The 115,343-nt window shown below is 39.0% G+C and carries 127 protein-coding genes and 1 riboswitch (1 of these 128 cut by a window edge); of the genes, 109 read left to right on the plus strand and 18 right to left on the minus strand.

Annotated elements, in window-relative coordinates:
* From AAGS61_RS01740 to AAGS61_RS01765, 6 genes are all read left to right on the plus strand, one after another.
* Positions 1-13 carry the end of an HK97 gp10 family phage protein gene (locus AAGS61_RS01740; protein WP_391366660.1) on the plus strand. The gene continues 479 nt to the left of window position 1, outside the view, so only the last 13 of its 492 coding nucleotides appear in the window; its start codon lies off the left edge, out of view; it ends in the stop codon at positions 11-13.
* Positions 3-449 (plus strand): phage tail terminator family protein, encoded by a 447-nt coding sequence (locus AAGS61_RS01745; protein ID WP_391366661.1) that lies wholly within the window; start codon positions 3-5, stop codon positions 447-449. The genes AAGS61_RS01740 and AAGS61_RS01745 overlap by 11 nt, the downstream gene beginning before the upstream one ends.
* The gene (locus AAGS61_RS01750; protein ID WP_391366662.1) at positions 433-657 is read left to right on the plus strand and encodes a hypothetical protein; all 225 of its coding nucleotides are present in this window, start codon (positions 433-435) and stop codon (positions 655-657) included. Before AAGS61_RS01745 ends, AAGS61_RS01750 begins: the two co-directional genes overlap by 17 nt.
* Complete coding sequence (locus AAGS61_RS01755) at positions 657-1,979, plus strand: phage tail sheath family protein (protein ID WP_391366664.1); 1,323 nt, start codon at positions 657-659, stop codon at positions 1,977-1,979. The genes AAGS61_RS01750 and AAGS61_RS01755 overlap by 1 nt, the downstream gene beginning before the upstream one ends.
* A gap of 14 nt (positions 1,980-1,993) precedes the next feature.
* A complete protein-coding gene (locus AAGS61_RS01760; protein WP_391366666.1) occupies positions 1,994-2,464 on the plus strand; it encodes a phage tail tube protein in 471 nt (156 codons plus the stop codon).
* 63 nt (positions 2,465-2,527) lie between these two features.
* Positions 2,528-2,755 carry a hypothetical protein gene (locus AAGS61_RS01765; protein WP_391366668.1) on the plus strand — a complete coding sequence of 76 codons (228 nt, stop codon included), beginning with the start codon at positions 2,528-2,530 and terminating at the stop codon, positions 2,753-2,755.
* On the opposite strand, the gene AAGS61_RS01770 is transcribed toward AAGS61_RS01765, so the two are convergent.
* A complete protein-coding gene (locus AAGS61_RS01770) occupies positions 2,739-3,008 on the minus strand; it encodes a hypothetical protein (RefSeq protein WP_391366669.1) in 270 nt (89 codons plus the stop codon). The genes AAGS61_RS01765 and AAGS61_RS01770 overlap by 17 nt on opposite strands.
* A 78-nt stretch (positions 3,009-3,086) precedes the next feature.
* Between AAGS61_RS01770 and AAGS61_RS01775 the strand changes: the two genes are divergently transcribed.
* The 18 genes from AAGS61_RS01775 to AAGS61_RS01860 all read left to right on the plus strand — a co-directional run bounded on the left by AAGS61_RS01775 (position 3,087) and on the right by AAGS61_RS01860 (position 15,157).
* Positions 3,087-3,518, plus strand: coding sequence for a phage tail assembly chaperone (locus tag AAGS61_RS01775; RefSeq protein ID WP_391366671.1), 432 nt, complete (start codon positions 3,087-3,089; stop codon positions 3,516-3,518).
* Between the two features lie 252 nt (positions 3,519-3,770).
* On the plus strand, positions 3,771-4,115 hold the full coding sequence (locus AAGS61_RS01780) for a hypothetical protein (RefSeq protein ID WP_391366673.1): 345 nt from the start codon (positions 3,771-3,773) through the stop codon (positions 4,113-4,115).
* 56 nt (positions 4,116-4,171) lie between these two features.
* Positions 4,172-6,445, plus strand: coding sequence for a tape measure protein (locus AAGS61_RS01785; protein WP_391366675.1), 2,274 nt, complete (start codon positions 4,172-4,174; stop codon positions 6,443-6,445).
* Positions 6,438-7,124 carry a LysM peptidoglycan-binding domain-containing protein gene (locus AAGS61_RS01790; protein WP_391366677.1) on the plus strand — a complete coding sequence of 229 codons (687 nt, stop codon included), beginning with the start codon at positions 6,438-6,440 and terminating at the stop codon, positions 7,122-7,124. The genes AAGS61_RS01785 and AAGS61_RS01790 overlap by 8 nt, the downstream gene beginning before the upstream one ends.
* The gene (locus AAGS61_RS01795) at positions 7,117-8,079 is read left to right on the plus strand and encodes an XkdQ/YqbQ family protein (protein WP_391366679.1); all 963 of its coding nucleotides are present in this window, start codon (positions 7,117-7,119) and stop codon (positions 8,077-8,079) included. Before AAGS61_RS01790 ends, AAGS61_RS01795 begins: the two co-directional genes overlap by 8 nt.
* A 19-nt stretch (positions 8,080-8,098) precedes the next feature.
* Positions 8,099-8,458: a DUF2577 domain-containing protein gene (locus tag AAGS61_RS01800; RefSeq protein ID WP_391366680.1), complete on the plus strand. Its 360-nt coding sequence runs from the start codon at positions 8,099-8,101 to the stop codon at positions 8,456-8,458.
* Positions 8,458-8,862 (plus strand): DUF2634 domain-containing protein, encoded by a 405-nt coding sequence (locus AAGS61_RS01805; protein WP_391366682.1) that lies wholly within the window; start codon positions 8,458-8,460, stop codon positions 8,860-8,862. The genes AAGS61_RS01800 and AAGS61_RS01805 overlap by 1 nt, the downstream gene beginning before the upstream one ends.
* The gene (locus AAGS61_RS01810) at positions 8,862-9,944 is read left to right on the plus strand and encodes a baseplate J/gp47 family protein (RefSeq protein WP_391366684.1); all 1,083 of its coding nucleotides are present in this window, start codon (positions 8,862-8,864) and stop codon (positions 9,942-9,944) included. The genes AAGS61_RS01805 and AAGS61_RS01810 overlap by 1 nt, the downstream gene beginning before the upstream one ends.
* A complete protein-coding gene (locus tag AAGS61_RS01815) occupies positions 9,937-10,485 on the plus strand; it encodes a putative phage tail protein (protein WP_391366686.1) in 549 nt (182 codons plus the stop codon). The genes AAGS61_RS01810 and AAGS61_RS01815 overlap by 8 nt, the downstream gene beginning before the upstream one ends.
* Positions 10,482-11,696: a pyocin knob domain-containing protein gene (locus AAGS61_RS01820; RefSeq protein ID WP_391366688.1), complete on the plus strand. Its 1,215-nt coding sequence runs from the start codon at positions 10,482-10,484 to the stop codon at positions 11,694-11,696. Before AAGS61_RS01815 ends, AAGS61_RS01820 begins: the two co-directional genes overlap by 4 nt.
* 11 nt (positions 11,697-11,707) lie before the next feature.
* Positions 11,708-12,001: a hypothetical protein gene (locus AAGS61_RS01825; RefSeq protein WP_391366690.1), complete on the plus strand. Its 294-nt coding sequence runs from the start codon at positions 11,708-11,710 to the stop codon at positions 11,999-12,001.
* Positions 12,001-12,159: a hypothetical protein gene (locus AAGS61_RS01830; protein WP_391366691.1), complete on the plus strand. Its 159-nt coding sequence runs from the start codon at positions 12,001-12,003 to the stop codon at positions 12,157-12,159. The genes AAGS61_RS01825 and AAGS61_RS01830 overlap by 1 nt, the downstream gene beginning before the upstream one ends.
* Before the next feature lie 95 nt (positions 12,160-12,254).
* On the plus strand, positions 12,255-12,806 hold the full coding sequence (locus AAGS61_RS01835; protein ID WP_391366693.1) for a hypothetical protein: 552 nt from the start codon (positions 12,255-12,257) through the stop codon (positions 12,804-12,806).
* A 124-nt stretch (positions 12,807-12,930) separates the two neighbouring features.
* On the plus strand, positions 12,931-13,254 hold the full coding sequence (locus AAGS61_RS01840; RefSeq protein ID WP_391366695.1) for a hypothetical protein: 324 nt from the start codon (positions 12,931-12,933) through the stop codon (positions 13,252-13,254).
* A gap of 2 nt (positions 13,255-13,256) precedes the next feature.
* Entirely contained in the window at positions 13,257-13,529 is a 273-nt protein-coding gene (locus tag AAGS61_RS01845) for a holin (RefSeq protein WP_391366696.1), read from the plus strand.
* Positions 13,522-14,286 (plus strand): N-acetylmuramoyl-L-alanine amidase, encoded by a 765-nt coding sequence (locus AAGS61_RS01850; RefSeq protein WP_391366698.1) that lies wholly within the window; start codon positions 13,522-13,524, stop codon positions 14,284-14,286. The genes AAGS61_RS01845 and AAGS61_RS01850 overlap by 8 nt, the downstream gene beginning before the upstream one ends.
* Before the next feature lie 244 nt (positions 14,287-14,530).
* Positions 14,531-14,725 carry a hypothetical protein gene (locus AAGS61_RS01855; protein ID WP_391366700.1) on the plus strand — a complete coding sequence of 65 codons (195 nt, stop codon included), beginning with the start codon at positions 14,531-14,533 and terminating at the stop codon, positions 14,723-14,725.
* A gap of 114 nt (positions 14,726-14,839) precedes the next feature.
* Complete coding sequence (locus tag AAGS61_RS01860; protein ID WP_391366701.1) at positions 14,840-15,157, plus strand: hypothetical protein; 318 nt, start codon at positions 14,840-14,842, stop codon at positions 15,155-15,157.
* Between the two features lie 67 nt (positions 15,158-15,224).
* Here AAGS61_RS01860 and AAGS61_RS01865 read toward each other — a convergent pair whose 3' ends face one another.
* Positions 15,225-15,731 carry a hypothetical protein gene (locus tag AAGS61_RS01865; protein ID WP_391366703.1) on the minus strand — a complete coding sequence of 169 codons (507 nt, stop codon included), beginning with the start codon at positions 15,729-15,731 and terminating at the stop codon, positions 15,225-15,227.
* 380 nt (positions 15,732-16,111) lie between these two features.
* On the opposite strand from AAGS61_RS01865, the gene cotE reads away from it, so the two are divergent.
* The 7 genes from cotE to AAGS61_RS01900 all read left to right on the plus strand — a co-directional run bounded on the left by cotE (position 16,112) and on the right by AAGS61_RS01900 (position 23,719).
* Positions 16,112-16,669 (plus strand): outer spore coat protein CotE, encoded by a 558-nt coding sequence (gene cotE, locus AAGS61_RS01870; protein WP_391366705.1) that lies wholly within the window; start codon positions 16,112-16,114, stop codon positions 16,667-16,669.
* 86 nt (positions 16,670-16,755) lie between these two features.
* Positions 16,756-19,338 (plus strand): DNA mismatch repair protein MutS, encoded by a 2,583-nt coding sequence (gene mutS, locus AAGS61_RS01875; RefSeq protein WP_391366706.1) that lies wholly within the window; start codon positions 16,756-16,758, stop codon positions 19,336-19,338.
* 12 nt (positions 19,339-19,350) lie between these two features.
* Complete coding sequence (gene mutL / locus AAGS61_RS01880; RefSeq protein ID WP_391366708.1) at positions 19,351-21,207, plus strand: DNA mismatch repair endonuclease MutL; 1,857 nt, start codon at positions 19,351-19,353, stop codon at positions 21,205-21,207.
* 17 nt (positions 21,208-21,224) lie between these two features.
* A complete protein-coding gene (locus AAGS61_RS01885; RefSeq protein WP_391366710.1) occupies positions 21,225-22,151 on the plus strand; it encodes an alpha/beta fold hydrolase in 927 nt (308 codons plus the stop codon).
* On the plus strand, positions 22,135-23,034 hold the full coding sequence (gene miaA, locus AAGS61_RS01890; RefSeq protein WP_391366712.1) for a tRNA (adenosine(37)-N6)-dimethylallyltransferase MiaA: 900 nt from the start codon (positions 22,135-22,137) through the stop codon (positions 23,032-23,034). The genes AAGS61_RS01885 and miaA overlap by 17 nt, the downstream gene beginning before the upstream one ends.
* Before the next feature lie 84 nt (positions 23,035-23,118).
* On the plus strand, positions 23,119-23,343 hold the full coding sequence (gene hfq, locus AAGS61_RS01895) for an RNA chaperone Hfq (protein ID WP_391366713.1): 225 nt from the start codon (positions 23,119-23,121) through the stop codon (positions 23,341-23,343).
* 73 nt (positions 23,344-23,416) lie between these two features.
* Positions 23,417-23,719: a rhodanese-like domain-containing protein gene (locus AAGS61_RS01900; protein ID WP_391366715.1), complete on the plus strand. Its 303-nt coding sequence runs from the start codon at positions 23,417-23,419 to the stop codon at positions 23,717-23,719.
* A 104-nt stretch (positions 23,720-23,823) separates the two neighbouring features.
* On the opposite strand, the gene AAGS61_RS01905 is transcribed toward AAGS61_RS01900, so the two are convergent.
* Positions 23,824-24,426, minus strand: a complete 603-nt coding sequence (locus AAGS61_RS01905) for a trimeric intracellular cation channel family protein (RefSeq protein WP_391366717.1) — start codon at positions 24,424-24,426, stop codon at positions 23,824-23,826.
* Positions 24,427-24,557: 131 nt separating this feature from the next.
* Between AAGS61_RS01905 and AAGS61_RS01910 the strand changes: the two genes are divergently transcribed.
* The 6 genes from AAGS61_RS01910 to AAGS61_RS01935 all read left to right on the plus strand — a co-directional run bounded on the left by AAGS61_RS01910 (position 24,558) and on the right by AAGS61_RS01935 (position 32,048).
* Positions 24,558-25,805 (plus strand): aminotransferase class I/II-fold pyridoxal phosphate-dependent enzyme, encoded by a 1,248-nt coding sequence (locus tag AAGS61_RS01910; protein ID WP_391366719.1) that lies wholly within the window; start codon positions 24,558-24,560, stop codon positions 25,803-25,805.
* A 77-nt stretch (positions 25,806-25,882) separates the two neighbouring features.
* Positions 25,883-26,407 carry a TlpA family protein disulfide reductase gene (locus AAGS61_RS01915; protein WP_391366721.1) on the plus strand — a complete coding sequence of 175 codons (525 nt, stop codon included), beginning with the start codon at positions 25,883-25,885 and terminating at the stop codon, positions 26,405-26,407.
* Positions 26,408-26,645: 238 nt separating this feature from the next.
* Positions 26,646-27,026, plus strand: coding sequence for a MerR family transcriptional regulator (locus AAGS61_RS01920; RefSeq protein ID WP_391366723.1), 381 nt, complete (start codon positions 26,646-26,648; stop codon positions 27,024-27,026).
* A 62-nt stretch (positions 27,027-27,088) separates the two neighbouring features.
* The gene (gene glnA, locus AAGS61_RS01925; protein ID WP_391366724.1) at positions 27,089-28,423 is read left to right on the plus strand and encodes a type I glutamate--ammonia ligase; all 1,335 of its coding nucleotides are present in this window, start codon (positions 27,089-27,091) and stop codon (positions 28,421-28,423) included.
* Between the two features lie 300 nt (positions 28,424-28,723).
* Positions 28,724-30,826: a DUF2339 domain-containing protein gene (locus AAGS61_RS01930; protein WP_391366726.1), complete on the plus strand. Its 2,103-nt coding sequence runs from the start codon at positions 28,724-28,726 to the stop codon at positions 30,824-30,826.
* A gap of 676 nt (positions 30,827-31,502) precedes the next feature.
* Positions 31,503-32,048 (plus strand): 5' nucleotidase, NT5C type, encoded by a 546-nt coding sequence (locus tag AAGS61_RS01935; protein WP_391366728.1) that lies wholly within the window; start codon positions 31,503-31,505, stop codon positions 32,046-32,048.
* A gap of 184 nt (positions 32,049-32,232) precedes the next feature.
* Here the strand turns inward: AAGS61_RS01935 and AAGS61_RS01940 are convergent, their stop codons facing one another.
* From AAGS61_RS01940 to AAGS61_RS01955, 4 genes are all read right to left on the minus strand, one after another.
* Positions 32,233-32,511, minus strand: coding sequence for a hypothetical protein (locus AAGS61_RS01940; RefSeq protein ID WP_391366730.1), 279 nt, complete (start codon positions 32,509-32,511; stop codon positions 32,233-32,235).
* A 316-nt stretch (positions 32,512-32,827) separates the two neighbouring features.
* Positions 32,828-33,826: a pilus assembly PilX N-terminal domain-containing protein gene (locus AAGS61_RS01945; protein WP_391366731.1), complete on the minus strand. Its 999-nt coding sequence runs from the start codon at positions 33,824-33,826 to the stop codon at positions 32,828-32,830.
* 1 nt (position 33,827) lies between these two features.
* The gene (locus AAGS61_RS01950; RefSeq protein WP_391366732.1) at positions 33,828-34,262 is read right to left on the minus strand and encodes a prepilin-type N-terminal cleavage/methylation domain-containing protein; all 435 of its coding nucleotides are present in this window, start codon (positions 34,260-34,262) and stop codon (positions 33,828-33,830) included.
* Positions 34,262-34,690: a pilus assembly FimT family protein gene (locus tag AAGS61_RS01955; protein WP_391366734.1), complete on the minus strand. Its 429-nt coding sequence runs from the start codon at positions 34,688-34,690 to the stop codon at positions 34,262-34,264. Before AAGS61_RS01955 ends, AAGS61_RS01950 begins: the two co-directional genes overlap by 1 nt.
* Before the next feature lie 532 nt (positions 34,691-35,222).
* Here AAGS61_RS01955 and AAGS61_RS01960 point away from each other — a divergent pair.
* The 10 genes from AAGS61_RS01960 (at position 35,223) to AAGS61_RS02005 (ending at position 44,976) form a co-directional block, all read left to right on the plus strand.
* The gene (locus tag AAGS61_RS01960; protein WP_391366735.1) at positions 35,223-36,521 is read left to right on the plus strand and encodes a VanW family protein; all 1,299 of its coding nucleotides are present in this window, start codon (positions 35,223-35,225) and stop codon (positions 36,519-36,521) included.
* 16 nt (positions 36,522-36,537) lie between these two features.
* Positions 36,538-38,202, plus strand: a complete 1,665-nt coding sequence (locus tag AAGS61_RS01965; protein ID WP_391366737.1) for a GspE/PulE family protein — start codon at positions 36,538-36,540, stop codon at positions 38,200-38,202.
* Between the two features lie 12 nt (positions 38,203-38,214).
* Entirely contained in the window at positions 38,215-39,255 is a 1,041-nt protein-coding gene (locus AAGS61_RS01970; RefSeq protein WP_391366738.1) for a type IV pilus twitching motility protein PilT, read from the plus strand.
* Positions 39,255-40,460 (plus strand): type II secretion system F family protein, encoded by a 1,206-nt coding sequence (locus tag AAGS61_RS01975; RefSeq protein ID WP_391366739.1) that lies wholly within the window; start codon positions 39,255-39,257, stop codon positions 40,458-40,460. Before AAGS61_RS01970 ends, AAGS61_RS01975 begins: the two co-directional genes overlap by 1 nt.
* Before the next feature lie 137 nt (positions 40,461-40,597).
* A complete protein-coding gene (locus AAGS61_RS01980) occupies positions 40,598-41,029 on the plus strand; it encodes a prepilin-type N-terminal cleavage/methylation domain-containing protein (protein WP_391366741.1) in 432 nt (143 codons plus the stop codon).
* Between the two features lie 99 nt (positions 41,030-41,128).
* Positions 41,129-42,106, plus strand: a complete 978-nt coding sequence (pilM, locus tag AAGS61_RS01985) for a type IV pilus biogenesis protein PilM (protein ID WP_391366743.1) — start codon at positions 41,129-41,131, stop codon at positions 42,104-42,106.
* Positions 42,103-42,693 (plus strand): PilN domain-containing protein, encoded by a 591-nt coding sequence (locus AAGS61_RS01990; protein ID WP_391366745.1) that lies wholly within the window; start codon positions 42,103-42,105, stop codon positions 42,691-42,693. The genes pilM and AAGS61_RS01990 overlap by 4 nt, the downstream gene beginning before the upstream one ends.
* Positions 42,693-43,370, plus strand: coding sequence for a potassium transporter (locus tag AAGS61_RS01995; RefSeq protein WP_391366747.1), 678 nt, complete (start codon positions 42,693-42,695; stop codon positions 43,368-43,370). The genes AAGS61_RS01990 and AAGS61_RS01995 overlap by 1 nt, the downstream gene beginning before the upstream one ends.
* Before the next feature lie 11 nt (positions 43,371-43,381).
* Entirely contained in the window at positions 43,382-44,134 is a 753-nt protein-coding gene (locus AAGS61_RS02000; RefSeq protein ID WP_391366749.1) for a prepilin peptidase, read from the plus strand.
* Between the two features lie 149 nt (positions 44,135-44,283).
* Positions 44,284-44,976 carry a gamma-glutamyl-gamma-aminobutyrate hydrolase family protein gene (locus tag AAGS61_RS02005; protein ID WP_391366751.1) on the plus strand — a complete coding sequence of 231 codons (693 nt, stop codon included), beginning with the start codon at positions 44,284-44,286 and terminating at the stop codon, positions 44,974-44,976.
* 42 nt (positions 44,977-45,018) lie between these two features.
* On the opposite strand, the gene lexA is transcribed toward AAGS61_RS02005, so the two are convergent.
* Positions 45,019-45,639 (minus strand): transcriptional repressor LexA, encoded by a 621-nt coding sequence (gene lexA / locus AAGS61_RS02010; protein WP_391366753.1) that lies wholly within the window; start codon positions 45,637-45,639, stop codon positions 45,019-45,021.
* A 164-nt stretch (positions 45,640-45,803) separates the two neighbouring features.
* Here lexA and yneA point away from each other — a divergent pair, with 164 nt between their 5' ends.
* From yneA to tkt, 4 genes are all read left to right on the plus strand, one after another.
* A complete protein-coding gene (gene yneA, locus AAGS61_RS02015) occupies positions 45,804-46,142 on the plus strand; it encodes a cell division suppressor protein YneA (RefSeq protein ID WP_391366755.1) in 339 nt (112 codons plus the stop codon).
* Positions 46,139-46,816 (plus strand): YneB family resolvase-like protein, encoded by a 678-nt coding sequence (locus AAGS61_RS02020; protein WP_391366757.1) that lies wholly within the window; start codon positions 46,139-46,141, stop codon positions 46,814-46,816. Before yneA ends, AAGS61_RS02020 begins: the two co-directional genes overlap by 4 nt.
* A gap of 136 nt (positions 46,817-46,952) precedes the next feature.
* Positions 46,953-47,186: a DUF896 domain-containing protein gene (locus AAGS61_RS02025; protein ID WP_391366759.1), complete on the plus strand. Its 234-nt coding sequence runs from the start codon at positions 46,953-46,955 to the stop codon at positions 47,184-47,186.
* A gap of 138 nt (positions 47,187-47,324) precedes the next feature.
* Entirely contained in the window at positions 47,325-49,319 is a 1,995-nt protein-coding gene (gene tkt / locus AAGS61_RS02030) for a transketolase (protein ID WP_391366761.1), read from the plus strand.
* Positions 49,320-49,395: 76 nt separating this feature from the next.
* On the opposite strand, the gene AAGS61_RS02035 is transcribed toward tkt, so the two are convergent.
* Positions 49,396-49,710 carry a hypothetical protein gene (locus AAGS61_RS02035; RefSeq protein ID WP_391366762.1) on the minus strand — a complete coding sequence of 105 codons (315 nt, stop codon included), beginning with the start codon at positions 49,708-49,710 and terminating at the stop codon, positions 49,396-49,398.
* A gap of 211 nt (positions 49,711-49,921) precedes the next feature.
* Here AAGS61_RS02035 and AAGS61_RS02040 point away from each other — a divergent pair, with 211 nt between their 5' ends.
* The 5 genes from AAGS61_RS02040 to AAGS61_RS02060 all read left to right on the plus strand — a co-directional run bounded on the left by AAGS61_RS02040 (position 49,922) and on the right by AAGS61_RS02060 (position 53,748).
* Positions 49,922-50,143 (plus strand): YneF family protein, encoded by a 222-nt coding sequence (locus AAGS61_RS02040; RefSeq protein WP_391367297.1) that lies wholly within the window; start codon positions 49,922-49,924, stop codon positions 50,141-50,143.
* A gap of 839 nt (positions 50,144-50,982) precedes the next feature.
* Complete coding sequence (locus AAGS61_RS02045; protein WP_391366764.1) at positions 50,983-51,783, plus strand: transporter substrate-binding domain-containing protein; 801 nt, start codon at positions 50,983-50,985, stop codon at positions 51,781-51,783.
* A 66-nt stretch (positions 51,784-51,849) separates the two neighbouring features.
* Positions 51,850-52,509: an amino acid ABC transporter permease gene (locus AAGS61_RS02050; protein ID WP_391366766.1), complete on the plus strand. Its 660-nt coding sequence runs from the start codon at positions 51,850-51,852 to the stop codon at positions 52,507-52,509.
* An 18-nt stretch (positions 52,510-52,527) separates the two neighbouring features.
* Positions 52,528-53,268: an amino acid ABC transporter ATP-binding protein gene (locus AAGS61_RS02055; RefSeq protein WP_391367300.1), complete on the plus strand. Its 741-nt coding sequence runs from the start codon at positions 52,528-52,530 to the stop codon at positions 53,266-53,268.
* A gap of 12 nt (positions 53,269-53,280) precedes the next feature.
* Entirely contained in the window at positions 53,281-53,748 is a 468-nt protein-coding gene (locus AAGS61_RS02060; protein ID WP_391366768.1) for an S-ribosylhomocysteine lyase, read from the plus strand.
* 55 nt (positions 53,749-53,803) lie between these two features.
* Here the strand turns inward: AAGS61_RS02060 and AAGS61_RS02065 are convergent, their stop codons facing one another.
* The gene (locus AAGS61_RS02065; protein WP_391366770.1) at positions 53,804-54,733 is read right to left on the minus strand and encodes an alpha/beta hydrolase; all 930 of its coding nucleotides are present in this window, start codon (positions 54,731-54,733) and stop codon (positions 53,804-53,806) included.
* Between the two features lie 216 nt (positions 54,734-54,949).
* On the opposite strand from AAGS61_RS02065, the gene AAGS61_RS02070 reads away from it, so the two are divergent.
* Positions 54,950-55,207, plus strand: coding sequence for a YqkE family protein (locus AAGS61_RS02070; RefSeq protein WP_391366771.1), 258 nt, complete (start codon positions 54,950-54,952; stop codon positions 55,205-55,207).
* A 47-nt stretch (positions 55,208-55,254) separates the two neighbouring features.
* Positions 55,255-55,767: a DUF3885 domain-containing protein gene (locus tag AAGS61_RS02075; protein ID WP_391366773.1), complete on the plus strand. Its 513-nt coding sequence runs from the start codon at positions 55,255-55,257 to the stop codon at positions 55,765-55,767.
* Positions 55,768-55,779: 12 nt separating this feature from the next.
* Here AAGS61_RS02075 and AAGS61_RS02080 read toward each other — a convergent pair whose 3' ends face one another.
* Positions 55,780-56,259 carry a VanZ family protein gene (locus AAGS61_RS02080; RefSeq protein ID WP_391366775.1) on the minus strand — a complete coding sequence of 160 codons (480 nt, stop codon included), beginning with the start codon at positions 56,257-56,259 and terminating at the stop codon, positions 55,780-55,782.
* The gene (locus AAGS61_RS02085) at positions 56,256-57,146 is read right to left on the minus strand and encodes an aldo/keto reductase (protein ID WP_391366776.1); all 891 of its coding nucleotides are present in this window, start codon (positions 57,144-57,146) and stop codon (positions 56,256-56,258) included. The genes AAGS61_RS02080 and AAGS61_RS02085 overlap by 4 nt, the downstream gene beginning before the upstream one ends.
* 137 nt (positions 57,147-57,283) lie before the next feature.
* Between AAGS61_RS02085 and AAGS61_RS02090 the strand changes: the two genes are divergently transcribed.
* The 3 genes from AAGS61_RS02090 to AAGS61_RS02100 all read left to right on the plus strand — a co-directional run bounded on the left by AAGS61_RS02090 (position 57,284) and on the right by AAGS61_RS02100 (position 58,979).
* Positions 57,284-57,823, plus strand: coding sequence for an NUDIX domain-containing protein (locus AAGS61_RS02090; RefSeq protein ID WP_391366778.1), 540 nt, complete (start codon positions 57,284-57,286; stop codon positions 57,821-57,823).
* A gap of 133 nt (positions 57,824-57,956) precedes the next feature.
* Positions 57,957-58,466 (plus strand): hypothetical protein, encoded by a 510-nt coding sequence (locus AAGS61_RS02095; RefSeq protein WP_391366780.1) that lies wholly within the window; start codon positions 57,957-57,959, stop codon positions 58,464-58,466.
* 63 nt (positions 58,467-58,529) lie between these two features.
* On the plus strand, positions 58,530-58,979 hold the full coding sequence (locus AAGS61_RS02100; protein ID WP_391366781.1) for a Fur family transcriptional regulator: 450 nt from the start codon (positions 58,530-58,532) through the stop codon (positions 58,977-58,979).
* Between the two features lie 199 nt (positions 58,980-59,178).
* On the opposite strand, the gene AAGS61_RS02105 is transcribed toward AAGS61_RS02100, so the two are convergent.
* Complete coding sequence (locus AAGS61_RS02105) at positions 59,179-60,345, minus strand: tyrosine-type recombinase/integrase (RefSeq protein WP_391366783.1); 1,167 nt, start codon at positions 60,343-60,345, stop codon at positions 59,179-59,181.
* 51 nt (positions 60,346-60,396) lie between these two features.
* Here AAGS61_RS02105 and AAGS61_RS02110 point away from each other — a divergent pair, with 51 nt between their 5' ends.
* Positions 60,397-60,579 (plus strand): antA/AntB antirepressor family protein, encoded by a 183-nt coding sequence (locus AAGS61_RS02110; protein WP_391367303.1) that lies wholly within the window; start codon positions 60,397-60,399, stop codon positions 60,577-60,579.
* Here the strand turns inward: AAGS61_RS02110 and AAGS61_RS02115 are convergent.
* On the minus strand, positions 60,541-60,996 hold the full coding sequence (locus AAGS61_RS02115; RefSeq protein WP_391366785.1) for a helix-turn-helix domain-containing protein: 456 nt from the start codon (positions 60,994-60,996) through the stop codon (positions 60,541-60,543). The two genes, AAGS61_RS02110 and AAGS61_RS02115, sit on opposite strands and share 39 nt — an antisense overlap.
* A 200-nt stretch (positions 60,997-61,196) precedes the next feature.
* Here AAGS61_RS02115 and AAGS61_RS02120 point away from each other — a divergent pair, with 200 nt between their 5' ends.
* The 24 genes from AAGS61_RS02120 to AAGS61_RS02235 all read left to right on the plus strand — a co-directional run bounded on the left by AAGS61_RS02120 (position 61,197) and on the right by AAGS61_RS02235 (position 84,913).
* Positions 61,197-61,466: a hypothetical protein gene (locus AAGS61_RS02120; protein ID WP_391366787.1), complete on the plus strand. Its 270-nt coding sequence runs from the start codon at positions 61,197-61,199 to the stop codon at positions 61,464-61,466.
* 68 nt (positions 61,467-61,534) lie between these two features.
* A complete protein-coding gene (locus AAGS61_RS02125; protein WP_391366788.1) occupies positions 61,535-61,939 on the plus strand; it encodes a hypothetical protein in 405 nt (134 codons plus the stop codon).
* Between the two features lie 48 nt (positions 61,940-61,987).
* Positions 61,988-62,353: a hypothetical protein gene (locus AAGS61_RS02130; protein ID WP_391366789.1), complete on the plus strand. Its 366-nt coding sequence runs from the start codon at positions 61,988-61,990 to the stop codon at positions 62,351-62,353.
* Positions 62,354-62,486: 133 nt separating this feature from the next.
* The gene (locus tag AAGS61_RS02135) at positions 62,487-65,045 is read left to right on the plus strand and encodes a VapE domain-containing protein (RefSeq protein WP_391366791.1); all 2,559 of its coding nucleotides are present in this window, start codon (positions 62,487-62,489) and stop codon (positions 65,043-65,045) included.
* 359 nt (positions 65,046-65,404) lie between these two features.
* Entirely contained in the window at positions 65,405-65,665 is a 261-nt protein-coding gene (locus AAGS61_RS02140; RefSeq protein WP_391366792.1) for a hypothetical protein, read from the plus strand.
* Between the two features lie 38 nt (positions 65,666-65,703).
* Complete coding sequence (locus AAGS61_RS02145; protein WP_391366793.1) at positions 65,704-65,841, plus strand: Com family DNA-binding transcriptional regulator; 138 nt, start codon at positions 65,704-65,706, stop codon at positions 65,839-65,841.
* Positions 65,842-66,188: 347 nt separating this feature from the next.
* Entirely contained in the window at positions 66,189-66,422 is a 234-nt protein-coding gene (locus AAGS61_RS02150) for a hypothetical protein (RefSeq protein ID WP_391366795.1), read from the plus strand.
* Positions 66,422-67,162 (plus strand): head maturation protease, ClpP-related, encoded by a 741-nt coding sequence (locus tag AAGS61_RS02155; protein ID WP_391366797.1) that lies wholly within the window; start codon positions 66,422-66,424, stop codon positions 67,160-67,162. Before AAGS61_RS02150 ends, AAGS61_RS02155 begins: the two co-directional genes overlap by 1 nt.
* A gap of 3 nt (positions 67,163-67,165) precedes the next feature.
* Positions 67,166-67,930 (plus strand): hypothetical protein, encoded by a 765-nt coding sequence (locus tag AAGS61_RS02160; protein WP_391366799.1) that lies wholly within the window; start codon positions 67,166-67,168, stop codon positions 67,928-67,930.
* Between the two features lie 142 nt (positions 67,931-68,072).
* Positions 68,073-68,585 carry a sigma factor-like helix-turn-helix DNA-binding protein gene (locus AAGS61_RS02165; RefSeq protein ID WP_391366801.1) on the plus strand — a complete coding sequence of 171 codons (513 nt, stop codon included), beginning with the start codon at positions 68,073-68,075 and terminating at the stop codon, positions 68,583-68,585.
* A 15-nt stretch (positions 68,586-68,600) separates the two neighbouring features.
* Positions 68,601-68,921, plus strand: a complete 321-nt coding sequence (locus AAGS61_RS02170) for a sigma factor-like helix-turn-helix DNA-binding protein (RefSeq protein WP_391366803.1) — start codon at positions 68,601-68,603, stop codon at positions 68,919-68,921.
* Between the two features lie 659 nt (positions 68,922-69,580).
* Entirely contained in the window at positions 69,581-70,540 is a 960-nt protein-coding gene (locus tag AAGS61_RS02175; RefSeq protein ID WP_391366805.1) for an AAA family ATPase, read from the plus strand.
* Positions 70,541-70,542: 2 nt separating this feature from the next.
* Positions 70,543-73,005: a S8 family peptidase gene (locus AAGS61_RS02180; protein ID WP_391366807.1), complete on the plus strand. Its 2,463-nt coding sequence runs from the start codon at positions 70,543-70,545 to the stop codon at positions 73,003-73,005.
* 205 nt (positions 73,006-73,210) lie between these two features.
* Positions 73,211-73,732 (plus strand): hypothetical protein, encoded by a 522-nt coding sequence (locus tag AAGS61_RS02185; protein ID WP_391366809.1) that lies wholly within the window; start codon positions 73,211-73,213, stop codon positions 73,730-73,732.
* A gap of 420 nt (positions 73,733-74,152) precedes the next feature.
* Complete coding sequence (gene xerD, locus AAGS61_RS02190; protein ID WP_391366811.1) at positions 74,153-75,055, plus strand: site-specific tyrosine recombinase XerD; 903 nt, start codon at positions 74,153-74,155, stop codon at positions 75,053-75,055.
* Positions 75,056-75,169: 114 nt separating this feature from the next.
* Positions 75,170-76,348: a phosphopentomutase gene (gene deoB / locus AAGS61_RS02195; protein ID WP_391366813.1), complete on the plus strand. Its 1,179-nt coding sequence runs from the start codon at positions 75,170-75,172 to the stop codon at positions 76,346-76,348.
* A 27-nt stretch (positions 76,349-76,375) separates the two neighbouring features.
* Complete coding sequence (locus tag AAGS61_RS02200) at positions 76,376-77,626, plus strand: thymidine phosphorylase (RefSeq protein ID WP_391366815.1); 1,251 nt, start codon at positions 76,376-76,378, stop codon at positions 77,624-77,626.
* A gap of 133 nt (positions 77,627-77,759) precedes the next feature.
* Positions 77,760-79,514, plus strand: a complete 1,755-nt coding sequence (locus tag AAGS61_RS02205) for a SulP family inorganic anion transporter (protein ID WP_391366817.1) — start codon at positions 77,760-77,762, stop codon at positions 79,512-79,514.
* Between the two features lie 300 nt (positions 79,515-79,814).
* Positions 79,815-80,168 (plus strand): STAS domain-containing protein, encoded by a 354-nt coding sequence (locus tag AAGS61_RS02210; protein WP_391366819.1) that lies wholly within the window; start codon positions 79,815-79,817, stop codon positions 80,166-80,168.
* Complete coding sequence (spoIIAB, locus tag AAGS61_RS02215) at positions 80,161-80,598, plus strand: anti-sigma F factor (protein ID WP_391366820.1); 438 nt, start codon at positions 80,161-80,163, stop codon at positions 80,596-80,598. The genes AAGS61_RS02210 and spoIIAB overlap by 8 nt, the downstream gene beginning before the upstream one ends.
* Positions 80,599-80,610: 12 nt before the next feature.
* Positions 80,611-81,387: a SigF/SigG family RNA polymerase sporulation sigma factor gene (locus tag AAGS61_RS02220; RefSeq protein WP_391366822.1), complete on the plus strand. Its 777-nt coding sequence runs from the start codon at positions 80,611-80,613 to the stop codon at positions 81,385-81,387.
* The gene (locus tag AAGS61_RS02225) at positions 81,384-82,835 is read left to right on the plus strand and encodes a spore germination protein (protein WP_391366824.1); all 1,452 of its coding nucleotides are present in this window, start codon (positions 81,384-81,386) and stop codon (positions 82,833-82,835) included. Before AAGS61_RS02220 ends, AAGS61_RS02225 begins: the two co-directional genes overlap by 4 nt.
* 163 nt (positions 82,836-82,998) lie before the next feature.
* A complete protein-coding gene (gene lysA, locus AAGS61_RS02230; RefSeq protein WP_391366826.1) occupies positions 82,999-84,315 on the plus strand; it encodes a diaminopimelate decarboxylase in 1,317 nt (438 codons plus the stop codon).
* Between the two features lie 229 nt (positions 84,316-84,544).
* On the plus strand, positions 84,545-84,913 hold the full coding sequence (locus tag AAGS61_RS02235; RefSeq protein ID WP_391366828.1) for a GNAT family N-acetyltransferase: 369 nt from the start codon (positions 84,545-84,547) through the stop codon (positions 84,911-84,913).
* Here AAGS61_RS02235 and AAGS61_RS02240 read toward each other — a convergent pair.
* Positions 84,910-85,431 carry a DUF309 domain-containing protein gene (locus AAGS61_RS02240; protein WP_391366830.1) on the minus strand — a complete coding sequence of 174 codons (522 nt, stop codon included), beginning with the start codon at positions 85,429-85,431 and terminating at the stop codon, positions 84,910-84,912. The genes AAGS61_RS02235 and AAGS61_RS02240 overlap by 4 nt on opposite strands.
* Positions 85,432-85,570: 139 nt before the next feature.
* On the opposite strand from AAGS61_RS02240, the gene AAGS61_RS02245 reads away from it, so the two are divergent.
* From AAGS61_RS02245 to glnA (AAGS61_RS02315), 15 genes are all read left to right on the plus strand, one after another.
* Positions 85,571-86,347 (plus strand): segregation/condensation protein A, encoded by a 777-nt coding sequence (locus AAGS61_RS02245; protein ID WP_391366831.1) that lies wholly within the window; start codon positions 85,571-85,573, stop codon positions 86,345-86,347.
* Positions 86,322-86,903: an SMC-Scp complex subunit ScpB gene (gene scpB / locus AAGS61_RS02250; RefSeq protein ID WP_391366833.1), complete on the plus strand. Its 582-nt coding sequence runs from the start codon at positions 86,322-86,324 to the stop codon at positions 86,901-86,903. Before AAGS61_RS02245 ends, scpB begins: the two co-directional genes overlap by 26 nt.
* 16 nt (positions 86,904-86,919) lie before the next feature.
* A complete protein-coding gene (locus AAGS61_RS02255; RefSeq protein ID WP_391366835.1) occupies positions 86,920-87,888 on the plus strand; it encodes a D-alanyl-D-alanine carboxypeptidase family protein in 969 nt (322 codons plus the stop codon).
* Positions 87,889-88,909: 1,021 nt separating this feature from the next.
* Positions 88,910-89,650 (plus strand): pseudouridine synthase, encoded by a 741-nt coding sequence (locus tag AAGS61_RS02260; RefSeq protein ID WP_391366837.1) that lies wholly within the window; start codon positions 88,910-88,912, stop codon positions 89,648-89,650.
* Positions 89,651-89,789: 139 nt separating this feature from the next.
* Complete coding sequence (gene resA, locus AAGS61_RS02265) at positions 89,790-90,323, plus strand: thiol-disulfide oxidoreductase ResA (protein WP_391366839.1); 534 nt, start codon at positions 89,790-89,792, stop codon at positions 90,321-90,323.
* Between the two features lie 12 nt (positions 90,324-90,335).
* On the plus strand, positions 90,336-91,997 hold the full coding sequence (resB, locus tag AAGS61_RS02270) for a cytochrome c biogenesis protein ResB (RefSeq protein WP_391366841.1): 1,662 nt from the start codon (positions 90,336-90,338) through the stop codon (positions 91,995-91,997).
* Positions 91,994-93,208, plus strand: coding sequence for a c-type cytochrome biogenesis protein CcsB (ccsB, locus tag AAGS61_RS02275; protein WP_391366843.1), 1,215 nt, complete (start codon positions 91,994-91,996; stop codon positions 93,206-93,208). The genes resB and ccsB overlap by 4 nt, the downstream gene beginning before the upstream one ends.
* A gap of 111 nt (positions 93,209-93,319) precedes the next feature.
* Positions 93,320-94,036 carry a response regulator transcription factor gene (locus AAGS61_RS02280; RefSeq protein WP_391366845.1) on the plus strand — a complete coding sequence of 239 codons (717 nt, stop codon included), beginning with the start codon at positions 93,320-93,322 and terminating at the stop codon, positions 94,034-94,036.
* Positions 94,029-95,804: an ATP-binding protein gene (locus tag AAGS61_RS02285; RefSeq protein WP_391366847.1), complete on the plus strand. Its 1,776-nt coding sequence runs from the start codon at positions 94,029-94,031 to the stop codon at positions 95,802-95,804. Before AAGS61_RS02280 ends, AAGS61_RS02285 begins: the two co-directional genes overlap by 8 nt.
* Positions 95,805-95,927: 123 nt before the next feature.
* Positions 95,928-96,479 (plus strand): RNA polymerase sigma factor SigX, encoded by a 552-nt coding sequence (locus tag AAGS61_RS02290; protein ID WP_391367305.1) that lies wholly within the window; start codon positions 95,928-95,930, stop codon positions 96,477-96,479.
* Complete coding sequence (locus AAGS61_RS02295) at positions 96,476-97,672, plus strand: hypothetical protein (protein ID WP_391366849.1); 1,197 nt, start codon at positions 96,476-96,478, stop codon at positions 97,670-97,672. Before AAGS61_RS02290 ends, AAGS61_RS02295 begins: the two co-directional genes overlap by 4 nt.
* 79 nt (positions 97,673-97,751) lie before the next feature.
* Positions 97,752-97,925, plus strand: a riboswitch (FMN riboswitch).
* A gap of 214 nt (positions 97,926-98,139) precedes the next feature.
* Entirely contained in the window at positions 98,140-98,715 is a 576-nt protein-coding gene (locus AAGS61_RS02300) for an ECF transporter S component (RefSeq protein ID WP_391366851.1), read from the plus strand.
* Positions 98,716-98,855: 140 nt separating this feature from the next.
* Complete coding sequence (gene kynB, locus AAGS61_RS02305; RefSeq protein ID WP_391366853.1) at positions 98,856-99,473, plus strand: arylformamidase; 618 nt, start codon at positions 98,856-98,858, stop codon at positions 99,471-99,473.
* Positions 99,474-99,691: 218 nt separating this feature from the next.
* Positions 99,692-100,087 carry a MerR family transcriptional regulator gene (locus AAGS61_RS02310; RefSeq protein WP_391366855.1) on the plus strand — a complete coding sequence of 132 codons (396 nt, stop codon included), beginning with the start codon at positions 99,692-99,694 and terminating at the stop codon, positions 100,085-100,087.
* Between the two features lie 30 nt (positions 100,088-100,117).
* On the plus strand, positions 100,118-101,476 hold the full coding sequence (gene glnA / locus AAGS61_RS02315) for a type I glutamate--ammonia ligase (RefSeq protein WP_391366857.1): 1,359 nt from the start codon (positions 100,118-100,120) through the stop codon (positions 101,474-101,476).
* 50 nt (positions 101,477-101,526) lie between these two features.
* Here the strand turns inward: glnA (AAGS61_RS02315) and AAGS61_RS02320 are convergent, their stop codons facing one another.
* A complete protein-coding gene (locus AAGS61_RS02320) occupies positions 101,527-101,910 on the minus strand; it encodes a hypothetical protein (protein WP_391366858.1) in 384 nt (127 codons plus the stop codon).
* Between the two features lie 852 nt (positions 101,911-102,762).
* On the opposite strand from AAGS61_RS02320, the gene AAGS61_RS02325 reads away from it, so the two are divergent.
* The 5 genes from AAGS61_RS02325 (at position 102,763) to AAGS61_RS02345 (ending at position 109,403) form a co-directional block, all read left to right on the plus strand.
* Positions 102,763-102,921: a hypothetical protein gene (locus AAGS61_RS02325; RefSeq protein WP_391367308.1), complete on the plus strand. Its 159-nt coding sequence runs from the start codon at positions 102,763-102,765 to the stop codon at positions 102,919-102,921.
* A gap of 95 nt (positions 102,922-103,016) precedes the next feature.
* Positions 103,017-105,041, plus strand: coding sequence for a hydantoinase/oxoprolinase family protein (locus AAGS61_RS02330; RefSeq protein WP_391366860.1), 2,025 nt, complete (start codon positions 103,017-103,019; stop codon positions 105,039-105,041).
* Positions 105,042-105,065: 24 nt separating this feature from the next.
* On the plus strand, positions 105,066-107,045 hold the full coding sequence (locus AAGS61_RS02335) for a hydantoinase B/oxoprolinase family protein (RefSeq protein ID WP_391366861.1): 1,980 nt from the start codon (positions 105,066-105,068) through the stop codon (positions 107,043-107,045).
* A gap of 91 nt (positions 107,046-107,136) precedes the next feature.
* Positions 107,137-108,546 carry a purine-cytosine permease family protein gene (locus AAGS61_RS02340; protein WP_391366863.1) on the plus strand — a complete coding sequence of 470 codons (1,410 nt, stop codon included), beginning with the start codon at positions 107,137-107,139 and terminating at the stop codon, positions 108,544-108,546.
* 362 nt (positions 108,547-108,908) lie between these two features.
* Complete coding sequence (locus tag AAGS61_RS02345) at positions 108,909-109,403, plus strand: DinB family protein (RefSeq protein WP_391366865.1); 495 nt, start codon at positions 108,909-108,911, stop codon at positions 109,401-109,403.
* A 71-nt stretch (positions 109,404-109,474) separates the two neighbouring features.
* Here the strand turns inward: AAGS61_RS02345 and AAGS61_RS02350 are convergent, their stop codons facing one another.
* Entirely contained in the window at positions 109,475-110,257 is a 783-nt protein-coding gene (locus tag AAGS61_RS02350; RefSeq protein ID WP_391366866.1) for an enoyl-ACP reductase FabI, read from the minus strand.
* Positions 110,258-111,054: 797 nt separating this feature from the next.
* Positions 111,055-111,303, minus strand: a complete 249-nt coding sequence (locus tag AAGS61_RS02355; RefSeq protein WP_391366868.1) for a ferredoxin — start codon at positions 111,301-111,303, stop codon at positions 111,055-111,057.
* A 739-nt stretch (positions 111,304-112,042) separates the two neighbouring features.
* Here AAGS61_RS02355 and AAGS61_RS02360 point away from each other — a divergent pair.
* From AAGS61_RS02360 to AAGS61_RS02370, 3 genes are all read left to right on the plus strand, one after another.
* Complete coding sequence (locus AAGS61_RS02360; protein WP_391366870.1) at positions 112,043-113,077, plus strand: helix-turn-helix domain-containing protein; 1,035 nt, start codon at positions 112,043-112,045, stop codon at positions 113,075-113,077.
* The gene (locus AAGS61_RS02365; protein WP_391366872.1) at positions 113,078-114,517 is read left to right on the plus strand and encodes a RecQ family ATP-dependent DNA helicase; all 1,440 of its coding nucleotides are present in this window, start codon (positions 113,078-113,080) and stop codon (positions 114,515-114,517) included.
* A gap of 77 nt (positions 114,518-114,594) precedes the next feature.
* Positions 114,595-115,254 (plus strand): LysM peptidoglycan-binding domain-containing protein, encoded by a 660-nt coding sequence (locus AAGS61_RS02370; protein ID WP_391366873.1) that lies wholly within the window; start codon positions 114,595-114,597, stop codon positions 115,252-115,254.
* The last annotated feature ends 89 nt before the right edge of the window (positions 115,255-115,343 follow it).

The following is a 115,343-nucleotide window of genomic DNA, read 5'->3' on the forward strand; positions in this document are numbered from 1 at the left end:
CGATGGAAATTAACGATATCATGGTTGCTATTTCACGGAAGCTACATGAAGCGTTCGGTAGTAACTATAAAAAATATATGGATGAAATACCGCAGGGGTTTACGACTCCTGCTTTTTTCATTCAATTTTTGAATCTAGAGCAAAAGAAACAAATCGGCAAACGATGGAAAGTGACGACATTATTCAACGTGCAGTACTTCCCCAATGGCAGTGCGACAGATGCTGCTAATCACACATTGAAAGTACAACAAGCATTGAAAGAAATAACGCTGTTAAACGGCTCGTTGATGCTAGGTACAGGATCAAACAGTGAGGTAGTAGAGGGTGTTGCTCATAATTTCGTTCATTTCAATTTCTTCTTACAAGAAATCGAAGAGAAAGTATTCATGGGTTCATTAGACCATTATTTAAACAAAGAAAGGGTGGTATCAGTTGGCGAAAGAGATTGAGTCGAAAGTCGAGCTAGTGGATGCAGAAAAAGTAGGTGAGGTTATCACATCCAAGCTACCTAAATTTAATAAATCTCAACTGGTTACAAGTCGTAAATACATTCATCGTCGTGATGCATTGAATGCATTACTTAAAGAGGATGAGCAATATACGTTCGCTCAGGTGGACAAGATTTTAAAACAGTTCGATGAAGGAGGTAAAAAATAATGGCATTAGGTGGAGGTCCATTTTTAACACAAAACAAAGTATTACCTGGCACTTATCACAACTTTATTAGTGCTGCTCGCGCATTCGTCAACCTATCAGACCGTGGCTATGTCGGCTTACCCATTCCGTTAGATTGGGGCGTAGATGGCGATGTATTTGCTGTAACACAGGAAGATTTACAAAAGGATTCACGTAAAATCTTTGGTTATGACTATACGGATCCAAAGCTAAAAGGCATTCGTGATGTATTTAAAAATGCGATTACAGTATTTTTCTACAAGCTTGCTGTGGATGCTGTAGCTGCTTCTAACACATATGCTACAGCAAAATACAAAGGGATTCGTGGGAACGATATTACAATCGTGATTCAAGCAAATGTGGATGAACCCACTAAGTTCGATGTACAAACACTAATTGCTAATGTACTAGTCGATGAGCAAACGGCTGTTGCTACGGCTGCTGATTTAGTAGTAAATGATTTTGTCGTATTTAAGCCTGATGCCACATTAACGGTTACAGCTGGTACACCATTAATCGGAGGCTCAAACGGTTCTGCTATTACAGGTGGAGCGCACCAAGAGGCGCTAGATGCATTAGAAGCTTACGGATTTAACACGTTAGGTTGTTTATCCTCAGACAGCTTAATTAAATCTCTGTATGTGGAATACACAAAGCGTTTGCGTGATCAAGTCGGTGCTAAATTCCAATTGGTTGGTTATAAGCTAGGTGCTGTTGACCATGAGGGTGTTATTGACGTACAAAACGATGCAATCGGTGCGGATGAAGAAGTGTTTGGGGCAGTTTATTGGACTACTGGTGCACAGGCTGGAGTGGCCGTGAATAAGTCCAATACGAACAAGAAATACGATGGTGAATTTAAGCTTGATATGAGCGAAACGAGGACACAATCGCAACTGACAGCTTTATTAAAAGGCGGAAAATTTGTATTCCATCGTGTAGGTGAGGAAGTGCGAGTGCTTGAGGATGTGAACACATTTACTTCATTTACTGTTGATAAAAATGAAGATTTCAACATGAATCAAGTCATTCGTGTTTTAGATCAAATTGCTATCGATACGGCTCAACTCTTTAACAATCGTTATTTAGGTAAAGTGCCAAATGACCAAGATGGCCGTGTTTCTTTATGGAATGATATCAGTGCTCATCGTACAGAAATGCAACGTATACGAGCAATCCAAAATTACAATAAGGATGAGCTCCAAGTTGGTCAAGGTCTAGCGAAAAAAGCTGTACTCGTGAGTGAAGTTGTAACACCTACAGTGGCAATGTCACAACTTTATATCACTACCGAGGTAGCGTAAAGGAGGGGCAATAGATGAATCCAACAATGCATGCACGTGAAGCCATTCATGGTGCTCAAGGTCAAGCGTATGTAACGATTGAAGGACGACGCTTTTTGTTTGCGCAATTAATCAATTTAGAGGCGCGAGTAGACAAATCAAAAACACAAGTACCTATCATGGGACGCATCAGTAAAGGGAATAAATCTGTCGGGACAGAGGGAACAGGATCAGCGACGTTTTATTACAATACATCCATTTTCCGTGAACTACTTTATCGTTATCAAGAAACTGGTGAGGACGTTTATTTCGATATCCAAGTGACGAATGAGGATGGTTCTTCAACAGTAGGGCGTCAAACGACCATTCTAAAAGATTGTAATATCGATGGTGGTATCGTCGCTTTATTAGATGCTGATGCTGAATATTTAGAAGATAACTTAGACTTTACGTTCGAATCGTTCGAGCTTCCTGAAAAGTTCGCTATTCTAGCGGAAATGGAATAAAAAATGAGGTTGCCGGATTTTCGGCAGCCTTTTGTGATAACTGGAATTTGAAGGGGTGGTCGAATGGAGATGAATATAAGGAATGTAATAGATGGGGTAATGGAAGCGACCTATTTAAAAGCAACAACCGCAGAAGTAAAAATACTTGCATGCGAATTGTTGCTTAAAGAACTACAAACGACTACCCCGTCTGAATTACAAAATCACTTAGAAGAAATACTTTTTTATAAAGAAGGACCTAGATGCACTATTACATTATCTTTTCCTTTAGAAATTAGGGAACCAATGTAGACTTCGCAAATTCTACACCTTGTTCGGTTAATTCATAACAAATAAGGGTGTCGCCGTTTAAAGGATTAACTGGACCGTTAGCAAAGTTATTGACATGTGATATTACATGTTCGCTTTCTTCTAAGTATTCAATGGCATCCGAATAATATATCGCATCTTCAATGTTTATTGGTAGAAATTCCGTATAAGAACTACCATTCTTAAGGAAATTTTCAAAAGCCAACTGCAGTAAGTGTTTTTCGAATTTATTCATAATTTATCACCTCACTTTCTGTAAAAATTGTACAGTCAGTGAGGTTTATTCTAAATAAGAAAAGGACAGGTGGAAAATATGACTAACTTAACAGCTTTTTTATCGCAAAACGCAATTAAAATTGAAGTGGAAGAACATGTTGTATCAAAGCGATTTGTTGATCCACAAACCAAAGAACCAATGAAATGGCAGGTAGGAGCAGTATCGTCAGACCGTGATGAAGCATTACGTAAACAACATACTAAACGTTTACCAGTTCCAGGTAAGAAAAATGTATTCCAGCCCACAACAGATTACGATGGTTATTTAGCTAGTTTAGCAGTTGAGTGTACTGTATTTCCGGATTTAAATAGCATTGAGTTACAGAATTCATATGGTGTGATGGGTGCTGAAGCTCTTCTTAAAAAGATGCTATTACCTGGCGAATATGCTGAATATCTTAAAATTGTACAAAATGCGAATGGCTTTGACGTTGGCATGGATGAGGCGGTAGAAGAAGCAAAAAACTAATTAGTGACGGCGACTATGATGCAAATATTGCTTACTATTGTTTGCATAAATTTCATAAGTGGCCGTCGGAATATGATTCATTACCAAAGTGGGAAAAAGCTTTTGTTATTGCAGCAGTTCAGTTAAAAAAGGAAGCTGATGAAAAAGCAGAAAAAGAAGCTAAGCGGAAGAGTGGTAAAAAAGGTAAGCAAAAAAGGTAATGTGGTTTGTCCTTCCTTAATTATGTATATTTATGTATGAGGAGGGATAAAAATGGCACAAAATAAAGTGATTGCTGGTGATTATGAGGGGTGTCCAATTATGGGTTTTGTAACACCCGGAATTTATTCCAACCCTAAACAACCCCCACTTGAATTAACAAAAGCAAATGTCATCAATTACGAAATTATCACAGAAGAACATCGGAAAAGTGCGGCATCAGGTATTGCACGAGGTTTAGTTGGTGGTGCATTACTTGGCCCAGTAGGTTTATTAGCTGGATTAACCGCAAAAACTAAAGGTATCCATGTTATTGCTTTAGAATTTAATGATGGAAAAAGAAGTTTAATAGAGATTGATGAAAAAATTTATAAAACATTTATTCAAAAAATGTTTTAAGCCTGTAAGCACTCATTAATTTGAGTGCTTTTATTATGCAAGAAAGGAGGATTTTAATGGCAACGATTAGAACGGCAATTCAAATTCAGGATAATTTATCACAAGCGTTTCGTGCGATGAATGTAGCTATGCAATCGACAATTAGTAGCTTTGAGCATTTAGAAAGAGCTAGTGGTAATGCAATTGATGTATCTACTATCGAGATTGCAAGACGTGAATTAGCCCGTGCTGAAACGGCTTTTAATGAGATTGAGATACAAATTCGAGAAGCGGGCCAACAACAAGATAGATTTAATAGTTCCATTCGTGAAGGTACCAGCGCTGCGAATGCCATGTTAAGTAAATTATTAGCTATTGTCGGGACCTATATGTCACTGCAAGCCGTCGGGGATGTTATCCGTTTATCAGATGAAACTACAGATTTAAAAGCGCGTGTGCAATTATTGGTGGATGATATGCCTGTTTTACCGCCACAAGTATTATTAGCGGATTTAAAATTAGGTAATATAAGTAACTTAGAAACGGCACAGCAAATGATTTTTGATGCCGCACAACGCTCATATTCATCTGTAAAAGATATGTCGGCGTTAGTTTCTCGAATTGGTTCAAATGCTGGTGATTCTTTCAGTAGTGTTTCAGAAGTTGTAGCTTTCTCAGAGTTGATTCAAAAGCAATTTGGTATAGCTGGTGCGAACGCAACAGAAGCGAGTAATGCGACTATACAATTGTCACAAGCCTTAGCAAGTGGTGTGTTACGTGGTGAGGAACTTAACAGCATCTTCGAACAAGCACCAAATGTTATCCATACCATTGCAGATTATTTAGATGTACCAATTGGTCGTATTCGTGAAATGGCGTCTGAAGGTCAATTGACAGCAGACGTTGTAAAAAATGCGATGTTTGCAGCATCAGATGATATTAACAATAAATTTAACTCTATGCCTACTACGTGGTCGCAAATTTGGACAAATTTAAAAAACGATGCACAGAGGGCTTTCAGTGAAGTACTTACAGGCATTAGCGATGTAGCAAATAGTGATCGCTTTAAAGAGTTTTTTGCGAGCGCTAGACAATCATTATATACTCTTGCATCATATATCGCTGTTGCATTCGATATGATGACTTCCGTAGGTGCTTTTGTGTATGATAATTGGTCGTTGATTGCCCCTATTATAGGAACAGCTACAGCTGCTATAACTGCATATCTATGGGCACTATTAGTTTTAAAAGGAGCAGCAATAGTTACGGCTGCATGGCAGAGTATCTTAGCGATAAGGACAGCAGGGCAAGCGGCGGCAGCTTATATGGCGTCCGGTGCTACTTTAGCTCAAACTGCCGCGCAATATGGATTGAATGCAGCACTCTATGCATGTCCAATTACATGGATAATCCTTGCCATTATAGCCTTTATTGGTGTCATCTATTTAGCTGTTGGTGCTATCAATCATTTCGCAGGTACTTCTATTAGCGCAACTGGAATTATTGCAGGGGCGTTCATGGTGTTAGTAACGTATATCTATAACCGTATAGCGTTTTTGTGGAATATTTTTGCGGCTATTGCTGAATTTTTCGTAAATGTGTGGAATCATCCTATGTATGCCGTTAAAAAGTTATTTTACAATTTAGCGAGTAACGTACTTGATCAAGCGGCCGCGATGACCAGAGGGTGGGATTCTTTCGCAACAAGTTTCGTGAATGCGATAATATCAGCCGTTAATGGGGCTATTAAAGCGTGGAATTGGTTTATCGACTTGCTACCTGCTGATATTGCATCCTCTATCGGCTTAGGTAAAGGTACGGAATTTACTTACCGAACATCTGTGACGAGCGACTTAGAGAACATAAAAGGTGCATTAGACGACTGGGTTGGAGAAGCTCCCGAAGGTTATTGGGAAGCTCCCAAAATGGACATGAAGAATGTGGGGGCCGCTTGGGATACCGGATATACATGGGGTGCGAATTTATTCAGCGATGAAAAGGATACAGGTGCAAGTACATCTTGGGAGGATATCGCAAATAGTATCAACATGCCTGACTCAAGTGCTGTTGGTGGAGCTGGAGAAGACAGCCCTGCAGCAAAGCAAACAGCAGGTAATACCGCTAAAATGGCGAAGTCAATGGAAGGTACAGTCGATGAATTGAAATATCTACGTGACCTTGCCGAACGTGAATCCATCAACCGCTACACAACAGCTGAAATCAAAATTGATATGAAAAATGAAAACTACATCAACAATGAGATGGACATCGATGGTATTGTTAATCTCATTACGGAAAAAGCGGAAGAAGCTGCTGAAATATTAGCAGAAGGAGGCGACATAGATGTATAACTTTTTTATCGATGATGTGCAACTACCTGTCGCTCCTGGAGCGATGAGTACAAGTATTAAGAATAAAAATGAAACCATTACGCTCATGAATGATGGTGAAGTGAACATTTTAAAAAAGCCAGGTCTAACGGATATTGAGTTTGAGGCATTGCTCCCGAACGCACAATATCCGTTTGCTGTTTATCCGAATGGTTTTCAGCCTGCTACCCATTACTTAGAGAAGCTAGAGAAACTCAAAACATCACAAGAGCCATTTCAGTTCATCGTGAATCGAATGAAACCGGATGGCTCTTTATTATTCGATACGAATATGACAGTATCACTGGAAGATTATCAAATGGATGAGGATGCAGAGGAAGGCTTCGACGTGAAGGTGAGTATTCGGTTAAAACAGTTCCGTCCTTTTGGCACCAAAAAATTAAACGTCAAATCAAGCCCAGCTAGCACTTCTAACAAGTCCAATGCAAATGCTAATCAAAAAAAGGTCACGGTGGAAAAGCAACGCCCCACAACAGGCAAGCAGACACCGAAAACGCACACTGTCAAAGAAGGTGAAACACTATGGGCAATTGCCAAGAGACATTTGGGCGATGGCTCCAAATATACCGAGTTAGCCAAACTCAATAATCTATCAAATCCTAATCTCTTGAAAGTAGGGCAGGTGATAAAGCTTGGCTAAAAGTAAGCTATATATACTGTCAAAAGGCCGTACTTTTGAATGTGCCATACAGGAGCCGATTATATGGGAGACACATCGAAAAGGAGCACCAGGTAAATTGACCTTTGATGTCATAAAAGATGAAGAATTAGGCTTCCATGAAGGGGATGCCGTCCGCTTTGATTATGATGGTAAGAAGATCTTTTTTGGTTTTATTTTTATTAAAAAGCGTACAAACAATCGCATTATTTCTGTCACGGCTTATGATCAGTTACGTTATTTCAAAAATAAGGACACGTATAACTATGAAGGTAAAACAGCAGCCCAAGTTTTACAAATGCTCATTGCTGACTTTAAGTTGCAAGGTGGGAAAATTGCTGATACAAAACACATTATTTCGTCTCGTATAGAGGATAACGCAGAGCTCTTTACCATTATGGATAATGCACTTTCCATTACGACGAAGAATACCGGTGTGATGTATGTTCTATATGACGATTACGGCAAGTTATGTTTGCAGGATGTTAAAACGTTGAAGCTAGATATTTTAGTCGATGAGGAAAGTGGTGAAACTTTTGAATACACCACATCTATTGACGAAAACACATATAACAAAATTAAATTAGCTCGTGAAAATAAAGAGTCCGGCAAACGTGAAATCTTTATTGCGCAAGATGGTAAAAACATAAACGATTGGGGCATATTGCAGTACACAGATACGCTCGATGAAGGTGAAAACGGACAAGTGAAAGCCAATGCGCTACTAGCACTTTACAATCAAAAAACACGTAAATTACACATCAATAAAGTATTCGGTGATACACGAGTACGAGGCGGTTCTACTCTCGGTGTCAAGATGTACCTTGGTGATTTAACCGTGGCTAATTTTATGATGGCAGAATCGGCGAAGCATTGGTTTTATGAATCAGATCATCGAATGGATTTAAAACTGATTGGTGGTGATTTCGTTGCGTAGTATGGAGGATTTTTTAATTTTGGTTCAAAAAACGGTTTTAGGTGTTTTAAATGCTGAAAAGCTTTCAACACTTGTTTACGGCACTGTTATAAGTGTAGATCCATTAGAAGTGTATGTTGATCAAAAATTAACCTTAAAAAATAAACAATTAAAATTAACCCGTGCTGTCATGGATCATGAGGTCGAGATGACAGTGGACCATGTAACAGAAAATCGCACTGGTGGTAGTAATTATGAAGCGTTCGCGTCCCATAACCATGAATATAAAGGACGAAAGAAATTCCTTATCCACAATGGTTTAATCGTAGGCGATAAAGTCACAATGATTCGCGCTCATGGTGGTCAACAATATTTAATCATCGATAAAGAGGTGGTTTGATGCTTCCACAAATTGATAACGATGGATTGACACTCGATTTCGAGGAAGTCGTTGAACCATCAAAAAATTATAGTTTAATACTGGATAAGAATCGCTGTGTTGGCTTTGTCGATGAATTAGAAGCCATGAAACAAGCAATTTTTTTATTGCTGTCGGTTGAACGTTATGACCATATTATTTACTCGTTTAATGCTGGGGTGGAGTTTCGCGACTTATTCGGTAAGCCTACATCTTACGTTGCCAGCGAAGTGAAACGACGTATTAGAGATTGCCTGTTGCAAGATGATCGTATTCATGAAGTGGATTCCTTTGTCGTGACAACCAAGAAAAATAAAGTGCATGTACAATACACAGCACATACCATTTACGGACAAATCACAGCTGAGAAAGAGGTGGATTACTGATGGCTGAACCCCTAAATTTAGATATCACTTTTGAAGATTTAATGGCACAAAAGCTGGCAGGTGTGGATGATTCATTGGATAAGCGTGAGGTCACATCCATGATTTACAATGCCACAGCAGCTAATAGCGTTGAAACGATTCAAATGCTTGTCACACTCAAAAACTTCATTGATATGGTATTCGCTGACACAGCTCCAAGAGAGTATTTGATTCGCCGTGCTGCAGAGCGAGGATTGAAACCCCGTGAGGCGACGTATGCCAAACGAAAGGGGGTATTTAACATTGATATCCCTATAGGCAGTCGCTTTAGTTTAGATGATTTAAACTATGAGGTCATTGAACGGATTTCATTTGGGCAATTCATCTTACAATGTGAAACGACCGGGAATGTCGGGAACCTATTCTCCGGGCAACTCATTCCTATCAACTATATTAATGGTTTACAAACAGCGATGTTAACCGATGTGTTAATACCGGGAGATGATGAGGAAAGCACAGAGGCATTTCGGAAGCGTTATTTTGATTCCTTTGATTCACAAGCCTTTGGTGGCAATCGAGCAGACTATAAAGAGAAGGTAGGTTCGTTACCAGGTGTAGGTGGTGTCAGAGTATATCGTGCATGGAATGGGGGAGGAACTGTAAAGCTTGTCATTATTGACTCTCGTTATGAAAAGCCCACTCAAACTTTAGTAGAGGAAGTACAAGAGGCAGTGGATCCAATTGGTCAGAGTGGGGAGGGGATAGGGACAGCCCCCATTGACCATGAAGTGACCGTATTCGCCGTCAATGAAACAATAGTCAATATCGAAACAGTCATCACGTATCAAACAGGCTGGGATTGGAGCGCGATTGAAAGTTCTACTCGCGCTGTGATAACGAATTATTTTAAAGAACTTGCGGCTGATTGGGCACATAGCGAGGATGATAATGCAGGACTAGTTGTACGTATTTCACAGATTGAAACACGCATTTTAGGTGTAAATGGGGTCATTGATATCAGAGATACCAAATTAAACGGTGTGCCATCTAACCTTATTTTAGACAGAGAATCCATTCCGAAGTTGGGTGTTGTGAGTGGTTAGAAATATAGACATCGTACAATATTGGCCACCTGTATTACGTGACATAAAAGAAATGTTGGCGATTGCTAAAGTGGAAAACCCCGTACTATCTGCCTTATGGGAGCTATTGGAGCAAACATTAAATGATCAGTTTGTTGTCACTGTATCAGAGGATGGGGCAAATCGGTATGAGCAAACGTTAAACCTACAAGTGATGGATAATGATTCGATTGAGACGAGAAGGTTCCGTATTTTAACACGTTATCAAGAGCAAGCACCCTACACAGAAGAGGTGCTCATTCGACTATTAAATAGCCTGCTTGGAAATGGTGCGTATGAGCTTACGATTAATAAAGCAGATAAAACAGTAGATGTGAAATTGGAGCTGACCGTTAGGGGAATGTTTGATGCAGCAAAAGATTTATTAGAGCGTATCGTCCCACAAAATATGGAGCTCACAGTCCGTTTACGCTATATCCAACACAGCGTTCTACAGGATTACAGGCACATAGATTTAAAACCATTTACACATGACCAAATAAGGAATGGAGTGATTTCATGAAGCGAACGCTAAATTACAACTTACTGAAGCCGGATCAAACGGATTTTTATAATGTCGATGATTTTAATGGAAACGCTGATACGATTGACGCTGAATTAAAAAGGTTAAGCGATGCCATTGGGAATGGTGGAGCAGGCAATGATATTTTAACGCGATTAAATAACCTCGAAAAATATGTAGGAGATTTAACTAACCTTGGCACAACACAAAAAGCCAACTTAGTCGCTGCTATTAATGAAGTACGTCAGAATTTGATTGATCATATGTTAGACAACAGAGCGCATCTATTTGTAAAAGGTTATTTTAATGGTGATATAGATGGATTAAAGTCAAATGCATTATACCTAGTGACAACAGGTTCAATTAATACTCCATTTGAAGGTAATGGCAACCTTTTAGTTTTAGAAACTGGAACGGGTGCAGTGATGCAATTTTATAACCCATTACATTCAAGTGACTCTTATTTCAGAACATATGATGGTGTTGGGTGGACTAGTTGGGTTTTACATTTAAAATCGACTGATTTGACAATTGGAAGAGTCGGTCTACATTGTAGTCAGATATCCGATTGGAATAATGCTCTTGAAAATGGTTGGTATATGGGGACTAGAACACATAACTCTCCAGTAGACAATCCAGAAGCCGATACTTGGTTTATGGGTGAGGTCATATCACACAATCAATTATATGTTATACAAAAAGTATATCAATTCACAGACCCCAATAGAACAACATACGTTAGAAGTAAGTTAAATGGTGTTTGGACGGCTTGGCGTGAAGAATCATGGATTACGCTTTTCACATCTGTCAGTAATGGTAAAGCTACCGTTAATCAGGCGGTTACTGACATGGGGATATATACTGCGCCTGATGCCACTTTTGAGACTACTGCCACTAATATCCGAAAGTTAGGTAACAGCATAACAGGGAGCGGTACTTTGGTAAGAAATGGTGCATCTGTTCGTGTGTCTGGAACAACGCCAAATATGATACCTAGTGTAATTGTTGTACTTTATTCAAATACCGCAAATAGAGGTCGAACTGTGTATTGGCAAGGTGTTGGAAATCCTGATATAGTATCTTACATGTTAGATGGATCAACGACAATGAAGGAGTATTCATGTACCCTTAATGTATGGAATGGAGGCTTCACAATTGACATAGCGCATCCAGTTGCAAGTGGCGCATATCAATTTATAGCGTTTAAATAAGGAGTGAACATATGGATTTACCAAACAGAGTTTATTATAATCAAGAAGGAAAAATAGTATTTATGACTGGCGAACTGAGAGGCGCTACGGAACAACACTTACTTAACGAAGAAATTAACTACATTGAAATTCCGTTTGGAACATTAGATTATTCCGTTAGCAATCTAGTGGGGGTAAATGTTGATACAAAGCAATTAATCATAGAAACAATCGAAAAAGAAGAAACAGAAGAACAAAAACGCATCCGTGAATTAGAGGATGCTTTATTATTGCAAGCAGAAAATGAAGTAGGAGGTATTTTATAATGATTAATCCAGTAGTAGTACGCATTGCAGCAGAGCGCATTATGTCAGGTGGGCTTAATCCAAAGACGAATCAAACTTATGTCATAGATGACGTTACTAATACAGATTATAGACAGGCTGTCGAAGATTACATTTTAGAAATTACAGAAGGAATTTAAACGCTGTCGGAGATTAGCGTTATTTTTATGAGATAATTTTAAAGGAAATTCTCTCTTCTTGTCGAAAATATTAGACAGAAGGATGGGGATATATTATGACTGATAAGCAAAAAGCAATGGAAGCTATAACAAATTTTTTAAATGATACGGATAAAAGAATATTACTAATAAAAGGTTATGATAGTGAAGCTAAGTTAAAGGTAACGCTTTCTTGTTTAAATCAAGTATTTAAGCTAGGCATTATAAGAACTGGTTCTATGTCTGATATGTCACGCCATATTAACCGTGCATTTAACGAAGATTTGCTACCTAATTCAATTAAATCGACCGCTATCTATAAATTGGGAAAAATGAGTGTTAATTTCAGTAGTTACGTAAATCACACACAAAATAATCCAGAAGGTAATGAAGATACTTTTACTTTATTTTATCCAGTTGAATCGGTACTTAAAAATTTAAAAAGATACAAAAACTTTTTGGATGAAATAAAGCGTACGCAATCAAGGAAAATCATATTGGTTACTACTAATGAATGGAGTATAAAAGAATGGGATATTGAAAATCATATAGATGAAACTTTTTTCTATAGTGTTGAGAACGATAATCCTCAAATTATGACCAACTTAAAGAATAACGGAGCGATATAAATCTTGTTAAAATAAATAAAAATTATTTAGCACTCTCACTCGAGGGTGCTTTTTATATTACAACAAGACCCAAGCAACGCACTGTACCGAGCAGTGTTATTTTTACTTTCAAGAGGTGAGGGCAATGGAGTTATTAGTAGTAACAGGGGCAGGTATCGCTGAAAAAGTAGCGAATAGTTCGAATCCATGGATTTACTTATCCATCGTATTAATTTTCGCAGCATTGTTTGCTGGGCGCTACATTTTCAATTATTTAGTCCAACTCGATCAGTCGCATCGGGAAGAATCAAAAGAACGGGAAAAGGCGTTAATGTCACATTTAGAGCGTTCGAATGAATCACAAGAACGGACAGCTCATGCTTTGGAAGGTATCAATATAAGCCTTTCGACTTTAGAGGGGCGTGTTGACCGTATCGAAAAACATGCTTATAAAAAGGAGAGTGCATAAACATGGATTTAACAAACATTTTTATGATTGCAGCAGTAATTGTAGCTATTGTATTAGCGGTTTCGGAGGTAGTAAAGAAAACATTTAAAATTAATACACAATACATGCCGATAACTTCCATAGTTATCGGTATTTTAGTGGGGGCGATATTCTACCCACTTTCCAATTATCCGATTTACGTCATGCTAGTAGCTGGTTTTGTTGCAGGACTAACAGCATCAGGTACATTTGACTTGTTAAAAGCAGCTAAAAAAGAGGGTGGTTTTAATGAGTAAGACTTTAATTGTAGGAGGGCATGGTGCAGGAGATCCAGGAGCAGTAGGTGGGGGACATAATGAGCGCGACGCTATGAGATTATTAGCTAAAGAAATTAAAGCGCTAATCCCATCGTATGTGGACGTTTACGATACAAACCTCAATATGTTTCGGGAAACTAACAAAGGTAAAGGTATTTACATTACGCCATACCAAAATATCATCGAGCTGCATATGGACGCCTCTAGCAAAACCAGCGTAAGAGGTGGTCATGTGATTATTCATAAAAACTTTAAGCCGGACGCTTTGGATTTAAAGTTAGCCAAAGCAATAAAAGAGCGTGTAGGGTGGTCACGTAAAGATGGCTTTGACTACCGAAACAACCTATTGAACCTCAATATATGCGCAAAGAAAGGCATCAGCTATCGACTTTTAGAACTAGGATTTATTTCAAATGCCCAGGACCGAGCTAGCATCATTACAGAAGTAAAAGAAACAGCACGTGTGATTGCAGAGGCGATTACAGGGAAAAGCCTAGACAAATCAGCACCATCAAAAAAGGAGGAAACAGAAGTGGTTCAGTTATTAAATGAAACAGGTCGAGCTGAAATTCGATCCTTATTAAAGGAAGCTCGTAATGCAACATATTTAGTTAATGGTAAGGAGGAACCGATTATCAATCCTCGAGTGCATACAGACGATGCGATTGCAAAATATGACGATGTAAAATTATTGAGCTATCAAGCAGCTGTAATTAGTCGTACATTCAATCAATAAGTAAAAGCCCGTTACCTAATTGGTATCGGGCTTTTTGCGTTTTATTGACTAATACTTTAAAAGTGGATTATATTGTAAATGATGAAATGGCTATTCATCGAGTGCGTGAGAAGAGAGGGCGAGCTAATCGCTCTCTTTTTTTATTTTGTCAATACTTTGTGCCAAATTTAAAATTTGAGCATTTAGAAGGGTTTAGAATGATTAAATAGAACTATGTGTGTATAACTGGAAAAGGAGTGGTAATTTGCTTGATAAATGTATCGTATTAGTTGAGTTCGTGTTTTGCGTAGATCAGTACGAAGTTGAAGGAAATGCTACGTTGTTTTTCGGTAAAAATGATGTAATCCCAATGACAGACGAAGATATATTAAAGGAGATAAAAGCGCAGTATGGATACAACGCCATTCGGATTTTACACAGACAAAGAGAGAAAGCGTAAAAATTGATGCTATCCACAATAACCAGTGGATGGCATTTTTTTATTTACAAATAAGAACTAATGTTCTAATATAAATACAAACAAATGTTCTTTTGGTAAAAGGAGGTTTTTACTATGCCAATAATAAACAATAATGAGGTCCAAGTAATATTCGGAACAGGAGATATTTCAGTCGGAATCGGATGTAAGAGCGATAAAAGCTCTAGTATAGTTCAGTTTACGGAAATTGAACCTAGACCGATAGGTGAAGAATTTGCATTCGATAAAAATAAGATGGAAATTGACGATGCTCCAGTAACATTTATTTTTAATAAGATTGAAAGTTTAGATGCAGTAATTTATCAATTACAAAGGTTAAGAGATCTCATGGCGAACAAAGATAACTATCAATGGACAGACGGAGAGAGAATTTTAGAAAAGAATCCTTCTTGAATAGAAAGTCACCCGTAAACAAAATAAAACCGCTTTCTACTATATAAATAGGAAGCGGTCTTATTTATTAAAAGTATTGATTGTCGTATGTGATTTTTACAGTCCCGAATGTATCCTCTTGAATATCGTTAATCCAAATTTGATACACTTTATCATTAATATTTTCAATTCTTAAAGCAAAATTAGTATCGGCAGTTGTATGAGCATCTTTTGAAGGTTCGATACCAAACATAGCTAAAATCGTATTACGGTCATTACCTGGATAAGCGAGTGTACTATCATCATACCCCCAGTATGCACCGGAGTTTAAATTCATTTGAACGACCTTGTCTTCGAAAACATAAAACTCATATTTCCCATTTAAGAACTCGTATAAGTCCATATCTTTTCCGTTAATTGGGTAATCATAGATTTTTGTTGGTTCGCCCATTTTACTTCTTAAATCTTCCACCGAAATCATGCTGTATTCTTCAGCAGGGAATAGAACTTCAGTTGTAGGTGATGATGTTTCGCTAGCACCACAAGCAGATAGTAAAACAATAGCGCTGAATAAAAATAATTTTAAAATCTTCATATTATCCTCCTTCCAAGTTAAAATTTTACATATAGAAAGATGTATTGTCACTAGTAAAATAAAGATGGGCACCTAAAGTGTCCAAAAGGTGCCCATTTTTAAATAAACAGAGCAAAAGTAAAGTAAGGATAATTAATTCCTTTCATTATAAAAGGTCACAAACATGCGTTTTTTATGCATTATATAAATGCGTCTAAGTGTATATAACTTTAATGACAGCGTACCTGGCAGCTGTTCTTAATCTACACTTCATCGTTCTAATATGAAATAATCAAAACACATTTTGACTAATTTTGGTCGAGGTGTGTTTTTTTCTAATGTGAACATATTAGGCACCAGCCGCATATGATAAGGCGAGAATCAGGAAGGGAGAGGTGTCGGTGAAAAAGCTACGTCAAATCGTGACGAAAGCGGTCATTGCAAAGGGTAAAAAGCGAACAGAACAAGAGGAGCTATTAAAGCCACCGAATACACCGACTAATATACTAGGCTGCTGGGTCATCAACCATCAATATCAAGCGAAAAAAGTTGGGAATTATGTTGATGTATCCGGAAAATTCGATGTGAATATTTGGTATGCATTTAACAATCACTCTAAAACAGCCGTATATACAGAAACGGTGCCTTATCGTGACCGCATAAAGCTACATTACCGTGATAATCAAGTTGGCGATTCGAATGATGTGCATGTACGTGTCCTGCAGCAACCAAACTGTATTGAAGCGGTCATTACGCCATGTGGAGAAAAGATTAAAGTGTTAGTAGAACGTGAATTTTTAGTGGAAGTAATCGGTGAGACGACAGTTTGTGTGCATGTTCATTCACTCGATTTTGAAGAAGAATGGGCATTTGGAGATGAAAGTACTTCTTCAAGTTCCAGCAGTTCAAGCTCGAGCTCAAGTAGCGGTCCTGGGCTTGAATCATCATCATTTCACTAATTGAAAGGGGTCTTCTCAAACACTTTTGGGAAGGCTCCTTTATTGTTATAATGGAGAGTACTAAAGAAAGTAAAGAGGTTAGATGTATGTATACACCGATGATGCAACAATATTTATTAATAAAAGAAGATTACAAGGATGCTTTTCTATTGTTCCGATTAGGTGACTTTTATGAAATGTTTTTTGATGATGCTGTTCGTGCATCGCAAATTCTTGAAATTACGTTAACGAGTCGCGACGCGGGCGGCAAAGAGCGTATTCCGATGTGTGGCGTGCCGCATCATTCTGCCAAAAACTATATTGAAACACTTGTGTCCAAAGGGTATAAAGTGGCGGTTTGTGAACAAACAGAAGACCCGAAGCAAGCAAAAGGCGTTGTAAAGCGCGAAGTTGTACAACTCATTACGCCAGGTACGATTATGGACGGCAAATCAATCGATAGTAAAACTAATCACTTTTTAGCAGCTGCTGACAAACTATCAGATAATGAAATTGCTTTTGTTTATTTAGATGTCTCTACTGGTGAAGCAAACGCGCAAATCGTTGAAGGCGGTGCAAAAGAGTGTATTCAGCAACTGCAAAGCTTCAATATTCGGGAAGTGATTGTCACACAAGAAATGCAGCTTGAAATGGTAGAAATGGCGGAGGCAACAGGGATTGTTTTATCGCTTGAGCAAGGAGAAATGGATGGACAGAAAGCGAGTAGTTACATTGAACATTTACCTCCAGCGTTAAAGCCAGCTGCATGTCGTTTACTACAATATATTGAACGAACACAAATGCGTTCCCTCTCGCATTTACAGGCATTTACCTTTACGGAAATGCAACAATATTTACGCATTGATACGAACTCTAAACGCAATTTAGAGCTGATCCAATCGATTCGAGGTGGCGATCAAAAGGGGACACTCCTTTGGTTACTAGATGAAACGGTGACAGCAATGGGGGGGCGCCGATTAAAACAATGGCTACATCAACCACTTGCTTTGCGTAGTGCGATTGAAGCACGTCTTGCCATTGTGACAGATTTACTCGAGGAATTTTTCGTACGCGGCGAACTGCGTGAACTACTAAAGCAAGTATATGACTTAGAGCGTTTAGCTGGTCGTGTTGCGTTTGGCAATGTAGGTGGACGTGATTTAGCTCAGCTTCGTGAATCGCTTCGTCAAGTACCGGCGATTAAAGCGCAGCTGCTTGAAAGTGGTCAGGGAACATTGATGCATTTAGGGGAGTCGCTTGATACATGTGAAGATATTGAAGCGCTACTTGCTCACAGTATTACAGATCACCCGCCGATTACGATTAAAGAAGGCGATGTCATTCGCGACGGCTACAATGAAAAGTTGGATGAGCTTCGCTATGCCTCTCGTAACGGGAAAGATTGGATTATGCAGCTAGAGCAAAAAGAACGTCAATTAACGGGCATTAATAACTTGAAAATCGGCTATAATCGGGTGTTTGGCTATTATATTGAAATTACAAAATCTCATATCGGGAAAGCGGATTTAACCCGCTATGAACGCAAGCAAACCCTGGCGAATGCAGAGCGCTACATTACAGAAGAATTAAAAGAAAAAGAAGCGCTTATTTTAAACGCAGAGGAACAAAGCTTAGCACTTGAATACGATTTATTTGTAGCGCTACGTGAAGAGCTAAAAGTGTATATTCCACGTGTACAAGCGTTAGCGGCGGCAATTAGTGAGCTGGATGTCTATATGAGCTTTGCTGTTGTGACGGAAAAATATCGCTTTACGAAACCGACATTCCACGAGGGGCGTGCGCTGAAAATTATGGATGGACGTCACCCTGTTGTGGAAAAAATGCTCGGTAAGCAAATGTATGTACCAAATGATTGTGTATTAACCGAAGAGAAAAATATGATGCTCATTACAGGGCCAAATATGTCCGGTAAAAGTACGTATATGCGCCAAGTTGCCCTAATTGTCATTCTTGCGCAAATGGGATGCTACGTACCGGCGGTAGAAGCAAGTTTACCGATTACCGATCAAATTTTTACACGTATCGGTGCAGCGGACGATTTAGCCGCAGGACAATCAACATTTATGGTTGAAATGATGGAATCACAGCATGCGATTACACATGCGACAAAAAACAGCTTACTGCTATTTGATGAAATCGGTCGTGGTACGTCAACATATGACGGGATGAGTTTAGCACAGGCGATGATGGAATATATTCATACGGAAATTGGTGCGAATACTTTATTTTCAACACACTATCATGAATTAACGGATTTAGAACAGCAGCTCGAACGTTTAGTGAACGTGCATGTATCTGCAACGGAGCAAAATGGACGTGTCGTGTTTTTGCATAAAGTAAAAGCAGGAGCAGCAGATAAAAGTTACGGGGTGCATGTAGCAGAGCTTGCGGAAATGCCCGCTTCTATTATTGACCGTGCACGGATTTTACTCGCGCAATTTGAAGCACAAGACAAGCCCGTCACACAAGGAACGGCTATTGAAATGGTTGTACAACCTGAGCGAGAAGAAGAGTTACAGTTGTCATTATTTGCACCAATGGAAGAAATGTCGCCACAGGAAAAAGAAGTATTAGAGGCGCTGTCAAAATGCAATGTGATGGGCACGACGCCAATGCAGGCAATGAATTTATTGTATGAACTGCAACAAAAACTCGTGAACGGAAAGTAAGGGGGTGAGCGCATGGGCCATATTCAAATAATGGATGAATTTTTATCGAATAAAATTGCAGCCGGTGAAGTAGTTGAGCGTCCCGCCTCTGTTGTGAAAGAATTGGTTGAAAATGCGATTGATGCGGGCAGTAACTCCATTGAAGTGTTTTTAGAAGAAGCAGGTCTGATGAGTATTCAAGTTGTCGATAATGGAAGTGGAATGGATGAGGAAGATGCGCTCAAGTCATTTGCTCGCCATGCTACATCCAAAATTGAAAAAGAGCAAGATTTATTTCGGATCCGCACACTCGGGTTCCGCGGAGAGGCATTAGCCTCCATTGCGTCTGTATCGAAAGTGACGTTAAAAACATCAGACGGTACAAGTAGTGGAATCGAATTGTATTTAGAAGGAGGGCATGTAAAAGAGCAAAAGCCCACTGCGCTTCGCAAAGGAACAGATATGACAGTAGCACAGCTTTTTTATAATACACCCGCACGTCTAAAGTATTTAAAAACGATTCAAACCGAGCTAGGGCATACGATTGATTTGATCAATCGTTTAGCACTTGGCTATCCAACGATTGCATTTAAGCTTGTGCATAACGGTCAAACCCTGCTGCATACAAATGGGCGCGGCAATGTGCAACAAGTGTTGGCAGCGATTTATGGGGTGCACAATGCTAAAAAAATGCTCGCCTTTGAAGGGAGCTCAAATGACTATAAAGTATATGGCTATGCAACACTACCTGAAGTAACGCGTGCTTCTAAAAACTATCTGTCTGTATTTGTCAACGGTCGCTGGGTCAAGCATTATCTTGTGCAAAAGGCAATTGTCGATGCGTATCATACGTATTTACCGATTGAGCGCTATCCGATTGCTGTCCTTTATATTGAAGGGGACCCACAGCTAACCGATGTCAACGTCCACCCGGCGAAGCATCAAGTCCGGTTAAGTAAAGAGCCTGAATTGCTCAGTCTAATTGAAGACACGGTGCGTGCAGCGATTCGTCAGACGATTCGCGTGCCGCAAGTAGAGAAGAAGGAAAAGCCTACGAAGCTGCCTTCAGAGCAAATGAATTTATGGAAACAACCATCACTGAACACACAAAAGATGGACGATATCGTGAGTCGGTTAAATAAACAACAGCCTGTAGTGCGAGAATCTACATTTGAAACACCGATTAAGGAGCACCGATTAATAGTAGAACAGCCTGTTGAAATAGTAGAAGCTGTCTCAGAGGTAGAGGTAGAAAAAGAAGTCTTTGTACTAAACGAACTCGCTGATCAAGAAGAGCGCAAAGAACCATTCCCGCACCTTGAAGTCGTGGGACAAATTCACGGAACATACATCGTCGCACAAATGGAGGATGGTTTTTATTTAATCGATCAGCATGCGGCTCAGGAACGGATTAAATACGAATATTTCCGCGAAAAAGTGGGCGATGTAAATCCAAATGAACGACAAGCGTTACTCTTACCGTTAACGTTCCATTATGCAGCGGATGAGGCGCTAATTTTAAAAGAGCACAGGGAAGCGCTGGAACAAGTAGGTGTATTTTTAGAGGAGTTCGGGCATGGTTCCTTTGTTGTGCGGGAATATCCGACATGGTTTCCGAAAGGATTTGAGCAAGAGATTATCGAAGAGTTAATTGAGCAAGTGCTCACGACGAAAAAAGCGGATGTCAAAAAGCTACGTGAAGAAGCGGCGATTATGATGAGCTGTAAAAAGTCGATCAAAGCGAATTATTATTTAACGAAGGAGCAAATGGTTCGCTTACTGGATGATTTGCGCGCGGCACATAATCCGTTTACATGTCCGCACGGTCGCCCTGTACTTGTGCATTTTTCGACGTATGAAGTAGAAAAAATGTTTAAACGTGTCATGTAACATGAGGGGGGATTGGGTTGGAAAAGGTAGAACAATTTTTAAAGATGAGTGATGGACAAGAAGTCTTTGTTGCTTGCTATGAGCCAACAAACCTCCTTCGAGGGCATATTCATATTTTGCATGGGATGGCGGAACATTGCGGTCGATACGATACGTATGCAAAGCAATTAGCGGACATGGGGTATTTTGTGTCGATGCAAGACCATCGTGGGCACGGCCAAACGAGTGATCGAAACGGCAAGCTTGGTTTTTTTGCGGAGCATAAAGGGTTTGACCGAGTTGTGCGAGATGTCTTTGAAGTGACCCAATACATCCGTAAAAATCGTGAACTCCCGCCAATGATTTTATTCGGTCATTCGATGGGGTCCTTTATTGCCCGTCGATATGCACAACTTTTTAGTACAACCATTAAAGCACTGATTTTATGTGGAACAGGTGCAGGGACTCGATTACATGAAGTGGGGAATCGTTTAGCCAATATTCTCGCTCAGACGAAGGGGAAAGATATCCCGAGTGAACTGATGGATAAATTGAGTTTCGGTAGCTTTAATAAATCGGTATTAAACCCGAATACAATGTTTGATTGGCTCAGTCGTGATACACAAGAAGTACAAAAATATATCGATGATCCGAAATGTGGGTTTATTGGTACACATCAATTTTTTGCGGATGTCACATACGGGATTAGCCTAATTAGTAAAAAAGAAGAAATGGCCCGTATGAGGCATGATTTACCTGTTCTTTTAATTAGCGGTAGTGAAGACCCAGTCGGTGATTATGGTGTCGGTGTGTTTAAAGTAGCAGAACAATTGACAGAAGCAGGACTCGAAAATGTGTGTGTCTATTTATTTGAAGGGATGCGCCATGAAATATTAAATGAAACAAATAAAGAACAAGTATATGAAGTAATTAAACGGTGGTTAAAACATGAGCAGAGACTATGACGTAGTGGCCATTATTGGTCCTACTGCATCCGGTAAGACAGCATTAAGCATTCAATTAGCGAAATGGTTGGATGGAGAAGTAATTAATGGAGATTCCATGCAAGTATACGTAGGGCTTGATATCGGAACAGCCAAAATTACACAACAAGAAATGCAAGGGGTTCCACATCATTTACTCGATATAAAAGAACCGACAGACAATTTTTCTGTTGCGGAGTATCAACAGCTTGTACGAGCGAAAATTAGAGAAATACAAGCACGTGGCAAGATGCCGATTATTGTCGGTGGAACGGGGTTATATGTGCAGTCTGTCTTGTATGATTTCCAGTTTACAAAAGAAGAAGTAAATGAGGAAGCACGAAAAGCATACTATGCCGAGCTTGAAAAAATAGGACCAGAAGCGATGCATGCCCGTCTTGCTACACTTGACCCGAAGACTGCACAAACGATTCATCCGAATAATACTCGCCGCGTCATTCGAGCGCTAGAAATGGTAGAGCTAAGCGATACATCAAAGGCAAATGAAGAACATCAGCGCGGGGATATTCCGTTATATCATCATCTCATTTTGGGGCTAGATATGGACCGAGAGAAATTGTATGAACGTATTAATATGCGTGTGGATGTCATGATGGAAAAGGGGCTACTAGCAGAAGCAAGGGCGCTATATGATGCGGGGATTCGCGATACACAAGCTGTGAAAGCCATTGGGTATAAAGAATTATTTGCTCATTTTGACGGGCTTTGTACGTTAGAGGAAGCCATTGCGCAAATTAAGCAAAATTCTAGACGCTATGCTAAACGTCAACTGACGTACTTCCGAAATAAAATGGATGTACAGTGGGTTTCAAATGATTTTAGTGAAATTAAAAGTTTTTTCTAATTTATTCAATAAAATGGAAGGGATATTGGTTTTAGTGGAGAATAGTCATATCTATAGAAATATAAAGTATCAGGAGGCGCTCTCGTGAAATCGATTAACTTACAAGACACATTTTTAAATCATTTAAGAAAAAACAATGTTTTCGTAACGGTGTTCCTATTAAATGGTTTCCAGCTGAAGGGATTAGTAAAATCGTACGATAATTTTACGGTATTACTAGAAGCAGAAGGAAAGCAACATTTAATTTATAAACATGCGATTTCAACATTTGTCCCTGCAAAACCAGTGACATTAAATGGTGAAGAATAGATGTGAACTACTAGCAACTGCCAGGCATTTCACTTATAATAACAAGGAATGCTGATTGAGGGGAGCTATCGTCATGAAATCAATGACAACAGATGAACTATTAAATTTACTAGATGCAAATGAAGATTTACACATTATCGATGTACGTGAAGATTTTGAAGTAGAGCACGGGATGATTCCAGGTGCCATCAATATTCCGCTTGGCGAGGTTCCAGCACGCACAGCTGAATTAGATCAATCAAAAGCGTATATTGTTGTATGTAAAGGCGGCGTACGCAGTGCCAATGCTTGCGAATATTTAGCTGAGCAAGGCTTCGATGTGACAAACTTAGAAGGCGGCATGCTAGCATACGACGGAGAATTAGAATTTAAATAATCATGAGGGCGTAGCGGAGCATCCGTTGCGCTTTTTATGATTGGGGGATTCGCTGATAAGTCCTGCCTACAAAACAAAAAGGATTTCCGTCGACAACGGAAACCCTAGTAATATAGCTTTTTACGAGGTAACTGCCACTCCCTTGAATAAGAAAGAAAACGGAAGAAAATGACACCTACAAATAATCCGTACAAGAACCAATCGCTTGTGCCCACTTGTAAACCGATTAAGAGTCCGGCAATCGCTGCCCATAATGCATAAATTTCATCGCGTAGCACAATCGGCTTGCGCCCTGCTAATAAGTCGCGAATGATTCCGCCACCGCAACCTGTCAAAATCGCTGCAACAATCACTGCACTGAGCGGAAGCCCGAGCTTTACTGCATGCATCGCCCCTTGAATGGCAAATGCAGCGAGACCAATGGCATCGGTAATATTCCCCCAGCGGTTCCAATGCTTAATTAAATGATGCGGCATAATGAAAAATAGCGTAATGGCCACGAGCGTTATTTGAAATAACGTTTCTTGATTCCACAATGTTGAAACCGGTAAGCCGATGAGGACATTTCGGATCGCACCCCCACCAAAGGCCGTTACAATGCCTAAAATATATACACCAAATAAATCATACTCTTCTTCCATGGCAACAATGGCACCCGATAAAGCGAATGCGATTGTACCAATTATACTAAACACATCCCAAGCCACCAAATACACCCCCTAAACATCCTTTATGAGAATAGCAGTTTTTACATAGATGAGCAATATGAAATAGTTGACGCATTGTTATGAATTGATAAGATGGTAAAGGATATCAAGAAAAGATAGGAGTAATTATTGTGGCATTTCAGACGGTTTTAACAAACGATACACTCGCATTAGCAGAAAAAGTAGAGGAGCTTGTTCGTCCTTATCATAAAAAATGTGATGATATGGCCTTTTACAATCAACAAAAAGTGTTAGCAGCATTTCGGAAGCATCAAGTAAGTGACTATCATCTACACCCATCAAGTGGTTACGGTTATGATGATGAAGGGCGAGATAATTTAGAGCGTGTATATGCGGAAGTGTTTGGTGCAGAGGCAGCGATCGTACGCCCGCAAATTATTTCAGGTACACATGCGATTACACTTAGCTTATTTGGGGTGTTACGCCCAGGAGATGAGCTAGTGTATATTACAGGGAAACCGTATGATACATTGCAATCGATTGTAGACGGCGGGGGAAAAGATACAGGTTCCTTGAAGGATTTTGGCATTCAGTATCGCCATGTGGACTTAATCGACAATACGGACATCGACTGGGCTGGCGTAAAAGCCGCGGTAAATGAACGCACAAAAATGATTGCCATTCAACGTTCAAAAGGATATGCAACACGTCCGTCCTTTACAATTGAACAAATTGCGGAGATGACCAAACGCATTCGCGAAATCGCCCCGCAAGCTGTGATTTTTGTGGATAACTGTTACGGCGAGTTCGTTGAGCAGTATGAGCCGACAGAAGTAGGCGCAGATTTAATGGCGGGCTCACTCATTAAAAATCCTGGTGGGGGTTTAGCAAAAATCGGCGGTTATATTGCAGGTCGTGCAGAATTAGTGGAAAAATGTGCGTATCGTATGACGTCACCAGGTATTGGGGCAGAAGCAGGGGCAACGTTAAATACGTTAGCCGATTTTTATCAAGGATTTTTTATGGCACCACACACGGTGGCACAGGCATTAAAAGGGGCGATTTTCACATCGGCTATGCTGGAGCAAGTAGGGATGACGACATCGCCGCATTATACAGATGTACGTACAGATTTAATTCAATCGGTATCATTCCAAACAGCGGATCAGATGGTTGCGTTTTGTCGTGAAATACAGGCCGCATCACCAATTAATGCGCACTATGCACCAGAACCAGCGTATATGCCTGGATACGAAGATGATGTCATTATGGCAGCTGGTACATTTGTACAAGGATCAAGTATTGAATTAACAGCAGATGGTCCGATTCGCCCGCCATTTACGGCATTTATCCAAGGCGGATTAACATATGAGCATGTGAAATATGCGATTTGTAGCGCAGTACAAGCATTGAAGTAGTCCGTTCAATACATTTCACGTATTGTTCACAAATCTACCTTCGTCCCGTGCTATGCTAAGGGCGGAGGTGTTTTATTTTGAAAAAATGGATTGGACTAGTCATCATTATTATATTAATTGGTGCAGTAGCATGGAATAGCTTAAAAGGGCCTGCTGAGTTTGGTTTAACAGATGAAGGAACAGGTCTTGAAAAAGGGGATACACCGCCTCAATTTAAACTGGAGACATTAAACGGGGAGCCATTAAGCTTACAGGATGTAAAAGGGAAAAAAGTAATTTTGAATTTCTGGGCTACGTGGTGTGATCCTTGCCGCGAAGAGATGCCTGTATTTGAAGCGTATGATGCCAAACACGAAGATGTCATTGTGTTAGCCGTGAATATAACAAAGAAAGACGTCAAGGTTGAAAAAATCGCCCAGTTTGTCGATGACTACGGTTTAACATTCCCGATTTTACTGGATGAAACCGATGATGTGTCAAAAGCGTATGAAGTCATCACTATTCCAAGTACATATTTTTTAGATGAAGAAGGTATTATTCAAATGAAGATTAACGGTTCGATTGATGAAACGATGCTAGATTTGTATGTAGGGCAATTGTAGAAATGTTAGGAATTGGCTTTAACGGTCACGCTTGCATCCTTCTATAGAAGAACATTATCATTCAATGCATCTATTGTGGATGCATTTTTTTATGGGTGAAATATATAGGGACAATGCAAATAATTTTCTATTTTATGCACCTTTTTAGGTGTGTTTTCTTATTAGTGTTAGTTTTTCTAACATACCGTTGACATCGTTCATCACAGGGAGTAATATAGCGGTAAGGGAGGTGGATGAAATGAGTAGTGAAATTCGTAGAACAATGCCGCTTTTACCGATTAGTATTGTGATGCAATTAACGGATTTAACAGCGCGTCAAATTCGCTATTACGAAGAGCATGATTTAATCCAGCCGCACCGTACTGAAGGAAATCGACGCATGTTTAGCTTAAATGATGTCGATACTTTACTTGAAATTAAAGATATGCTTGAGCAAGGCGTGAACATGGCGGGCATTAAAAAAGTGTTTGCTATGAAAAATGACCCAACTGTACAAGGGGCAGCAAAAGAAATTTCAGATGCCGAATTGCGAAAAATTTTACGAGAAGAGATGCGTCAAGCACAGCGCATGCAAACAACTTCTCTACGACAAGGAAATTTATCACGCTTTTATCAATAAAGTGTGTGAATTATACATGAGGGATATCCTCGAAGGCTAAACATTTTTAGGAGAGTGGAATTGTGGGTAAATACACAAAAGAAGACATTAAACGTCTTGTACAAGAACAAGAAGTAAAATTCATTCGTTTACAGTTTACAGACATTTTAGGGACAATCAAAAACGTTGAGATTCCAGTAAGCCAATTAGACAAAGCATTAGACAATAAAATGATGTTCGATGGCTCTTCAATCGAAGGTTTTGTACGTATTGAAGAATCAGATATGTATCTATTCCCTGATTATGATACATTTATGATTTTCCCATGGACTGCTACAAAAGGCAAAGTAGCACGTCTTATTTGTGACATCGCACGTCCGGACGGCACACCATTTGCTGGGGATCCACGTTCAAACTTAAAACGTCTGTTAAAGGAAATGGAAGAATTAGGTTTTACGAACTTCAACTTAGGGCCTGAGCCGGAGTTCTTCTTATTCAAATTAGATGAAAAAGGCGAGCCAACTTTAGAAGTAAACGACCATGGCGGTTACTTCGACTTAGCACCGACTGACCTGGGTGAAAACTGTCGTCGTGATATCGTATTAGAGCTAGAAGAAATGGGCTTTGAAATCGAAGCATCTCACCATGAAGTAGCACCGGGACAACACGAAATCGACTTTAAGTATGCGGACGCTGTATCAGCATGTGACAATATCCAAACGTTCAAGCTTGTTGTAAAAACAATTGCGCGTAAGCACGGCTTACATGCAACGTTTATGCCAAAACCGTTATTCGGCGAAGCAGGTTCAGGAATGCACTTTAACGTGTCTTTATTTAAAGGGAAAGAAAATGCGTTCTATGATGAAGCGACAGAACTTGGTTTATCTGAAACAGCGACGCAATTTATGGCAGGTGTGCTTGCACACGTGAAAGGCTTCACGGCTGTTATTAACCCAACAATTAACTCTTACAAACGTTTAGTACCAGGTTATGAAGCGCCATGTTACGTAGCATGGTCAGCGCAAAATCGTTCACCACTTATTCGTATCCCATCTTCTCGCGGTGTATCAACACGTGTAGAGGTGCGCTCAGTGGATCCATCTGCTAATCCGTACTTAGCAATGGCTGTTATTTTAGAAGCGGGTCTTGAAGGAATTCGTCAAAAAATGACACCACCAGCAGCGATTAACCGCAACATTTATGTAATGAGCGAAGAAGAGCGTAAAGCAAACGGAATCGACAACTTACCAGTATCTTTAGATGAAGCATTAAAATTATTAGCTGAAGATGAAGTTGTAAAAAATGCTTTAGGCGAACACATTTACGAAAACTTCAAAGAAGCAAAAGAAATCGAATGTGAAATGTTCCGTACACAAGTACACCAATGGGAACGTGACATGTACATGAAAATGTACTAATAAGAAAAGCGTTGAGGCTCTAGGGCTTCAACGCTTTTTATTGTAGTTTAGACATAAAAAAAGAAAGCTACGGCGGTAACCGTAGCTATGATTTAGGCAACCCTTTGATTGCGTCTTTTCTATTATATCAGAAAAATATCTGGATGAGAATACAAAAATTAAAAATAACCGTTCATGGAAATTTTTATCGTTCATATGATGGTATGTAAACTGCAATGAATGATTATAAAAGTGTAAATTTACACTTTTAAAGATATTTGGTATAATGTAATAAAATTCAAATGGATTGCAGGTGACAGGATGGATAGAGAGTTAGAACGGCGCGTTGAAATGTTGGAGGAGGAAGTCAGAAGTTTAAAGCAAGAGCTCTCTCAATTAAAACGTGAGACTAATGAAACATCATATGAGCCATCTCCAATAAAAAGTACCGTGTCCCAGTTAAAAAAGGTGATATTTGAGCAACCAATGATGACAATAGAACGAAATGAGTCTGCTCCTACACTGAAAAAAGAACAGCCACCGGCAAAGCCGAAACGTTCTTTAGAGGAAACCATTACATGGGCACTCCCGAAAGTATTTACGGTCATTCTCGTGCTTGGGGTACTTTGGGGATTAAAATTAGTGAGTGAATACGGCTATTTATCGGACGGCGTAAAAATTCTCCTTGCGTATGCTTTGTCTATCGGATTAATCGTGTTACCTTATGTACTAGAAAAAAAGCAAAAGAGTTCACCGGCGGTTATTATTTCGCTCTATGGTGGCGCATTTATGATTGGGATATTAACGACGGCAGCAGGCACGATTTTGTATGAGATTATCAGTCTGTCTACAGCGCTCGTTATTGCCATTCTTTATATTGTTTATGGAATTGTCATTAGTTATTACAAAGCGAATGAAGTATTAACGATTTTTGTCATTTTTACGTCGCTCTTACTACCTTATTTACTAGAATATATGGACTTTAGCGAGTTGCTCATTATTCAATTTGTCGTTCTTTTATTTGCAGTCATTCAATTCGTGATTGTGAAGCATAGCCAGCAAATCGCGCTATATGTTACAACGGCCTTTACGTTGTTATCAGCTTTAGGGTTATGGGGGCTAAGTGAACAGGTCGACATGTATTTTGCGGTGGGGATTCTTTTCATTGTCACGCTATTTCTCTATAGCTGGTGGAGGTTATATGATACAGAAAGTAAATGGAAAGCGACACAGGAAGGGTTGTTATTTAGCTATAATGTGTTTGTGTTACTCTTATTATGGGTCGTAATAAATCAGCATGTATTTGATACAGTGATTTTCCTCATTATGCTGACTATTTTTGCTGTGACGGCTGTTGTTGCGTATAAGGAGCAACGCCCGCAAGTAGTCGATGTGGCAGCAACTGTAGCATTTCTTTCGCTAACCTTTACGCTATTTACGTTTAGCTTGTCTTATGAAATGGATATGCTTTTACATGGTTTGGTTGTATTTGTTGGCATGATGCTCGCGTTACGATTACGCGCAACGATTATGAAAGTGACGTACAGCTTTGCGTTTTTCATCGTGACGATGATAACAATGGCGATGAGTGATGTGGATCCATTTTTTACATTAAGTCATCTATCCCTTGTTATGTTACTGCTATATTTCATCGCCATCTATATGTATGTCAAACAGCCAAAGCACAATCTGACTCGTTTTGAAGTGCGGATGGAGAAGGCGCATGTTGACGATATTTTGCCGGTTGTGATAACCGTGTATTTTATAAGTTATGTAGTCAACCTAGACTATGCCTATATGTCGACAGTCGGGAATGTACCTTATGTAGCTTTTATAGCGCTTGCTTTGTTGCTTGTAGCATCCTTTTTTATGCCGGAAAAATGGATGGGGCGATTTTTTGTTATCGCGCTTGTATTCGGAAATCTGATGGCGGTCATGGTCGTATTGCTGACGGGCTATTATTATGAAGCGGTTTGGCAATTGAATTTCCTGACAAGAGGCGTGTATGTAGCGGTACTACTTAGCGTGCTTGCAGACTTTTATCGTAGTGGGCGCATTTATAAGCGATGGGAAGGGGCTCTTGCTGAAAAAATCGAGCAGCTGATGAATGCGGGCATTGTATTATTTATTGTATTAATGATGAGTGTGTTTTCATTATTGTATAATAGTAGTTTAGTAGACTATGCCGTTGCGGTGACAGGAAATACGATGACGATTTTTGCGGTTGCCAGCATTACGCTCATGCTTGGTGCGAAAAGAAGTTGGCGAGATGTGAAAATCATGGGCTTTGTTCTCCTTGGAATCGGCATCTTTAAGTTAATCTTCTTTGACTTATCTGCACTCGATTTACTCGTTCGCTCTGCGTTATTTATTGTCATTGGTGGCGTCGGGCTGCTGTTATCGAATCGATTGTTACGAAAATAAATGTAACCGTGGTGATTTTTTGCCACGGTTTTATTTTTGAGTAGGAATTAGGGAAGTAAACCTAAGAACCTTGGATAATTTTTGGGGTGAGAGAATTTTTTAGGATAGTATTGAAACGTGAAAAAGGCGAATCGGCAAAATGCATATACAACTTAATTAAAAATATGTGACAACATAAGGGTGCAAAGTCCCGGTTTACACTTATTTTGAGATAAGTTGTATATCAAAATCGGTCGTTTGCATAATGGCTGTTTTTTTGAGTGCTGATACAAAAGAAGGTGCACATTTTTTCAGCGATGGCGCGGTGGAAAGGGATTTAGAAAATATACCATGGGCAAAACCTTCGCAGTTAAGGATACAAATCGTGCTATTTTTTGAATGAAAACGGTTAAAAAATATCGGTTTTTTCGTGTAGTTGGCTCACCTGGTAGTAAGCTTATTGTCCTAGTTGTTTTGAAGGTTAACAGAAAAAACGGGTCAGTGAAAGGTGATTTTCCATCGTTTTTCACTCATTTTTGACGTAAATTCGATGCTTTTTCCCCGTAATGCATCCGAAGAAAATTATATGAATAGCACAAATTTACGTTCACTTAACAAAATACTAAAAGAACGATGCTTGTAACAGGTGAAAAAGTTCACTAGACTATAAGTATCGAATGGATGTGGAGGGGAAATGATGAGAAAAAGCATTGCAATCGACATGGACCAAGTGTTAGCCAATAGTTACAAGAAAATGGTCGTGGCGTATAATGAGGCATTTGGCGAATCTTTAACAGAAGAGGAATTTTTACAGGGCACAAGAAAAAGCCTGGATCCATCGAAAGAAAAGCGATTTTTCGAACTGTTAAATGAACCGTCTTTTTTCAGAGATTTTGAAGTGCTTGACCTTGATTCGATTGAAGTGGTACGACAATTAAACAATCAGTTTGATGTCTATATTGCAACAGCAGCCATGGATGTGCCCGGCTCATTTCATGCAAAATACGAATGGTTACGCGAACATTTTCCATTCCTAAACCCTCAGAACTTTGTATTTTGTGGTAATAAGGCAGTCATTCATACGGATTATTTAATCGATGATAATCCACGTCAGCTCGAAGCATTTCGTGGGCAAGGGATCCTTTACGCTATGCCATACAACGAGCATGTAGAAGGCTATGTGCGCGTACGGAATTGGAAGGAAATCGGGGAATACTTTTTAAACGTAGGCGTCGAAAAATAAAGCAACACAAAATGGGGGGTAGTCAGTAGAGTCTGACTACCCCCCCATTTTTACGTTTGTGGCTTAATTTACTGTATATTGAACTGAATCGGGTGATTTTAGTATGCAAAGTATTATGTACAGGCTGCCGTATGATTAAAAAAGTAATAAGCGTATACTGGATTGGCCCTAGCGCGTCACCACATTATTTTCTAGGGTACTTTAGTTTATTTAGCTCTTTTGTTAAGTAGTGAACCTGCTTTTCTAGTTCTTTAAAGCGTTCCACACTAACCCCGTTGTTGGTGGGAGCACTGTCTTGTGATTGCAATTCTTCTAAAGCAATTACGGCTGCTGTTGTCGCTAATACATCACCTAAAGTCGTTACGATACCAGCGATGACAGCTAGTTTAGCTGCGCTGTTTTCGTTCCCTTGTAGAAGCTCGTTTAGCGGATCATTGTTTTTCCCACTATTATTTCTAGCCAAACTTTAAATGCTCCTTTCATGGATGATTATTTCAGTATATGCGGTTAATTTTATGTGGTTAGGCTAGTGGTGGCAAAACGCTTTGTTAGGTTTGAATTGAAGTAAGGTATTAAAAATTCTTCTTGTGGAAAGAGAGCTATCTTTATATAAGAAGAACAAGAGAGAATTGTTTCCTAAAGAGTGGTTATTCTCTGTGCATCGTTATTTATTTTATAGAAGGATAGAGGAATGAAAATTTAATCAGATTTATACAGCGGTAGTTTTTATTCCGATAAATAAAAAGGTAGGCTATAGCTCTACCTTTTTATTATATTATTTAAATTTCATAAGGATTCTCAAAGTCTATAGGAGAAGTAGTGCTAGGTGGTGTAAAGTTATACGACTTACCACAAGTTTTTGAAATATCGTGACTTCTAAAATTAGGTGAATCAGCTCGTGAACCAATAGAATACTTTGGTGTAGAAAGATTATTGATATCTTTTTTGAAGCTCCCTACAATAATAATCCCTTCTGAAGCAGCAAAACAAGAACCGCCTCCGTTAAGGGTTAAATCCCCTGTTACTACAATTGTTCCAGGGAAAATTAATTGGATATTACCGTTAGCCGTTACACTTCCGTCTATGACTAAAGTATCGGGTGCGTTAGGCATTTTAAAAATACTTTCTCGAAAATCATAAATTTTTCCTTTATTACTAGCACCATTTATTGTTATTCCATTTTTAATCTCGTTAAAATCGCGATAGTAGGTATCTGTTGCTTCTTGTCCATCTTGAATACCACCTGAATTTGTATTTGAAGTATCTTGTACATTGATGGTCTGGGTAAGTTTTCTGGAATGATTACCAATCTCTCCATTAGAAACAATTTTTATTGTGTGAATAATTGGAGTTGTGGATGTAAATGAGTTAGTAATAGTTACTTGGTATTCTGGTATTTCGTTATTATTGGTTTTTTCAAAAATGTTTTGTGCTGAATTAATACTAGTTGGTAATGGATTCGAAGCGAATTCATTTTTATATATTGATATAAAAGGTACTTTTATATTCCCTTTTTTATCTTTGTTAGAGTCGCTGTGAAATTTTGATAATGCAGTATTATAATTGGTACTTAAAATATTTTCAATACTATGTCTTACAACGGTTAATCCTGCTTCAGCGACATAATAAGTTGCTTGATCATCGTGTTCACTTTTTGAAAGTTTCATTGAATTTGTAGTCACTGTAAATAAGCTGATACCTAAAATACTAATCAATACTACAGTGAAAATAGCAAGTAGTGCAGTGTAACCGAATTCATTTCGTAACGCTTTGTCCATTTTAATTACCTCCCCTTAAAGTGATTTCGGTAGTCAATGTCCCTTCATTATCTGTAATTTCGATAAATACTGAATGACCGATTTTTTCTATCGTAAAATCATCAACATTCTTTGTGATGACTTCACTTCCTCGTTTCAACTCACCATCAACCAATTGGTAACTAATAGTCGGGTCACTAGACGAATATTGAAGTGTTGCGGAAGTATTACTGGAATCTACCACTAAAAAATTCGGACTTTGTAACTTTCTTAAGTCTTTAGTAATCAATTTAAGTGCATACATTTTATCGTAGATTTGTTGTGAGTCGCTAAGTTGTTGGTTGTGTGTATTGACACTTCCGAGAATGATGCCAGATAAAAATATAATAATAATAGAGCTAATAACAATGACTGCTAAAACTTCTACTAAAGAAATCCCTCTTTCATTTTTAATCATTAGAATACCTTCCATCTCATAATTGTCTCCATTTTGGCAGGGCTAGCATTGCCGTTGTTCAATTTGATTTCAATAATGACTCCTGTTAGTTCGTTATTTCCAGAGATTTGTTTTAAGGTCATTTGATAAGTCATATTATTATCTGTTTTTGTGAAAATTTTTTTGTCAGGTACTGTAGAAATATCTGGCCCGTAGCTAAATGTTGATATAGGTGTATTTATGTTGTTAGATGTCACTGTGTAAATATTTTCAAGCTCTGTTTGTGCATAATAAGTTAAATCGACAGTATTACTTGAAGCGACTTTAGTTTTATTTGTTTGTACTAATAAGCTAAAGAAAGAAATACAAACAATTGCAATGATAACTATTGAAGCAACAACTTCTAATAAAGACAATCCTCTATCGTCTCGGAACAATTTTTTCATCATATATGCCCCCCTTAATCTGGACTATTTAATAATGTATATATGAAGAATATTAGTTTTACATAATAAAATCCACAGTTTACAAAATTCGATAGTTTTATTTTATTTTTTAACCTCATTTTAAACTTTACCTATTACTATAGATATGCGAGCGAGATAATAAAAAGGATTTTAAAAAAATAATAGGTTTTATGGCATATGAGTTGGTGTTGAAGTATACATTTTGTTAGGTATATGGTTTTGAATTTGTGATTATGAGTCACGTATTCTAGTGGTGTAGAAAGAAAAAAACTTAAAAAATAGTTTGATTTTCTTGCAGTATTTACCTTTAAAAGTTATTTTGTTGGTATTAAATGTTATATTTGTACCCCACTATTTGCTTGATAATGGGTTGTTTAGTTACAAAAAATAGTCTTCATAGTTTGCGATATACCTTGTTTTTTTCTACTATTATCCCTATTATAGACAATAAGTAATGTGAAATCATCAATTTCTGTAAAAGTCAAACTATTTAATGGTATATAAGAGGGGTGGAATGATGAAAGTAAAATTTAAAATTGTGATTCTAGGTATATTAACAACTATATTAGTAGCCACTTGGTTGCCGAATTTCATCGTTGGACAACCCGCGCTTGCTAAGGGGGATGAAACGCAATCTACCATCGCTGGCATAGAAGTAGGCGATTTAAAGGATGACGAGTTAAAGGACGTTTTGTCTGAAGCAATCAATCAATGGACGAAAGAGACCGGTATTGTATCTGGCGGGGGGAGTTCCCTGTCATTAAACCGTGCAACGATTGCGTTTGATATAGATAGTACGATTGCTACATATAAATCATTAGTAAAAAAGGATTGGTATGCCTTTTGGCAAAGTGATCGCATCGTCCATTTACCAATTAATACATTGGATAGTCAAGTGTTAAAAGATGAGATTGCGAAAATGGCTACGTGGGAAACAGACGAGACGTATGCTCGTGTGATGACGGCAGCAGGGTACTTAAAAACAGAACCGGTTGAAGCAGTAGTCGCAGATTTAACAGATGTAGAAACGGATCGCCTAGCCCTGGCCATTGAGGAAATTCCGGTAACGGCATTAGGTGTGTACGATATTGCGAATGTTATGAACGGAACGATTGTCAATACGGGTGAAATATTTTCCTTCATTGAAGCACTAGGGACAACTATAGAGGAAGCGAATAGTGAAGCATTAAACTTTGTCGCGTCCATGCTTTATCATAATGCCCTCCATATGGATACCGATATTGTAGAGCGTTACTCTCAAAAGCAAGTGCCGAATTATTTAGAGCCAGGTGTGGAAGTCGCGATTGATGTAAAGACACCAAAAGACTTGAAATTTGTGAACCGTACAGCGAACCCGATGAAGTTGAAAATGACGGTGGAAAATCAACAATTAAAAGCGGAAGTGTATACAACCCATAAAGAAGTGGATGTCACGATGAAAGTAGTGCGTGATGAAGCGATTTCACCTCGTACGATTACGCGTTATACGGATCAACTCACTACGGGGCAAACACAGGAAGTGCAAAAAGGGGTACAAGGCTTACGTGTATCGGTGTACCGAACAATCCACGGAGCGGAAGAACTAATTAGCCGTGATTATTATGCACCAATTAACCGCATTTTACTTAAATCATCACGTGAGTCATCTACTCAGACAGACCCTGATTTACAAATGGATTTAGATGGGGACGGATTAGAGGATGTAGATAGTACAAATACGAACGACGATCAAGTGAAAGTTGATGAAAATGGCAACCGTGTCTTACCACCAGGCAGTCATTACGATAAGGGTGGTAACTTAATTACACCGTAAGAGAGGAGAAACCTACATGAGAGCTACAACACGTAAGCGACTAGGGGACTTGCTTTTAGAGGCAGGTGTTATTACGGAGGAGCAGCTAACACACGCACTGGAACATAAAAGTCGTGATGAAAAGCTAGGGGACTTCCTCATTAAAGAAAATATACTAACGGAACAGCAGCTAATTGAAGTACTAGAGTTTCAATTAGGCATTCCGCATGTTTCGTTAAATCAGTTTACGATTGACCCTGAATTACTTCAATTAGTACCTGTTGAGCTAGCAAAGCGGGCGAACTTAATTCCGCTACGCCGTGAGAAAAATAAATTGTTTATTGCGATGGCTGACCCGATGGATTACTTCGCTATTGAAGAAGTGCGTATGGCGACAGGCTGTCAAATTGAGACGAGTATTGCGGCGAAAGATGATTTATATCGGACGATTACAAAATACTACGATTTGCAGGAATCGATGGAAGCAGCATTGTCGGATATTCAAGCAGGCACGCAAGAAACACAGCAGGAGATTGTCGATGAAGATTCCCCGATGGTACGTCTGGTGAATCAAATTATTGCCAACGGTGTTGCTCAACGTGCATCGGATATCCATTTTGATCCACAGGAAACCGGATTTAAAGTCCGTTATCGTGTGGACGGGGTATTACGTACGGAGCGCTCGCTACCGAAGCATATGCAAAATATTATGACAGCTCGTGTGAAAATTATGGGGAACTTAAATATTACCGAAAATCGTACCCCGCAAGATGGACGTATTAAAATTACGGTGAATTTCAAACCAGTGGATATTCGTTTATCAACATTACCGACTGTCTACGGTGAAAAAATTGTAATGCGTATTTTGGATTTAAGTAATGCGCCAAATGATATTAGTCAAATTGGCTTTTCACCCAAAAATGAAGAGCTGTTTGGGAAAATGATTGCTCGACCAAATGGCATTGTATTAATTACAGGGCCTACTGGTTCAGGGAAGTCATCTACGTTATATGCGGCACTTTCTGAGTTAAATAAAGAAGATGTTAACATTATTACAGTTGAAGATCCAGTAGAGTATCAAATGATGGGCGTGAACCAAATTCAAGTAAAAGAAGAAGTTGGGTTAACGTTTGCAGCAGGGCTTCGTTCCATTTTACGTCAAGATCCAGACATCGTGATGATTGGGGAAATTCGTGACTTAGAAACAGCGCAAATTGCCATTCGTGCCTCTTTAACAGGGCACTTAGTATTAAGTACATTGCATACAAATAGTGCGGTTGAATCGATTTCTCGCTTAAAGGACATGGGGATTGAGCCGTTTTTAATCTCTTCTTCATTAGTCGGTTCTATGGCACAGCGTCTCGTACGTCGTATATGTCGCGATTGTGCAACCGTCGTCTCTGCAACGGAACGAGAAAAAGAAATCTTTGCAGAAAACGGCATGAAAGTCGAGACCGTCACGCGTGGTCGCGGTTGCGGGGCATGCGGTCAGACAGGTTATCGTGGACGTGTTGCCATCCATGAAATTTTACCGATTGACCGTGACTTAAAAGATTTCATTATTTCTGAAGTAAGTGGTACCGTGCTTCGTGATTATATGAAGCAAAAAGGCTATCACACATTATTGCAAGACGGGTTACTGAAAGTGCGAAGCGGCATTACAACGACAGAAGAAGTATTACGTGTAGCTATGACAGAATAGGGAGTGAAACAGATGAACTTAAATATTAAAGAGTTATTACTCCATGCATATAACCAAAAGGCGTCGGACTTACATTTAACGGTTGGCGTGCCACCTGTGTATCGTGTGAACGGCAAGCTGTCTCATTACGGAGATGAGGTAGTGACACCTGAAGTCGTCAATGAAATGGTTCGTGACATTTTACCTGATTTTAAAATAGCGGAATTTGATGAAAAGGGTGAAACAGATTTCAATTACACACTCGAAGGCTATTGTCGTTTTCGTGTGAATGCCTATCATCAACGAAATGCCGGCGCGATTGCCGCGCGTTTAATTTCAAGTGAAATTCCAACGATTGAAAAGCTTAATATGCCGCAAGTGTTGTATGAATTAGCAGACAAACCACAAGGTCTGATTTTAGTAACAGGGCCAACCGGTTCAGGGAAATCGACTACATTAGCCGCGATGATTGATTACATTAATGAAAATAAAGCAAAGCACATTATTACACTAGAAGATCCGATCGAGTATGTACACCATCATAAACAATCGATTATTAATCAACGTGAAATTGGCATCGATACAGGCAGCTTCGCGAATGGGTTGCGTGCGTCATTACGTCAAGATCCAGATATTATTCTTGTCGGTGAGATGCGCGATTTAGAAACGATTTCAACAGCGATTACGGCTGCGGAAACAGGTCACTTAGTGTTCGGCACATTACATACATCCAGTGCGCCGACAACAATTGATCGTATTATTGACGTTTTCCCACCACATCAGCAAGGGCAAATTCGTATTCAGCTTGCGAACGTATTGCAAGGGATTATTTCACAGCGTTTATTCGTGCGAAAGGGTGGACAAGGACGTGTAGCGGCAACAGAAATTTTAGTCGGTGTGCCAGCTGTCACGAACTTAATTCGTAACGAAAAGGTCCATCAAATTCCAAGTGTGATGCAGACAAGCCGTGCACTTGGCATGCATACGTTGGAGTCGTCGATTCAGTCACTCGTCTCGAACGGCACCGTCTCTTTACAAGAAGTGCGCCCATATATGAATGCTGGTGAGTATTAATGACCGTTTTTAAATACACAGGTCGTAGTAAAACGGGGGAAATAAAAAAAGGCACGATTAATGCTACGAACAAAAATAGCGCGTTAACAAGATTACGAGAACAAGGAATTAACCCACGCCAGTTAGAGGAGTCAACAAGTATTTTACATAAGGACATTCCCTTAGGTGGCAAGGTGAAAACCGAGGATTTCGTCTTGTATTGTCGCCAATTTGCCACGTTAGTACGAGCAGGTGTGTCGATTGTGGAATCGACCAATATTTTAGCGCGTCAATCTACGAGTAAAGCGTTAAAGAAAGCGCTTGAAATCGTGGAAGACGATATTCGGACAGGTATCCCTTTATCGCAAGCTGTCGCAAAGCACCCGAAAGTATTTCCGGAACTGTTCATCAATTTAATGAAATCCGGTGAAGCAACAGGGAATATCGACGATACATTAGAGCGCTTAGCCGATACATTTGAAAAGCAATTTAGATTAAAGAAAAAAGTGCAATCCACGATGGCATACCCAGCCATTTTATTAACACTGACGATCGGCGTTGTTATTTTTTTAATGGTCGTCATCGTCCCGCAATTCGTCAAATCGTTTGAAGAGATGGGCGCGGAATTGCCGACGATTACGGTGGTGACGGTAGCGGTGAGTGATTGGCTCACACAGTTTTGGTGGGTGGTAGTAGCCCTTCTTATCGGTGTCGTTGTGTTATTTAATTTTTTATACAAGACGAATGAGCGGTTTAAATACATGGTGAACTATATATTGCTTCGAATACCAGGCTTCGGTCCGATATTACAGAAAACAGCACTTGCTCGTTTGCTACGAACATTGTCTTCATTATTTAGTAGTGCTGTCCCAATTTTACAGGCATTAACGATTTCAGAGCGGGTAAGTGGTAATCCGGTCATTAGTGAAGTCATGATTGAGGCGCGGAAAAGCTTAGAAAAAGGGAGCACATTATCCGAACCCCTTGAGCAAAGCTGGCTATTCCCTCCGATGGTAACGAGTATGGTGAAAATCGGTGAATCGACGGGCTCTTTAGATTATATGCTAGAAAAGGTTTCGGACTTTTACGAAGACGAAGTAGACCGTGCAGTCGATACATTAAAATCGTTAATTGAACCAATGATGATTTTATTTTTAGCACTAACAGTCGGCGTCATTGTGACCGCCATTTTATTACCGATGTTTAGTTTATATGAACAAATGTAGAATTTTATGTAAAATTATGTAAACTTTAAGCTGCTATCAGTATAATAGTAAGTGTAGGTAGGGCGTTTTGTAAGGAGGCATCAAAGTGAGCGACGTCCGTACAAAAAATATAAAATTTTAAAGGGGGAAGCTTTAATATGTTTCAACAACTAAAAAAACGTATTAAAAATGAAAAAGGTTTAACGTTAGTCGAGCTGTTAGCGGTAATTGTTATTTTGGGGATTATTGCAGCGATTGCAGTGCCGGCCATTGGGAATATTATTCAAAATTCAAGAGAAAGAGCAGTTTTGTCTGAGGCAATAAATATAATTTCAGGTGCCAAAATTGCGCATATGAATGGTGATTGTACTCAAGCCAATAATACTTGTGATAAAGCGGCCTTAACTCCTTATGTAGAAGGAGTTACATTACCGGATGGAACTCAGGTAGTTTATACTCCCGCCTCAGGAACTACTGAAGCTGCATGGACAATCACATATTCAAAACTAACTAGTGATATTAAAAGTACTTCTAAATATCATGTGGGTTCTCCTGTTACTGAAAAAGTAATTAAGGGTAAAATAGATTAGTAGCCATTCATCGAACACCCAATCACGATTGGGTGTTCCATTGAGTGACTAACGAGTTCACTATATAGAGAGAGTAATTGAAAAAAAGGGGGCCCTGCTATGTTCAAAGTGAAGAAAAAATCACATGTTAGCATTGAGTTGAACGATTATGTGTTGCGGGCTCTTGTATCGAAAGGGCCGAATTTAGTACAGCCGCAATGCTATGAAATCCCATTGCCACAAGGGCTTATGCAGGACGCGATGTTAGAGGATGAAATGGCTTTATATGAAATTGTAAAAGAATATGCACCTAAATGGGGGGGCAAACATCAAAATGTTCGTTTTTTTGTACCGGATACTTCCGTTCTATTAAAAGCAATTGAGCATCCCACCGATGTAGAATCAAAGGATTTGCGCAGTTATGTGGAAATGGAGATTGGGCATTCGATTCATTTGCCGTTCCAAGAGCCGTTAGTCGATGTGTATGACCCGGTACCTAGTGACGGCAAAGCGGTTATCTTTGCAGCGCCACCAGAAGAGGTCCGTAAATGGATGGGGATTTTACTCGACAATCATTTAAAACCGCAAGTTGCGGACATTCGAGCATTAGCCAACCTACGCTTACTTGAACATTTAGACATGGTGAATGCGGATCGAACGTACTTAATTGCGGACTGGTCCATTAATGAGGTGTCCATCTGTATATATTCAGCAGGGAATGTGGAGTTTTTACGTTTCCAATCGATTGATACCGATTTAACGAAGTGGCAACATCGTGTGGTTGATGAAGCAAATGTAGAATTTAGCTATGATGGTGATATTCAAGATTACCGGATGATTATTACGGACCAAGTGTTAGAGCTGGACCGGATGATGAACTTCTTTCGATTCTCCTTACATAAAGGGGAAAAATCGGTAGATGAAATTATGATTTTAGGCGACAACCCATTATTAACGACGATTTCTGAATTTTTATCAGAAAACTTTACAACGCCGATTCAAGTGATTAACGATGCGATCATTGAAAAGAAATTTCCAGGCTTCAAAGCGAAGCATGCCTCTTTACTCGGCTTAGCGTTAAAGGAGGTTAAAGGATGATTCCAGATATTAACCTCTTACCGAAAGTCGATCAAGATGATGGTAGCCCCAAGACCATTTTTATTTTAATCGGTATTATCACGCTTCTGTTGTTAGCTGTTATGTCATGGCTTTATTTTTCTGCTCGTGTAGATGTCGTCAGCCTCGAAGCAGAAGAACAATCATTACAAGTAGAGCGTGATGCGTTGCAAGTGGAGCTCACGAATTTACAAGGAGCCAATCAAGGCTCACTGGAGGAATCGGTAGCCTTTGCGGAGCTTGTGTCATATGATGTATCACCATTAATTGATACGACTAAAGCTTTACTGCCATCGAATACATATTTGCGTAATTATACGTTTGAGCAATCGATTGTGTCGATTGATATTGATTTTGAGACGTTAAATATGATTTCAGCATATGTAGAACGATTGGAGCAAAATCCGTACTTTTTAGATGTACAAGTAGATTCTATTGCAAACTTTGATGTAAATCCAACGAGTGAAGAAGAGGCTGAGGTTGACCGTTTTACGGAAGTGCCTCGTTATTCAGCAACAGTTGTGTTACAGATTAATGATTTGTATTTAGCTACTGGAGGTGTAAATTAATGCAACTTTCAAGTGGCAAAAATTCTGAAGTGCTTCTTCTTTCAGCACTCGTATTAGCTTTATTGTTTGCTGTTTATTATTATGTGGTGAAACCGAAGCAAGAGGAGGCTACTAATCTAGAGAGTTCGGTTAGTAGCTTGAATAGTGAGATCACGTCGATTCAAGACCAGATTACCTTACTAAAAGAAGAGCAATCTAGTGACATTCCAAATGAATTTGCCTTGCGTAAAAAAGTGCCAGCTAGTCGAGAAATTGATCGGATTTTATTAAATATTGAAGAGGTAGAATACGTATCAGGCTCAACAGTGTTAGGGATAAAGTTTAATAATTATGATTCGCTTGTATCGGAATCAACCTTAACCGATCCAAATGCTACAGAGGAAACGACAGAGGAAACAGCACAAGGCGAAGTTGCGGAGACTGAACAAAACCCGGTGTCAACGATTGCGACAGCAAATGTACCGACTAATTTGAAATTAGTGACATTTGAAGTGGACGTAGCATCCCCAAACTTTGAAAAATTACAGTTATTTATTAAAGAAATTGAGCGATTAGAACGGGTGATGCACATTGATAAAATTGATTACCAACTACCTGGTGAAGAAGAGTTATTTGCAGAGGATCGTTCAGAAGTCGCAGCAGCAATCATTCAAATCACAACATTTTATTACGAATAAGGGGCCGAAGTATGGACATGATGTATACGATTGTATTCGGGATATTTGGTCTCGTATTCGGTTCGTTTTATAATGTGGTAGGTTTACGGGTGCCAAAAGGGGAATCGATTGTGACCCCGCCTTCCCATTGTACAAACTGTAGCAAAAGGTTAACGGCATTGGAGCTAATTCCTGTGCTGTCCTATGTCATGCAGGGAGGGAAGTGCCGCGGGTGTGGGGTCAAAGTGTCACTGATCTACCTATTAACGGAGCTAGTGACGGCGGTCCTTTTTGCGCTGAGCTATATGGTGTTTGGCTTAAGTGCGGAGCTTTTTGTGGCGTTGCTGTTTGTTTCATTACTCGTCATTATTAATGTTTCGGATATCGCGTACATGCTGATTCCGAATAAAATCTTATTATTTTTCTTCCCATTTTTAGTGATAGGACGTATTTTATCTCCGCTTGAGCCGTGGTGGGATAGCTTGCTTGGGGCTAGTGTTGGGTTTAGTATATTGCTACTCATAGCGGTTGTCTCAAAAGGTGGTATGGGGGGCGGCGATATTAAGCTGTTCTTTTTAATTGGTCTAGTGCTCGGTACCGTCAATGCGCTGTTAACCTTGTTTTTAGCATCTGTTATTGGGATGGTAATCGGGGGAGTTGTATTAAAAGTGCGCGGCCAAGGAAGGAAAACGCCTGTACCGTTTGGACCATCGATTGCGATTGGTGCGCTGATTACTTATTTTTATGGTGCACAGCTGATCGAATGGTATTGGCAATTATTTTAAATGAAACAAGGTGAATTCTACGGAATTTGCCTTTTTTTCTGTGGATTAGGCAAGTAAAATTGAAAATAAAGCAAGTACACCGCTGACTTCATAATAGATGGTGTTTGGCTAGTAGGATTTTTGCTTCGATCAACTTAGGGGGGATTTAGATGAAACCGATTATTGGTGTGACCATGCATTCATCAGAAAGAAAATTTGAAATTAATGAGACGTATATTCAAGCGGTTTTACAGGCAGGGGGCATTCCGCTTTGCTTCCCGCATATTACAACGGGGGTTGAGGAATTTATTTCCAAAATAGACGGGTTACTTTTAATTGGGGGACATGATATTCATCCGAAATTTTTTGGAGAAGATCCGATTCCGATGCAAGGGATGGTCATTGAACAACGCGACGAAAGTGATTTTCAAGTGTTACAGGCCGCATTAAAGCGCGACTTACCTGTTTTTGCCGTTTGTCGCGGCCATCAAGTGTTGAATGTGGCGTTTGGTGGCTCGCTGTATCAAGACATTCCGTCACAAGTAAATGGCGCTATACAACATGCCCAAAAATCAGCACGTCATGAAAAGATTCACCGTGTCGTCGTACAAGAGGGAACAAAGCTATGTGAGTTAATTGGCAGTGAAGTGTGGACGAATTCCTTCCATCATCAAGCGATTAAAGAAGTAGGGGACGGCTTAATGGTGACGGCGTCTACGAGTGATGGCATGATTGAAGCGATTGAACATCCAGATTATACATTTTGTTTAGGGGTGCAGTGGCATCCAGAAGAGCTAGCTATGAAACAAGATGATGCATCGCTTACTTTATTTCAAGCGTTTGTGGATGCGTGTCAAAAATAAAAAACGGTGTAGGCGAAGTGTGACTTTGCCTACACATTTTTATTAATGAATATTTCGGTATAACCCAACGACTTTCCCTAAAATCTTCACTTGGTCTACTAAAATCGGATCCATTGAAGAGTTTTCAGGTTGTAAGCGGAAATGTGTTTTTTCCTTATAAAAGCGCTTCACTGTTGCTTCATCATCTTCGGTCATCGCGACGACAATATCCCCGTTGTTTGCTGTAGATTGTTGTTTGACGATGACGTAATCCCCATCTAAAATGCCTGCTTCAATCATCGACTCGCCCATAATTTCCAGCATGAAAATTTGATCCTCACTTGTGCCATATGTGTTTGGAAGTGGGAAATATTCCTCTGTATTTTCAATGGCCGTAATCGGTAGCCCGGCTGTTACTTTGCCGATTAAAGGAACATGGATAACGTCTACTTTAGTTGTAAGTGTATCTTCTTGATTTAATACTTCAATAGCACGTGGCTTCGTAGGGTCCCGACGAATTAACCCCTTGCTTTCAAGACGAGCTAAATGACCATGCACGGTTGAACTAGAAGCAAGCCCGACAGCTTCCCCTATTTCACGAACGGACGGTGGATAGCCTTTAGAACGTACTTCTTCTTTGATGAATGCTAAAATTGCTTCTTGTCGTTTAGATACTTTTGTCATGTTTTTTCACCTCTCTGTAAGAGTTCTTCCTTATTATTTACACTCAGTATAACATATACGAACAGAAAAGCAAACGTGAGTTCGAAAAAATATTGACAAAAAACGAACAGCTGTATTAAAATGAGAACATACATTCCGAACAAGCATTCGAGGGGGATTTGTGGATGAATTGGTTAAAGAAAAATAACTATGTAGCGCTACTTTTAGGGGTTACAGTAGCATTTGTGACATACTTATACATAACAGATGAAAAAATTGAGCACTACGAACAGATTACAGTGCAGCATGGCGATACTTTATGGTCGTTAGCCGATGAATATCGTGGTAAAATGTCTACGCAAGACTGGGTTTCTTTTGTACAAAAGGAGAATTATTTATTTAATCAACTGCTAACGGCAGGTCAAACGATTACAATTCCTGTTGAAAAAGACTCCGTATATGTTGTTAGACTGTCAACACAAGAAGAAACTGATTCCATTAAAGTAGCGAGTGAACAACGATGACCCAACAAAAACAAGCTGTCGTTTATTGCCGTGTAAGCACAGTGAAAGAAACACAAGAAACATCTTTAGTCAGGCAGCGTGAAGAATTAACACGTTACGCCCAGCAGTTACAGTTTAAGGTAGCAGCTGTTTTCGAAGATCAACAAAGCGGTTATGATGTCGACCGAGACGGCTTACTTGAAATGCTCGATTTCATGAAAGCGAAACGTATTCAAACGCTTTTCATTCAGGATGAAACCCGGTTAGGGCGTGGCAATGCGCGAATGGCCGTGTTGCATTTACTGTTAAAGCAAGAGGTAACGGTTTATTCCTTGAATGAAGCGGGACCACTCTCATTAAATGAGATGGATACGATGCTGTTAGAAATATTAGCGATTGTAGAAGAATATCAGCGGAAATTGCATAATGCTAAAATCCGACGAGGCATGAGGCGCGCTGTAGAAAATGGCTATCGTCCTGAGTTAAATTTAACAGAGCGCGGCAACTTAGAGGGGCGTGAACGAATTGAAGTCCCGATTGAAGAAATCGTGAAGCTTCGAGACAGAGGCATGACATTTAAAGAAATTGCTAGTACATTACAAGGACTAGGATTTCAAGTAAGTAAAGCGACGATAAATCGCCGCTACATCGAATATACTGAGCAACAAGAACAATCAACAGAGTCACCAGAATAAGTTCTGGTGCTCTTTTTTTATGGTAAAAGTGTAAGATGGAAATTTGTCGAAATAGCCAGAATAAAGCACAATCACTTGCACTTCCGCTTATTTTTTCATACCTTTGTAATAGTTAGTGTAGAAAGGTGAGACATGTATGCTATCAAAAGAAAAAATTGCTCGTATTAATGAGCTATCTAAAAAGAAAAAAGCGGGAACATTAACAGAAGCGGAAGCAAAAGAGCAATCACAGTTACGAAAAGAATACTTAGACACATTCCGCAACACAATGCGCGACACAATTGAAAATGTAAAAATCGTGGACGCAGCAGGAAATGATGTAACGCCTGAAAAAGTGAAGCAAGCACAAGAGAAAAAGTTCTTAAATTAATTAAATGTTGCACTGATGTAATGATGTGTCACATTTAACAAAAAAGTATAACATATTTACTTGAAAAGCATTGTTTTATTTAACAAATATGACTAAACTATATAAGAACAATATTCGTGCGAGAAAGGATGTCATAATATGACACAACATATGGATCAGTTAGCGATTAACGCTATCCGAACATTATCAATTGATGCAATTGAAAAAGCCAACTCTGGTCACCCAGGCTTACCAATGGGGGCAGCTCCAATGGCGTATACATTATGGACAAAGCAATTACGCCACAACCCACAAAATCCTAAATGGTTTAACCGCGACCGTTTCGTATTATCAGCAGGTCACGGCTCAATGCTGTTATACAGCTTACTGCACTTAGGTGGTTATGGGTTAGACATGGAAGAAATCAAAAACTTCCGTCAATGGGATTCAAAAACACCAGGTCACCCAGAGTATGGTCATACGGTAGGGGTAGAAGCAACAACTGGTCCACTTGGTCAAGGCATTGCGATGACAGTCGGTATGGCAATGGCTGAACGTCATCTTGCTGCTACTTACAATAAACCAGGTTATGAAATCGTAGACCACTATACAGTTGCATTATGTGGCGATGGCGACTTAATGGAAGGCGTTGCGGCAGAGGCGATTTCATTAGCAGGTCACTTACAACTGGAAAAACTAATTGTCCTATACGATTCAAATGATATTTCATTAGACGGAGATTTAGGCAAATCATTTTCTGAAAATGTTAAAAAGCGTTTTGAATCATACGGCTGGAACTACTTACGAGTAGATGATGGCAACGATGTTGAAGCAATCAACAATGCGATTGAACAAGCGAAAAAGAACACGGGTGGTCCGACATTAATTGAAGTGAAAACAGTGATTGGTTTCGGTTCGCCAAATAAATCAGGGAAAGCGGATTCTCACGGTGCGCCACTTGGAACAGATGAAGTGGTCTTAACAAAAGAAGCGTACAGCTGGGCACATGAGCCATTCCAAATTCCACAAGACGTGTACGATACATTTAAAGCAGCTGCAGAAGTACAAGGTGTACAAGCAGAAGCAGCTTGGAATGAAACATTTGAAAGCTACAAAGCACAATTCCCAGAATTAGCAGCGCAGTTTGAAAATGCAATGAACGGTGAAATTCCAGCGGACTACGATGCAGAAATTCCTGTATATGAAGTAGGTAAATCTGTTGCAACACGTTCATCTTCAGGAGATGCGATCAACGCGCTTGCGAAAAAAGTACCTTCATTCTTTGGTGGTTCAGCGGACTTAGCGGGATCAAACAAAACAACAATGAAGGGTGCAGGCGACTTCTCAGCGGAGAACTATGCTGGCCGTAATATTTGGTTCGGTGTACGTGAATTTGCGATGGGTGCTGCACTAAACGGTATGGCTTTACACGGCGGCGTAAACGTATTCGGTGGTACATTCTTCGTGTTCTCGGATTATGTACGTCCAGCTGTTCGTTTATCTGCATTAATGGGCTTACCAGTAACGTATGTATTCACGCACGATTCAATCGCTGTTGGTGAAGATGGTCCAACACACGAGCCAATCGAGCACTTAGCGTCATTACGTGCAATGCCAAACCTTTCTGTCATTCGTCCAGCCGATGCAAACGAATCAGCGGAAGCGTGGAAGGTAGCATTAACAAGCGAGTCTACACCGACTGTTTTAGTATTATCTCGTCAAAACTTACCGGTTCTTGATGCACCAATCGAAACAGTACGTGAAGGTGTACAAAAAGGTGCTTATGTCCTTTCACCAGCTACAAAAGAAACACCAGATGCGATTTTAATCGCAACGGGCTCAGAGGTTTCATTAGCGGTAGAAGCGCAGAAAGCATTATTAGCAGATGGTATCGATGCGTCTGTCGTATCTATGCCTTCAGTAGACCGCTTTGAAAAGCAATCAGCAGATTATAAAGAATCCGTTCTTCCAAAAGCAGTGACAAAACGTCTTGCAATTGAAATGGGCGCGTCTTTAGGCTGGCACAAATATACAGGCTTTGACGGCGATGTATTAGCCATCGACCAATTCGGTGCATCAGCGCCAGGCGAGTTAGTGATGGAGAAATACGGTTTCACAGTGGAAAACGTAGTAGCAAAAGTAAAAGCACTATAATTCAAGAAAGTATAACAGCTTCTCTTGAATCATGAATAACCGTAGTAGCAAACGTAAAAAGAGAGGTAGTGTTATGCTACCTCTCTTTTGGCTTTTTCGACATGGAAACGAAAATCGAGATTAGATTTGTGATACATATGGCGATAAAAATAGTTGTATCAGAAGAATTGCCGTTCAGTACGAATGCATCAATCATGATGCTGGCACTATACAACAATTGCCCCGCAATGATACTAGAAAAAGCTGCATATAACACTGTAATCCAAGTCGGAATGATTTTTGCAATGACGACGGCTAAAAAAATGATGCTGAAAATAAATATTGTTCGGAAAATAGGTTGTAATACCGTAAATGTATGATCGATTGTAAAATCTGTATATGTAAAATCCATATTGTTTGCCTCCCTTTTCTAAATTTTACCTTATTATGAATAGGGATGCTATGATGAACTAGGAAGTTCAGAATATGGAAAAAAGCGATAAATCATATATTTCTAAGGCTTGTACAATGAATTCTATAGCAACACTTTTAGAATTAGTGTATAATCCTCTTTGGAGAGTTTTCTCGGGATTTCGTATAGTGGAGGAGGTTGGATTCGAATGATGCCAATATGGTTAGGAGTATTACTTATCATTGTCGCTTTAATCGGGGGCGCAGCTATCGGTTTTTACGCAGCCCGTCAATATATGATGAAGTATTTAAAAGAAAATCCACCAATTAATGAACAAATGATTCGTGTGATGATGGCACAAATGGGACGTAAACCATCTGAAAAGCAAGTGCGCCAAATGATGTCTCAAATGAACAAGTTCCAAGATAAATAATGTATGAAAGAGTGTAGACGTTAAATCTGCACTCTTTTTTCATGCCGTTTTTTAATAGGTCATTTACATTTTACTACTTAACTCATAATGAGCAAATTTATAAACATATATTACCGATTTGGTAACCGTTGATTTCCGCTCCATTCGGCTCGCTTTCCACGGGCATGGCCTCAGCCTCCTCGTCGCTCGTACCTCGCTCCTGCGGGGGCTTCAGCTCATGCTTTTCCCGTAGGAGTCTCGCCGATTCCGCTTCAATCAACTGGCAAGTCATTTTTGATTACGTTTTGCTAAAAAACAAGCTTCTATAAAGGAATATTTTGTTAATCAACACACCTGGCTAAAAATAAAGAAAGATGCTCATTCATTACGGTAGAGACTAGGTAATTACACTTGCAAATAGAAAGAAAATGATTTCTTTTATATAGTCGGTTTTTAAAATTTAGAGTTAAAAAAGTAGGCTAATTTAACAAAGGTAGCGCATTCACCTATTTCAAATACTCTTTCTGACTCTAAAAACAATTGCCTTCTATATAGATAAGAGAAATATTTTTCTAGCATATAGAGAAGTATTCACTTTTGCCGTAGCGCGCCATAGCCACAGGAGCCGTAACAGGAGATCCAAACAGGCCACGCCTGTTTTAGCTCCTGTGTAGGCTGTGGCAAAGCGCGGAGGCTATGATATAAACCTTTCACTATTTAAATGGTATTTTTAGGATGAATTTTTGCTCATTTAGAGTACTTAATGAAAATTTTCTGAAATTTATATTGCTTTTTTGAATTCTATGTAATAATATAAAACATATAAACTAACTAGGTTTTAATAACAGGGGGAAAAGACATTGAAAAAATTATTACTATCGTTAGGGTTAACATCATTGTTACTTGCAGCTTGTGGAAATAGTGATGATCAAACGACAACCGAGGAAGCAACAAATAAGTTAGAGCAAATTCAAGAAGCAGGTACTATTAATATTGGTTTAGAGGGGACATTCCCACCATTTAGTTACCATGATGAAGCAGGCGTATTAACTGGTTTTGAATATGAGATTGCTGCTCAAATTGCTGAGGATTTAGGTGTAGAGGCGAATTATGTGGAGACGAAATGGGATTCATTAATCGCAGGGCTAGATACAGATAAATACGATTTTGTCATTAACAATATTTCCATTACAGATGAGCGTAAAGAAAAGTATGATTTTACAATCCCGTATATGGAATCTGTCGCGGTTTTAGCAGTACATAGTGATAATACAGAAATTCAACAAATTGAAGACTTAAAGGGTAAAAAAGCAGCGCAAACAATTACAAGTAACTTTGCAAAAGATGCAGAATCACTTGGTGCGGAAATTGTCGCTGTAACGGACTTAACGAGTTCGATTCAGTTAGTAGAGCAAGGGCGTGCTGATGGGACAATCCATGATCGTGTAACATTTTTAACATATATGAAAGAACAACCAGATTCAAAATTAAAAATTGTTGAAGGCTCTACAAGTTCTTCGGATATTGCGCTTATTTTAAATAAAGAGAACGAAGAATTCCGTGAAAAGTTAAATGAAATCATTAAAACACGTAGTGAAGATGGCACATTTGCAGCCATTTCAGAAAAGTACTTTGGTGACAATGTGATTACAAATAATTAATCAAAATGGGACCATCCATTCGTCGTGAGATGGTCCTATCATTTTACTAGGAGGGAGTGTTAACGGATGAGCAGAGAAATGGAAATATTAGTTGACTCGATTTGGCCCATTTTAAAGGCGGGTATAGTCGTGACGATTCCGTTATCGCTACTATCATTTGCGATTGCATTAGTCATTGCGGTCATGACGGCACTAGCAAAGTTATCGCATATCGCTATTTTACGCTATATTTTTAGTGTTTACGTTTGGATTTTCCGTGGTACACCATTATTAGTACAGCTATTCATCGTGTTTTTTGGTTTGCCGAGTATAGGCTTTTCATTAGATGCATGGACAGCCGCTGTTATTACATTTTCGCTAAACACAGGTGCATATGCCTCTGAATCGATTCGTGCATCTATTTTAGCTATTCCAAAAGGGCAATGGGAAGCAGCGGAATCGCTTGGAATGACGTATTGGCAAGTGCTAAGACGTGTCATTGCCCCGCAAACGATGCGTATTTCGTTACCACCTGTCACGAATGATTTTATTGATTTAGTAAAAGGTACATCACTTGTAGCAAGTATTACATTAGCCGATATGTTTATGATTGGACAGCAAATTACGGCACGTACATATGAACCGTTATTAATTTATTCACTTGTAGCAGTCATCTATTTACTATTCATTACGGTATTAACCTTTATTCAAGGGAAGCTTGAAAAATATGCTTCGAAATATATTTAAGAAGGGGGAGTGGACCTTATCGTACAGTTTTCACACATGTCTAAATTTTTTGGCGAACATGAGGCTTTAAAGGATATTAACATCACGTTTAATAAAGGGGAGACAACCGTTATTTTAGGTCCTTCCGGCTCAGGTAAATCCACGCTTTTACGTTGTATTAATCTGCTTGAAACGCCTGAGCGTGGCACACTTCAAATTGATGCTATTCATATTGATTTATCAAAAGTCATATCGAAAAAAAATCGGCTAGCCATCAGACAAAGTACAGCCATGGTATTTCAAAGCTTTAATTTGTTTCCACATATGAAAGTACTTGAAAATGTGATTGAGGGACCGATAACTGTATTAAAGAAAGATAAGAAATTAATCATTGAAAAGGGAAAATTACTGCTTTCGAAAGTGGGGCTTTCGCATAAGATGGATAGCTATCCATCTCAATTATCTGGTGGTCAGCAGCAGCGTGTAGCAATCGCGCGTGCATTAGCAATGGAGCCTACGTTTTTGCTATTTGATGAGCCGACAAGCGCACTCGATCCAGAATTAGAAGGTGAGGTACTCAAGGTTTTAAAAGATTTATCAGAAGAAGGTAAGTCGATGATTATCGTTACGCATAATCTAAATTTTGCCAAAGAAGTAGCTGATCGTGTATTATTTCTAGAAGATGGACAGATTTTGTTTGACGGTGAGACGAAAATGTTTTTTGATAATAAAGAAAACAATCGCATTCAATCGTTTATTCAGTCGATGCAGTTTATTTAGGAGGATATGAAAATGGGAAAAGAAAAAACAAATGTAGAAAGCTTTGATTTAGATCATACAAAAGTAGCGGCACCGTATGTACGCTTAGCGGGTAAAAAACAAGGTGTATATGGCGATGTTGTGGTGAAATATGATATTCGCTTTAAACAGCCAAATAAGGCACATATGGAAATGCCAGCACTTCACTCTTTAGAGCATTTAATGGCAGATCGTATTCGTAATCATACAAATCATGTTATTGATTTATCACCAATGGGCTGTCAAACAGGCTTTTATTTATCTGTCATTAACCATGATAATTATGACGGCATTTTAGACGTGCTAGAGAAAACATTAAAAGAGGTATTGGCGGCGGATGCAGTGCCAGCTTGTAATGAAGTACAATGCGGTTGGGCGGCTAGCCATAGTTTAGAAGGAGCGCAACGCTTAGCAAAAGAATTTTTAGATAAACGTGCGGAATGGCATATGGTATTTGCATAGTAAATGATAAAAAAGAAAAGTCGAGTCGTGAGGGAGAAGCTTACCACTCGACTTTTTATGATGTGTAAAGTAGTGTATGTGGTACATATTGATCTAAAAATTCACGTACCGTTGCTTCATATTTTATCGGGTCCTCATTAAAGGCTTGTGCATGATCGCCTTTTTCAAATAATCGCAACATCTTCGGTCCTTCCTTTGCTTTATATAAGTCAATGGTCATGGCGCACGGGATAAATGTATCGTGTAAATTATGAATAAATAACACAGGTTTTTCGATATTTTTTACGGCATCTTTTGGGACGATGTTTTTTGTCCAATAGCCGTCCCGCAAGCGCATAAACAAATCTGTCAGGTGTACCGCCCATTTTAACTCAATGGAAATCGAGCTTTTGACAATGGCGTATAGCAATTGTTTAAAGTCAGAAAATGCGCAATCTGAAATATAAAAGTCAGCTTGATCTTCAATGATGCCTGCATACAATAGCGTTGTGGCAGCACCCATTGATTCGCCGTGAATACCAAGCGTTGCTTCTTCGCCGATGAGCCCGCGAATGAAATGGACGACCGCTTGTAAATCTATTTTTTCGTAGTAGCCGTAGCTTGTCGTTTTGCCCCCTGAATCCCCGTGGCGTCTATGGTCATAAACGACTGTATTGAAGCCGAGCCGCTCGAACATCCGCGCATACTTTGTCGAGTTCAACTTATTTTCGGTGACACCATGACAAATAATCATCGTGTTTTTCGTTGCAAGTGGCTTAAAGAAATAGCCTTTTATATCGTAACCATTTGGTGAGGCAATCGAGAGTTCTACTTTTGTGACGCTATTAAACCAAGCTTCGTCAAAACGTTGCGCTTTTGTTTCACGTTCTAAAATAAAGTCATGATCCTTTTGTTTAATGTACATCAGTTTATTGGAAAGGATAATGCCGGATATCGTCGTTACTGTCGCGACAATACTAGATATAAATAGTGCTTTCTTCCTCATTCTTTTTCACCTCTCTCTATATTATGTGAAGGATTATAAATTCCTCTACATTTGTCGTGAAAAAAATATCGAATTTCTCGCTATCTCGAAAACATAAGAATGAGTTGGTAAAGTGAGTAGGAGGACCTTATAGAGATAACGGTAAAATTTTAGGTCGATGATGCTTCAAACGGCGAAAAATGCTATAATTTAGTGGAAAGTGTATAAAGAAGGTGAATGGCATTGGCAAAAAATAAAGGACAAAAGCAAGCAGGCCAACCGAAACAAGAAAAAGAAAGCTTAACATTAGCAGATCAGCTTGGTGGGGATGTGCTTGCAAAACTAAAAGAGGCAAAACAATCGCTTGCAGCGGAAGAGCAAAAGAAGGAAGAAGAACGTACAGCACGTCTAGCCTTTGAACGAAAGCAACGCGAGAAAAATATGAGCTTTGAAGAGTTATTTGAAAAGTATGGCGATCAAGGTTCAAAGTATTAACAGCTAGGCATGGGAAAGGATCTCATGCCTTTTTTGGAGGGAACAATTTGCACACATTTAATCCAAGACAGTTAGTACCAGGTTTTTATCATACATGGCCGTTTACATTACATATTGAATTTGATGATATGTATACGCAAATCGATCAAATCATCGAGCAAATTTTTCATGACAAAGATGAGTTAATCGTTGTAGTCAACACATTTCCGTCATATCGAAAAAGGCAACAAAGTCCACGGCTGCTTGAACGGTTTTTAAAAAATAAAGCGTTAAAATATACGATGACGACAAATGAAACGGAATTTACATTCGATGAGGAACAATACATAGCGGTGCAATTTCAACTGACATGTCAAGTGAAGGATATATATTTAAGAAAATTATTGTATGCCTGTGCTCATGCAGATTACCGGATACATCCGTATTTTAAAAGAGGGGCAGCCTATTTCTCACCAGATGTGTTTATTTACAATGTGACAAAGGAAACGGTACTTCATGTGTATGATGATCGTGGTTGTGAGCTTATGTTTCAGTATGAAGAAATGACCGCGCTAGAGTAAAACGAGTTCCCTCTAAAATGAGGAAACTCGTTTTGTTATGCTAAGGATTATTTTAGCTAAGGCGACAAAGACGATAGCTCCTACTGTATCAATCATCACATCGTCAAATAGCCCTGTACGACCAGGAAGGAAGCTTTGACGAATTTCATCGATCGAAGCAATGAAGAAAATTGAAAGGATTGCGAATAGTGTAGGGAATCGCCAGTTTAATTTGCGATACAGTAAGAAAAATAGAACGCCAATAATCCCGTATCCTGCAAAATGGGTTGCTTTTCGAATAAGAAATTCAATAAAGTAAACATAACCGCGCGTTTCTACAGAAATGGGTCTATTCCAATACGTAATTTCAATATGACTTAATTGCTCCTTAAATGGTTCATCTGCTAAGATTTCTCTCAATTCTGGTACGATTGTTTGTTGTTCATATGTCATATTGGACATAATGCCAACGATAGTTAAAGCGAGTACAACAAGGAAAATATATTTTTTCATCGGTGATCTGTATAGAAATGTTGCTTTACAATGGCCATGGCTTTGGATAAGTCATCCATTGTTTGCGCTTCCTTATAGGCTGCAACCGACTGAAGTAGCTGTTCTTTCGTTCGTGCACCGATGACGGTAGAAGCGATTGTACTAAAATGTAAATTAAATGCGAATGCAAGTGCGTGGATGTTGTTGTACTCATATTCTAATTGTTCAAGCACTTGCTGTAATTGTTGTTCATGAAAATCCATATACGGTGTTAGTCGTTGGCGCCATTCGGCTGTTAATAATCCTTTTGCAATGGAACCGCGTGTCACAACCGATGCACCAGCGTTGTGAATCGTTTCAAACCATTCTTCAGGACGGCGGTCTAGTAAGCTAAATTGCATCATATTGCTCACCGCATGACTGTTTTGCAAAAATGGCACAAAGACATTCGGACGAATAGAGGAAATACCATATTCCCGAATAAGCCCTTCTTTTTTTAATGCCTCAAATGTTTCAATAATTTCTTCCCACGGATCATCCATTGTACCACCGTGCAGTTGGTATACATCAATATAGTCGGTTTTTAGACGACGTAAACTGTCCTTTAAGCCGTTTTTAATATGTGCGGGTGACGGATCCCATGTCCAACGATCTGTTCCTTCCTCCCAGCGATTACCGACTTTTGTGGCTAGTATAATGTCTTGGCGAACGGGCTGTAACACGGTCCCGACGATTTCTTCATTCATGCCTTTATCATAAAGGTCAGCTGTGTCAAAATAATTCATGCCTACCTCAAGCGCGGCTTCGATAATGGGACGTGCCTCATCTATCGTTAGTGGTAGTGACATACAGCCTAAACTTATCTCTGATACTTCAAGCGGACTATTTCCTAATGTTCTTTTTTTCATTTCGTTTGCCCCCTCAATGACTTGTTCGTTCTTTTTATTTGCTACACGCAACATATCATTTGAGTCCGTTTTAGTCGAGATGTGCCTTTGTTAATGTTACAATGAAATCAATGAAAACGACAAGTGGGGGCACATAAATGAAAAAGTTTGAAGAAAAAACGATTCATTCACAACCGATTTATCATGGCAAAGTGATTTCCTTAAAAGTAGATGACGTGACATTGCCAAATGGTGAAACGAGTAAGCGTGAGATTGTCAATCATCCAGGAGCAGTAGCGGTGATTGCGATAACGGAGGAAGGAAAATTAGTCGTTGTAGAGCAGTACCGAAAAGCGTTAGAACGTTCGATTATTGAAATTCCAGCAGGGAAATTGGAGCCTGGGGAGCTGCCCGAGGTGACAGCTGTTCGCGAACTAGAAGAAGAGACAGGGTACGGATGCAAGGAACTTACATATTTACAATCATTTGCGACATCTCCTGGATTTGCAGATGAGATTATTCATGTATTTGTCGCACGTGGTTTATATCAAATCGAGAATCGCGCGGCAATGGATGAAGATGAGTTTGTAGAGTTAATGGAGATTACAATCGAAGAGGGCGAGCAAATGGTGGCGAGTCAAAAAATCTTTGATGCTAAAACAGCATTCGCTATTTTATGGTTGAAAATGCAAGCATAATATTTGTCGAATAGAGGCTATTACGATAGGAAATCGCTATATGAATCGTCTAAAAATGTAGAGTATGTTCTCTATAAATGGATAGTCATATCCCCCATATCCGTGCATACAGTGTAGGACAAGGGGGGACGAGATGCGTAAAAGTACGTTATGGCAAAATACAGCAATGATTGCCGTCAGCTTTATAGCAGGCGTTGCATTTTTTCAATTGTTTTCACTTGAGCAAGCGACTCAAGTCATAAATATAATGGACAAGCGAATACTACTGGAGAAAACACCGACGATATGGCAATCCATGTTACCATTAGCCATTACGGTGAGCATTGTGCTACTATTTGCAACACATCCATATTTTTTTGGTCTAGCTAAAATTGCGATTGCCATCAAAACATGCTTTTTTGGCTTTAGTTCCGTGTATTTACTTGCTCAAAAAAATGAGTTACTCGCATATGGCATATGGTGGTTTCCGTTTCAGTTTTTATATATTGTCGTACTTGTTTTACTATGTGAATTTATAGCATCCGCTCCTAAATTCGCAAAAAATAAAGAGCGCTCTTCACTCAGGATTAGCGTGACATTTTTTATACTTATTAGTTTGATATTTTTTGTAGAAATCGTCGTCATTTCGTACGTTTTTAAATGAATCATTATCTTGTAATAAGTTTCGCTCATTTGGTATAATGAAAAGAGTTTAGGAGGGCGTCGCATGGAGAGCCGTATTGATCGAATTAAAAAGCAATTACATAGTGCTAGCTATAAGCTGACGCCACAGCGAGAAGCAACGGTAGCAGTTTTACTCGAGCATGAAGAAGACCATTTGAGCGCAGAAGATGTTTACTTATTAGTAAAAGAGAAAGCTCCAGAGATTGGTTTGGCAACCGTGTATCGTACATTAGAGCTGCTAACAGAGCTGAAGGTTGTCGATAAAATTAATTTTGGTGATGGTGTATCACGCTATGATTTACGTCAAGAAGGCGCGACACACTTCCATCATCATTTAGTTTGTATCGAATGTGGTGCAGTGGATGAAATCCAGGAAGACTTACTGGAAGATGTAGAACAAATTGTAGAAAAACGTTGGAAGTTTATCATCAAAGATCACCGATTAACTTTCCACGGTATTTGTCATCGTTGTCAAGATAACGACGAGGAGTAGTTATAAAAAAGGAACAGCTTGAGGGGGCTGTTCTTTTTTTGTACAACCTCATTAAGCACAAAAGCTTCGGGAATCATAATTTTTCCAAGACCTTGTAGTATAATACATACTACAATTTAGGTGAGTAAAAGCCTTACATATCAAGGGTTGAACCGTCCTTTATATAAGGCTTAGCCCCACTTTTAGCCCCAAAGTGCTTTTATTGGTGCTTTACATTACCTAAACTCGCACTAAAAATTTGCACGGCTTGTTGCTCTAAGTCCTTTAATACATGGCCGTAAACTTTATAAATCATATCAGGAGTATTCCCCAATCGTTCTGCAATCAACTTTACCTCTAATCCACGATTCAATAAAATAGTGGCGTGTGTATGACGTATCGAATGTGTAACAATTTTCGGTATACCAGTTCTTTCAATAATTCGTTTTAAAACATCATTAGAATAGAGCGAACTAATTATCTCCCCGTTACTATGAATAAAAACAAAAGAATCATCCTTTAAGCGTTCTCCAAGCTTGAAGAGTATTTTCTTACACCAATTTTTGTACGTTTCGAGTCGCTCTATAATGTGGGTATCAACTAAGATAGTCCGATAACTGTTTTTGGTTTTAGGCGTGTTCACCTGTTTCTCGTGTCTTGTTCGTTGAATTGTAATGGTGTTGTTGGCAAAATTAATATCCTGCCATTGGAGACCTAGCATTTCGCCTTTTCGGGCGCCTGTGAATGCTAAAACGTGGAACAGTGTACTAGATGTGATGTTTTCATTGTTTTGTACGTCATTTAGCAATAATCTTAGCTCGGCTTCTGTTAAAAACTTTGCGCTATCTTCTTGCTCTAGCTCAGGAAGTATAGCTTTTCTTAATTTGTTACGAATTAACACTTCTTCCTCAACTGCTGCATTAATCGCAATCATAAAAATATTATGAGATAGCTTAATCGTTCCAACACTATATCCAGTACTTTCGAGATCATTAATAAATTCACGTTGATAGGTAGCACGTTCTAACTTCTGCAACTTAAAATTACCGATACGCGGTTTGATACGCTTATCAATAATGTTTTTTCGTTGCGATTTTGTGCCAGGTTTCCACTTCTTCTCATTCATTTCATACCACATGTCTAGCCATTGTGATACAGTAAGGTTATCATTATCTAATTGTTTTGTTTCACCGCGCAGCGTTTGAGCCTTCACTTCCAAAAGGGCTTTAATCGCTGCTTTTTCCGTTTGAAAGCCGCTTTTCTTTTTTTCTTTCCGCTTACCTGTTAAACCATCATAATACTTATGTCGAAACATCCATAATTGCTCATCTTTTGCAGTGAAGTAGTAATACACTTCAGGTTCTTTTTTCGATTTGTATAACTTCATATATGCTCTATTCCTTCCTAGCTTTGCGGCGCTTGATCGAGAACAAGACATATATTTGGTTATGGATTCGTTGAGAATGTCGACTTTGCAGTTATCGTCAAAAATGACGAAAACCCCTTAGGTGGCAGACCAAAACAAGACCACGCACTAAAACTAGACATGGCAAAAGAAATTTCCAAGATTACACTTATTATGCTACTGGTATTCAGGGAACAGGATTTCAAGCATTTTTAAGATGCGTTCACGATCTTCTTGAGACAGAGTGTGCCCTTTATATAAAGGAGCAACGTTTTCAACTAATAAAATATGCTCTTTTTGCTCTAAAAGTGTGTGAAGATCTTTAGCATGATTTATAGCTTGTGCAGCTAGTACATATGACTTTATGTCGATTTCATCTGAAAAATCATCAACAGCTTCAGAAAGTCGTACATCTTTAGCTAGAGCTTTGTATCCGGCATCATACAATAGCTCGCTATAAGGGATATTCAAGGTCTCAGCTAAACTTTTTAAGACTTCAGGTGAAGGCTGCCTATTGCCGTTTTCAATATTAGATAAATATCCATGAGTCAGCGACACTTTTTCACCAAGAGCTGCTAATGTGTACCCTTTATCTTTTCGGGCTTGTTTAATTCTTTCACCCACTGATTCCATTCGTAAATCCTCCTTTAATTTAAAAATCCTAATAATTGCATTGTACACCTTTTTGAACTTTTTAGAAACAAAATAGAATGAAAACGTTGCAAAATATTCTATAGAGTGTTAAATTGAATACTGAAGATACAAAATAGATACATTTATTATATTTTGTATCAAAAGTAACAATAAAATTCAATCAAAATGGAGGTTAGCATATGATTCCTACAACGGTAACAGTAGATATTGATAAGCACGCTATCCGAGAGGTGGTGAAGCAGTTTATTGAAAAAGAAACGATTGAGGCACTTTGGCTCGTGGACGTAGATAAGTTGAGCCGATTAACTACAATGTCAAAACGATTTTTGGAAGATGAAATTCTTTGCGATCCCCGTATGCGAATGATTGAGGTTAAAAAATCTCGTAAACGTTGGTATCCAGCAAAAAAAAGCAAAGAGGTTATTTTTGAAATTCTGTCAGAGTGGTAGACAAATAACACAAGCATTTGCGGCGCTTGAGTGGGAACAAACAATACAATTTAAAGGTGGTGAAAAAAATGTTAACAGAAATCAAGAAGGCTTACCAAATATGGCTTAACGAACAGGAGCAGCAACCTTCTCAGGAAGATGTAGAAAATTACTTTAGTTCCGTTCAATATCAACATTTAGTAGACATGCAACATTCAGAGGCATCGAATGAGGAGCTAGGCTCGTTTGTAAGAGAGCTGAACAACCACATTGAAAATGAAGTGCTAGGGACAATTGAGTTAGAGAATTTCCGTAGTCTGTTTAAAACGATAGCAGGACAAATAGAACCTGACCGTACACGTCGTTTATCAAGTTTAATGGACGCTATGCAACAGAGATTTCGTATTCCTCTTCTAAACAATGAAGCGTACAACAAAGCTAATCCAGAAGTAATTAATCTTTTCAGAGAAATCAGCTATGCGCGGAATCTTTAAAACTTCTGCGCTATATATCCAAAATATTAATGAAATGGGGATGATGTAATGAATGTTCAAACAGTAACAACAGCAGAGGGTTATGAAGCGATTATGGCGGATACTAAAGAGCTAGTTAGCGAGGTTCATTTACTAACACTTCCAGTATTACAGGCAGTTGCTGAAACTAAGCTACGTATGATGGATGAAGGTTCAAATGATGCCCAAAGTCTATTTAAACATTTAACGGATTGGGATGTACATGCCCTTTTAGACGCTATCGATGGTTTAGAAACGTTAAAGCAATCTATGCAATACTTCACGTCGGTTAATCTTGTAAATACGTCAGTGATACAAGAAAAAACGACTTGTACCAGCTCACGCACAGAGCCTAATACACAGTCGTTTAAAAGTAATACAAGTCACATTGTATGAAAAGTTCGGGGAGCAGTTACTAGCTGCTTCCCTTTAAAAAATTCCGCTCAAAAAAATCAATATTACACTTCCATTATAGTTAAAAATTAGTTATATTGCAACCCTTTTTGAGAGGATTTTCAGGGAGGAAAACATGACACAAAAACAGCCAGGTGTCCGATTGAAGCATAATGCCAAAGTGACGATTGCGACAGCTTCTAGTTGCAAATCTATGTCATGGAAAAATAAAGAGGTGATGTACAGCGAGCTAGTAGAGAAGCTATCCCAATTTAAGACGCTTAATATTCCACAAACTGAATATATGAAGTTACCAAAGAGCAAGCAAGACGAGCTGAAAAATGTAGGAGGTTTTGTAGGGGCTAGCTTGGAAAAAGGTCGTCGTAAAGTAGAGAATATAAAAGAACGTAATTTAGTTACTCTCGATGCAGACTTTATTGTGGGGAGCTTTTGGGATGGAGTTACCTCAATATTTGATAACGCTTGTCTTGTTTACTCAACTGTAAAGCACACACAGGAGAAGCCTCGTTTAAGGTTAGTAATCCCTCTCTCTAAGCCTGTTACAGCAGAGGAGTATGTAGCCGTTGCGAAGAAGCTTGCTGAGCAGTTTGGCATCGATTATTTCGATGATACAACCTATCAGCCTCACCGTTTAATGTATTGGCCGACAAAGTGTGAAGGTGAAGAAGGCTTTTTCGATTATCAAGATGCGCCGTTTTTAAACCCAGACGACATTTTAGCTCTTTATGATAATTGGCGTGATCCGCGTGAATGGCCCGAGTCCAGTCGTCAGCGTGAAACGCGTAAAAGAACAGCCGACAAGCAAGGCAACCCACTGGAGAAGCCTGGTATGGTCGGAGCCTTTTGTCGCACATACTCGATTAGTGAGGCGATTGAAACATTTCTATCTGATAAGTACGAGCCTGCTGGAGAGGGGCGTTACTCCTTTTTAGGGGGTAGTACAACAGGTGGTTTGGTTGTGTACGATGATGTGTTTGCTTACTCTCATCATGGTACCGATCCGATAAGCGAGAAATTAGTGAATGCTTTCGATCTTGTGCGTGTTCATTTATATGGTGAGCTAGATGATGAAGCTAAAGAAGGTACACCGATTAATCGTATACCTTCAACAAAAGCTTTTGAAGATTATCTGCGGACAAGTAAAGATGAGAAAGCTGTTAAGGTAAGAACCGAATTGATGATGGCAAGGCATAGTACGGCAGAAGAAGATTTTTTAGATGAGGTTGACACTGAAATAGTTGCGCAGAATGAAAGGCAAGACAATTCACAGCAAATTACAAAATCTTTACTATCTAACCTTTCTTGTAACCGTCATGGAGATATAGAACCTACAACGAAGAATATCGAGATAATTATCAAAAACCTATATGGAGAATGTTTTAAGTTTGATGCTTTTGCTAGTCGTGCAGTTCGTATAAAAAATGTACCATGGCGGAAGTTCGAAAAGTTGAAAAGTGGCGAGTATACCTTATGGGATGATTTTGACACAGAAGCCATGTTGATTGAAATAGAAAAAACATTCGGCTTTAATATCCAGTATTCGAAAGCTCGTTTGATTGTTGAAAAAGCGATACACGCAAACTACTTCAATCCGGTACAAGACGTTATTAAATCGGTTGAATGGGATGGCTTAAAACGTGCAGAAACTTTACTTATCGACTATTTAGGCGCTTCTGATTCGGAATATACAAGGCTTTCCACGATTCACTTTTTAAAAGGGATCATTTATCGAATTTTAGAACCAGGTTGTAAATTTGATGAATGCTTAGTGTTATCAGGAGATCAAGGTATAGGGAAATCTTTATTTGCGCGAAATTTAGCGATTCAAGAAAGTTGGTACACTGACTCTCTTGAATCGTTTGAACCGAAAAAGGGTGGGGAACTTCTTCAAGGGAAGTTAATTATTGAATTAGGTGAGCTAGCGGCTATGAGAAAATCAGAAGTAGAAGATGTGAAACGTTTCATATCCGCACAAAGTGATTATTTTCGCGGTGCCTATAAGCGTACAGCGCAAGAATTCAAACGTCAATGTGTTTTTATCGGTACGACGAATGAGAGTGAGTTCCTAATTGATGCGACAGGAAACCGTCGATTCTTACCTATCGAATGTAATGCGGTACAGCGTAAAAAGCATTCAGCAGACCTTTCAAAAGAAACAGTACTGCAAATATACGCAGAGGTGCTCGAGCGATTCTACGTGCCATATAAGCCTGTATATATGGACGATAAGCTGAAGTCGTTATCGTCAGAGATACAAAAAGAAAGTATGGTTTCAGATCCTTTACTATCGGATGTACTTATTTATTTAAATAAACCTATACCCGCTAACTTTGACAAGATGGGAAAACAGGAACGTCGTTTATATATCAATAGCATGCAAGAAGCGGCTCCCGCTGACTTTGATAATTGGGATGATACTAAAAAAGTAGAGTGGTTTATGAAGCATTCAGACGGAGCAGTCCCGAAAGAATCTCTTCAACTTATGCAGCGAGTAAGTGCTAAAGAATTGGCAGAGGAAGGTTTGAAGGTAGATACACTTCAATTGAAACCTTTCCATATGCGTAGGTACTCTCAACTTTTACGACAAGCAGGCTGGATTCAAGAAAGCGGAAACGCAAAGAAAATTACTACTGCATATGGACAGCAAAAGGTATTCGCAAGACCTAAAAACTAACAAATTCTATGGGACGCATAGTTGATTTCCAATAGGTTCCATACTCTTATTACGCGGAACAGAAGGAACTTAAGGGAACATAAAAAATGGAGAGTTCGTTCCTCATACTAACCTAAGCATATCAAGGCTTTAAATTACCTGTAGAACTTATGGAACATACTTTTTATAAAAAAGATAAATATATAGATTAGGCTGTATATACTAACCTAACACCCTCTAAAAACTCTCTAATCTATATATTTAAAAGTTTTGAAAAGGTGTGTGTTCCAGTTCCATAAGTGCCAGAAAATAAGGATGTTAGTAGAAATGCTGAATGAAAGGTAAAGGGTTACATCAAAAATATAGAAGAGGTGTTGTAGATGTGCGTTAATTCACATACAGGACCATGTCAAATAGCATTCCTGAAAAAGTATCACGATGAAGTCAATTTAGTTGCAGATTGCCCGCATTGCGGTTTTAGAATGTATGAACCAGTAGATTATAAATCTAAACTATGTGGTACGCGTAAGTGTCTTAGTTGTCGTGGAAAGTTCATGACTTATTTAGCTGATAATGAAGAAGTAGATGCGGCCTTAGCTGAATTAAAAGAGCAGAAGTATAACAAAAGAATTTTTGATTAAATAACTTTGATGTTTTAGTGTAAAGGAGCGTATAATTAATGAAAGAAATGCGATGCACAGGCTGCGGAAAACTGTTAGCGAAGACGGCTAAATTATATGAAGCTACTACGGTTTCTCCAGATATCGAAATGAAATGTCCTAAATGTAAAATGATGAATAAATATAAAATTAAATAGTAAAAGAGGCTCTAGAAGTCCATCTCTGTACGGTAACGTTCAGCGGTGGGCTTTTCTTTTATTTTGGATGAATGTCTTTATACATGGAGATATCTTTCTTGCTCCCGAAATTCAGGAGTGAGAGCTAACAAATAAATATAAAAATAGAAGGTAAAAAATAATAGCCCCCCTTAAAAACTTAACGCCTTGTGGCTCTAGGGACCGAGAGGGACCCCTCAAAAAACACACAGGTCTCGCGCATGACCCCCCTCCCTAAAAATATATTTTTAGATGATTTTACTACAAGGACCATGCACAAAAAAGTATTTACAGGGGCAAAGGATTTTAAAAAGAAAGGAAGCGGTATTATGGCATTTGAAACGAAACTTACGGAAGAACAAATTCATTTAGCGCAACAACACGTGAAAGATTTAAAAACGCGTTCTCACCTTTCTCAAGATGAGAAATGGTTAATATCGATGATTGAGAATGCGATGGCCAATGACTGGGTTGGGATTAGAAAAGAAACTGAAGAACCTAAGATAAATTCAAAAGAAGACGCTGTAAAAAGATTAAAGGCTCTAAAGGAGAGAAAAGTATAATGCATCATAGTATTGAAATTTATGGACATATCGTTTCAGACCCTTTAGCGAATATTTATCGAGCGTTCGGTATTAAATGCACTTCACCAATCGATATTATTTCTGGATTAGAAAAAGCTGCTGGGGCGCCAGTAGATTTAATCATAAATAGCGGTGGTGGAGACGCATTTGTAGGTGTTGAAATATACAGCCGTTTAAAAGCTTATTCTGGTCAATTGAAAGCAAAAGTATACAGCCTTGCAGCTTCAGCCGCTTCAATAATCGCCATGGGTGCTGATTCAATACTAATCAGTCCTGGGGGGCAGATTATGATTCATAATGTGAGTATTTCACATGCTGCAGGAGACGTAAATGCATTATCAAAAACGGTGAATTTGTTAAAAAACTTCGATCAATCGTTAGCGAATATATACATTCATAAAACAGGTAAAACATTAGCGGAAGTTTTAGCCTTAATGGATAAGGAAACCTGGTTTACTGCATCTGAAGCTATAAAACAAGGTTTCGCTGACGGTCTATTATTTTATAACAAAGAAGTACCAGAATATAAAAAAACAACGGAGCAAAAAACTTCGAACGTGAGTACAGTAGCCACTAATCAGTCAAAAAATGCACAATCAGATCAGATGAGAATGAGATTAAATCAATTAAAAGACAAGCAATTTGCCGCTGATGCAACGGAACTTGAACGCGCAAAAGCTAAGTTAAATCTATTAAAAATGAAGAAAGTAGGGGTATAAGGCATGCTCGATAAACTTTTTAAAGGTAAAGATCTTCACCTTACATTTTTAACGCAATACGCTAAAGTTTGCGAATCTCGCGAAGCGCAATTAGAGAAGGTAATGATTGATATTGAAAATCTTAACATTGAAATACAGCAGTTAGAGCAAAATTTTGTTGAAAATATAGCTGCATCATATGACAATCCTGATTATGATGCAAACGAGAAATTACTTGAAGATGTACAGAAGCTGAAACAGAAGATTGAAGATAAAAAGAAATTAATTGGACCGATTGAACAAGGTGCTGAAATCGCTCTTAATAAAATTGCTGCAGAGGCAATCGAAGAGTATAAGAAAGCATTTTCAAAAAAACACGAACAGTATGAAGCTAAGCGTCAAGAAATGGAAAGTATCAAAGAAAAATTAGCTTTAGTTGTTGCGGAAATGAATCAAATTGAAGATGAAAAGTATGCACTATTTCAGATTTTAAACGATGTAGAAAACAAGGTTCCTACAGCAGCAATGGATGATCAAGAATTTATCAATATCCATGGTTTTAATATTCGACCTGGTATTTTGGGTCCACGCAGTGCATATAAGCACAATTCTTGGGTAGATATCAAATACGGCATTAATAGTGATCATATAACAAAACAAATCGGTGTTTTAAACCAATCACTAAAAAAAGACGAGGCTCGAGACAAAAAAATAAAGTTATTAAACGAAAAGGTTAAAGGGGTTAATCTTAAAGCAGAAGAACGTAAGCGGCTCTTATCACAAGATTAACAAATCAATAACATTAAATAAGTAGTCAATAGAGACTCCAGAAGTCCATTACCTCGTAGCGATACGTGCGTGATGGACTTTTTATATACTTCTAACCTTCATTATTTTGTAACCTATTAATTTGAAACGTGGTGTTGTATCAATGGGTTGGAGACAACAACTGATAAATGAATATAAAAAAACTCGCAAGTATACGCGCCAATTACTCAATGAGTGTGCGGAGGAAGACAGAAAAGTAATTAACGGAATGATTCAAGAGCTTACTTATGCAATCCAGTATCTTAAATGTGGCTATGATCCATTAGACCATAATGCCGGTATTCATCAAAAAGAGCAACAAGGTGGTTATGATAAACGACGCATTCTTTTTGAAGACGGGATAGAACAATTCGGGAAACCTGACCGTATGCGAATCTTCGGTGAGCTGCCTGACTGTGAGCGACAACTTACATCAGAACAAAAACAACTCATTACGGAAAGTTTGAAGGGGTTAACGAAGAAACAGATAGATTGCTACTTGTTACATGTGTGTCACAGTCGCACTTATGAAGAAATTGCAGTAGAGCTTAGTATTGGACAATCCACTGTACAAACTCATATTGAACGTGCGAAGGAGAAAATATCATCAAGAGTAAAAGCGCTAGATGCAAGTTGATAAGGGGGGGATTTTATGAGAGACCAACAGGATTTTAAGTTGGCCCTGTACAATTTTATGCAGACAACAAATAAACAAGATTTTGCACCATTGGAGTTGGACAGAACGTTGTTCCCAGCTCTCGATATTCTTTTTGACGTAAGCGACAGCAGAGAAAAAGTCAATGTTAACTCTGCCAGGAGTCTACTGACAGAAAGACAATTAACAGCCTTTACAATGTACTATACCGGCTCTACTTACGCTGCTATTGCAGAGAAGATGGATATAAGCAGCAGTAGTGTTCAAAGTCATATCCATCGTGCTCGCAAAGCACTAGAGCATTTGAAAGAGGGTTAGTTTGTCATTTATGAAACGTGATTGATACGGAAGTTACGTATCAGTTTACTTGAGAAATTGTATATTCAAAGGTACGAGACATTCCCTCCGTAAAAACATAAAGCTTCCTGGCTTTAAGGACCGATGAGGCAGGTTCAAAAAAAATAGGTGTCACGCGTAACCATCCCCCTAAAAATATAGATTAAAGTGCATATATACAAAGGAGGGAGAATGAGGAGTAGGAAGGAACTGATATTTATATGAGTATGAAGTGTAGAAATATTGTACAGCTTACCATAGATGGAACAGAAACATTGATAAATCAAGGTTTCAATGAAATAGTAGCTTTCTCATGACTATATATTAGTGCATATACCGGCATGAATGCTTGGCAAGTTTTAGGCTTCAAGTCACTCACTCTACTTCGTTGATAGTGAGTTTTTTATTTCACCTTCATGTCGTGTATAAAAGTGGAAAATAACAGCTATTTAATTTTAATACTGTGACATTACTTTAAATATATATATGGTTGTAGCACTCTAGTGGCAATTGATATCTGGTTAGCATATTGTTAACAAAAGGAACCAACTCTTTTATAAAGAACCTCATATTTCATGGTGTAATATCTGTAGGAAAAAGGTAAAATATTATTAAGATACATCTATCGGGAGGTGAAAAGTATGGCAACTGCTGAACAACTTAAATTACTAGTAAAGGCACATTATGAAAACGATGATGCAAGGTTTGACACTCTGCTTATTCAAGTAGCTGCTTCTGAAGCCCAAAAGGGGCATGTAGCGTTAGCACGCGACTTAAAAAGTCTAATTGAAAAAGGGAAGAAGAATTCTTCTAAAGTTCAGTATATTGATTCCGAACTTGAAGGCTTAATCACAGTTCGCAGTAGTACCTATAGATTATCGGATTTAGTTGTATCTAAGGAAGTTAAAGATAATTTAGTTAATGTTATCAAGGAATACGACAATAGATCTAAATTAGCCCAGTTTGGACTTATGAATCGAAGAAAAATTCTTTTAGCGGGAAAACCTGGTACTGGAAAAACTTTAACTGCATCAGTATTAGCTACAGAATTACAACTCCCCTTATGTATTATTCATACAGATAAAATTATGACAAAGTATCTGGGAGAAACTAGCCAGAAATTAAGTAAAATTTTTGATTACATGGCTAATTTTGAAGCAGTTTACTTATTCGATGAATTCGATTCGATAGCCAGTGAAAGAAATTTCGATAATGACGTTGGTGAAATACGGAGAATTATCAACTCTTTCTTACAGTATATAGAATCTAATGACAATGGATTCATTATTGGAGCAACGAATAACCCTCAACTCCTGGATGCCGCAATTTTTAGGAGATTTGATGATGTGATAGTTTATAAGCTACCGGATGCAACACAGCGAAAGAAGCTTATTAAAAACACACTTGGTCAATTTTTTGATTCTACAATAGATTTAGTCAGAGTTGGAAAAGCATCTGATGGCTTAAATCACGCAGAACTAGTAAATGTATGTAAAGATTCCATTAAAGAAACAATCTTAAATGATTTAGACAAAGTAACTGAAGATATAGTAATAAAAAATATAGAGAAGAAAATTAAAACATATTCTTGGGAGAAATAAGAATGGCTCAAACTTACGACAATTTATTTTTATTTAATACTCAAAGTGACTTAAATTTTACTTCAAAAAAATCTGGGGGCGGAAAGCCAGAATTACCCTCTAGGAATCGTATATCTCATGGTCAACATATTACAAATAAATTAAATGAAATTTGGAAAGTGGTGGAGAGTTCAAGAGAAGATAAAAGAACTACTGCATCACTTTCAATACATACAGGGACTTACTTAGAATTCCAAAGTACTCCCAATTTTTCTCTTGCCATCAAAAGTCTTGAGAATAAACCACAAAAAATTAAATTACTAAATGTTCGTAATCGCAATGTAGATGGTGAAGAAATAGAGTACGCTACGGTTTTTGTTCCGAAGGGTAAGGAACATTATTTTATAAAAAAAGCTACGGATTATTTAGAGAAAGTATCAATAAAAACTAATAAACCTATGAATCAAAACCTAATTGATAGTATCGAAAATGTACAGTTAGCACTAGTAGAATCATTTTTTCCTACAAACCATATTCAATGGCTTAGTGAATCAGAGAAAAAGTGGTATGAAATATGGCTGAGTGATGATAGTAACGAAACTGAAGATCAATTTAGAAAAACAGCCGCTTTATTAGAGCTTGAAGTATCTACAGAATTTTTACGTTTTCCTGAACGAACAATTTTATTAGTATACGCTAATAAAAACGATTTAAGTAATTTAATTCTTTTTAGTCCTTCTATCGCTGAAATGAGAAGAGCGGCTGAAGCTAATAGTTTTTTCCTTGATTTAGAAAATGTAGATCAAATTAATTGGGCCGATGATGCTAAAGAGCGTATTCAAAAGAATACTGAATCTCAGGTTGTAATTAATATTCTAGATACAGGCATACGTAGGACACATAATCTACTCTCTGACTTTATTGATGAAACCGATATGGTAGCTTACAATCCTGAATGGGATAAGTTTGATAACAATCAAATGGGTCATGGAACTTTAATGGCTGGAATAGCGCTATATGACGATGTTAAAATGTTATTGGAAAGTTCAGATGTTCACTCTGTTACACATACTTTAGAATCTTCTAAAATACTTCCTGATGAAGGAGAAAATGAACCTAAACTTTATGGTGCCATTACTAGTCAAGTTATAAGTGAACAAATTATTAACCACCCCAATAGAATTAGAGTAAATTGTATGGCTGTTACCTCTCCTGAAATAGATACGTACGATGGCAGTCCATCCTCTTGGTCGGCTGCTGTAGATGAGATAACATCAGGAGCTGTAGATGGTATAAAAAAATTATTGTTAATATCGGCTGGAAATATACCCACTAGTGATTGGGCTGGTTATATAGATTCCAACAAAACTTCTTCAGTAGAAAACCCTGGGCAGTCATGGAACGCTCTTACTGTAGGAGCTTATACTGTTAAATCTGATCCTACATTAATAAGTATACCTGGAATGAATGCAATTGCTCCTAATGGTGGGATTTCTCCTACTTCAAAAACATCTTTAATGTGGGATAAAAAATGGCCTATCAAGCCTGAAATCCTTTTCGAAGGTGGGAATGGTATTACAAATTCACGGGAATTCTATGAAGAAGAAAATTTTTCATCATTAACAACTTACCATGATATCTTCACTCGCCAATTTCACTATATAAATGCAACTAGTGAAGCTACAGCCCATGCCTCTTGGATGGCTGCTAAAATATACAATAAATATCCACTATTATGGCCTGAAACCGTACGAGCTTTGATGGTACATTCTGCAGAGTGGACTGACACGATGAAGAGACAGTTTTTAACCACGGGTAATAAAACAGACTATAGAAACCTTTTGAGAAGCTGTGGTTATGGGGTGCCAAATTTAAGTCGGGCTTTAAATTCAGTTGATAATAGTGTGAATTTGGTAATTGAATCTGAATTACAACCTTATAAAAACGTTAAGGGAAAAACACCTAAAACTAATGAAATGCATATTCATGAACTACCTTGGCCAAAACAACAACTATTAGACTTAGGTGAAACTAATGTTAAGCTTAAGGTTACTTTATCCTATTTCATTGAACCTGGTCCTGGTGAGAAAGGTTGGAAGAATCAGTATAGATATCCTTCTAGCCTGCTGCGTTTCGAGTTAAACGGTTCTAGAAATAGAGAAGAATTTTTAAGAAGTATTAATAAAGCTGTAACTTCAGAGGATGAAGAAGAAACATCCGCAAGTAGCAACATAAATTGGTTATTAGGACAACAAAGAAATGTAGGTTCTATTCACTCTGATACTTGGGAAGGAACTGCGGCTGAATTAGCTACAAGCAATCTAATTGGTATATTTCCTGCTATTGGTTGGTGGAGAGAAAGAAAGTGGCTAGGAAAAGTTGAAAATACAATGCGATATAGTTTAATCGTGTCATTATCTACTGAAGCAGAAGTCGATCTATATACGCCGATTTACACTCAAATACAAAACGAGATTATTATTTAACGATTATTTTTTGATATAGTCAATTTGAATTATATTTAGTTAGCCGATGTTGGTACATCGGCTTTTTATTTTCCTCGTTTGTAGCTGTCACTTTTTATCACAGCAAATTATTTCATTCTCGTTTTGTTAACCGTCGGTGGACCTAGATAATTGAAAAATTTATGTGGAATGCTATTGATAAATAGGAGAAGGAGAGGCATTTTAAATGGGGTATGACAAAAAGAGAATTGTGAAATATTTCAAAGAGGAAATTTTTGATTGTTATGAAATGGAACCCGATAAAGCTGGTGATATATACAGAAAAGTCGTATTAGGTGATATGTCTTATGAAGATGCATGGGACGAAATAAATAAGATAATGGGAGCATTATCGAGTTATCGTAAGCAAGTATTAAAAGACCATAATGAAAAACCTTTAATAAATTGGGAAAAAGTTGTTCATAGAGGTGTAGAAATATCCACATTGCAGCCAGGTGAAAAAGAGAGTGTAATTGGCGAATTAAAGGAGGCGTTTAGTGAAAAAATTTATGATCTTGTTTGGAGCCAAGACGAAGTAAAACAATTCATAAGATTACAGTACGATATTCTACAGCTTTCAAAGCTTTTCTTGATTCAGTTTCCTGAACGCGCTGCTGAATTACTTGAACTAGAAATGGATAAACAAGGTAGAATGGGTCGTTATGAGGTTAGGGAATTTTTAATGAATAATGTTCAAGTGGGAGAATAAAAACTGCTTCCTCAATTTTGAGGAGACGTGTATCTAATATTGAGAGTGGCAGCTCAATTTTGAGCCGTCACTTTTACTGTGCGTTTAAATATAAAAAAGCACCTGTCTGGTGAACAAGTGCTTTTGATGAAAAGGTATCTTCGAAATTGAGTAGTGAGATTTTTACCCCGCAATTTTCCCGAGTGAGATTTATGATTATTCCTATTCAAGCACCGCAAAGCTGATTGTATTTAGCCCCAAATTAGCCCCAACTCGCCCCAGAATAAAACGCTTGTTCGCATTATTTTACGTTGTTCGAAAACGTCCACAAGTCACGAAGTATTGATTTTACGCACTTCTTAAATAGTTGTTGCTACTGTTTGCGTTTCGAATCCAGTATAATACATACTACAAGGTTTTTCGTATAAAAGGAGACGTTTTATGGAAGCATTTACATATCCAATTGAAGATTATATTCATTTTATTCGTGTGGAAAGACAGTTATCGAATAATACGTTAGCATCCTATCGACGCGATTTAGTGGCGTATGCCCAGCATTTACAAGAGGTGCAGCAAGTAAAAAGCTTTAATGAAGTGACACGAGCGCATATTTTATTGCACCTGCAAAATTTGCGGACAGAAGGAAAGACGGCGCGTACGGTAGCACGTCATATTTCGTCCATCAGGTCGTTTCACCAGTTTTTATTGCGTGAAAAGGTGACGACTACGGACCCGACTGTACATCTTGAAATGCCACAACTGGAGCAAAAGTTACCGAAAGTATTATCTATCGAGGAAATCGATGCGTTAATTTCCGCACCAGACCGTTCCAAACCACAGGGCATTCGCGATGTGGCGATGTTAGAGTTGTTATATGCGTCAGGTATGCGTATTTCGGAGTTAATTGAGTTAAACTTAGAAGACATCCATTTAACGATGGGCTTTGTACGCGTGTTTGGTAAAGGCGGCAAGGAGCGCATTATTCCGCTCGGACGCGGCGCATTACATGCCGTCAGTAAGTATTTAGAGCGTGCACGCTATGAGCTACAAGGGAACTATCCAAAAACAGATGCGTTGTTTATTAATCGAAGAGGAAAACGGCTGACGCGGCAAGGCTGCTGGAAATTGTTGAAGCAACATGCACAGGCGGCTCATATCCAAAAAGAATTAACACCGCACGTATTAAGACATTCCTTTGCGACACACTTAATTGAAAATGGTGCTGATTTACGTGCTGTTCAAGAGATGCTAGGTCATGCAGATATTTCGACGACGCAAATTTACACACATGTGAGTAAAACGCGTTTATCCGAGGTATATAAACAATTCCATCCAAGAGCGTAATGGAATTTTGGTGTAACTGAGCGAAAAAGATACACTGTGTCGGATGTCTGACCTTTATTTATTTTGTATTTTTGATAAAATATACTAGTAGTAAAGAGGAGGACGTATATAAAGATGAAACCATTTAAAAAAATACATTTAATCGTCATGGATTCGGTTGGCATCGGGGAAGCGCCAGATGCAGCCCAGTTCGGTGATGTTGGCTCAGATACACTTGGTCATATTGCAGAAAAAATGAACGGACTTCATATGCCGAATATGTCTTCGTTAGGCTTAGCGAATATTCGTGAAATCAAAGGAATTGCCCCTACAGATACGCCAAAAGCGTACTACGGGATGATGCAAGAAGCGTCTGTTGGTAAAGATACGATGACAGGGCATTGGGAGATTATGGGGCTAAATATTGATAAGCCATTTAAAGTATACCCAGAAGGCTTCCCGCAATCATTAATCGAGGAGCTTGAAAAACGGACTGGTCGTAAAGTGCTTTGCAATAAGCCGTATAGTGGAACAGCGGTAATCGATGACTACGGTAAGGAGCATATGGAAACGGGTGCCATTATCGTTTATACATCAGCTGACCCTGTACTGCAAATTGCGGCACATGAAGAAGTTATTCCACTTGAAGAATTGTATAACATTTGCGAAATTGCACGTGAGCTCACATTAGATCCTCAATATTTAGTAGGGCGAGTCATTGCGCGTCCTTTCATCGGTGAGGTAGGGCATTTCACACGTACGCCAAATCGCCATGATTATGCATTATCGCCGTTTGGTCGCACAACGATGAACGAATTAAAAGATGCAAGTTTAGATGTCATTGCCATTGGGAAAATTTCAGATATTTATAACGGTGAAGGCGTAACAGAAGCCGTTCGTACGAAAAGTAATACAGATGGCATGGATCGACTAAATGAAATTGTACGACGTGATTTCCACGGGTTAAGCTTTTTAAATTTAGTGGATTTTGATGCAAGCTTTGGTCACCGTCGTGATCCAATCGGTTACGGGGAAGCGCTAGAAGAATTTGACCGTCGTTTACCAGAAGTAATGGAAGCCATGTCAGAGGATGAGCTATTAATTATTACAGCAGACCATGGTAATGACCCGACATTCCCAGGTACGGACCATACACGTGAATACGTGCCATTAATTGTTTATTCGCCACGTTTTGAAGCAGGTGGACCATTACCACTTCGTCAAACATTTGCGGATATCGCGGCAACAGTAGCGGAAAACTTCAACGTAAAACGACCTGCATTCGGCACGAGTTTCTTAGCGAGCTTAAAATAAGTACAAATGGACGGGGGAGTGGGAAAGATGAATATTTTATCTATTATTGAAAAAAAGAAACATCAACAACCATTAACAAAAGAAGAAATTCAATTTTTTGTGAGCGGTTATACAAAAGAAGAAATCCCTGATTATCAAATCTCCTCATTGCTGATGGCCATTCGTTTAAACGGTATGGACGATGAAGAAATGTTTTATTTAACAGAAGCAATGGTCAACTCTGGCGATGTCATTCATTTATCGGAGATTGAAGGCTTCAAAGTAGATAAGCATTCGACAGGGGGCGTGGGCGATAAAGTAACATTAATCGTAGCCCCAATACTCGCAGCTTTGAATATTCCGGTGGCGAAATTTAGTGGACGCGGTTTAGGGATTACAGGCGGTACAGTCGATAAGCTAGAGTCCATTAAAGGGTTTAACGTAGAATTAAGCCAACAAGATTTCATTGAAAATGTGAAAAAGCATCATATTGCGGTTGCGGGTCAAACAGGAAATTTATGTCCAGCAGATAAAAAATTATATGCATTACGTGATGTCACAGGTACGGTCGATTCGATTCCTTTAATCGCTTCTTCGATTATTAGTAAAAAAATTGCGAGTGGCTCTGACGGCATCGTGTTAGATGTGAAATACGGGAACGGCGCATTTATGAAGACACAGGAAGATGCGAAAGTACTGGCTGAGAAAATGTGTGAAATCGGGCGACGATTTGGTCGTAAAGTGGTGTATACACTAAGCGATATGAACAATCCGCTTGGTCGCTATATTGGCAATAAAGTAGAGGTTGTCGAGGCGCTAGATGTGTTAAGTGGAAATGTAGCGAATACACATGCTGACTTAATCGATGATTGTGTGGAAGTAGCTTCACTGATGTATATGCTGGCAACGGACTGCACAAAAGAAGTCGCGATGGAAAAAGTAAAGGCAGTTATGGCGAATGGCCAAGCGCGGGACAAATTTTTAGAGTTTGTGCAAGCACAAGGCGGACAGGTAGCAGATCTCAAAACAAATGCAACAGCATACACAGTAGAAATGACGGCGAATGCTGCTGGAACAATCGCAAGTGTGGATGCACTAGCGATTGGCGAACTATCTGTCATGTTAGGTGCGGGTCGTTTAACAAAAGAGTCAAAGCTTGATTTTGATGCAGGCATTAAAATTGTCGCAAAGCAAGGCGACACGGTACAAACAGGCGACACATTAGCCGTTGTTTATGCCAACATTCCTGTAACAGACGAAATGAAAGAAAAAGCAGTTTCTGCATTTACTATTCAATAATTGTATAAGCGAAGAGGTCAAGTATATTTTTATACATGACCTCTTCTTTTCGTTGCAACAAATATGGTATAATATGAATTGAATTCTATCGAAAATGCAGAAAGTTTGTAAATAATTTAAAAGAAGGGATTGCATGGGTTTTTGGTCAGGACGATTTGAAGGATATTCTTTCAATCATTTTAAAAAGGATGTATTATCAGGTACGATTGTAGGGATTGTCGCAGTACCGCTCGCCATGTCTTTCGCGATTGCTTCAGGCGTGAAGCCAGAGTACGGAATTTATACAGCCATTATTGCGGGTATTTTAATTTCGTTACTAGGTGGCTCGAAATATCAGATTGGTGGCCCTACTGGCGCATTCGTTCCTATCTTACTTGGTATCGTACTCGTGTATGGGTATGAAAATTTATTAATTGCCGGATTGATGGCCGGGATTATGCTTGTATTAATGGGGGTATTCAAATTAGGATCGCTCATTAAATTTATTCCGCGCCCTGTGACGGTAGGGTTTACTGCAGGGATCGCCGTCATTATTTTTACCGGTCAAATAGGCAATTTTCTTGGATTAACCGGTCTTGAGCAGCATGAGTATTTTTTAGCAAATGTAAAAGAGATTGCTACTCATCTAGATGCGTTTCAGCTAAAAAGTATTTTCATAGCGGGACTTAGTTTAGCGCTTATTTTAGTAACGCCAAAAGTAGCACCGAAAATGCCAGGTGCGTTAGTCGGCATCATTGTGTCGGCGGTGGTGACAGCGCTGTTCTTTAATGGACAAGTCGCTACAATTGGTTCAACATACGGAGCGATTCCGAATACATTACCGGAGTTCCATATACCTGAAATGACATGGGACCGCATTTATGTATTGCTTGGACCAGCGTTTGTCATAGCGATGCTAGGTGGGATTGAGTCACTTCTTTCGGCTGTTGTGGCAGACGGTATGACGAATAGCAAACACAATAGTAATCGTGAGTTGATTGGACAAGGGATTGCCAATATGGTAACACCGTTTTTTGGCGGGATTCCTGCAACTGGCGCCATTGCCCGAACAGCGACGAATATTCGTTCAGGGGCAACGTCGCCTATGTCAGGTGTCATTCACGGCGTATTTGTATTATTAACACTGCTTGTACTGGCACCCTATGCGGTACATATTCCATTAGCAAGTCTTGCACCTGTATTAATGGTTGTTGCGTGGAATATGAGTGAACGCCATCATTTTGCTCATATTTTAAAGTTAAAATCAGGGGACTCACTTGTACTTGTAACTACGTTTTTATTAACGGTGTTGACAAGTTTAACGCTAGCTGTGGAGATTGGCTTAGGGATTGCCATGGTGTTATTTGCAAAACGGATGAGTGATATTTTAGTTGTGACAAAAGTACTTCCTGATCACAATACAAAGCAAGGGAAAGTAGTGCCCCATGTTGTAACCGATACGCATGATTGTCCGCAAATTAGTATTTATACAATTGAGGGGCCGCTCTTTTTTGGGGCGGCACAAACGTTTGAACGTGCTATTTTGTCATCGCTTCACCCTAAGCCAAAAGTGCTCATTTTACGGATGCGAAAAGTGCCGTTTATTGATACGACCGGAGAAGAATATTTCCGAAATGTTGTGCGAAGCTTTCAAACATCGGGCGGAACGCTATTTATGACAGGGGTACATCCAACACTGCAGGCTATTTTAGATGCGAATGGGCTGGCCAAGAAAATCGGAAAAGACCATTTCTTCTATAATACAGGGGATGCGATTGAAGAGGCGATTCGACATATTCAGTATGAACAATGTTTAGGGTGCAAACACTTTGCCTTTAGAGAATGTACAAAACTTTCTATTGGAGAACCGTCAGAAATAAAAATAAACTATGTAGAAGCAATCAACTAGCAAGGTCTATAGGGACCTTGCTTTTTTGTTGTGTAGGCAATTTAAAGGGAGGTAAAGATTGTTGAGAAAGCGCCCACTCCGCTCCTCTTTCTGTGTACGGCCAGCACACTTGTCGAAGGGTAGCATTTTTGTCTAGAGAAGTATCAGTTTTGGCGTTTAAAAAATGCATATAATTCCTATACTGAACGTACACCCTTTGTCTATTAAGCACTACTTTCGCAGAATGAACACTAGTTTTGTCGTATGGAAAGGATATTTACCCTTGCTCTAGAAGTTATATGGGGCGAAGGAGGAGAAGCGATGAAATGTAAAATCACAATGTATCCAAACGAAGTAGCAGTCATTAAATTGTATGGAGAGCTTGATCATCATGAAGTAGAAAAAGTGCGTTCGCAAATTTCAATGACCATTTTACAAGGAAACTTAAAAACACTTATTTGGAATTTAGAATATTTACAGTTTATGGATAGTGCGGGCGTTGGTTTAATTTTAGGGCGCATGCGTGAATTACACGCCGTGAATGGGCGCACTATTATTTTAAATCCGTCGCCAACTATGGAGAAAATTTTCCGTTTTTCGGGATTAGCAGCTTATATGATGCATGGAGGAGAAGATATGGCAATTTCACAAGCAAGGGGGATTGTGAATGGATAACGAAATGACACTTTCATTTTTAGCGAAAAGTGAAAATGAAAGTTTAGCGCGACTGGCGATTACAAGTTTTATCGCACAAATTGACCCAACAATCGATGAATTAGCAGAATGTAAAACGATTGTATCGGAGGCGGTGTCCAATGCGATTATTCATGGCTATGACGGGGCAGATGGTGTTGTAACAGTGCATGCCGTATTAGACGGAGATATGTTAACTGTATCGATTAAAGATGAAGGACGTGGTATTCCTGATATTGCGTCAGCGAGGGAGCCATTATTTACGACAAAAGGGCATGAGGAGCGTTCGGGTATGGGCTTTACCATTATGGAAAGCTTCTCGGATGAGCTTGATATTGAGTCGCATGTAGGCCATGGGACAACGATTACGTTTACAAAAAAATTTTCGCCCGTGCAGGCGGTTGCGATGTGACGAAATAGGGGGATGAAGACAATCGAACAGCCGTCAGAAACATTATTAACACAGGAGGAAATGCGAGAGTTAATTGCGCGGGCACAGGCAGGAGACGACGAGGCACGTAAAAAAATGATTGAAGGCAATACACGGCTTGTTTGGTCCATCGTGCAACGCTTTTCTTCTCGTGGGATTGAATTGGATGATTTATTTCAGATTGGTTGTATAGGTCTTATGAAATCGGTTGATAAATTTGACTTGAAATATGAAGTGAAATTTTCAACGTATGCAGTGCCAATGATCATTGGCGAAATTCAGCGTTTTTTACGAGATGACGGCATGGTAAAAGTGAGCCGTTCCATTCGTGAGCTCAATTTTAAAATTCGTCATGCAACAGAAAATTATATGAAAACAAATGAAAAACCGCCATCAATGGCAGAATTAGCGGACATACTACAAGTGTCGGTTGATGACATTATTATGGCAACGGATGCGATGCGTGATCCAGCTTCTCTTCACGAACAGTTGTATGAAAATGACGGTGATTCTGTTACATTAATGGATCAAATGCGAGACGAGAAATCACAGTTGCCATTCGATTATATTCCGTTGAAGGAGGTGCTAAAACGCTTAGGAAAGCGTGAACAATCCATCATTTATTTGCGTTATTTTGTAGATTTAACGCAGACGGAAATTGCTGAGCGTTTAGGAATATCCCAAGTACAAGTATCGCGCCTCGAGAAGAAAATATTGGCTCAGCTCAAAGTTTGGATGGAGGCGACTACAAAAAAGACGGTGTATAAATGAGCAATAAGTTATTTACTTCTTTAGAAGATGGACGTCAATATTGCGAAGATATATTAGGAAAAGGCAAGACGTTTGATATTGTGATTCAACGAGTGCATATTCGCGATTTAGCTGCGTTAATCGTGTACGTGAGTGGACTAGTCAACAATGATAGTGTCGCGAACTTGTTAACGCATTTGCAGCATGAAGGAACAGCGCATTTGCGTGAAGCAAAAGATGAAAATGAATATTTTTATGATCATTTCAACTTTCAAGGCATGACGCCAATGGAAGAAAGAGATGCCTTTATTACGGGGGTATTAAGCGGGCAAGTTGGATTCATTACAAAAAGCGGTTATTGTTTTATTACTGAATTTAGGAACTACCCTGGTCGGAATCCGGAAGAACCTGCGAATGAGCGCGTTATTCGTGGAGCGCGTGATGGGTTTGCTGAAAATATTATTATCAATGCAGCACTTGTGAGACGACGTATTCGTAGTCCTAAACTACGACTTGAAATGCAAAAAGTGTCTACATTAGGGGAAACAGACGTCGCCATCTGTTATATGGAAGATATCGCAAATAAAGAGCACTTGGAATGGGTGAAAAAACGTCTTGAACAAATTCATCACGATGGGCTGACAATGGCAGATAAATCGTTAGAGGAATGGATGTTCAAGCAAAAATTTCACCCCGTTCCGTTTGTCAGGTATTCAGAGCGACCAGACATCGTAGCAGCCCATTTATTAGAAGGGCATATTGCGATTATTGTCGATACTTCACCATCTGTTATTTTACTGCCGGTATCAATGTTTCATTTATTGATGCATGCAGAGGAGTATCGTCAAGCGCCATTAATTGGAACGGTGATGCGTGGACTCCGTTATTTTGCCGCCCTTTTTAGCTTATTCTTAATACCGCTTTGGTATTTACTAGCGACCAATACGGAAAATTTACCGGAGAAAATAGCGTTTATTGGTGTAAAGGAAGCGTCAGAGGTTCCGCTTTATTTACAGCTCGTTCTCGTGGATATAGGGATTGAATTTTTAAGGATTGCCGCCATTCATACGCCGACACCGTTATCGACAGCAATGGGATTAATTGCTGGGATTATGATTGGGGATATTGCGATTAATGTGGGACTGTTTTCACCAGAAGCTATTTTATATAGCTCTATTGCAGCGGTATTTACATTCGCCATTCCTCATTATGAGTTAAGTATTTCGGTGAAGGTATTCCGACAAATTTTACTTGCTGCTACGGCTTTATTTGCTGCGAATGGGTTCTTTATTATGAGTTTTCTAATTTTTGTGTATTTATGCACTTTACGCCCGATGAATATTCCATATTTATGGCCGGTAGTACCATTTTTCCCAAATGCGTTTAAACGTATCATGATCAGGTTCCCGATGGCTGATGAAGCGCTTAGACCGTATATTGTTGGGGCTAAAAATCGTAAACGCGGGTGAATAAATATAGTTTGAATGCGTATTTTTATTCGTAAAAAGTGGAAAAATGCATAAACATACGTTGCAGTCCGTCCTTTGCTATGTTAAAGTTCTCATATAATATTTTGAGACTTTTATGAAAATTAGCGAATGCTTTTTTTCAAGTAGCAGAGGAGAGAGCGCAATGCATTTACATGGAACACAGCAAATTGAAAACGGTCATTTAACAATTGGTGGTGTCGATACAGTTGAGTTAGCAAAACAGTATGGTACACCACTATTTGTGTATGATACGGCGTTAATTCGCGAGCGTGCACGTGGCTTTAAAAATACGTTTGAAAAATTAGGTGTAACAGCACAAGTAGCGTATGCATCGAAAGCGTTTGCGTGTGTGGCTGCGTATCAATTAGCAGCGCAAGAAAATCTTTCGTTGGATGTTGTGTCTGGTGGCGAGTTATATACCGCGATTAAAGCAGGGTTCCCGGCAGAACGCATTCATTTCCATGGCAATAATAAGTCGGTGGCGGAGCTAGAAATGGCGTTTGACACAAAAATCGGTTGCATCGTTGTGGATAACTTTTATGAAATTGCTGTATTAAAAGAAATGGCTGAAGCAAAACAACAAAAAATGAATATTTTACTTCGTGTAACACCAGGAGTAGAAGCGCATACACATGATTTCATCACGACAGGTCAAGCGGATTCAAAGTTTGGTTTTGATTTAAATAATGGACAGACGGATGAAGCTTTTGCGCAAGTAAAAGACCATGCATACTTAAACTTACTAGGGTTACATTGCCATATTGGATCGCAAATTTTTGAAACAGATGGCTTTGCATTAGCCGCTAGTAAAGTAATGAATAAAATGGGTACTTGGAAACAGGAACATGGCTTCGAGTGCTCAGTACTTAATCTTGGCGGTGGTTTTGGTATTCGCTATACAGAAGAAGATAAGCCACTTGAGCCGCATGTGTACGTAGAAGAGATGATTAAATCTGTACAAGCGGAAGCAGAAGCGGTAAAATTAACGATGCCGGAGATTTGGATTGAGCCAGGTCGTTCGCTTGTAGGGGATGCAGGTACATCACTTTATACAGTTGGTTCACACAAAACAGTGCCAGGTGTGCGTGAGTATATCGCTGTTGATGGAGGAATGAGTGATAATATTCGTCCTGCGTTGTACGATGCGAAATATGAAGCAATCATCGCAAATAAGGCTGATCAAGCGAAGGATGCAACGTATACAGTTGCAGGAAAGCTTTGTGAATCTGGTGATAAGTTGATGATTGATGCAGCACTACAAAAAGCTGAATCTGGTGATGTTTTAGCGATGTTCTGCACAGGTGCATACGGATATTCCATGGCGTCAAATTACAATCGTGTACCACGCCCGGCCGTTGTATTTGTAGAAGCAGGTGAGCATCAATTAGCTATCAAGCGCGAAAGCTATGATGACATCGTTGTAAATGATCTCCCGTTAGTTTTAAAAAAGGGTGAGTAATCTTTGAAAATATCGAAACAGGCTAAGTGGGGTCTTGGATTGTTATTTGGGGTTTTAGCTTGGGCACTTTTATTCATCTACGTCATTAGTCCATTAATTGCAATGTTTAACGGGGAATAGGCCTTTATATTGTAATCAACACTACAGACTTGTCTTGGGAAATTGTGTTATTGCATTTCAGAAGCGGTTTTGGTAGGATGTGCAATGGTAGAATTGAGGGAATGTGACAATGCTAGTACGGTATAAAAAGGCGCTAGAGAAAATCGCAATGGGGTTACTATCTTTTATGCCTCAAGAAAAAGATGTCAAGCGCCTAATGGAAACAATTCAGCAGTATGAACAATTAGATCATTGGATGCTTTATTTATGGAAAAAGGATGAAGAATATGTGGGGATTGTTGGGGTTTTAGCTGAAGAAACAGTTGCAACAATTCAACATATTACGGTGATTCCATCGTATCGTGGGGAAGGTGTAGCACTTGGTATGCTACAAGAACTTTACGATTTAGAAATGTTTACGCATATTCAGCCGAATGAAGAAACAGCACCTTTTTTACAAAAATGCATACCAATCATAAAAGAAGCTGAGTGTAATTAGCACTCAGCTTCTTTTCTTTTTTCGGTTATTTTTTGTGCACGCGCTTCAAGTATGTCGGAGCGGTCACGTAGCATATGCTTATGAAGAAGAAAATGCGTATCTTCCTTCGTCAATGTCGCGATCTTTTCTGCAATCATTCGTTCAAACGCTTCATCGATCAATGGAAGTGTAAAAGATTGAAAAGGCTGTTCTTGTTCAATTTGTGAAATAGATTGTGAGATTCGTTCTTCTAATAATGGAAAGTGGAACGGGTGCAAGAAGGTTGATGCTTTATTTGTTAGTAAATTTTTTTGCGCTTTTCGTAAAATTTTTGTCGCACCGTTCAAGTTATGACGGCGCCAGTGATACATGCCCGTTGCCAATTGGACAAGTCCAACGAGTACATGTTCTTTATCGCCAGGAGCAATGTCTTTCCAATATTCTTCTAATACTTCATGACATTCAAAATAATCGTGATTACCGTTAAAATATGTACAATAATCAACAAACAGTGGGTGCATATATGGCAAATGAATCACCTTTCCTCTATACTATTGATGAGCTATTTTAGTGGATTCGAAAGTAAAAGCTTTCAAGGAAATCCACGAAGATACGCTTACAACTCGCGCTATTTGTGCGTGAATTGTATTTTTAATGAAAATGACAGGTGGCATACAGATGAGCTATGAAGTAAAACTAGAAGCATTTACAGGTCCACTCGATTTATTATTACATTTAATTCACCGATTGGAAATTGATATATACGATATCCCAATGGCTGAGCTCACAGCACAATACATTGAACATATACATGCTATGCAGGAATTAGAATTAAATGAAGCAAGTGAATACTTAGTGATGGCCGCGACGTTACTTGCGATTAAAAGTCGTATGTTGCTACCCATTCATGAAGGGGAAATCGAAGAGACTGACTTTATAGAAGATGGTCCTGACCCTCGTGAAGAGCTTGTATCACGCTTAATCGAGTATAAAAAGTATAAGGAAGCAGCGTCTACCTTACAAACATTAGAAGAACAACGTGCACAAGTGTATACTCGTCCACCAGCAGATCTTTCAGAATACACTCCGACTGAATCATCTATACTATTTGAAACAGATGTCAATGTGTATGACATGTTATCAGCGTTTCAAAAACTACTACGTCGTAAGCAATTAAAAAAACCATTAACCACGCGTGTAGCGAGACAAGAAATTTCTATTAAGGATCATATGTTTGCAGTCGTGAATCGGTTGAAGGTCAGCGGTGGGCGTATGACATTTACACAATTATTCCCGTATGAGGATAAACAAACATTAATCGTCACGTTTTTGTCATTACTTGAATTGATGAAACGCCAAGTCGTTTTTGTAGAGCAATCCAATAATTTCGAAGAACTAACCGTATTACTACAAAAGGAGGAAATTGGCGATGGACTCGAAGAACTTGATGAGTAGAATTGAAGCGTTATTATTTGTTGCGGGAGATGATGGTATAACAGCGCGCCAACTTGCACAATATTTAGAAGTAGGGGTGATGGATATTGAAGCAGGACTAAGTGAGCTTGAGACGAAATATAATGAAGCAGAAGAGCATGGGATTACGATTAAACAACTTGCAGGTACATACCAATTGACGACAAAGCAGTCGGTTGCGGAAACACTTCAAAAACTTGTGGAAAATCCGACGAGTCAAGTGTTAACATCAGCCTCTCTGGAAGTACTTGCGATTATAGCATATAAGCAGCCAATTACACGTGCAGAAGTGGAAGATTTACGTGGAGTGAAGAGTGAACGTCCCATTCAAACGCTCGTATCAAAAGCACTCGTGCAAGAAGTAGGGCGTGCGGAAGGAACAGGACGGGCTATTCTTTACGGTACGACAAAGGAGTTTTTAAACTACTTTGGCTTAAAAAATATTTCTGAGCTACCCCCTCTACCGACGGAGGAATCAGAAGAAGAGGAAACGACGGATTTATTTATGACGAAATTCCAAGAAGCATTTAACGAATAAAATAAGGAGCGGTAAGTTGAAAAAACTTTTGTTTGTTTTATTCTTGTTGTTTGTGCCAGTCAGTGTAGAAGCAGCGTCTAGTTATGCCGTAGTGGATGCGGAAACGGGACGCGTGCTAATGGGAGAAGCAGAAAATGAGCGGTACCCCATTGCGAGTTTGACAAAAATGTGGACAGCCCTTGTGGCCATTGAAGAAGGACATTTAGAGGATATGGTCACGGTGTCCAAGCGAGCCGTTTATAGCGAAGGGTCCTCGATTTATTTAGAAGAGGGGCAACAAATCCCGTTAGAAGAATTACTGTACGGTTTAATGCTACGTTCAGGGAATGATGCAGCGACAGCCATTGCTGAACATGTTGGTGGTTCTGTAGAAGGCTTTGTGAAGCTGATGAATGATAAAGCGGTATTACATGGTTTAAGTGGCACGGTGTTTACAAATCCATCAGGGCTCCACCATGAGGAACATTTGGCGACAGCTGCTGATACGGCGAGGATGCTACAAATCGCTATGAAAAATGAGACGTTCCGCAAAATTGCCTCAACGGTTATATATAAAGGCAGTAAAACGACGTGGCAAAATAAGCATAAACTATTATCGCAAAACGTCGGTGCGGTAGCAGGGAAAACAGGTTATACGAAAGTAGCAGGTCGTACACTAGCTACCTATTTTGAACGTGGTGACAAAGCGTTTGTCGTTGTGACGATCAACGAATCAAACGATTGGGAAACGCATAAATTTATCGCTGATGCGATTGATCAACGTTATGAATCGTATACACTTGTAGAAAAAGGGGAATATCTTATTCCGAATGCGACCATTACAATCGAAAAACCCATTACACTGTTACTTACCGCACAAGAACGCGGCCATATTGAGCATATGCTGATCGCCCAGCGTGACTATAAAAGAGCGATATGGCACGTTAAATTAAACAATGACATCCTGTTTTCAACAAGAGTGTCGATTAAAGAAGACAAGGGATAACGGAACGACAGTTATTAAAACAACAATGAAGTAAACTTACTGAATGTTTAAGTTTAACCTATACAAAAATAGATAAAGGAAGGCAAAGTCGGTTTTGGGCTTTGTCTTTTTCTTTAGTGAAATTTTGGCTCATTACCGTAACTTGGGGTTGATTTCCGTTCCAAATTCATTTGCGACGAAAGCGGAGCGTCAGGAGCAGCTGGACGCTTTCCGGGGGGCGTCCGATGAGCCGCTTCCCTCGCTACGCTCAGTCCAGGGGCTCATCTAGGACTCTAATCCCCCCAGGAAAATAATCTGTTCCACACTGAAGGGAACAGATTATTTCTGCATCGAAAGGCGTAGCCGTCAGATGCACTCGCCCAGCCTCCACTCCAATCAACAAACACTTTATTTCATCAATTCATAATGAACAAAAAATATAAAAATAGTAAAAAGTATTAAATGGAATAAGCATTGTAACCTTTACACTTCACCACAGCACGTTTCCGTTGTGAAGTAAAGCTTGGCTTCAATGACAATAGTACGCTATGGCAAAAATGAATACTTCTTCATCATAATCTGTGTTCTACCTATAGCAAAATCATTTTTATAGCAAACAATTGATGTAGAAGTAGGTAGCAAACGGAACGGAGAGCGGTGACTCCAGCGGGGCAAGTGAGCAAAGGCTAAAGTCGCCACATCCTGTGGCAACGCCTTTGTGAGCAACATCATGTTGCCCCGAGCTGAAGGCCCCGCAGGCAATTTATTTGCGCCTAAGCGTGCGCGACAGGAGCAGTGAGGGACGAACGACGAGGAGACTGAAGCCATGCCCGCGGAAAGCATCCGCTCGGAGTGGAGTGTGCAATGTATATAGAGCAAGCCCGACTTTGGATGATGAACCTAAATTTTGGTAAATGAATGGTGAAAGCTATTTCTCTTTATGTTTCCGTCAAAATGTGACATAATTTTCAACAGATTAGAGGGAACAAATTAGTCTAGTCCCACGTCTAACGTGTGGCGTAAAAATCAATGAGGTGAACTTATGGAAAGACTACAAAAAGTCATTGCGTACGCAGGTATTGCGTCTCGTCGTAAAGCAGAACAATTAATTACAGAAGGGAAGGTTAAAGTAAATGGCAAGGTTGTGCGTGAGCTTGGAACAAAAGTTTCCAATTCAGACACAATTGAAGTAGAAGGTGTAAAGCTTGAAAAAGAAGATAAAGTATACTTCCTACTTTATAAACCAAAAGGCTATATTTCTGCGGTAACGGACGATAAAGGACGTAAAACGGTCGTGGATATTTTGAAAAAACGCGTACCAGAGCGCGTTTTCCCAGTTGGACGTTTAGATTATGATACGACAGGCTTGTTATTATTAACAAATGATGGAGAGTTTTCATATCAGTTAACACATCCTAAATTCAAAATCGATAAAACGTACATTGCACGTGTCAAAGGTGTACCGACGATTGAAGGGTTAAAAAAATTACAGCGTGGCATTAAGCTAGAAGATGGGAAAACAGCTCCTGCGAAAGTAAGCATGACTTCATTTGACGAAAAAGCGGGCAAGGCAATCTGTGAAATTACTATCCATGAAGGTCGTAATCGTCAAGTACGCCGTATGTTCGAAGCGATTGGTACGCCAGTTGTGAAATTAAAACGTGAGCAATTCGCCTTTTTAACATTAGGTGATTTAAAGCCAGGGGAATACCGTCCACTGACAAAGCAAGAGGTGAAATGGTTACGTGTACTAGCTGAAACAGGGCATGTAGATTTACACTAAACAGTTAGTGGAAACGTTCATAAATCCTTCAAAAACCGAAGAAGGCGTCTACGCTTTCTTTGGTATAATGGATAAGGGTTAAAGTCTCTGGCGGATGCCATTACGCCGAGGCGTAATCGATTAGGGAGGAATTGCGGAAATGGACAAGAAGCAAAAGCGTTCCATGACACGAGGTATTATTTTGGCCCTATTAGCAGTAGCTATTGGCTATACGATTTATGCATCAGTAACAAAAGACAAAGTAGACGTACTGCAAACTGGTATGGATGCACCAGACTTTGAAGTGGTTGATTTAGAAGGCAATATCCATCGCTTATCGGATTATAAAGGACAAGGAGTCGTTTTAAACTTCTGGGGCACATGGTGTGAGCCATGTAAGCGTGAATTCCCTGCAATTGAACGACAATATAAAGCTTTTGAAGAGCAAGGTGTCCATGTGTTAGCGGTTAATATTGCGCAGTCTAACTTAGAAGTGAAAAATTATGTCAAGAATATGGGCATGACATTCCCTGTAGCAATTGATAAGACGAAAAGTGTCATGACAGCTTATAACGTGACAATATTACCAGCGACGATTTTAATTAATTCGGACGGCAAGGTAGAGCAAATTATTACGGGAGAGATGTCGGAGTCGCAAATCGTGGCTCATATGGAATCGATAAAACCGGAATAGGAGTTTTACGACATGGAAAAGGAAAAAATAAGGTGTGAATGTGGCCACGAAAATCCTATCGGTACGAAACTCTGCGCGGTATGTGGCCGCGCATTAACCGAAGAAGAGCAGCAAAAGAAACTTGCGGATATGCGTTACGATGGGATTGCCATTCGTTCAAAAACATATAACAAATCAATTATTGATAAAATTTGGAACTTTTTCTCGAGCGTAAAGGTCGGGATTGCGTTAATTATTATCAATTTACTTGCCGCTTCTATCGGTACGATTTTACCTCAAGAGTTTTATATTAATGCAGCGACAGAAGAAGCGAAGAAGATTTATTATACAGACCTTTACGGTACGTTTGGAACAATTTATTATAATTTAGGGTTATCGGATGTTTATTCTTCCTGGTGGTTCCAAATTTTAGTAGCGATGCTCGGTGTATCCATTATTATCGCGAGTATTGATCGCGGCGTGCCTCTACATAAGTCCCTTAAAAACCAGCGTGTGAAACGCCATGCGAACTTTATGAAACGTCAGCGTGTCATTGCAGAAGGGAAACCAACTGTAGCACAAGCGAATACGCTTGAATTAGCAGAACAAAAGTTAAAAGGACTTCGTTATAATGTGCGCCGAGAAGGCAATGCATTAATGGCGGAGAAAAATCGTTTGTCGCGTTATGGTCCTTATATTAATCACTTAGGGTTAATCATTTTCTTAGTCGGTGTAATGCTGCGTCTAGTACCAGGCTTCCACGTCGATGAATCGATTTGGGTAGCAGAAGGAGAATTACGTGCTGTGCCTGGAATGGATGGATATTTCATCTACAATGAAGACTTTATTTTAGAAACACATGAGGGGCAAGCACAAGGGGAACAACTGAAACAAGGTGTTAACGTTGTGGCGAAAAACTTCCAGACAGATGCTATTCTGTATAAGCAAGCAGAAGGTTCATTGCCAGGACAAATTGATAATTTAGAAGAAGTCAAATCATCTGAAATCCGTGTCAATCATCCGTTAAAGCATGAGGGATATGCGTTTTATCAAATGGATTACAGCTTAAATGAATTACATAAAATGCGATTTGCTTTAACGAATAAAGCAACGGAAGAATCACTAGGAGACATTGTCATTGATTTAACAAATCCTGACACAGTCTATGAAATCGATGACAAGACAAAAGTAGAAATACTTTCATATGTACCAGATTTTGATGGCTTTAAAGATGGTGAACCGCAAACAGCTTCCCCATCACCGAACAACCCGGCGTTTATTTTCCGTATGTATACACCAGAAACGCCAGAAGGGGAAACAAGTTTTGTTGCGATTAAAAATACATTAGAGCCACTTGGTGAAAATGCATACAAGATGAGTTTCCAAAACATCGAAACACGCGATAAAACAGGTTTAACGATTCGTAAAGATAGTACGATTCCAATTTTATTCGTTGGTGGTTTTATCTTTATGCTTGGTGTAGTCATTGGCTCATACTGGGCACATCGCCGTGTCTGGATTGAAGAACTTGAAGATGGCACAATCCGTCTTGCTGCACATACAAACAAAAACTGGTTTGGTATTAAGAAAGAGCTAGATGCCTTAACGGAGTTTGCGCATCTTCCAGCATATGTGGATCAAGTGGATTTAGAGAAAGAGAAGGAAAAAGAAAAGGAAGGTGACAACAACTTATGAGTTTAATCGAGGTGAGTGATAAGCTCTTATATGTCGCATTTATGTGTTACTTAATCGCAACATTTTTATTTGGTGGTGCGATTAAGCCAGCAAAAGAAAATGTGCCAAAGGGTGCTAGTAAATTAGGGACATTAGCGATTGCGATTACGATCGTCGGTTTCTTATCACATTTAGGTTACTTTATTACGCGTTGGATGTACACAGGTCACGCACCTGTAAGTAATATGTTTGAATTTACAACAGCATTCGGCATGTTCTTAGTATTTTCATTTATTATTATTTATTTCATGTATAAAGTATCGGCGTTAGGTGTTGTCGCATTACCGATTGCGATTTTAATTATCGGTTATGCAGCGATGTTCCCATCAGAAACAAGTCCGCTTGTACCATCATTACAATCTGACTTTTTAGCAGTTCACGTTATTACAGCAGCACTTGGCCAATCGATTTTATCTATTTCTGCTGTAGCAGGGATTCTTTACTTATTAAAAGCGGTTGATAAATCTGCAACACAAAAAGAGCGCGTTTGGTTAGAAGTAGTCATGTATGTTTGTGTACTCGTTGTCGGCTTCGTTATCGCATCAGTAACATTTAATGGCATGGGCGTGGAAAGAACGTACCAATTTGTGAATAATGAAGGTAGTGTCACAACGGAAACGTACAATATGCCAACATTATTTATGTTTGAAGACGCTGTGCAAGTGGAGAAAAATGCGGACGGTCAATATGTTGAAACAACGGAACAAAATCTAGGTGTCATTCAATTACCACCGCTGTTTGATTCGCGTCAATTTACAATTGTATCATGGTCTATTTTATTTGGTTCCGTACTTTATGGATTACTCCGTTTAATTGGTCGCCGCAGCATTACAAGTATGGTGCAGCCGCTTGTGAAACGGGTTGATTTAACATTAGTTGATGAAATTGGCTACCGCTCCGTGTTAATTGGTTTCCCTGTCTTCACACTTGGTGCATTAATTTTTGCAATGATGTGGGCACAAATTGCATGGGGACGCTATTGGGGTTGGGACCCGAAAGAAGTATGGGCACTAATTACATGGTTATTTTATGCAGCGTTCCTTCACCTGCGCCTGTCGAAAGGTTGGGAAGGTAAAAAGTCTGCCTGGTTAGCGATTGTTGGTTTTGCTATCGTAATGTTTAATCTTGTCGCTGTGAACTTAATCATCGCTGGTTTACACTCTTATGCATAATGTAGCGTAAATAAAGGACAAGGGGCCGCGTTTGCTGCTCCTTTTCTTTTCATTTCCTACCTGAAAATGTACAATAGAGAATAGAGAAAGATTGAAAGGGGATTCGTACTAGTGTCTGAAAATATTTCTGTATTAGTGGTAGATGACGAAGATCGTATTCGCCGCCTATTAAAAATGTATCTTGAACGTGAAGGATACACGGTAGATGAAGCGGAAAATGGAGAAGAAGCAATCGAAAAAGTATTTGAAAATGACTATCATTGTATTCTTTTAGATATTATGATGCCGGAAAAAGACGGCTTACAAGTTTGTGAAGAAATTCGTGAAAAGAAAACAACGCCGATCATGTTATTAACAGCAAAAGGTGAGGAAGCAAACCGTGTACAAGGCTTCGAGCTTGGTGCGGATGATTATATTGTGAAACCGTTCAGCCCGCGTGAAGTCGTGTTACGTGTCAAGGCGATTTTACGTCGTTCTGCTGCGTTTTCGCCAGTATCCAATGCAACGACGTCAAAAGATTTAGTGGTGTTCCCACATCTGACAATTGACCATGATGCACACCGCGTAACAGCAGAAGGGACAGAGGTCAATTTGACGCCAAAAGAGTATGAGTTACTGTACTTCCTAGCGAAATCTCCTGATAAAGTATTTGACCGTGAACAATTACTAAAAGAGGTTTGGCATTATGACTTCTTCGGTGACTTACGTACAGTGGACACGCATGTAAAGCGTTTACGTGAAAAGTTAAACCGCGTATCTGAAAATGCGGCGAAAATGATCGTAACGGTTTGGGGTGTTGGCTATAAATTCGAGGTCGTGAATGAATAGAATATGGAATAGTATTGTCGGGAAGCTATGGGTAACCATATTGCTTCTCGTTTCATTTGTCCTTTTTATTTTCACGGTATTTATGCTGGAGTTTTTAGAGAATTATCATAATGAGCAAGCGGAAAGTTCGCTGCAACAAACCGCATCTGCCATTGCCAGTATCGTAGATCAGCATGGAGCTGGGCAATCACCAACGCAAATTATTAAAGATATACTCGATTATCATACAAATGCATTAATTGTGAACCCTCCTGGTAAAATTGAGTCTGCCATTCAAGAAGGAATTAATCAAGAAAAAATTCAGCACGCGATTTTAGAAAATGAAGCGTTTCAACACATTTATGAAACAGATGACCCGATTTTAAAGGAAATCATTTTGCCATCACAAACAGAAGAAGAGAAAATGGAGTCGTATGTTGTGCTTGGCTTTCCGTTAAAATCAGAAGATGAGTTGCACGGGGCCGTCTTTATTTATCAAAATCCTGCAGCGATGCATGAAACGAGTCAGCAAACAACAAAGCTAGTCTTTATTGCAGCATTCATTGCTTTTTTATTAACAACCTTTTTTGCCTTTTTCTTATCAAGCCGTATTACGTACCCACTTCGCCAAATGCGAGAGCATGCGTTTCAATTATCGAAAGGGCGATTTGATTCGCAAGTGCCAACGAAACAAAGTGGTGATGAAATCGGTCAACTTGCTGTCGCGTTTAATCAAATGGGCCGTCAGTTAAAGCATCATTTAGAAGTGATTAACCAAGAAAAAGAGCAATTATCGAGCATTTTGACATCGATGACGGATGCTGTCATTACATTTAATCGGGATCGTACCATTTTAGTTAGTAACCCACCCGCAGAAAAGCTACTACAAAAGTGGTTTATTAGTAAAGGGAGCCAAAGTGCACGACCGATGCCAGCTGAAATTTATCATATGTTGGATCATGTGCTTGATTTAGAGGATAAGATTGAGGAAGATCTCGATATTGCTGGCTCTTACTATAGCATTACGATTTCCCCTTTATATAGCGGTGAGTCTATTCGGGGTGCGGTGGCAGTGATACGAGATAAAACAGACCAGCATCGCTTAGAAAAGTTGCGTTCAGACTTTATCGCCAATGTATCGCATGAACTGCGCACACCAATTGCGATGCTCCAAGGCTACTCTGAAGCCATTTTAGATGACGTTGTGCAGTCGGAAGAAGAGCGCAATGAAATGATTCGCGTGATTTATGATGAATCGCAGCGGATGGGGCGTCTGGTCACCGATTTACTTGACCTTGCTCGTATGGAATCGGGACATTTGCGCTTATATAAAGAGCAAGTACCAATCGTAGTAGTACTGGAACGCATGACGCAAAAGTTTATGCAAGTCGCCAAAGAAAAACACATTCATTTACAGTTTGCTTCAGAGCTACCAGAGGATGTGCTCATTTCATTAGATGAAGATCGCATTGAGCAAGTATTAACGAATTTAATTGATAATGCGATTCGTCATACACCAGCAGATGGAACGGTAACCGTAGCACTCACAAATGAATTATCGTACGCGAAAATTTCGGTAAGTGATACAGGAATAGGTATACCAAAAGACGATCTTCCTTATGTATTTGAACGTTTCTATAAAGCAGATAAGGCGCGTACTCGCTCAAAAGGTGGTACAGGTCTTGGGCTTGCCATTACCCGAAATATTGTAGAAGCACACGGAGGAAATATAAAAGTAGAAAGTGTCGAAAAGCAAGGGACAGTATTTACGTTTTATTTACCGATGTAATATAGTAAAAGGGGGTGTCCAGAAAGTAAGAGCTTTCAGAACACCCCCTTTTTACTTGCAAGAGATTAGGTGTTTGGATGACGAGCCGTTTGAAACTTTCATGATGTACATACGACTAATTCTATAAGAACGGGGGTGGAATGGATGAAGGAATCCATTTTCCATCGATTGTATGATAACTATCACCAAGATGTCTTTCAGTTTTTAATCTACTTAGTCAAAAATAGGACAGTAGCAGAAGATTTATCGCATGAAGTATATGTGCGTGTACTAAAAGCATATGAGCGTTTTGAAGGCAAAAGTTCTGAAAAGACATGGCTATTTTCGATTGCTAAAAATGTTGCGATTGATTATTTTAGGAATGCTAATGTACGGGATCGCCATACATTTGATGCATTTGATTGGGAACAAGAACAGCTGATTTCTCCGGTCAAATCGCCCGAGCAATTTGTTGAGTTAGATGATGAGATGAATCGTTTACTTGAGGTATTAGAACTATGCACGGGTGATCAAAAAATGGTAATTGTCATGAGGTATTTTCAAGAGCTTTCCATCGCTGAAACAGCTGGTATTTTAGGGTGGACGGAAGGAAAGGTAAAAACAACACAGCATCGGGCCATTAAAACGCTGCGCGAAAAAATGATTCAACAAGAAAAGGAGGCGAATTCGATATGAAGGATGAAAAATGGGGCGAGCAAGAAATCGAAAAGTTATTATCGCAAGCACCAAAAATTCAAGATAATCGTTCGAAAGAAGACGTCTTCGCAAAATTAAAAGAAGCAGGGGCTTTTGAAGAAGAAGTACCCGTACAAAAAGTCATAAAGAAAAAACGAAGCTTGTTTAGTATATATGGATTAACAGCTGCTTTATTGTTATTTGCATTTGGCGGTATGTACTATATATCTGGTAATAAGTCGCAAGATGACGTGGCCTCTACTTCAATGGAGAATGCAGATATGGCAACAAAAGAAGCTGAAGGAGAAATGACGAGCGGAAGCCCGATGATGATACGAAATTTTGTGCTTGAAGATATGCGTACAGCTGTTTATCCCGAACAGTTAGAAAGTAGTAAAGCTTTTTATATCGGTTTAGCGGGTGATGATGCAGAGAGTGTACCTGTGACAATCATTATTCCAAATGAGCAACTAATAGAAGATTTCGGCACAGATTCACCGTCACAGGTAGAAATGTATCAGAAGTATGCAGCGCTAATTGACGAACAAGCGGCGGGCTTTCGTGACTATCATCCGGTGAAGGGGATTGTGGAAGAGCAAGGGTTAACGGTTGTGCATACATTACCACAAAACCATGACTATGATACCGCTTCTGGTACGATGTCTATGTATATCGGGATGCTTGTCGATACATTTGGGAAAAGTTATGACACGGTGGAAATCGTAAATGAGGAAGGCTCTGCAATGACGTTTAGTGAAGTAGGAGAGCCGAGTGAACCATTACTATTAACGGAGAAGAAGCGCTATAGTTATTTTATCGATGAACAATCAGGTGGCATTTACTTATCGCCCAATTTCCGTCAAACATTTGATACGGCAACAGAAGCATTGCAGTTTATGAAAACGGAGAATAATGATATTTATCAATCGGCCATTTTACCAGGTGTGGATTATACCGTAACGGAAGAGGATATTGTGACGGTTACATTTACGCAACCGTTAGATTTAGAAGCATTTGATCCGCAGCAGGCAATGTATATGGTAGAGGCTATGTTATTAACGGCATCGAGCTTCGATAAGCAAGTGCGTTTTGAGAATGTTATACAGGCGGAGTGGCAAGAATTCAATTTTACGCAAGTGTTACCAATGCCAGTAGGTGCAAATCAGTTATCAATAGAATTCCTACAAAGATAGTCGGAGAAAAACGAAGGAAAGTACTTTACAAATTTAGAATATAACCTATAATGATAGGTGTAAGACAATTTCATAATTGATTCATCTTCGGGGCAGGGTGTAATTCCCGACCGGCGGTAATAGAAGCCGCGATTTCTGACCATTTTGGAGGATATTGCAGCAGTGCTTCTTCAGCCCGCGAGCCACTTTTTAGTGTGCAGGATTTGGTGAAATTCCAAAGCCGACAGTATAGTCTGGATGGGAGAAGGTGAAGGTACGGTCGTTATTTGAAAAATATCGTCTATTTTTGCATACCAAAAAAAGCTATGGGAACTAGCTTTGTTTGTAGTGCAAAAAATGATGAAATAACACCTGTTTCAGTGTGCCTTATTCTCCCTTACGTTTATGTTACGTAAGGGATTTTTTCATGAAGACGACCGAAATACCTTTCTTCTTGCGAGATGGAATCAGCAAAGGAGAAGATTTCTATGACAAAACAAAACAAAAAGTTACGCTCGTTCGTAACCATTGCCATGTTAAGTAGCATTTCTTTCGTATTAATGTTATTTAACTTTCCTCTACCATGGTTCCCAGCCTTTTTACAAATTGACTTCAGTGATGTACCAGCATTAATCGCGGTCATTACGATGGGGCCTGTTGCGGGTATTTTAGTAGAGTTAGTGAAAAATATTTTAGACTGGATTTTCTCGGGAGCACCAACAGGCGTGCCGGTTGGACATATGGCAAACTTTGCGACGGGTGTGTTATTCATTTTACCTGTTTACTATATTTATAAAAAATTCACGACATCAAAAGGTTTAATGGTAGGTTTAATCGCCGGTACTATTTCCATGTCGTTAGGGATGGCGTTGCTCAATTATGTAGCGTTCTTACCGATGTATGCATACTTCTTAAACTTCCATTTAGAATCATATGAAACAATTGTGAAAGGGATTTTACCGTTTAATTTAGTTAAAGGTGTGTTATTAATTGTCATTATTACGGTATTATTCCGTACGATGAAGACGTGGATCTCTAAACAACGCTTACAATATTTATCATAAAGTAGACGCAGTCACGTTCGTGGCTGCGTTTTTTATGTTTAAATCGTTGGGAATTTTAACACGGGATAAATTCCTTCCATGCTATGTAGTTCTATTGTATCGTTGGTATGGAACGATGAATGATAAAAGGAGTAATGAATATGTGGATTGATATTACGATGCCGTTACATAAAAATATGCCCATTTGGCCCGGGGATACGCCATTTTCATATAAACAGGATGCGACGTTGACGGAGGACGGGGCGAATGTGGGGCAAATTACGATGAGCTTACACGCGGGGACACATATAGATGCGCCGTACCATTATGATGATTTTGGGAAGGCGATTGATGCGTTACCGCTAGAGTTGTTTATAGGTGCTGTGAAAATAGTGGATGTTGTAGGAGTAAAGTGCATTCAGCTAGCACATGTGGAGAATCTCGAGTTACATAACGTGGAGCGTCTATTTTTTAAAACGAAAGTTGTACAGGATTTATGCCATTTTGATGCAGATTTTACAACGATTGCTCCAGAGGTGATTCGTTTTCTTGCGAATCAAGGTGTGCGTGTTGTGGGGACTGATGCACCGTCGGTTGATGCATTAGACGATGTGAGCTTAATTGCACATCATACGTGTAGGCAAATGGGTATTTATATTATTGAAAATTTATTTTTAAAAGATGTTGATGCGGGCATGTATGAGTTTATCGCTTTACCGCTTGCGATTCAAGGAGGAGATGCATCGCCTATACGTGCTGTTGTACGAAAAATGAAATAATGAAGAAGCCTACAGCTTAAGTTGATTACTTGAGCTGTATTTTTTGTGGGGAATTAAGTCGTCTTGAAAATGGGTTTACGCTATTTTGCCGCAAGTTGTATTTTCATCTGAACTTGCGATAAAATTAATCGAAACTTAATATGTTAACTTTTATAACATAATATTGATAAAATACATAACATAATGTAAAGTGAAGTTAGAAAAGGGAGGGGATGATGATGAGTCGAGAGTTTCGAAGGGCGATGCCGTTACTCCCTATAAGCATGGTCATGCAATTAACGGAGCTAACCGCAAGACAAATCCGCTATTATGAAGAACATGAGTTAATAAACCCGGCAAGGTCTGAAGGGAATCGACGTATGTTTTCGTTGGATGATATCGATGCATTATTGGAAATTCGAGAATTGCTTGACCAGGGAATTAATATGGCGGGGGTCAAAAAAGTATTTGATCTGCGAGATGTGAAAGATGTTAGAAAAAGTGACGTAACTTCGATTTCGGATGCAGAGCTTCGTGCCATTTTACGAGAAGAAATGTTGCAAGCACAACGTATGCAAAAGTCTTCGCTACGTCAAGGCGACCTATCGCGTTTCTTCCATCTTAAAAATGAATAATAAAAAAGTAAAATAGGAGAGTGAATGAGTATGTTTAATACAGTTACGAATTCAACGAGTAAGTATACAAAAGAGAAGATTAAAGAAATTGTGAAGGACAAAAATGTAAAGTTTATTCGTCTACAATTTACGGATATTTTAGGGACGATTAAAAATGTCGAAATCCCAGTAAGTCAATTAGATAAAGCGTTAGACAATAAAATGATGTTTGATGGTTCTTCCATCGAAGGTTTTGTACGTATTGAAGAATCGGATATGTACCTTCGTCCCGATTTAGGTACATTCATGATTTTCCCATGGACAGCAGAAAAGGGGAAGGTAGCTCGATTCATTTGTGATATTGCTCGTCCGGATGGCACGCCTTTTGAAGGAGATCCGCGTTCAAACTTAAAGCGTATGTTAAAACAAATGGAAGAGTTAGGTTTTACAGGATTTAACTTAGGACCAGAGCCAGAATTTTTCTTATTCAAGTTAGATGAAAAAGGGAATCCGACACTAGATTTAAATGATGATGGCGGATATTTCGATTTAGCGCCAACGGACCTTGGGGAAAACTGCCGTCGCGATATCGTATTAGAACTGGAAGAAATGGGTTTTGAAGTGGAAGCTTCTCACCATGAAGTAGCGCCTGGTCAGCACGAAATTGATTTTAAATATGCCAATGCGATAGAGGCATGTGATAATATTCAAACGTTTAAGCTTGTCGTAAAAACAGTAGCCCGTAAACATGGTTTACATGCAACATTTATGCCAAAACCGTTATTTGGGGTAAATGGTTCAGGTATGCACTTTAACTTATCGTTGTTCCAAGGGGAGAAAAATGCATTTTGGGATGAAGGGGCGGAGTTACAATTATCGAAGACGGCGCGTCAGTTCTTAGCAGGTGTACTAAAGCACGTACAGGGCTTTACAGCGGTAACGAACCCGATTGTGAACTCCTATAAACGTCTAGTACCAGGGTATGAAGCGCCTTGTTATGTAGCATGGTCGCCGAAAAACCGTTCGCCACTCGTACGTATTCCTGCATCTCGTGGGTTATCGACACGTATTGAGCTACGTTCGGTAGACCCATCGGCAAACCCGTATTTAGCAATGGCCGTCATTTTAGCGGCGGGCTTAGATGGCATAAAAAATGAATTAGAGCCACCAGCACCGGTAGACCGTAATATTTACGTGATGAATGCCGAAGAGCGTAAGCAGTATGGTATTGATAATTTACCCGCTTCACTTGACGCAGCATTAAAAGAACTGGAAAAAAATGAAATCATTAAAGCAGCACTAGGTGAGCATATTTATGAAAACTTTAAAGAAGCAAAAGAAGTAGAGTTCGATATGTTCCGTACAACGGTCCACCAATGGGAACGCGACCAATATATGAAGATGTACTAGGAAAAGCGTCGGAGTGATCATGCTCCGACGTTTTTTAATTGCTAGAGTAATTAATTAACAACCAAAAATTTATTATTGTTAATATTATAATCACCATATTCTCTCGAAAGCACTACTGTTTTCACTGCATGTTTTTTATTTGCAAATATTAATAAAAAACGGTCCTCTAGTACATCAATGCCCCCATTATCACCTTTAAAGTGAATGTTCATTGAATCTTCAATAATTTCTTTTGTTGTATAAGGTCCAAATACTTCGACACTAACCCATTCAAAATTAGTTAGTGCTGTTAAATCAATTTGTTTATCTCCTTGCTCTATTAGGGAGTGAATGTCCTTACCTAAAGTCGTATCTTGAGTCGCACGATTCCAAAAAAATTGAACAAGTAAAACAACAATAGCAAAGATTAAGATTATATAACCTGTTTTCTTCATGATTACCTCCATCTTATTTATTCTGAATAGTGGATTTTGATTCCTATAATTTTACATATTTAAATAAGACGTAGTATGTATAATGTAGTTCTACAACTAGATTGATATAGAAATATTAAGGCGCCATTTGCAAACTTAGCTCGTGCCTTAATAATGCCCTCAATTATTTATAAACCGTACTTCTCAAAAATATGGTGGAACGTATTTGCTTATTAGCGACGCAACCAGAAATAACCGTAAATACTGTACAACAAGAGGTAGATAGCAGTTTCAAAATTGTTCGTGATATAGAAAATATAGAACACAAGCAAAGTGTATCTGAACATCCAAGTATAAGACAAGCTGTAAAATCACTCGGATGCGATCCATGATTAGTACGGAAAATACAAAAATACCAATTAACACGAAACATAGCATAAGAAGACTAATGATGTAATTATGCCTCATAATTGTATTTACGCATGAAAAGTGGCGAAAAAGCAATGCTTTCTCGTGTCATATTACAATGATAATGAAAAAATATATCAATGATTTTCAACAAAATATCTAATAATGATCTATTTAAAACATTTAGGAAGACAGAATGAGCATTTTCAAAAGGAAAAATGCTTTTTTTTTATTTTCTAAAGAAGTTGGCATGAGAATTGCTGTTATGAAAGTGTATGAAATTTTAAGTGAAAAGAGGTTGATATTTATTACAAATCCATTAAAAGAAGCGTTAAGAAATATTAGATTAGAACCATTTTCCACATCCAACTACGTTCATTGAATAACAACAATCACAAAGATTAGCTGCTATTTTTTATAGAAAGGAAAGGTATTTATTTAAAAGATATAGAAGGCAATATATACATTGATAGTGTGTCTTCTTTATGGGATGTAAATATTGGGCATGTTCGTGAAGAAATCGCCGAAGTCGCGAAGGAGCAAATGTCTACATTAGTATTTAGCTCATGTTTTGCTACATTCAAATGTAAGCGCAATCAGTTATATGTTCTAAGATTGCTATAGAAGTTAGTAGCTATAAATATAGTCTTCTAATAATTTATCTGAATATTCAGAAAAAATATGTCTTTTAAAACTATTAAATGAAAGAAGGTATCTCTATGACACACACTCGTTTAGCAATTGATGTTGGTGGAACGTTTACAGATGTATTTGTTTTTAATGAAAATACAGGAGAAGTGTTTGTGACGAAAACATCTTCTACACCTTCAAACCCTGAACAAGGAATTTTAAATGGGATTGAAAAGGCCGAATTGAATGGGAAGGACATTAAAATTTTCTCTCATGGCACAACAGTAGGAACAAATGCATTAATTGAACGAAAGTTGCCGAAAACAGCGCTCATTACAACAAAAGGCTTCCGTGATGTAACTGAAATTCGTCGTGGTACGAAGGAAGACATATGGGATACGTATAAAGATACAGCAAAACCTTATATTCAACGGCGTGATCGGTTTGAAGTCACGGAACGGATAGATTATGAAGGAAATATTGTTGAAGCGATTCAAGAAGATGAGATTCGCGCATTAGCTAAGAAACTAAAACGTCGTAATACAGAATCCATTGCAGTTTGTTTCCTTAATGCGTATGTGAATGGTGAAAATGAAGTAAAAGTAAAAGAAATTTTAAAAGAGGAACTACCAGATGTATATGTTTGTATATCAAGTGAGGTACTTCCAGAAATTTTTGAGCATGAACGTATGAGCACGACGATTATTAATGCGGTTCTTGGTCCAATTATGAGTAATTATATAAACAAATTGAGCGATGAAATGCGGAAAAAAGGCTACGAAGAGGAAATTTTAGTTTTACATTCTGGTGGTGGAGTCATGACGTCTAGTACAGTTCCTCGTTATGCTGCTAGGTTAGCGAGTTCTGGTATTGCTGCTGGAGCGATTGCTAGTAAACATATTGCTAAGTTATGTGGATTTAATAATGCGATAGGTTTAGATATGGGAGGTACGAGTACCGATATTTCACTCATGTATGATGGTGATATTCGTATAACGAAAGATTGGTCTATTGAATATGGCTATCCTATTGGATTCCCGAGTATTGAAATTTTAACGATTGGTGCTGGTGGTGGTAGCTTAGCTTGGAAAGATGCAGGGGGTTCCTTACGTAATGGACCACAAAGTGCAGGGGCAGTTCCAGGGCCTGCATGTTATGGACGTGGGGGGACAGAGCCAACAAACTCGGATGCTAATTTAGTGTTAGGGCGATTAGGTGTCAATTTATTAGACGGGACGATGCAACTGGATAAAGAGGCAGCAATACAAGCTGTGAAGAAAATTGCAGATGAATTTAATCATTCTGTCGAAGAAGCGGCGAATGCGATTATCGAAGTTGCCAACGCCAACATGAGTGATGCAGTTCGATTAATTTCTGTACGTCGTGGATACGATCCACGTGATTTTGCACTAGTAGCATTTGGCGGTGCAGGGCCATTACATGGAGCATATTTAGCAAAAGATTTAAATATCCCCAAAATTATTATTCCCTCTCATCCAGGAGTAGCAGCAGCTATGGGGTGTTTACTAGTAGATGTACGACATGATATCTCTAAAACCTACGTGAAAAAAGCGAATGACGTTTCTATTGAGGAGCTCACAAGTCAGTTTAATGACCTACGAATAGAGGCGAAAGCGCTATTAGAAGATGAAGGCATTTCAGATGAGACATCTACATTGATGAACTATATGGATCTTCGTTATAAAGGGCAATGGCGTTCATTAGCTGTTGTCGTACCAGATCAATTGACGTCATTGGATGATGTATTAGCAGCCTTCCACAGAGAGCATGAGCGAGAATTTGCCTTCTCTGATCAAGAACAAGTCGTTGAAATATATGGCTTACGTGTGACAGCAATTGGTACAGTACCTAAACCTGATTTTCCACAATATGCACCAGAAGGCTCGATTGATGATGCTTATAAAGAAACACGTCCCGTTTATTTTGAGGGTAAATATGTTGAAACGAAAGTATATAATCGTGACAAGCTCCCGGTTTACACACAACTGCCGGGTCCAGCAATTGTAGATCAATTAGATACGACGACAGTTATTCCACCAGGGTTTACAGCGGAAGTAGATGTTTATAAAAATATCATTATTACGGTGAACTAATACACGATAAGGGGGATGAGATTTATGAGTACAATGAAATTAGTAGAAAACAATAAAGTACAAAATCTAGATCCTGTAACATTTGAAGTTTTAAAAAACGGTTTTGTAAATTTGGTCGATCAAATGGCAGAGCAAATGTTACGTACATGTTATTCGTTTGTTATTTATAACCGAGATTTTAGTTGTGCATTATGTGATGCTCAGGGAAACACTATAATGCAAGGGACGCAAGATATTTCAGTTCATGTAGGGACATTACATTTAACTGCTAAGGCTGTATTAGAGGATTTTGCAGATGATATTCACCCTGGCGATGTATTTTTAGTAAATGATCCATATCGTGGTGGGACGCATTTTAGTGATGTAAGGGTCATTCTACCTGTATTCCATGATAAGAAGCTAATTGCGCTCATGCAAACAAATGGGCACTGGGCGGATGTCGGTGGTTCAAACCCTGGATCCTTTGATATTACAGCAAAAGAACATTATGGTGAAGGGTTACGTATTCCGCCAGTACGTATTTATAGTAAAGGTCAATATTTAAAAGATATCGTGAATATTATCGTGATGAATATGCGTATTCCAGAAGAACGTATTGGAGATTTACGTTCACAAGTAGAAGCAGCGAAAGTTGGCGAAAAACAACTAAAAGAGATGATTGAGAAGTATGGTATTGAGACGGTTTTATTAGCTTTCGACGAAGTGCAAAATTATGTAGAACGCTTAACAAGAGCAAAAATTAAATCATTGCCTAAAGGGGAATGGGAAACAGTTGATTATATTGATATGGACCCACAACTAGGGGATGGTTTAATTCCAATTTGTGTTAAAATGACCATTACAGAGGATGAGATTTTATATGATTTAAGTGGTTCTCACCCTTATATTAGTTGTTTCTTAAATGCTGGGTTTGGTTCGGCGCTTTCAGGAACATATGCAGGGACAAAGACCTTTTTCCCAGAAATTCCACTAAACTCGGGCTTCTATCGTGTAGTGAAAATACACCTTCCTGAAAACTCGGTTGTCAATGCACCTAGTCCAGTGGCTGTATCGGGCTATTGTTCAGGTTCATTTGAAAAGATTATGAATGCGTGCTTTGAATTATGGTCGAACATTATGCCTGAACGTGCCATTGCATGTTCATTTAACTTAGAGTATTTACTCATTGGTGGCTACGATAAACGGCAAGATAGTAATGAGTATTTCATGTGGTACGACTGGATGGCAGGTGGTCATGGTGGTCGTGTTGATCGGGATGGTGCGAATACAACTTCACCTGTGTTCGGAGTGGGATTAAGTGTTCAGCCATGTGAAGGTCAAGAACGCTTGTCACCGGTCATTACGACGAAGCATGAAATCATTACAGATTCTGCAGGTCCAGGGAAATATCGTGGTGGCTGTGGTGTTGAAAAGGGAGGTATGTTAACAGATATAAACCATACAGTCATGTCTTATTGCTGTGATCGCTCTCGCTCTATTACATGGGGCATCATGGGGGGATTACCGTCTATCGCCCAAGGTGCCATCTTAAATCCGAATCAAGAGGATGAGGAGTTTTTAGGGACGATTTTCTCGAACGTAGAGGTGAAAAAAGGAGATTCCTTTACACGTCCATCTGCAGGAGGTGGGGGACTAGGTGATCCGTTAGAACGCGATGTAAACGCCGTATTAGAAGATGTGATTGATGAGTATGTTTCGATTGAACGTGCGAAGCTTGATTATGGAGTAGTAATCTATGAAATTGATCGTGATATCGATGCATTTGAAATTGATTATGAGGCTACCTCCATAGAACGTGAATATATTCGCAAGAATCGTCATCAATGGTTAGAAATAGACCCTAATGAGGTAGAGGAGATGTATAATGCAGGAGAAATTAATCAAATGGATGTAGTTCGTCGTTACGGTGTGATCATGGATTACAAAACGAATAAGGCATTACCAATCTCGACTAAGCAATATCGAGAAGCGATGAAAAAACGCTCTTTAGCCTACTGGTCGTAGTCAGGGAGTTGAAGGACTACTAATTGTTTTGGTGTTATATGGAACTTCTTCTTAGTGTAACTCGTAACCAATGTAAAGGAGTGGAACACAGATGGAAGTAGTAATACCAAGAGACGAAGAGATAACGGATGTTTTAGAAAATGAGAAACGGGATGATTTCGCCTTAGAGAAAGTACCCCGAGATGGGCGGTCCATGAATTGGGCAAGCATCACCAATATTACACTTGGTGTAGCAACAGCAATGCTTTTCATACAAATGGGAAGTTTAATGGCTGTGAGCTTTGGAGCGATGAATGCTTTATTAGCTGCTATTTATGCAACCGTTATTGGAGGAACCATAGGCGTTGGTATAAGTTATTTAGCTGCAAAAACTGGATTAAATGTAAACTTATTAGCTCGTGGCGGTGGATTTGGCTATTTAGGTGCATCCATTACTTCGCTCATTTATGCATTAAATTTCATAATGTATTGTGGAATCGAAGGGGCAATTATGGCCTATGCTGTGCATGAATATGTACAATTCATTCCAGTTTGGATGCTTATGGTGTTTTTCGGTCTTGCTGTGATTCCATTAAATTGGTTTGGTATTAAACAATTAGACAAGCTTCAAAAGTGGACTATGCCCATTTTTATTTTCTTTATTGTAGTTGGTTTTTTCATGTTGGCAAAGGAAACAACATTTACAGGAAATATTTGGACATTCTTACCTGAGGGCGTGGAAGTCGGTGGAACATCTTTGCTTGCTTGTATTGGGATTATGAATGGCTTAGTTGGAATTATGGCTTTGTTAATCTCAGATTATGCCCGTTTCATTAAACCATCTGAATTTAAACTGGGGGTATTTATGGTTGGCTTTATGCCTCAATTTATTTGCTTCTTTGTAATGGGCGTGATCGGTATTTGGTTTGGTGTTCAATTAAACGAGCAAAATCCAGGGATATATTTTGTTCATTTATTAGGCATCGGTGGTGTGATTTTTACAATATTAACACAGCTTCGTATTAATATTACAAACTTATATAGTAGTTCGCTGTCGTTAGCGAATTTTTTTGAAAATGTATTTAAGTTCAAGCCAGCTCGAGTGTTTTGGGTCATCGTAACATCGGTTGTAGCGATTTTTCTTATGTTATTTGATGTGATTAATCATATTGGTAATTTACTAACATTCCAAGGTGTATTTTTACTGTCATGGGGTGCAATTCTAATTAGCGATGCATTAGTAGTGAAGCGTTTAATGAAAATTGGACCATTGTATTTCGAATATCGTCAGCATTATTTATACGCTTGGAATCCTGTGGGCATTGTGTCTCTAGTAGTTTCTTCGGTCATTGGTTCTATAGCTGCATTTGGATATATGGGAAGCTTTTTGCAAAGTGTTGCCGCCTTTTTTGCAGCGCTACTAGCTTTTGCTTTAACGATTGTCATTGCGATTATCACAAAAGGTAAATATTATGTGAAACAAGAAGCAAACGACATTCCTGATTATGAAAAACTAGCATAGCAACATACTAACATTAGTAGTACGAACCAAGACCATGGTTTGTGCTACTCTTTTTTTAGTAGAACTGCGATGGGATAATATTGAGCCGAAGAAAAGTAATGTAATCTAGTTAATGGAAAATAATAAAAAGAAAAGCTTGAAAGTATCGTACTGTATGTTTACACATGGTATTACGAAGCGGAAGTTAGTGTGGAAGAAAATCGACTATATAATTATAAATATGGCTTTTCACCATTTGTTTTCCTTCTTTAAATTTCGCCATCCTCACCACTTCGTCCAGCTGTTCTTTGTTTATTCTAATTTTAGTTCTACATAGGGCATCCCTTGAATATGAGATAGTAAGAGCTAAAGGGGGATGGATCATGGAGCATAATGTGAAAATTCGAGAAAAGATTTGGGAAAGTATTAGTAGTTTAACGGATGAACAATTAAATGCAGTGGTGGAAGAAGGTACGTGGAGTATTGCGCAAATACTAGAACATTTATATTTACTAGAGGAGAATGTAGGAAAGCAAATTGCTAAAACGTTGTTAAATAAGGATGTGAATGTACTAGGGGCATTTCCAGTTCATGTAGTAGCAGATCGAAAACGAAAAGTAGAGGCGCCTCATTTTTTGCTTCCTTCTAATGAGCCTCAAACGTTAGCGGAACTGAAACATAAATTAACTACATCAAGAGAAACGTTAATGCATATCATTGGGGAGGCCTCCGATAGCGATTTAACCGAGAAAGCTTTTGCCCACCACCGCTTTGGCACATTGTCATTGAAGCAATGGGTAGCGTTAATTGGTTACCATGAAGAACGCCATCTTGGGCAAATTGAAGAAGTGAAACAAGCATTAGCAAAAAAGGTCTAAACATCTATTTCGAGAAACCGTGTAGAATAGTAAAAGGACCGAGCCAAAACGTGATGGCTCAGTCCTTTTTGTTATCCCATAATATTGTAACCAGAGTCTACATAAATTGTTTCCCCTGTTACACCGCGTGATAACTGGCTTAACATACCGATTGTCATATCCGCAACTTCTTCTTGATTTGTGTTGCGTTTTAGAGGAGAAGTTTCTTCGATTTTGTGTAAGATTTGATTGAAGCTTGGAACGCCTTTCGCTGCTAGTGTGCGAATAGCACCTGCTGAAATCGCATTGACACGAATACCGTCGCGACCAAGGTCTGCTGCTAAATAACGCATAGCTGCTTCAAGTGCCGCTTTTGCTACACCCATCACATTATAGCCGTCTAGTACACGCTCAGCGCCTAAGTAACTCATTGTCACGATAGAAGCACCTTCTGCTAAGTAAGGTTTCGCTGCTTTACTTACTGCTACTAAAGAATAAGCACTTGTATCTTGCGCAAATGCATAGCCTTCTCGTGTTGTTTCAACGAAGCGGTTCTTTAAATCTTCTGCATGTGCAAATGCTACTGAGTGAACGATTCCGTGAATTGAACCAAACTCTGTACCGATTTGTTCGAATGCTTTTGCGATTGACTCATCATTATTGACATCGCATTCAATGACTGCTGTTTTTTTATCGCTATAATCCGTTAAAAGCTTTTCGATTTTCCCTTTTGAACGGTCTTTGCGATATGTGAAAATAACGTTTGCGCCAACTTCTAATAATCGTTTTGCGACGCCCCAAGCGATGCTTCGTTCATTTGCCACGCCCATTACGACGATGTTTTTATTAGTTAATTGTAAAAGATCCATGCTCATACCCCTTTATCAATACGGTCTATTATTAGTACCAACTACTAAAACTAACTATAACATTAAATTATTATTGTGGCAATTAGAAAATATAACTCACGTCAAAAGAGCGCGAGTAGATGTCCTCTCTTAATGTATATAAGTTTATTTACCTACATTTTGGTTAAAAAATGAATATTTTTATTCGAAATAAAGCGCTCTAGCAATAGCTACTGTGATAAAAAAGAGAGAAATTTACTAAAAAGAGGATTTGCACGGCGAGAGAAAAAAGTGCCTTTTGGGACCGAAAATGAACATAATCAAGCCTTTTTCGAAAAAATGTATCGTCTATACAAATAGGGCATACATGTCTTTAGGTTGTAGTTAACTATAAAAATAATACATTCCTCTCTATCATGATTATAATAAACAGTACTGTGCGGTTTTTTTAGTAAGAAAATCATCTGCACAATTTAAAAAACAACAAAATCTTCCTATGTCCATTTTGGTATACGACTTAATTGAGGATAAGTGCCGTTTAGCACCATCGTCCCAGTTTGACACTTGTTTTAAATTAAGTTGTATCTCGATTTCTCTATTTGACATTAACTAGGCATTAAAAATAATCGGTTTTAATAGCAGGGTGTAAAAAAAAGAGGCATTTGCTTTTCATTCAACTGTAATTTTTAGTACAGCCAAGCATTAAAAGGGGCGTTCTCAACTGTAGCATAATTAGCATGGTTGCACGCTATGAATGTACGTATATTTAACTATCAAAAAAGGATATGCAGTATTTGCACATCCTTTATAATTACATTGGTATACTATTCGTATTTTAATGAGTCGCCATCGAATGATGCTTCTGCTACTTTAATGGAATCAGTAGGGCAACCTTCGAAAGCGTCTTGTAAATCTTCTAGTAAGTCTTCAGGTACTTCTGTAGTCCCCATGTTATCATCTAAAATAACGAAAGCAATTCCTTCGTCATCGTAATCATAAATATCTGGTGCAGCAGCGCCACATGCGCCACATGCGATACAAGTATCTTTATCAACAATTGTATATTTCGGCATTGTTACCTCTCCTTTTGTCATTGCTCTTCCGTAAGCTTCTTTCTTATTCTAAAGGTGTTTACTATACTTTTCAACAGCGAAAACACGAATTTCATACAAATGTATGAGATATGAAAACCTTGTGAAATAAAGGTTTTGTCAATTGACAGATGTCAAACGGCTTCATTATAGCATATTTAACCGAGTTTAAAAAATTATATTTCAAGCTCTTTCTCCAACAAGCTTATTTTAGCACCAAATAATAAATGACGAGAAATACAAAAAATTATATATGATATGATTATCTATCCGAGTAAAAGCCTATGGTAAACGGTCAAAAAACTGCCGTATCCGGTCAAAAAAACTGTGGTATCCGAGCAAAAAGTCGCTGCATTCGGTCAAAACACCTCGGCACGAGTAAACCCTTGCTGTATCAAGTCAAAATTGAAGCCCCCGACTGATTGAAGTTTCACTTTATACTATAATGTAGCAGAGGTGATTACATGGGGTAGCTGAAATCGTTACGGTTGTATTCATCATATTAAAGCTAACAGGAGTGATTGCATGGTCTTGGTGGTTAGTCCTATTACCAGTAATCATCTCTTTTAGCATGTATGCTTTTATACTGTTGATAAAATTAGTCATAGTGATTATTACTGTAATCGTCATGAAAAAGCTTTAATATCCTTGGTATCATAGGCTTTTTTGCATGATTCGGTTATACTTTTTAACAATACATTACGAAAATGAGGGATTTGCTTTGATTTTACAACAAATTCTTTTGCATATTTTTTATAAATTGAATAACGAACGGACGATTAATGCGGCCTACCATTTGCTTCGTGGAAAACGTTCGGGTCAGACGATTCAAGATGTCGGTATTTTTAAACTGTATCCGCATTTTGGCTTGTTAAGAAAGCTATCTCGTCAAACATTTGAGCAAGAGGTGCAGACATTACGAGATAACGATTACATAACGGTAGACGAAAATGGTTATTTTACGTTAACAGCAGCAGGTGAGGAACAGGTAAGTCAACTGCAGCTTCCGTACTTTGACGGCTGGCATTACCGCGGAAATGAGCATATTTTTTTCGCGCGGCTATCGCTCGTTGTCCAAAGCTTGTCCAATCAATCTGCGGGTATTCACGCGTTTATACCTGTACAGCGAGAGGAACAAATTCAAGCATGGTGTCGTCAATTTTTACGGGACACTAAGTATCAGTCAAATGCCATCCAGCAATCCCTTTATGAAGAAATCATTAGTAGCTTAGAGCAGTCAGCGATGCCAACTTTACAGAAGGAGTTACTGATGAATCGTTTAACAGGTGTTGGGGTAATCGGCATACCGTGGCAGCAACTGAGCTTTGAATATCAGATGCCCGAGTTAGATTGTCAATTGCAATTTGTCAGTGGGCTTCATCGATGGCTCGATGCAATCAATCATGATGGAACGCGCTGGTCATATTTATCGAAACTGGCAGAACAGATTCGCATGGAAAATGTATTGACCGGTTCCGCGTATCAAACAGCACAGCTCTATCATCAGGGATATGCTGTAGAGCAAATTTGTGAAATGAGACGTTTAAAACCGAGTACCATTGAGGATCATTTAGTTGAATTAGCGATAAATGAGCCAACATTTGATATTACACCATTTGTGACAATGGAAGAGCAACGACAAGTGCATAGTGCGGTGGAAGATTATGCGACACGAAAATTAAAAGTATTACATACAGTCCTGCCACATTTAACGTATTTTCAAATTCGCTTAGTCCTTGCGAAAGGGGAGGTGTAGATGTTGTTAGAACAGACATTGCAACAAATCTTTGGCTACGATACATTTCGACCCGGACAGAAGGAAGTTATTGAGCAATTACTCGAAGGACGTGACTGTATCGCCTTATTACCGACAGGGATGGGGAAATCTTTATGCTACCAGCTACCAGGCTATCTGTTTGAAAAACCAGTGCTGATTGTGTCACCATTACTTTCTTTAATGCAGGACCAAGTCGATCAGTTAAAGCAACGCGGTGAAAAGCGGGTTGTGGCGTTAAATTCTTTCCTATCGCCGAATGAAAAGGCATATGCACTCCATTTTTTACATGAATATCGTTTTATTTTTACATCCCCTGAAATGCTCACGCAGCAGCCCGTTCGTGAGCGTTTAATGGAGATGGAGTTGTCGCTTATTGTGGCGGATGAGGCGCATTGTATCTCGCAATGGGGGTTTGATTTTAGACCAGATTATTTACGTATAAATGAAATTTTGCAGCCTAATCGTCCACCGATTTTAGCATTAACAGCAACAGCGACGGATTCGGTATTAGCGGATATTCAAACGTATTTACACATGAAAGAGCCGTATCAATTTATCCATCATGTAGACCGAGAAAATATTAAACTGGCCAAATATACATTTTCGCTAAAAGAAGAGAAGCAACATTGGATTTTACAGCACGTCACAAGTACAAAAGGTCCAGGCATTATTTATATGCCGTCACGTAAAAAATGTGATGAATTCAGTCAATTGTTAATTGAGCGAGGCATTTCTGCAGTAAGTTACCACGCTGGAAAAGAAGCGGAGGATCGGCAATTTATTCAACAGCAGTTTATTCAAGGGGATGTCGAATGGATTGTAGCGACCAATGCATTTGGCATGGGGGTACATAAGCACAATATTCGACAAGTGATTCATGAGTCTATGCCGGCCAATATATCGAACTATATGCAAGAAATAGGGCGCGCAGGACGTGATGGGGAAGACGCGTTAGCCATCTTACTCTATGCGGAAGGGGACGAGCATTACGCGCACTATGTATCGATTGAAGACTTACCGAAATCTGCCCATGTTGATGCCTATGTCCAACGTCTACAGCTGCAAGAAAATCCAAAAATAATGCTCGAAACAGGGGAGATATCTGAAACGGCCTATCGTGTGTTGGCGTATTGGATGCAGCAGGAAGCACCGCAAGCTGTCAAAAAACGACTAACTCAAATGGAAGCTGCAAAATATCAGGCGGTACAAGAAATGCTTCAAATCATTGATACATCGAACTGTATGCGTCGTCAGCTCGTGCAGTATTTTGGGCAAAAACTGACTGCCGTACACGCCATTTGCTGTAGTAATTGTGGCTTTCATATCCGCGATGTAACGGAATCTCGTGAATTGCTTCAACCACAAAAAACAATGCAGTGGGAAGAACGGTTGCGAAAATTGTTGTTTGGGCGTAACTGAAACGATTTCGACCGTTTACTTTTCTCGTAAATTTCGTCATAATATGAAATAGATAGCGAAGTTTGGAGGGTATGCAAATGACGAAAGAAGACTATCGCGAAAAAATCGAAGAAGATCGTCAAGAAATTGAGCTCGAAACGACTAAATCTAGAATGTCTCGCTCAACAGGTAAAATAAAAAAGCGTAAAAGCCCACTTATGCCTACTTTACTTGTCATCTTCATATTTATTCCGTTATTAGTGCTTATTTATACGCAATTTATTTATGAACCTACTAGTCCAGTAGAAACAGTAGAGCAAACAAATGATGTTGTACAAGTAGAAAAAAATGAACCGCCGGTAGTAGCTGAAGCAGCAGATGATGAGGAAGAGGAAGACGAGAAAAAAGACGGCAAAGCAACTTCTGAAAAGCTAGATGATGTATCGGAAGAACAGAAAAAAGAATTAGCAGCAGCTCAAGCAGCAGCGGCGGCTGAGGCAACAAAAGCGGCGCAAGAAAAAGCAGCAGCTGAACAAAAGGCAAAGGAAGAAGCAAAAAAGAAAGCCGAAGAAGAGGCGAAGCGTCAAGCTGAGGAAGCGGCGAAATCGAAAAAAACGCATACAGTCCAATCAAATGAGACATTATACCGTATCGCGATGAATTATTATAATGACCCAAATGCAGTGGAAAAAATCAAAAAAGCAAACGGTTTAAATTCAGAATCCATTTATGTTGGACAAACACTTGTTTTACCGTAAAATAATATAATATGTGTACATAAAGTACAATATGGAAAAAGACGGACCCATGCGCATGGAGTCGTCTTTTTCTAATGAATGGGAGGAAG

The sequence above is a fragment of the Lysinibacillus sp. KU-BSD001 genome (genome assembly GCF_042920265.1).
In the GTDB taxonomy this organism is placed as follows: Bacteria; Bacillota; Bacilli; order Bacillales_A; family Planococcaceae; genus Lysinibacillus_B.

What these genes read in the sequence shown, in the direction of transcription:
- lexA (WP_391366753.1), bottom strand. Translation starts at nt 45,639, where the DNA reads ATGACAAAAGTATCTAAACGACAAGAAGCAATTTTAGCATTCATCAAA.
- AAGS61_RS01945 (WP_391366731.1), bottom strand. Translation starts at nt 33,826, where the DNA reads ATGGACAAAGCGTTACGAAATGAATTCGGTTACACTGCACTACTTGCT.
- AAGS61_RS01760 (WP_391366666.1), top strand. Translation starts at nt 1,994, where the DNA reads ATGAATCCAACAATGCATGCACGTGAAGCCATTCATGGTGCTCAAGGT.
- AAGS61_RS02140 (WP_391366792.1), top strand. Translation starts at nt 65,405, where the DNA reads ATGTGCGTTAATTCACATACAGGACCATGTCAAATAGCATTCCTGAAA.
- AAGS61_RS02005 (WP_391366751.1), top strand. Translation starts at nt 44,284, where the DNA reads ATGAAACCGATTATTGGTGTGACCATGCATTCATCAGAAAGAAAATTT.
- AAGS61_RS02170 (WP_391366803.1), top strand. Translation starts at nt 68,601, where the DNA reads ATGAGAGACCAACAGGATTTTAAGTTGGCCCTGTACAATTTTATGCAG.
- AAGS61_RS02090 (WP_391366778.1), top strand. Translation starts at nt 57,284, where the DNA reads ATGAAAAAGTTTGAAGAAAAAACGATTCATTCACAACCGATTTATCAT.
- AAGS61_RS01835 (WP_391366693.1), top strand. Translation starts at nt 12,255, where the DNA reads ATGACTGATAAGCAAAAAGCAATGGAAGCTATAACAAATTTTTTAAAT.
- yneA (WP_391366755.1), top strand. Translation starts at nt 45,804, where the DNA reads ATGAATTGGTTAAAGAAAAATAACTATGTAGCGCTACTTTTAGGGGTT.
- AAGS61_RS01935 (WP_391366728.1), top strand. Translation starts at nt 31,503, where the DNA reads ATGAGAAAAAGCATTGCAATCGACATGGACCAAGTGTTAGCCAATAGT.
- AAGS61_RS02185 (WP_391366809.1), top strand. Translation starts at nt 73,211, where the DNA reads ATGGGGTATGACAAAAAGAGAATTGTGAAATATTTCAAAGAGGAAATT.
- AAGS61_RS02370 (WP_391366873.1), top strand. Translation starts at nt 114,595, where the DNA reads ATGACGAAAGAAGACTATCGCGAAAAAATCGAAGAAGATCGTCAAGAA.
- AAGS61_RS02220 (WP_391366822.1), top strand. Translation starts at nt 80,611, where the DNA reads ATGAAGACAATCGAACAGCCGTCAGAAACATTATTAACACAGGAGGAA.
- AAGS61_RS02040 (WP_391367297.1), top strand. Translation starts at nt 49,922, where the DNA reads ATGCCAATATGGTTAGGAGTATTACTTATCATTGTCGCTTTAATCGGG.
- AAGS61_RS02350 (WP_391366866.1), bottom strand. Translation starts at nt 110,257, where the DNA reads ATGAGCATGGATCTTTTACAATTAACTAATAAAAACATCGTCGTAATG.
- AAGS61_RS02295 (WP_391366849.1), top strand. Translation starts at nt 96,476, where the DNA reads ATGAAGGATGAAAAATGGGGCGAGCAAGAAATCGAAAAGTTATTATCG.
- AAGS61_RS02345 (WP_391366865.1), top strand. Translation starts at nt 108,909, where the DNA reads ATGGAGCATAATGTGAAAATTCGAGAAAAGATTTGGGAAAGTATTAGT.
- AAGS61_RS02125 (WP_391366788.1), top strand. Translation starts at nt 61,535, where the DNA reads ATGTTAACAGAAATCAAGAAGGCTTACCAAATATGGCTTAACGAACAG.
- AAGS61_RS01930 (WP_391366726.1), top strand. Translation starts at nt 28,724, where the DNA reads ATGGATAGAGAGTTAGAACGGCGCGTTGAAATGTTGGAGGAGGAAGTC.
- AAGS61_RS02070 (WP_391366771.1), top strand. Translation starts at nt 54,950, where the DNA reads ATGGCATTGGCAAAAAATAAAGGACAAAAGCAAGCAGGCCAACCGAAA.
- AAGS61_RS02340 (WP_391366863.1), top strand. Translation starts at nt 107,137, where the DNA reads ATGGAAGTAGTAATACCAAGAGACGAAGAGATAACGGATGTTTTAGAA.
- mutL (WP_391366708.1), top strand. Translation starts at nt 19,351, where the DNA reads ATGGGCCATATTCAAATAATGGATGAATTTTTATCGAATAAAATTGCA.
- resA (WP_391366839.1), top strand. Translation starts at nt 89,790, where the DNA reads ATGGACAAGAAGCAAAAGCGTTCCATGACACGAGGTATTATTTTGGCC.
- AAGS61_RS02260 (WP_391366837.1), top strand. Translation starts at nt 88,910, where the DNA reads ATGGAAAGACTACAAAAAGTCATTGCGTACGCAGGTATTGCGTCTCGT.
- AAGS61_RS02145 (WP_391366793.1), top strand. Translation starts at nt 65,704, where the DNA reads ATGAAAGAAATGCGATGCACAGGCTGCGGAAAACTGTTAGCGAAGACG.
- AAGS61_RS02135 (WP_391366791.1), top strand. Translation starts at nt 62,487, where the DNA reads ATGACACAAAAACAGCCAGGTGTCCGATTGAAGCATAATGCCAAAGTG.
- AAGS61_RS01865 (WP_391366703.1), bottom strand. Translation starts at nt 15,731, where the DNA reads ATGAAGATTTTAAAATTATTTTTATTCAGCGCTATTGTTTTACTATCT.
- AAGS61_RS02300 (WP_391366851.1), top strand. Translation starts at nt 98,140, where the DNA reads ATGACAAAACAAAACAAAAAGTTACGCTCGTTCGTAACCATTGCCATG.
- AAGS61_RS02355 (WP_391366868.1), bottom strand. Translation starts at nt 111,303, where the DNA reads ATGCCGAAATATACAATTGTTGATAAAGATACTTGTATCGCATGTGGC.
- AAGS61_RS02000 (WP_391366749.1), top strand. Translation starts at nt 43,382, where the DNA reads ATGGACATGATGTATACGATTGTATTCGGGATATTTGGTCTCGTATTC.
- AAGS61_RS02330 (WP_391366860.1), top strand. Translation starts at nt 103,017, where the DNA reads ATGACACACACTCGTTTAGCAATTGATGTTGGTGGAACGTTTACAGAT.
- AAGS61_RS02210 (WP_391366819.1), top strand. Translation starts at nt 79,815, where the DNA reads ATGAAATGTAAAATCACAATGTATCCAAACGAAGTAGCAGTCATTAAA.
- AAGS61_RS01830 (WP_391366691.1), top strand. Translation starts at nt 12,001, where the DNA reads ATGATTAATCCAGTAGTAGTACGCATTGCAGCAGAGCGCATTATGTCA.
- deoB (WP_391366813.1), top strand. Translation starts at nt 75,170, where the DNA reads ATGAAACCATTTAAAAAAATACATTTAATCGTCATGGATTCGGTTGGC.
- AAGS61_RS01770 (WP_391366669.1), bottom strand. Translation starts at nt 3,008, where the DNA reads ATGAATAAATTCGAAAAACACTTACTGCAGTTGGCTTTTGAAAATTTC.
- AAGS61_RS01980 (WP_391366741.1), top strand. Translation starts at nt 40,598, where the DNA reads ATGTTTCAACAACTAAAAAAACGTATTAAAAATGAAAAAGGTTTAACG.
- AAGS61_RS01900 (WP_391366715.1), top strand. Translation starts at nt 23,417, where the DNA reads ATGAAATCAATGACAACAGATGAACTATTAAATTTACTAGATGCAAAT.
- AAGS61_RS01840 (WP_391366695.1), top strand. Translation starts at nt 12,931, where the DNA reads ATGGAGTTATTAGTAGTAACAGGGGCAGGTATCGCTGAAAAAGTAGCG.
- AAGS61_RS02025 (WP_391366759.1), top strand. Translation starts at nt 46,953, where the DNA reads ATGCTATCAAAAGAAAAAATTGCTCGTATTAATGAGCTATCTAAAAAG.
- AAGS61_RS02205 (WP_391366817.1), top strand. Translation starts at nt 77,760, where the DNA reads ATGGGTTTTTGGTCAGGACGATTTGAAGGATATTCTTTCAATCATTTT.
- glnA (WP_391366857.1), top strand. Translation starts at nt 100,118, where the DNA reads ATGTTTAATACAGTTACGAATTCAACGAGTAAGTATACAAAAGAGAAG.
- AAGS61_RS01845 (WP_391366696.1), top strand. Translation starts at nt 13,257, where the DNA reads ATGGATTTAACAAACATTTTTATGATTGCAGCAGTAATTGTAGCTATT.
- AAGS61_RS01950 (WP_391366732.1), bottom strand. Translation starts at nt 34,262, where the DNA reads ATGATTAAAAATGAAAGAGGGATTTCTTTAGTAGAAGTTTTAGCAGTC.
- AAGS61_RS01990 (WP_391366745.1), top strand. Translation starts at nt 42,103, where the DNA reads ATGATTCCAGATATTAACCTCTTACCGAAAGTCGATCAAGATGATGGT.
- AAGS61_RS01810 (WP_391366684.1), top strand. Translation starts at nt 8,862, where the DNA reads ATGGCTGAACCCCTAAATTTAGATATCACTTTTGAAGATTTAATGGCA.
- AAGS61_RS02165 (WP_391366801.1), top strand. Translation starts at nt 68,073, where the DNA reads ATGGGTTGGAGACAACAACTGATAAATGAATATAAAAAAACTCGCAAG.
- AAGS61_RS01975 (WP_391366739.1), top strand. Translation starts at nt 39,255, where the DNA reads ATGACCGTTTTTAAATACACAGGTCGTAGTAAAACGGGGGAAATAAAA.
- AAGS61_RS02160 (WP_391366799.1), top strand. Translation starts at nt 67,166, where the DNA reads ATGCTCGATAAACTTTTTAAAGGTAAAGATCTTCACCTTACATTTTTA.
- AAGS61_RS02150 (WP_391366795.1), top strand. Translation starts at nt 66,189, where the DNA reads ATGGCATTTGAAACGAAACTTACGGAAGAACAAATTCATTTAGCGCAA.
- AAGS61_RS01825 (WP_391366690.1), top strand. Translation starts at nt 11,708, where the DNA reads ATGGATTTACCAAACAGAGTTTATTATAATCAAGAAGGAAAAATAGTA.
- resB (WP_391366841.1), top strand. Translation starts at nt 90,336, where the DNA reads ATGGAAAAGGAAAAAATAAGGTGTGAATGTGGCCACGAAAATCCTATC.
- AAGS61_RS02235 (WP_391366828.1), top strand. Translation starts at nt 84,545, where the DNA reads ATGCTAGTACGGTATAAAAAGGCGCTAGAGAAAATCGCAATGGGGTTA.
- AAGS61_RS02115 (WP_391366785.1), bottom strand. Translation starts at nt 60,996, where the DNA reads ATGGAATCAGTGGGTGAAAGAATTAAACAAGCCCGAAAAGATAAAGGG.
- AAGS61_RS02175 (WP_391366805.1), top strand. Translation starts at nt 69,581, where the DNA reads ATGGCAACTGCTGAACAACTTAAATTACTAGTAAAGGCACATTATGAA.
- AAGS61_RS02100 (WP_391366781.1), top strand. Translation starts at nt 58,530, where the DNA reads ATGGAGAGCCGTATTGATCGAATTAAAAAGCAATTACATAGTGCTAGC.
- AAGS61_RS01860 (WP_391366701.1), top strand. Translation starts at nt 14,840, where the DNA reads ATGCCAATAATAAACAATAATGAGGTCCAAGTAATATTCGGAACAGGA.
- AAGS61_RS02095 (WP_391366780.1), top strand. Translation starts at nt 57,957, where the DNA reads ATGCGTAAAAGTACGTTATGGCAAAATACAGCAATGATTGCCGTCAGC.
- AAGS61_RS02060 (WP_391366768.1), top strand. Translation starts at nt 53,281, where the DNA reads ATGGGAAAAGAAAAAACAAATGTAGAAAGCTTTGATTTAGATCATACA.
- AAGS61_RS02080 (WP_391366775.1), bottom strand. Translation starts at nt 56,259, where the DNA reads ATGAAAAAATATATTTTCCTTGTTGTACTCGCTTTAACTATCGTTGGC.
- AAGS61_RS02225 (WP_391366824.1), top strand. Translation starts at nt 81,384, where the DNA reads ATGAGCAATAAGTTATTTACTTCTTTAGAAGATGGACGTCAATATTGC.
- pilM (WP_391366743.1), top strand. Translation starts at nt 41,129, where the DNA reads ATGTTCAAAGTGAAGAAAAAATCACATGTTAGCATTGAGTTGAACGAT.
- AAGS61_RS01820 (WP_391366688.1), top strand. Translation starts at nt 10,482, where the DNA reads ATGAAGCGAACGCTAAATTACAACTTACTGAAGCCGGATCAAACGGAT.
- AAGS61_RS01785 (WP_391366675.1), top strand. Translation starts at nt 4,172, where the DNA reads ATGGCAACGATTAGAACGGCAATTCAAATTCAGGATAATTTATCACAA.
- AAGS61_RS01755 (WP_391366664.1), top strand. Translation starts at nt 657, where the DNA reads ATGGCATTAGGTGGAGGTCCATTTTTAACACAAAACAAAGTATTACCT.
- AAGS61_RS02180 (WP_391366807.1), top strand. Translation starts at nt 70,543, where the DNA reads ATGGCTCAAACTTACGACAATTTATTTTTATTTAATACTCAAAGTGAC.
- miaA (WP_391366712.1), top strand. Translation starts at nt 22,135, where the DNA reads ATGAGCAGAGACTATGACGTAGTGGCCATTATTGGTCCTACTGCATCC.
- AAGS61_RS02365 (WP_391366872.1), top strand. Translation starts at nt 113,078, where the DNA reads ATGTTGTTAGAACAGACATTGCAACAAATCTTTGGCTACGATACATTT.
- AAGS61_RS01920 (WP_391366723.1), top strand. Translation starts at nt 26,646, where the DNA reads ATGAGTAGTGAAATTCGTAGAACAATGCCGCTTTTACCGATTAGTATT.
- AAGS61_RS02320 (WP_391366858.1), bottom strand. Translation starts at nt 101,910, where the DNA reads ATGAAGAAAACAGGTTATATAATCTTAATCTTTGCTATTGTTGTTTTA.
- AAGS61_RS01965 (WP_391366737.1), top strand. Translation starts at nt 36,538, where the DNA reads ATGAGAGCTACAACACGTAAGCGACTAGGGGACTTGCTTTTAGAGGCA.
- AAGS61_RS02085 (WP_391366776.1), bottom strand. Translation starts at nt 57,146, where the DNA reads ATGAAAAAAAGAACATTAGGAAATAGTCCGCTTGAAGTATCAGAGATA.
- AAGS61_RS01765 (WP_391366668.1), top strand. Translation starts at nt 2,528, where the DNA reads ATGGAGATGAATATAAGGAATGTAATAGATGGGGTAATGGAAGCGACC.
- tkt (WP_391366761.1), top strand. Translation starts at nt 47,325, where the DNA reads ATGACACAACATATGGATCAGTTAGCGATTAACGCTATCCGAACATTA.
- AAGS61_RS02120 (WP_391366787.1), top strand. Translation starts at nt 61,197, where the DNA reads ATGATTCCTACAACGGTAACAGTAGATATTGATAAGCACGCTATCCGA.
- AAGS61_RS02050 (WP_391366766.1), top strand. Translation starts at nt 51,850, where the DNA reads ATGAGCAGAGAAATGGAAATATTAGTTGACTCGATTTGGCCCATTTTA.
- AAGS61_RS01955 (WP_391366734.1), bottom strand. Translation starts at nt 34,690, where the DNA reads ATGATGAAAAAATTGTTCCGAGACGATAGAGGATTGTCTTTATTAGAA.
- AAGS61_RS02065 (WP_391366770.1), bottom strand. Translation starts at nt 54,733, where the DNA reads ATGAGGAAGAAAGCACTATTTATATCTAGTATTGTCGCGACAGTAACG.
- AAGS61_RS02155 (WP_391366797.1), top strand. Translation starts at nt 66,422, where the DNA reads ATGCATCATAGTATTGAAATTTATGGACATATCGTTTCAGACCCTTTA.
- AAGS61_RS02130 (WP_391366789.1), top strand. Translation starts at nt 61,988, where the DNA reads ATGAATGTTCAAACAGTAACAACAGCAGAGGGTTATGAAGCGATTATG.
- AAGS61_RS01850 (WP_391366698.1), top strand. Translation starts at nt 13,522, where the DNA reads ATGAGTAAGACTTTAATTGTAGGAGGGCATGGTGCAGGAGATCCAGGA.
- AAGS61_RS02035 (WP_391366762.1), bottom strand. Translation starts at nt 49,710, where the DNA reads ATGGATTTTACATATACAGATTTTACAATCGATCATACATTTACGGTA.
- AAGS61_RS02335 (WP_391366861.1), top strand. Translation starts at nt 105,066, where the DNA reads ATGAGTACAATGAAATTAGTAGAAAACAATAAAGTACAAAATCTAGAT.
- AAGS61_RS02285 (WP_391366847.1), top strand. Translation starts at nt 94,029, where the DNA reads ATGAATAGAATATGGAATAGTATTGTCGGGAAGCTATGGGTAACCATA.
- lysA (WP_391366826.1), top strand. Translation starts at nt 82,999, where the DNA reads ATGCATTTACATGGAACACAGCAAATTGAAAACGGTCATTTAACAATT.
- AAGS61_RS01745 (WP_391366661.1), top strand. Translation starts at nt 3, where the DNA reads ATGGAAATTAACGATATCATGGTTGCTATTTCACGGAAGCTACATGAA.
- AAGS61_RS01805 (WP_391366682.1), top strand. Translation starts at nt 8,458, where the DNA reads ATGCTTCCACAAATTGATAACGATGGATTGACACTCGATTTCGAGGAA.
- kynB (WP_391366853.1), top strand. Translation starts at nt 98,856, where the DNA reads ATGTGGATTGATATTACGATGCCGTTACATAAAAATATGCCCATTTGG.
- xerD (WP_391366811.1), top strand. Translation starts at nt 74,153, where the DNA reads ATGGAAGCATTTACATATCCAATTGAAGATTATATTCATTTTATTCGT.
- AAGS61_RS01995 (WP_391366747.1), top strand. Translation starts at nt 42,693, where the DNA reads ATGCAACTTTCAAGTGGCAAAAATTCTGAAGTGCTTCTTCTTTCAGCA.
- AAGS61_RS01970 (WP_391366738.1), top strand. Translation starts at nt 38,215, where the DNA reads ATGAACTTAAATATTAAAGAGTTATTACTCCATGCATATAACCAAAAG.
- AAGS61_RS02105 (WP_391366783.1), bottom strand. Translation starts at nt 60,345, where the DNA reads ATGAAGTTATACAAATCGAAAAAAGAACCTGAAGTGTATTACTACTTC.
- AAGS61_RS02020 (WP_391366757.1), top strand. Translation starts at nt 46,139, where the DNA reads ATGACCCAACAAAAACAAGCTGTCGTTTATTGCCGTGTAAGCACAGTG.
- AAGS61_RS02310 (WP_391366855.1), top strand. Translation starts at nt 99,692, where the DNA reads ATGAGTCGAGAGTTTCGAAGGGCGATGCCGTTACTCCCTATAAGCATG.
- AAGS61_RS02245 (WP_391366831.1), top strand. Translation starts at nt 85,571, where the DNA reads ATGAGCTATGAAGTAAAACTAGAAGCATTTACAGGTCCACTCGATTTA.
- AAGS61_RS02200 (WP_391366815.1), top strand. Translation starts at nt 76,376, where the DNA reads ATGAATATTTTATCTATTATTGAAAAAAAGAAACATCAACAACCATTA.
- AAGS61_RS01775 (WP_391366671.1), top strand. Translation starts at nt 3,087, where the DNA reads ATGACTAACTTAACAGCTTTTTTATCGCAAAACGCAATTAAAATTGAA.
- ccsB (WP_391366843.1), top strand. Translation starts at nt 91,994, where the DNA reads ATGAGTTTAATCGAGGTGAGTGATAAGCTCTTATATGTCGCATTTATG.
- AAGS61_RS01790 (WP_391366677.1), top strand. Translation starts at nt 6,438, where the DNA reads ATGTATAACTTTTTTATCGATGATGTGCAACTACCTGTCGCTCCTGGA.
- AAGS61_RS01780 (WP_391366673.1), top strand. Translation starts at nt 3,771, where the DNA reads ATGGCACAAAATAAAGTGATTGCTGGTGATTATGAGGGGTGTCCAATT.
- AAGS61_RS01960 (WP_391366735.1), top strand. Translation starts at nt 35,223, where the DNA reads ATGATGAAAGTAAAATTTAAAATTGTGATTCTAGGTATATTAACAACT.
- scpB (WP_391366833.1), top strand. Translation starts at nt 86,322, where the DNA reads ATGGACTCGAAGAACTTGATGAGTAGAATTGAAGCGTTATTATTTGTT.
- spoIIAB (WP_391366820.1), top strand. Translation starts at nt 80,161, where the DNA reads ATGGATAACGAAATGACACTTTCATTTTTAGCGAAAAGTGAAAATGAA.
- mutS (WP_391366706.1), top strand. Translation starts at nt 16,756, where the DNA reads ATGTATACACCGATGATGCAACAATATTTATTAATAAAAGAAGATTAC.